Source organism: Blochmannia endosymbiont of Camponotus sp. C-003 (assembly GCF_023585685.1).
Taxonomy (GTDB): Bacteria; Pseudomonadota; Gammaproteobacteria; order Enterobacterales; family Enterobacteriaceae; genus Blochmanniella.
The window spans coordinates 1-115343 of the sequence record NZ_CP097764.1; the positions used below are offsets into that span (position 1 = coordinate 1).

The window sequence follows — 115343 nt, forward strand, 5'->3', positions numbered from 1 at the left end:
TAATATCCATTTGGCAATGCGTATTTTTTTCTTTTTTATTTTCATAAAACAATAAAAAATTTATATATAATAATCTTTAGTATTAAAGCCTCTTGTTAGAGTACTACAAGTATTCTATGAAATATATGTTTTTATTCAATACTAGTATTATTTTTACTAAATATGTAATTGTTACAAAACACATTTCTCTGTAAGAAATGTATAATGTATTAAAATATTATTTTAAAATTAATAAAAAATTATTTATCCATTTTGGATAGGTTAATTGTTATAGTTTTTAAATTAATGTTAATTAACGATTTTTGTTTGTTCTTTATCGTATTCATTGGATATGAATATATTTATATGAACGTAAATATATATAAGAAGTCATGATTTATTTTTAGTAACTCTATGAAACGATAATAAAAAAATATTTTTTGATATAGATATCGTATAAGAATGCAATTCACATTTTTATATATTTTGTTTAAATCTAAATATATCATTATCATAATAAATACACTGCATCATAACACATATTTCTTCTAAACATAAGATACAGGAATACTATTTTGGTAATAGTTTGTACTTATAAATGATATTTAATTAAATAAAGTTATTAACATGTATAGATTATATTATATAATTTTGTTATTTAAATTTAATTTGCATTGTGTATGGGAGAGTAAATGATTTAGAATATTATATATGTGAATTTTTATTTTATCAATAAAATTCTTCAAATATCAATTTAAATAATATCCCATATTTGTGTGTTTAAAATATGGGATATTATTTAAATTGATATTGAAAGTATAATTCTTCAGATTGGAGTATTTACTTTCATGGAGAACAAAATTTATATGAAAATAGTTGAAGTTAAACATCCATTGGTACGTCATAAATTAGGGCTAATGCGTATTTGTGACATTAGTACTAAACGTTTTAGAGAATTATCTTCAGAATTAGGAAGTTTATTAACTTATGTAGCTACTGATGATTTAGAAATGGAAATAATAACTATTAAAGGGTGGTGTGGATTAGTAAAGATTGCACGTATTAAGGGAAAAAAAATAACGGTAGTACCAATATTGAGAGCTGGATTAGGTATGATGAATGGTGTATTAGAGCATCTTCCAAGCGCACGTATTAGTATAATAGGAATTTATCGTAATGAAATCACTCTTCAACCAATTCCATATTTTCATAAATTAGTTTCCAATATTAATGAACGTATGGCTATGGTGTTAGACCCTATGTTAGCTACTGGTGGATCAATAATTGCTACTATTGATTTATTAAAGAAATTTGGATGCAGTAATATAAAGGTGTTATCGATAGTAGCAGCTCCAGAAGGAATTAAAGCTTTAGAAGAAAAACATCCAGATATTGAATTATATTTAGCTTCTATAGATCAAAAAATTAATAAATATGGTTATATTATACCAGGATTTGGAGACGCTGGCGATAAAACATTTGGAACTAAATGATATATAATTGATTGCAGTTCAATATATTTTTAATTGTTTAAAAATATATTGAACTGCATAAATATTATAGCTATAATTGTTGTAGAAAATTTAATATCGATAATATAAAAACATGCATCCATGTTTATTTTTTTGGTAGCATTTTATTTACGCGATTAATTGTTATCAATTAGATAACGTAATACGATCTGATCATGATCAACTGGTTTAAAATGTTGAAATACTTGTTCGATCATTCCGGTTTGGTTTATTATGAAACTCACACGATGTATACCATTATATGGTTTACCCATAAATTTTTTTTCACCCCATACTCCAAATTTCTTGGCAATTTGGTTGTTTTCATCAGTAAGTAAAGTAAAGTTTAACATTTCTTTTTCAGAGAATTTTGCAAGTTTTTCTGATGTGTCGTTACTAATTCCAATTATTTCTATGTTCAATTTTCTAAATGCATGCATGTTATCTCTCAATTTACATGCCTGTATAGTGCATCCTGGTGTCATAGCTTTAGGAAAGAAATAAACAAGAATTTTTTTTATTCCTATAAAAGAATTCAGACTGATCAAAACACCATTTTGATCAGGTAAATTAAATTGAGGTGCTGTATCCCCAATTTGTAGTGGTATCATAATATAACACTCCATTAATAATTTAAATAGTTATATTTCATATAAAATAGTTTATTGTTGTCAGATTTTAATATTATTTTAAACGTATGTATAGAATATAAATAAATTTATTTAATAAAAAGTTTACGTTATACACGAACATGAAAAATTTGGAGTTTCATATAAAAAAGAATAAAAAACTATTTTTAAAAAATTTTTTAAATTACTATATTTTAGATGTTCTTAACGAATAATAATTTACTTATTAAGTAAAAATTTAATGAAAATAATTTCTATTTAATATAAAATATTAAACTGTAGTAAAAGATAAGCATGTTTATTAATAATATTATATATATAATTAAAAAATTAATTATAATGTTTATTACTATATGTATAGGATAGCCTAGTATTTTATTTGATATTTATTGTTATTTTATTTAGATTTTATTTACTAAATAACGATATTTTGTAGATTTTGTTTATTGGAGATAATAGTTCATGTTTACGGGAAGTATAGTGGCGTTAATTACCCCAATGGATCTCAATGGTGCTGTAGATCGAATGAGTTTAAAAAAACTTGTTGATCATCATGTAGTTAGTGGTACGTCAGCTATTGTCTCCGTTGGTACAACTGGAGAAATGTCTGGACTAACACATGAAGAGCACGTTGATGTAGTTATGCGCACCTTAGAGTTTAGTGATGGTAGAATACCCATTATAGCGGGTACTGGTGCTAATTCGACTGCCGAGGCTGTTGCATTAACTAATAAATTTAATGATAGTGATATAGCAGCTTGTTTAAGTGTTACTCCTTATTATAATTGTCCTAATCAAGAAGGATTATTTCAGCATTTTAAAGCTATCTCAGAAAGTACAGAACTGCCTCAAATATTATATAATGTTCCAGTACGTACTGGTTGTGATATGCTACCGGTTACTGTTGCCCGTTTATCAAACATAAAAAATATAGTGGGTATTAAAGAGGCGACAGGAAACTTAAATCGAGTAAATCAATTGAAACAGTTGGTTCATGAAAATTTTATTTTATTGAGCGGAGATGATTTAAGCGCATTAGATTTTATGCAACTTGGGGGGGGTGGAGTGATTTCCGTTACAGCAAATATTGCTGCGAAAGAAATGGCTGAGTTATGTAAGTTAGCTAATGAAAACGATTTTTTAAATGCACAATATATTAATCAACGTTTGATACCTGTACACCAAGCTTTATTTATTGATTCTAATCCAATTCCAGTGAAATGGGCTTGCAAAGAGTTAGGATTAATATCGCACGATGCTGCACGGTTGCCCATGACTGCTTTATCTGCAGTACATCGTGATGTATTAAAGAAAGTTTTAATAGATTCAGGATTATTTTAATAAATCATCATACTTATTTATGAATGAGTATTTATAAGGGCTATAATGTTAATTTTTTTAGAGATTCTGTCTGTGATATTATTGTCGGCTTGTTCTTTTGGAACGTATAAGGAATCTCGTTGTAAACTTAATGGTGATTTATCATATTTAGATACTACATCTTTGGTGGAATTAAATATACCGAAAGATTTAGATGTTGCATTGCCTATATCATATGATGATTATGTTGTTCCTAATATCAATATCGGTGATCAAGAAGTAGGTAAACAATTAAACATATGTCCTCCGTTAATTTTATCTACAGATATGTTAAATGAATCTTGTTTAATTAATGTTGAGGATTAATTTTAGTATAAAATATTAAATATAATCGCAGTATTTTTGTTGAGTTTGTTTTTAAACATATGCAGAATATAGTAAAACTATATATTTATTAATTTAGTATTGAAATAGTTTATATATGAAGTTCAACAATCACGTTCTTAGTTTCAGAGTTGTTGTCATAATATGTTATAAAATGTAACAATAATTATTGTATTTATCATTAAATCTGCTATTATCTTTTGATATATAGCGCTAAGCAATTTTAAATCAATCAAGTCAATGTATTCGTTAACTTTGTGGATTGTATGATTGAGAGCACCTAATTCTATGATTTCTGCCCCCATTTTAGCTATAAACCGCCCATCAGAAGTACCTCCTGTGGTTTCTAATCGAGGTTTAAATTTTTGATGACATTTAATTGCATTCACTACAACATTATATAATTTTCTAGGATTACTAAAATAAGGTTCCGCAGAAAGTTTCCAATCGATATTACAAGTTACTGTGTAACGCGCGAATATTTTACTTGTGTGTCGTTTAATGTCGTCAATAGAACATTTATCATTAAAGCGTATATTAAAATTTAATATAACCGTATGGGGTGTAACATTGTTGTTGTTACTATTAGAACAAATATTAGTCATTTGTATAACAGTAGGAGGAAATAGTATACTTTTTTCTTGATCCCATGTAGTGTGTAGTAAATCTGACAGAGCTGGAACGATTAAATGTATTGGATTTTTTAAAAATTGAGGATACGCTACATGGCCTTGTGATCCATGTATTGTTAGTTGTCCAAGAAGTGAACCCCGTCTACCATTTTTTATAATATCTCCCAGTTGATGTTGACTGGATGGTTCTCCTACTATGCAATAGTCTATATGTTCGTTACGTTTGATTAGAGATTCTACGACTTTTGTAGTTCCGTTGATGCCGCTTCCTTCTTCATCAGAAGTAATGAGAAATGCGATCCGTCCTTGATGATTGGGATGTTGATTGATAAAATTAGTAGCAGCTACTAACATAGCTGCTAATGCACCTTTCATATCAATCGCACCTCGTCCATGCAATATGTTATTATGTACTAATCCTGAGAACGGGGGGTAATCCCAAAGTTGCAAATCGCCAGGTTCAACCACATCAGTATGCCCAATAAACAGTAATGTACGGTTTTGTTGTTTTTTGAGACCATGAAATGCCCAAAGATTAAGAGTGTTGTCAAAACGCATTAATTCTATATCAAAATTGAATTTTGATAAATAATCTACAATTATTTTATGGCAACCATGATGATCTGGGTGTACTGAAGGTTGTTGAATTAATTTTTGAGCTAATTTTATTAGTGTTGAATCATTCATTTTTTGTTTTTCCGCAATAATAGTTGTGACAAAGTTATTGTGAAGTTAATCACTCACACGTTTAAACCCCATAATTTTATTAGTATAAAATTCATATGTATAAATTTATACAAACATATTGAAATAGATATTTTTTATGGAAAATTAAATATTGTTGGTAACCTGTTGATTTATGATGTTTTGAGTAATTTATATGATTTATTGATCACATAGTCTACGGTAAAGTCAAAAAATTTAAATAATTGATTGGATGGCGCTGATTTTCCAAATGTATTCATGCCAATGATTTCACCATGTAATCCAACGTACTTATGCCAATAGTCAGCGCTGCTAGCTTCGATAGCTATTCTATTAATTACTGAATTTGGTAATACGTATTCACGATATGATTGATCCTGCTGATCAAATATATCAGTAGAAGGCAATGAAATAACTCGTATTTTGTAACCTTCATCGGTTAATCGGTAATATGACTCTACTGCTAATGTTATTTCTGATCCAGTAGCGATTATAATTAATTCAGGAATATTTTGACAATCTTTCAGAATATATCCTCCGCGAGCAATGTTGCTAATTTGTATTGATGTGCGTTCTTGTTGTGTGAGATTTTGTCTAGATAAAATCAATACGGTTGGTCCACGATTTTCAATTGCTAATTTCCAGGCAACTGCTGTTTCTACTTGATCACAGGGACGCCATACTGTCAAATTGGGCGTCATACGTAAACTTGATAATTGTTCTACGGGCTGATGAGTTGGCCCATCTTCTCCTAATCCAATAGAATCATGAGTATAAATCATAATATGATGACTATTCATTAATGCTGCCATTCGAACTGCGTTGCGTGCGTATTCAGAAAATGTTAAAAATGTAGCAGTATAAGGTAAAAAAGTTCCATAATTAGCGATTCCGTTAGCAATAGCAGTCATTCCAAATTCACGTACACCGTAATGAATATAATTTCCGGAAGGATTTTGCATAATAGAACAAGATTGAGAGCAATCGGTCAAATTGCTGGGAGTTAAGTCTGCAGATCCACCAAAAAGTTCTGGTAATTTTCTCGAAAAAGATTCAATGATAATTTGAGAAGCTTGACGTGTAGCGATATTTTTGGAGTGTACCTGTAAATTTTCAATAAATTGTTGTGTGTCTTTATACCAATCATCAGGTAATTTTCGTTGTATTCGTCTTATTAATTCTTTTGCTAAATTAGGATAAGTAACCTGGTATTTATAAAACAGTTGTTGCCAGTTATTTTCCTTTTTTTGCCCTAGTATCGTAGCATTCCATAATTTATATATTTCTTTTGGAATGACGAATGGGGGTTCATTCCAATTCAGTGCTTTTCGAGTAGCAACAACTTCTTTTACTCCTAATGGTGCGCCGTGAGCGCTATGTGTTCCGCTTTTATTTGGAGATCCAAATGCAATAATAGTATTACATATTAACAATGACGGTCTATCTAATGTGGATTGAGCCTGATTAATTGCAGTTTTAACAGAATCCCTATTATGGCCGTCGATATTGCGTATTACATGCCATCCATAAGCTTCAAAACGCACGGCAGTATTATCTGTGAACCATTCTTGTACATTTCCGTCTATAGAAATGCCGTTATTATCATAAAATATAATTAATTTGTTTAATTTCATAGTTCCGGCTAGCGAGCAAACTTCATGAGAAATGCCTTCCATCATACATCCATCTCCTACAAATACATAGGTATAATGATTAATGATATTAAACTGTGCACGATTAAATTGAGCTGCTAGCGTCCGTTCAGCAATTGCAAACCCTACAGCGTTAGCAAGACCTTGTCCTAGTGGACCTGTTGTAACCTCAATCCCATCGGTATTCTCATATTCTGGATGACCGGGTGTTTTAGAATTTAATTGTCTAAAATTTTTTAAATCTTCTATGGATATTTTATATCCGGTTAAATGTAGTATGCTGTATAACAGCATTGATCCATGTCCATTAGATAAAACAAATCGATCTCTGTTAATCCAATTAGGATTATTTGGGTTATGGTTTAAGTAGTCTCTCCATAAGACTTCAGCGATATCGGCCATACCCATGGGACACCCAGGATGTCCAGAATTAGCTTTTTGTATAGCATCTATACTTAATATACGTATGGCATTAGCTAGTATTTTTTCTGATAACATAAAACGTTTTCCTAATGTTGAATATTTTAATCAAAAGGGCCATTAAATATTGTCTCTTATAGAGAATTATTGAATATGTTTAGTTTAATTTTTCCATAATTATTTTATTATTTTTTAAAAAAGTTGATTGATATATAGAAATAGATTTATTACATACTTTTTTTAAAAAATCAAATATACAGCATTTGATAGGTTGCATATGATTGATTTGCTTGATTAATTGTGTAGTAGTATTTCGTTAAGTGATCACGTTCATTTATAGCTATAGCTATCATGATTAAGTTAGTTGTATTAAAATTGGTGTTTGTAGTAATATTGTTGACGTAATATTTATTGTGGTAACAATGATTTTTATTTATTTTTTTGCATGTTAAGAGAATTGTAAATCCTATATTTTTAATAGTAGTACATATTGATGTATAACAGTTAAAAATAAGATTCATAAATAGAGAGATTAAACATAAATTATATAGATGATGGCTATACCGAATAGTATCAATATTTTTAATATTTTCTGTAATTACGGAATTTTTTTAAACCATTTGATTGATACATTGCTGACTCCGTATTTCAATTTATAATTGAGTAATATTGAAATATTATAATTATTTTAAATATATAAAGTGAAATATATTTTTTCAGTTTAAAATATTATTTATCGCTGTTTCATCTCTAATTCAAATGTGTTTTCAGTAATAAATATATTCGTATCACATATAAGTTGTGTCACATGTCGCAATATGTACTGTATGATTATTATGTATCTAGAAATCATTTATTAATTCATGTATATACATTTGTATGTAATGCAGTATTATTAAAATATTGAAAATTGTTATTGTTATCATTTAATATTAATTGTAACTTTTATTACATAACTATAAATATTATTATGGTTGAAGTGACGCTCTCGACATGCAGTTATTGCAGTATTAATTTTTTAGATCGTATCAAAATTACATATCTGTTTTCTTTTTTAATATGTTATATATAACACATAATAGAAAAATGATTTAAAATATGGGTATTATGTAACATTTAATGGAATTTAAGATTGTACCAGTTATTTAGTATATTACTTATTTTTCCACAATAAAATTTATATGGATATGTAGCATATATCCAATGCATAGTTGAACATAATGTTTTTAATGTGTTTAAAATAATTATTTTTTTTGTATTTTATTTCGTAACAGTCTACTTTGTTTAGGTTATAATTATAGTATATAACAAATGTTATTGTAATATTAATTATAATAAGAATTGTCTTAAACTGTATAAAAAGTAATCAAAATTTTTATACATACAGATGATCATTTGTTATATAAATCATTTATTGCAACAGAATTATTTTAATTTTAAATGTTTTAATTATTGATATAATTATATTGATAATGATTTTTTGGATTTTAAATCATCTTAATGCAGATATCCACATATTGTATAGGAATCATTTGTGAATTGTCTTTTATTTTATAAAATATTTTTATATGTTTTTTAAAAAAAATAATATTACTATATTTTATTATAAATTATAATATTGAATATGGTATTATTTTTACGGAGAGAATTATATATAATCTTCATGTAATATGATTAATGGAAAATTTTATTCGATTAATAATTAGCCAATATATGAAAATTCATCTATACAATAACAGATATCATCATAATATTATTAATTGATTACAAAACTTGTGTAAACATAAATTTTATCAAAGTTGATATCGTAATTGTATGTATTATGTATTATAGAATAATATTCTATTAACTGAAGGAATATCTCTATTTGATCGGGTATATGTTTGTATTCGGATATAATAATGATTAGTATACATACTATTTTAAACATAATGAAGTTAATAGTATTGTTATGTTGTGTTTTTTATGTTCCGGTACATGGAACTGTTTTATTAAATAGTTCTTATGACGTGTCTAGAGAATTGTTTTTAAAGATTAATTCTGATTTTATTAAATATTGGAAAGATCTTCATCCTGAGGATACGTTAATTATTCGTCAATCTCATGCAGGATCTACTAGACAAGCTATGGCAATATTACAAGGATTACGAGCGGATGTGGTTACATATAATCAAGTGATAGATATTCAAATTTTGTGTGATCGCGGACACTTAATTCCTAAAAATTGGCAAGATCGATTTCCAAATCATAGTTCTCCATTTTTTTCTACTATGGCTTTCTTAGTGAGGCGAGGCAACCCAAAGGGAATTCATAATTGGCATGATTTAACTAACGAAGGTCTGCAAATAATATTTCCTAATCCTAAAACTTCTGGTAATGGACGTTATACTTATTTAGCTGCTTGGAATTTTTTTTTAAAAAATAGCGACGGAAATATAGAACAAACTCGCATTTGGATGCAAAAATTTTTAAAGAATGTAGTGGTCTTTGATACTGGAGGACGTGCTGCTACTTCTACTTTTGTTGATCGTAATCAAGGAGATGTACTAATTAGTTTTGAATCTGAAGCAAAATTAGTCCAAGATCAATATGGATTTGATAGTTATGAAATTGTTATACCCACACCCAATATTTTGGTAGAATTTCCAGTAACTTGGATAGATAAAAATGTCATTAGAAATAAAACCAAAGATGTAGCACAGGCTTATTTAGATTACCTATACGTTCCTGCAGCACAAAAGATTATTACCAAGCTTGGGTATCGTGTTAATCCAAACGACATTGATCAGGTATATCAGAATGGATCATCTGGGAGTCAATTATTTAGGATAGAAGATCAACTTGGTAATTGGAAGACTATCATGAATACACATTTTACGCGTGGTGGTGAATTAGATCAATTGTTATCAATAGGACATCGTTGATGTTATTTTTTTCAGCTAAACGTACGTTACCTGGATTTGGAATGGCACTGGGCGGAAGTTTATTATTTGTTTGTTTGATTCTATTATTACCTTTGAGCGCGTTGATTATGCAATTATCTCAGATGAGTTTTTCTCAATATTGGGATATAATTACAGATCCAGAATTATTAGTTTCTTATAAAATCACTTTATTATCTGCTGGGTCAGCGACATTATTTAATGCTATATTTGGAATGTTAGTATCATGGGTAATAACTAGATATCAATTTCCTGGTCAGAAATTATTAGATGCATTAATAGATTTACCTTTTGCTTTACCTACCGCGGTGGCAGGACTAACTTTGGCAACATTGTTTTCAACATCAGGTTGGTACGGAATGTGGTTATACCGAGTTGGCATCACAGTATCGTATACGTGGATAGGAATATCCATTGCTATGATTTTTACAAGTATTCCATTTGTAGTACGGACTGTACAACCCGTTTTAGAAGAATTTACTATAGATTATGAAGAAGCAGCAGAAACTCTTGGAGCTGATCATTGGCAAATTTTTTGTAATGTAATTTTTCCGGAATTGGCACCAGCTTGGTTGTATGGTGTAGCGTTGTCTTTCATCCGAAGTTTAGGTGAATTTGGTGCAGTTATCTTTATAGCTGGAAATGTTGCTTGGAAGAATGAAGTTATTTCTTTAATTATTTTTATTCGTTTACAGGAATTTGATTACCCGGCAGCCAGCGCTATTGCTTCTGTAATTTTAATTATTTCTTTATTGTTGTTGTGTTTTACTAGTATGTTTCAATTACGAATAAACCAGAGGTTTAAAGGATCTTGATGATAATAAGCACGTTGAGTCATTACGTCAATAGACATTACAACAGTAATTATAACTGTAATATTAGGTGGAATCAATGGATTCTAATTAGTTTTACTTTGTTTATATCAATGATGTTATTGTTAGTTCCTTTAATTGTAATTTTTGTATCTGCTTTTTCAGAAGGTCTAAAAACAGTAATCATAAATCTAACAAATCAAGATATGATACATGCTGTTTTTTTGACAGTTATTGTAGCGCTATTTACGGTACCGATTAATGTATTTTTTGGTATATTAATGGCTTGGTTGATAACTCGTTTTCAATTTTATGGAAGACAGTTGTTGTATATTTTTATAAATATACCCATTGCTGTTTCTCCAGTAATTGCTGGATTATTGTATTTATTGTTTTATTCAAATAATAATATAATAGCAAATTGGCTTGATTTGAATAATATACAAATAATATTTACATGGGTAGGATTAGTATTAGTTACTATTTTTGTTACTTGTCCTTTTGTTGTACACGAGCTTGTTCCTATGATGATAAATCAAGGAAAACAGGAAGACGAGGCAGCGATACTTCTTGGAGCATCTGGTTGGATGATGTTTCGTTATGTTACTTTTCCGAATATTCGTTGGGCATTATTATATGGTGCTATTCTTACTAATGCTCGTGCTATTGGGGAATTTGGAGCGGTATCTATAGTATCAGGATTAATACGAGGTGAAACATATACTGTGTCGTTATATGTAGAATTATTATATCAAGATTATAATACTGTAGGTGCATTTGTTGCGGCGTCATTATTAGCTTGTATATCAATTTTTATGTTATTTATTAAACATTATTTACAAAGTCGTTTAAAACGTATTGATTAATATTATGATCAAAGGATAAGAAATGAGTATTGAAATAGATGGAATTACCAAATTTTTTGGTCATGATAAAATATTGACTAATGTTTCTTTGCATATTGAATCTGGAGAAATAATAGCGTTATTAGGACCATCCGGTTCTGGAAAAACAACATTACTACGTATTATTGCTGGGTTAGAACATTATAATAGTGGTTGTGTGCGTTTTAGAGGTAAAGATGTCAGTCATCTTAGCGCTCGTGATCGTCATGTTGGTTTTGTTTTTCAAAATTATGCTTTATTTCGTCATATGACAGTATCAGATAATATTTCTTTTGGAATAAGAATGCTCCCACGTCATAAACGCCCAAGTGTTCATATAATTAATAAAAAAGTTACACAATTATTAAGAATGATTCAATTAGAATGTTTAGCAAATAGATATCCCACTCAACTTTCTGGAGGTCAAAAGCAACGTGTAGCTTTAGCTCGTTCTTTAGCAATTGAACCAGAAATTTTGTTATTAGATGAACCATTTGGTGCGTTAGATACACAAGTGAGAAAAGAATTGCGTCGTTGGCTTCGCAAGTTGCATAATGAATTTAAATTTACTAGTGTTTTTGTGACGCATGATCAAGAAGAAGCTATGGAAGTTGCTAATAGGATAGTAGTCATGAATCGAGGAGTTATTGAGCAGATAGGTACACCTACAGACATTTGGTGTGTTCCGGCTACTCGTTTTGTTTTAGAGTTTATAAGCGAAGTTAATTGTTTACAGGGGGTAGTGTGTGGATCAGAGTTATTTATTGGATCTTATCATTGGTCTTTACCGTATATTCCGGATTTACAAGGAAAAGTAGAGTTATTTTTTCGTCCATGGGAAATGGATATAAGTAAAGAAAATAATGTGCTTTATCCGTTACCAGCTAAGATTGTTAATGTTAGTTTGCATGGTTATTATTGGCAATTGAGTGTGGAGCCTTTAGGGTGGCATCAAGATTTATTGACTATAATTTTAGGGATTAAAGATATTTTTGGTGTTCCAGAGTGTGGTTCACATTGTTATTTAAGTGGTCGTAATGCACGATTATATTCAGGAGAGATAGTATTATAAATAATGTTTTTTGAGATTCTGTAATTGCACGTGGTAGCGGTAGTATTGTTTTAAAATGTATGGTGTATATTATATAGATTATAGTGTGTTTAGGTGGATAATGTAAAATAATTGATAGTTTTCATGTTTAGTTGTTTTGGTGTGCAAAGTTATCTTTTTATTTATTAATTTTATAGTTTTAAGATGGTTGATTAATTAGATTAAAAAAGATGTTATAAAAAAATATATAGAATAATTAATATACATATATTAATTATTCTATATATCACATAGATGATTATATCCATATACTATATTGGTTATTTTATTTGATACATACAATATATGTGTAAATATCAGGTTTAATTTTTTATAATAAACTATTATATGATGGTTTATTTATAAAATTAAAAGAAATTTTTTTGTTACAAATCATATGGTTATATAAATATGATAATGTTTTAATCAAAAATAGTTTTATAATTTTTGTGTATTATTTGATACACGTGTATGCATAAGTAAATGCATTAATGATTCTGTGGTTGAATAATTTAATGCTTTTTGTGCTATTTTTTTTGCATCATGATAATATGAATTTCGAATTATATTTTTTATCTGTGGAATAGATATGGAGCTCATGCTAAATTCATCTAACCCCATTCCTAGTAATAACAGAGTAGTACGTTCATCTCCTGCCATTTCTCCGCACATAGCTGTCCATTTCCCTACAGCATGTGAAGCTTCGATTACTTTTTTAATTAATATTAAAATAGACGGAGATATGGGGTTATATAGATGAGATATTAATTTGTTGCCGCGATCCACTGCAAGAGTATATTGAGTTAAATCGTTAGTGCCGATGCTGAAAAAATCTACTTCTTTAGCTAAGTGATGAGCGATAATCGCAGAAGCAGGAGTTTCTATCATGACTCCTACTTTAATATTTTCGTCAAATTTTTTCCCTTCTTTTCGAAGTTGTGTTTTTAAAAAATTTAATTCTGTATTTAAAGTTTTTACTTCTTCTACTGAAATAATCATGGGATACATGATTCGCAATTTACCAAAAAAAGAAGCTCTCAAGATAGCACGTAATTGAGTATGTAGTATATCTTTTCTGTCCAACATAATGCGAATAGCGCGCCATCCAAGAAATGGATTTTCTTCGATTGGAAGATGCATGTAAGGTAAATTTTTATCACCTCCAATATCCATAACACGTATGACTATAGCTTCGTTAATCATTGATTCAGCTGCATGTTTATAGGCTTTAAATTGTTCCTCTTCTGTGGGCAATGAATTGCGATTCATAAATAAAAATTCAGTTCTATATAATCCTATACCTTCAGCTCCATTTTCTTTAGCTCTAACTATATCGTGTATTGTACCGATATTAGCGCATATTCGTACTTGATGTCTGTCGAGAGTAATAGCTGGGAGATTTTTTAATTTGGTTAGTTCATGTTTTTCAGTAATATATTTTTTTTGTAATATATTTATATTTTTAATGATGTTTGGGGTTGGATTGATATAAATTTTGTTATTTAAGGCATCGAGTATTACAAAGTCCCCATTGGAAACTCTTTTTGTAATTATACCGGTTCCTACGATGGCTGGTAATTCTAAAGAACGTGCCATAATGGAGGTGTGTGAAGTTTTTCCACCAGCATCAGTAATAAATCCTAAAACTTTTTTTAAATTTAATTGAGCAGTTTCTGATGGGCTCAAATCTACCGCAATAATGATTACTTCTTCAGTAATAGCATTTAAGTCAATAATTGGAATTCCTAGAATATTTTTTAATAAACGATTTCCAATATCTCGTACATCAGTAGCACGTTCTTTTAAATATTCATCTTCTAATTGTTCTAAAGCTTTTGCTTGGGTTTCGATTACTGAATGTACGGCGGCATCAGCGCTGAATAATTCTTCTTTAATAAGAGTAATAATATCTTGTTCGAGCTCTTCATCTTCTAGTAAGATAATATGACCTTCAAATATAGCTTCTTTTTTAGAGTCTAATTGTTTTTTTACTTTGTTTTTAATTTCTTTTAATTGCCTGGAAGTTTCAGCACGTCCTGAAAGAAATCGATTGATTTCTTGTTCAATGGTTCCAATATTGATTTTTTCTAAATTAATGAGGATTTTTTTTTCTTGTAATAGCAACGCTTTTCCGAAGGCGATGCCAGGTGATACTGAGATTCCTGAAATCATAATTCTACCTTCATTAGAGTTATAAATAATGTATTATACGAATATTAATTTGATTATATTGTATTTATTTAAGCTCAGTAATAAACTTGATTAAATGTTGCACTGCTTTTTCTGCATCTGTACCATCGGCAGAAATGATAACTGTGGAGCCTTTGCTTAAACCGAGTGTTTGTAGTTTAAACAAACTTTTAGCACTTGCTTTTTTTCCGTTAGAGATTACTGTAATTTCAGAATTAAATTTTTTTGCTGCTTTTACAAATTGAGTAGCTGGACGGGTATGTAAACCATTAGAAGCAGTGATTATAGTTTCTTTTTGATACATTTTTATCTCCATTTGATTCAATGATACGATGAGAATAATATTTCTCTGTAAATTTAATACAAATTAAACATTATTATTCATGAACATAAATGAATAAAATTGTTTGTGCATATAAATAATGTACTAATTTTTGTTTATTTTTATCTATATCACATTTAAAATAGAATATGTACTCAAAGATATTTTTCATTTGGATTACCTATTTTAATGTCTTAAAAAGATAGTATTCTATTTACATAATGTAATGAATTCAATATTTTTATAAATTCTGCAATAAATAAAATACATAAATTGTTTTTATCTATATAGAAATAAATAATAGAAAACACCTTATATGAATGTTTTCTATTTTTTTGAGTATCAATATAAAAATTTATTTTTTTATAACTTTGAAAATAATACGGTACTTAAATATCGTTCACCAGATGATGGAAGTATAACTACTATATTTTTAGTAGCATAGGACTTATTTTTTTGTAATTGTATCGCTGCTGCTAATGCGGCTCCTGAAGAAATTCCAGCTAAAATTCCTTCTTTTTCCATTAAATGCTTAGCGTAGCTAATAGCTGCATCTATGTTTACTGTTTCTACATGATCAATTAAAGTTAAGTCGAGATTTTTTGGGATAAAACCAGCACCAATACCTTGAATTTTGTGTGGCGCTGGTTTTATATTTTGACCAGATAATGTTTGGGTAATGATTGGAGAGTCTTCTGGTTCTACTGCTACAATAATAATTTTTTTATTTTTTTGTGTACGTTTTAAAAATCGTCCAACTCCGGTGATAGTACCTCCTGTACCAACTCCGGCTACAAATACATCTATTTGTCCATCCGAGTCATTCCAAATTTCAGGTCCTGTGGTTTTTTCATGAATTTCTGGATTTGCAGGATTGCTAAATTGTTGTAATAATACATAATGTTTAGGATCAGAAGAAACGATCTCTTTTGCTTTAGCAATAGCTCCTTTCATTCCATCATGTCCTCTTGTCAATATAATTTCAGCTCCTAAAGCTTTTATTAATTTAATACGTTCAATGCTCATGGTATCCGGCATGGTCAAAGTTAATTTATAATTTCGTGCAGCTGCTACGTAGGCTAGAGCAATTCCAGTGTTACCACTTGTTGCTTCTATAAGTCTCGTATCCAATTTTAATAAATTTCTTTTTTCTGCATCCCAAATCATATTAGCGCCAATACGACATTTAACACTAAAGCTAGGATTTCTAGATTCAATTTTAACCGCAATATAACCATTTCCAATATTATTAAGACGAACTAATGGAGTATGACCAATAGTATAAGAGTTATCTTGGTAGATTTTATACATACCTAATATTCCTTAAATGTTATTTAATATTACATAGAGTGTTTATATAGAAAATTTTTTCAAATATAGTTTGGATTAAAAATAAAAATATAGTTTTTTATTCTCATATAAATATTAGATTAAAATTAATTATTATGCATCAATTATAAACGGATAATTGATTATCATTTTTTTCGATATAAATAATTCATAAAAATTAATTTGATATTTAATTGATAATTAAATAGAAATTACATTAATCAATTGTATATTTGCAAGTATTTGTGTCGTAAAATATCAAATCATGTGTAAATGCAAGATAATCATTTTTAAGTATTAAATTAGTTATTGGAACCCAATATAATTAGGATGTTTATCTTATGAAATTTGTTAAAAAAAAAATACAAAACTTAAGAAAAAAATTACGTCATTGGGAATATGTATATTATACAAAAAATGAATCTGTAGTATCTGATGCAACGTATGATGCGATGTTATCAAAATTAAATCAGTTAGAACAAATGTATCCGAATTTAATGACAGAAAATTCTCCGACCCAACGTGTAGGAGGTATATCTCAATATAATTTTAAAAAAATACATCATAAGGTACCAATGTTATCTTTAAATAGTATCGTTGAATCACTTCAATTGTTATCATTCGATAAACGAATAAAGATAAAACTTCATGATAATCATATGATGTTATATTGTTGTGAATTAAAAATAGATGGGGTGGCAGTTAGTTTATTGTATAAAAATGGGAAATTAGTTTACGCAGCAACTCGAGGTGATGGTAAAATTGGAGAGGATGTTACCAAGAACATATGTACTATTCGTTCAGTACCTATTCATTTACAAATTGATGTTAATAACAAATATGGTACGTTACCATATTTGTTAGAAATTAGAGGAGAAGTATTTATATCTAAATTATGTTTTTTAAAATTGAATAAAATAACGATACAGCAAGGTGATAAACCTTTTTCTAACGCGAGAAATGCTGCTTCTGGTTCGTTACGTCAGCTAGATCCTGGTGTTACAGCTACACGTCCGTTGAGTTTTTATTGTCATGGTATTAGTAATTATGCTGGAGAAGAGGCATTACCAGATAGTCATTGGGAACGATTAAAATTATGTAAAAATTGGGGTTTACCAATTAGTAATTGTGTTCGTTTAATCAGAGGAGCTAATAAAGTATTAGAATATTATTCTTATATAAAAACAATACGATCCAATTTGGAATTTAATATTGATGGAATAGTTATTAAAGTGAATAGTTGTGCATATCAAAGTAAATTAGGTTGTGGATCAAAAGCACCTAATTGGGCTATTGCTTATAAATTTCCTTCGGAAATAAGTTCTACTAAAGTAGAGAATGTAATTTTCCAAGTTGGACGAACGGGTATTATTACTCCAATAGCTTGTTTAGAACCTATTGTAATTTCTGATGTTGTAATCAAAAAAGTAAACATGCATAACATGAATGAAGTTAAGCGACTTGGATTAATGATTGGTGATACAGTGCGTGTACAAAGATCTGGTGACGTGATTCCTAAAATTGTAGGAGTAGTTTTTTCAGAACGCACTGATCATGTAAAAACTATAGAGTTACCGCGATTTTGTCCGGTATGCGGGTCTCGTATTAAAACATGGCGCAATCAATCAGTTTTGCGCTGTACGGCTGGATTAGCGTGTCTTGCTCAAAGAAAGGCAGCACTTGAACATTTTGTTTCTAGAAAAGCAATGAACATTTACGGAATGGGAAATAAAATTATTGATCAATTAGTGAACCAGGGTTTAATATTTACTTCATCTGATCTTTTTCGTTTAAATAAAAATAAGTTACTTTGTCTAGATGGATTTAGTTTGGAAAACATTGAACGTTTATTAAGGTCTATCGAGGATTCTAAAAAAATTACTTTGGCTCGTTTTATATATGCATTGGGTATTTATGGTGTAGGTGAAACAGTAGCTAATAATTTAGCTGTTGTGTATCAAACCATAGGAAATTTAGTTGCGGCTGATTTACAATCATTATCACATTTAAAATATATAGGGCCAATTGTAGCGAATAACATATATCATTTTTTTAGAAATCCAGATAACTTAAAAAATGTTCAAGATTTAATTGATCCTTCTATTGGTATTCAGTTAAATACTATCGTATGATAATGAAAATTTAAAAGATTAACAGAATCATAGGTATGATGTAAAATTAGAATTTTGTGTCTTATACAATATTTATAGATATATAGAAAGGAACTTACATGCAAATTGGGGTGGTGAATAACGTAACCGGTTTAATAAATAGAGTTTTATTCGTTTGAATTCAATTGTAAAATGAATGGATATATTTTTTAATTCGGTGTGTTGGTTTAATTAAGTTTGATGGGCATTGATATGATTATTTGAAACAATCACAAATTGTCATCAGGGGTGAAAATAGATACATAAATACAATTTGGGTCGTGCAGGAGTCGAACCTGCGACCAATTGATTAAAAGTCAACTGCTCTACCTTCTGAGCTAACGACCCTAAAATAAAAATTATAATGACTATAAAATAGGTGATGGCGGGTTCGAACCGCCGACCCTCTCCTTGTAAGGGAGATGCTCTACCAAACCTGAGCTAATCACCTCGTCTGTTGAATTGAATTATATGGATTCATTGGTACGAGTCAATGGGTTTTTATAAAAATAGAGATTTTTGATTGTATTTTATTGACTTAACATCAAATTATATTTTGTTTTGACTTAAATGAGTAAATTATATGATTACCTATATTCATCAGGTACTTAATTTGTATGCATATTAAAACTCGATTCGCACCTAGTCCTACAGGTGATATACATATTGGGAGTATTCGTACTGCTTTGTATTCTTGGTTATTTACTCGAAAGCAAGGTGGTAAATTTTTATTACGTATAGAAGATTCTGATGCACAACGCTCTATAGATGACTCAGTTGAGCTTATTCTTACAGGAATGAATTGGCTTAATTTAAATTGGGATGAAGGTCCATATTTTCAAACTGATAGGTTAAGCCGTTATAATAGTATAATAACTTATATGATTCAACATGGTATGGCTTATAAATGTTATTGTTCATCAGAAAGGTTAGAATTATTGCGATCAAATCAAATAAAAAATGGAGAAAAACCTAAATATGATGGTTATTGTCGTTTTACATCATCTACAGCTGCATATAATGCTTGCGTTAATTCTTATGTGGTACGTTTTTGTAATCCTCAGGAAGGGATAGTAACATTCCATGATCAAATTAGAGGTACAATTACATTTGACAATAAAGAGTTAGATGATCTAATTATTCGTCGATCTGATGGATCTCCAACATATAATTTTTGTGTTGTAATAGATGATATGGATATGCAAATTACCCATATCATACGAGGTGAAGAACATATTAACAATACTCCGCGTCAGATTAATATTTTACAAGCATTGAAAGCTCCAATACCAACGTATGCTCATGTGTCAATGATATTAGATAATAATTTAAAAAAACTATCAAAACGCTGTGGAGCGTGGGGTATTATGCAATATCGTAATGATGGGTTTCTCCCTGAAGCAATACTGAATTATTTAGTAAGGTTAGGATGGTCTCATGGAGATCAAGAAGTTTTTACTCTGGAACAGATGAAAAAATATTTTGATTTGAGCAAGATTAGTAAATCTCCTAGTATTTTAAATACTGAAAAATTACTTTGGTTGAATCATCATTATATTAATCATTTACCAATAGACTATGTAGCTTCACATTTATTATGGCATATGCGTCAACAAAAAATCGATATACAAAATGGCCCTAAATTGACTGATATAATAAAATTATTTGCAAAACGTTCACGTACATTAAAAGAAATTGCAAATAATTGTCGTTATTTGTATACAGATTTTGATATATTTGATAATAAGGTAGCAAAGATCTATTTAACACCTATTATGATAATGCCACTAAAATTTTTAAGAAAAAAATTCAGTATTACAGTTGATTGGACGCCAGAGATTGTTAAATCTATAATTATAGAAACCGTCAATGAATTTAATACTAGCATAGATAAAATAGGTATGCCTCTTCGTGTAGCATTAACTGGAACAGTTTGTTCTCCAACACTTAGCATCATTATACATACTATTGGGCGGTTTCGTGTATTGAAGCGTATTGATCAGGCTGTACGCTATATTTCAACATTGTATTGTTATAGGTAAAAATAATAGAAATTTTTATTTATTTGATATTCATATACTTTGAATTTCTTATATAAAGTTTGATTTGTATGTATAACATGGTGTTGTAATAGTTATTATTGTTCAATAAAATAAAAATATACAAACATTGATATTGTTTTTTAGGAAACAGAGAAATAAAGGGAGAGATCTGTGCGCAACTATTTGTATATTTTATAACGGGGCTGTAGCTCAACTGGGAGAGCGCTTGCATGGCATGCAAGAGGCTGGCGGTTCAATTCCGCTTAGCTCCATTTATTTTTTATATTATATATAGAATGTGAACTATTAATCTTTATGTATGTGTATTTTTATTTTATTTGTTATGTTTGTAAGATTGTGTTTTGATTACATCAAAATAAAATTGTTTACTACATATAATTTAGATTGTTGATAGCTTTGGTTTTCAATGTATATGCAATGTTTTTATTTATTTTTAATTGTTAGTAATAATCATATAACTAAACCAACTATTGTGGCGGATAGCATATTGATGAGCGTAGAGCTATATATTAGTTTTAATCCGTAATGTGTAATTATATTACCCTGTTTTTCATTCAATGCTTTAATAGCACCTGTAACAATACCAATAGATGAGAAATTAGAAAATGAAACCAAGAACACTGATACTATTCCTACAGTTTGGGGTGATAAATCACCAGCAATTGTTTGTAAATTGATAATCGCAATAAATTCATTAGAAATTAATTTAATTGCCATAATACTGCTGACTGGTAGTATTTCATCAATAGGTATACCTATAACCCAAGCAAAAGGAAAAAAAAAGTATCCTAAAATTTCTTGTAAAGATATATTAAACAATATTTTAAATGTTGAATTAAGAGCAGAAATAAGCGCAATAAATCCTATCAACATTGCGGCAACAGTAACAGCTATTTTGAGTCCAATTAAAATATATTCTCCTATAATTTCGAAAATATTTTGATTATTAATGTAGAAATTGGTGATATCTAGGTCATTTTCTTTGTCTACTATGTAAGGATTAAGTAATGATAGTATGATAAAAGCGCTAAACATATTTAATGTTAATGCCGCTACAACATATTTTGGATCTAACATGGTCATATAAGCTCCAATTATGGAGAGAGACACAGTGGACATGGCAGTTGCCGCCATGGTATACATTCGTGGTGCAGATATTTTTTCTATAATATTTTTGTATACTATAAAATTTTCAGATTGCCCTAAGATCAATGAACTAACAGCATTGAAGGATTCTAGCCTTCCCATTCCATTGATTTTAGACAGAATAGTTCCGATTATTCGAATAGAAAATGTTAAAATATGAGTATATTGTAAAATACCAATTAAAGCGGAAATAAAAATTATTGGACATAATATATTTAAGAAAAAAGTAGCTAATCCTTGCGCGCACATACCTCCAAACACAAAATTTGTTCCTTCTGATGCAAACATCGATAGTGTATTAAATAAAGTACATAATTTTCTTACAGAAGAAGATCCTAATTGGGAATGTAAAATAACATACCCAAAAAAAATTTCTATTATTAATAGTTGGACAATGAAGCGTATGCGAATACTTTTTGGATTAGTGCTTACCAGTAATGACAGAGTTACTATTGCGGAAAATCCTAAGATAAAATGCAAAATGCGAACCACAATATTTACTCCATTAATATAATACAGAAGTTGTTTGATTTTTCTATATAAAATGGCAATTAAATAAAATTAGTTGTACACCTTATGATTCAATGAAAACTCTATTTGTACGTTACAGTATTATAGGTTATCAAAAGATAATTAATGGATTTAAAAAAGTATAATTTAAAAAGTTAGCCTATGCTATACTTATTTTTATTTGAAACTATACCCATCTATAGGAAATGACATCTTAAAATTTCGATCGTTAATCATATATTGCCTATTATAGTGTAATTACTTTATTTAAGTATAAAAAAATAAGATCGAATAAGATGATTCTATGAAGATTGTTAAGTATGCTAAATGAGCAAGATTCAGTAGTGGAACATCGATCTACAAGAAAAATTAAGTTTGCGTTGCTTGGTCCTGCTTTTATAGCTGCTATTGGATATATCGATCCTGGAAATTTTGCAACTAATATACAAGCTGGAGCTACTTTTGGTTATCAGTTGCTGTGGGTTGTAGTATGGGCAAATATAATGGCTATGTTAATTCAATTACTTTCTGCAAAATTAGGAATTGCCACTGGTAAGAATTTGGCAGAACATATTCGAGATCAATTTCCAAGATCAGTGGTATGGATGTACTGGATCCAAGCTGAAGTTATTGCTATGGCTACGGACTTAGCGGAATTTATTGGAGCTGCGATTGGATTTCAAATATTACTCGGTATATCTTTATTACAAGGTGCATTCTTGACAGGTTTGATTACTTTTTTAATTTTAACTTTGCAAAGGTATGGAAAAAAACCATTAGAATTTGTTGTGGGAGGTTTGTTATTTTTTGTTGCAATTACTTATGTTATTGAGCTTTTTTATTCAAAACCTAAATTTATTATGTTAGGTATGAGCATGTTACTTCCAATACTTCCAAATAGAGAAGCAGTATTTTTGTCAGCAGGAGTGTTAGGCGCTACGATTATGCCGCATGTTATTTATTTGCATTCTTCTCTTACTCAAGATGACAGCATACCTGCAAGTAGATCTGAGCGATATTCTTCTACAAAATTGGATGTTGCAATTGCAATGACTATTGCTGGTTTTGTAAATTTATCTATGATGGCTACTGCAGCAGCGGTGTTTCATTATGGTGGATATACTGGTATTTCCAATTTAGATGAAGCTTATTTAACATTGTCTCCTTTGTTAAATCATACTGCTGCTATAGTTTTTGGTTTAAGTTTAACAGCGGCTGGATTATCTTCAACAGTAGTAGGTACTTTAGCGGGTCAAGTAGTCATGCAAGGATTTGTTCGCTTTCACATTCCTTTGTTATTGCGCCGTGTTATTACTATGTTGCCTTCATTTATAGTTATTTCTTTTGGAATTGATTCCACACGTATTTTAATAATGAGTCAAGTTTTACTTAGTTTTGGTATTGCTCTTGCATTAATACCGTTGTTAGTATTCACTGGAGATGTTAAATTAATGAGTGAATTAGTAAATTCTTTATGGATTAAATTAGTTGGTTGGTTAATAACAATAATAGTAATAATTTTGAACATATATTTATTAATTGGTATTATTGTTTGATTGTATTAATGAATTGATTACTTTATTTTAAAAAATTCTCTGTTTTACTGCGTAGTGGTTCGTTTATATATGTTTTCGCTGTTATTAAAATTTATTTTTATTTAATTAAGTAAACGTTTTATAGATTTATATATAAAGGTAAAGATTAGTAGCGCATTATTATATTTATTATATAAATATAATAATGCGCTATTTTCATATTAAATGACAATGTTGAATGGTATTTGTTTGAAATTGTTTAATTTAATAGTAACTAGATTATATTTGATGTTGTATTAATAAATACACACTTTAAGTGTATTTATATCAGATAATATGCTGTATGATTGTAAACAGCTAACTATATATTATGTCTTCGAAAGGAATCGAACCTGTAATTAGCCTTTAGGAGAGGCTTGTTATATCCTTTTAACTACGAAGACTTTTTTAATTAATTATATATTAATATAAAATTATTATGTTTTATGAACATACAGAATCCATGTATGTTGTTTATATGTTGTTTTAGGATACTTCAAAATGGTAGATGTTTTATCATATATAAAGCAGATGCGTATGTGTATAGAAGCATTTAAAATATAATATTTTTAAAAATAATTGTATTGGTCCAACACATATAATATGATATTTTTTTATGTTTTGATTTTAAATGAATAGTTACACAAGTATTATGTATGGTTTTAGTAAACATCTATATATATTTTTTTAATTTAATTTTACATTTTTAGTTTGAATCTTATTATATTTTGTCGCATTGTGCGCGTTGTCTAAGTAGATGATCCATTATAACAATAGCCACCATAGCTTCTGCGATGGGTACTACTCTAATTCCTATGCAAGGATCGTGTCGTCCTTTAGTAATTACTCTGGTTTCTTTGTTTTCGCATGTAATGGTTTTTCCTGGAACTGTTATACTGGAGGTCGGTTTAATAGCTATGTGCATGATTACTGGTTGCCCATTACTAATACCACCTAATATTCCTCCAGCATTATTGCTGTTAAATCCATTTAATGTCATTTCGTCTCGATGCTCGCTACCATATTTAGTAATAACTGAAAATCCATCCCCAATTTCTACACCTTTTACTGCGTTAATGCTCATCAATGCATGGGCTAAATCAGCATCCAGTCGATCGAATACAGGTTCACCTAAACCAACTGGTATATTTTCCGCTATTATTGTTATTTTTGCTCCAATAGAGTCCCCAGATTTTTGTAAATTATTTATTAATGTGTCTAATGCAGTTAATTGGTCAACATCTGGGCAAAAGAATGGATTATTATTAACTTGCTCCCAATCTTTTAAATTGCAATGAATGTTACCCATTTGCGCTAAAAATCCACGAATTTTTATATTTTTTTTATTAAAAAGATATTTTTTAGCAACTGCTCCTGCTGCTACTCGTATTGCCGTTTCACGTGCTGAAGAACGTCCTCCGCCACGGTGATCTCTTAAACCGTATTTTTTTTCATAAGTATAATCAGCGTGTCCAGGACGGTATAGGTTTTTTATTTTTTCATAATCTTGAGATCGATGATCAGTATTTTTAATGATTAATCCTATGCTAGTGCCCGTTGTTTTTCCATTAAAAACACCAGATAAGATTTCTATCGTATCTAATTCTGATCGTTGACTAGTGTAACGAGAAGAACCCGGCCGTCTACGATTTAGATCGTATTGAAGATCTTTTTCTGTTAAAGGAAGATTTGGAGGCACTCCATCTATAATACCACCTAGTGCAGATCCGTGTGATTCTCCAAATGTTGTAACCCTAAAAAATTGTCCGATACTATTACCAGCCATTGTTAAAATTTCCTAATTTGTTGACTATTTGGTTTCGTTAAAAGTTAATAACTGTTGATAAGTTAGCATAAATACACCTTCTCCCCCGTTATAAAGTCGCAACCAGAAGAATGGTATGTTTGGATAACGTTTTATTAATTCTGTTTTAGTCTCACCTACTTCACATATTAAAATGCCATTTTTATTTAAATGATGTGTAACGTTCATTAATATTCTTTGAATTATCTTTAATCCATTATTATCTGCAGATAATGATATCACAGGTTCATAATGAAATTCTTTTGGTAATTTATATATATCCGAATTATTTACATAAGGAGGGTTAGTTATGATTAAATCGTATTTTGATTGTGGTATATTACTAAACAAGTCAGAATGAATAGGGAACACACGATGTTCTAAATTATATAGTTTAATGTTGTGTTCAGCTACTTTTAACGCATCCATAGAAATGTCTACCGCATCTACTTCAGATTTTGGATAAACTATAGCGATTGCAATAGCGATACATCCGCTACCAGTGCCCATATCAAGAATACGGTATGGGTAATGTGGTAATAGATCATGAAAATATGATGTAATTAACTCTCCAATTGGAGAGCGGGGAATAAATACTCGTTTATCTACATAAAACTCTAAACCACAAAACCATGCTTGATAAGTTAAATAAGGTACTGGTATGCGTTTATTGATGCGGTAGTTAACTAATTTGATTATCTTAGTGCGTTCTTTAGAGGTTAAGCGAGCCTGATATATTTGAGTTGGAATATTTATAGGTAAATATAAACTAGGGAGTATTAAATGTAATGTTTCGTCCCAAAAATTATTGGTACCGTGTCCATAAAAAATTGAGTTAGCATTAAATTGACTGCTACTCCAACGTAATATATCTAATATAGTATGAATTTCTGTCAGTGTTTCTTTGGTTATGTTTTTCATAGATTGTAATTCCTTTGATTATGTTGATATGTAGATCTTGTACAGTTATTGTATTTGGAATGTAATTTGTTTTATACAACGATTAAAGTATTGTACTTTTTAATTTATGATCAGATATGAATAGATAATGATATTAGTGGTATCGTTAGTTGAATAAAATGTACAGTATGCGAATAGTGCTTATGTAATTATATAGTCATGGTTATCAACTTATGCTGATAATTATCATTATAGTATTTTATGTATGATTTTTCTGTGTTTTGGTTATATATTGATTACAATTTATCAAATTATTGATTCGCATATATACAATAAATATGTAATCATTGTATATCTGTAATTAATACAAGTATTTTGATGTAGAATCAGCACTCGTTATAAATATACATTTAATGTTCGTTTGTAGTGAACAACGATTGTTGTTTTATATTTTTTCATAAGTGCGTTACGATTTTTTATGAGATGTGATGCTATTTATTTTTTGAAACAGTATACTTTATGATGAAGGTATCATTCTAGATCATATCACAATTTATTTTGAATATTAATTATATCAGTATGTGTTTGGATACTGTCATGTATTATCATGATATAAATCATTATTCATTGTAAAGTAATGAAGTCTTATGTTAGATAATGACTGAAGGAGATATGAGATATAGAGGTATATCTTGAAGATAAGTAAAAATATCCTTTTAAAATATTTATGTAAGCAACAATTAGTTTTACAATTATTGAGTTGTTTCTTATGTTAATAATTTTCCGCACGATTTAATATATTAACTGGATATATTTAAAGTGCAGTATGATTTCGAATGACAAAACATTACTATCATGAGGTATATTAAAAAATGAAACGTGCTGTTGTCACTGGTTTAGGGATTATATCAAGTATTGGAAATAATCAAAATGAAGTTTTGGTTTCTTTAAAAAGTGGTCGATCCGGAGTTACTTTTTCTAAAGAATTAGAAGAATCTGGTATGCGTAGTCATGTTTGGGGTAATATTAAGCTTAATACGTCAGGGTTAATTGATCGTAAGATTGCTCGTTTTATGAGTGATGCATCTATTTATACTTATTTATCTATGGAGCAGGCCATAATAGATTCTGGATTACCTGTGGGTATGGTTTCTAATGACCAAACGGGATTAATTGTTGGATCGGGAGGGGGGTCTCCACGTAATCAAGTTTCTGGATCCAATGGAATGCGAGCACGTGGTTTGAGAGGAGTGGGTCCTTATATGGTAACTAAATCTATGGCGTCAGGTGTATCGGCATGTTTAGCTACTTCTTTTAAAATTCGTGGGGTCAGTTATTCTATCAGTTCTGCTTGTTCTACGTCTACACATTGTATCGGAAATGCGGTTGAATTAATTCAATCAGGAAAACAATCTATTATTTTTGCTGGGGGTGGAGAAGAGTTATGTTGGGAAATGGCTTGTGAATTTGATGCTATGGGTGCATTGTCTACGAAGTATAATACAACGCCAGAAAGAGCATCTCGTCCTTACGACATTAATCGAGATGGATTCGTAATTGCGGGAGGAGGAGGAATAATCGTAATAGAAGAATTAACACATGCTTTAAGTCGTGGAGCCTATATTTATGCGGAAATTGTTGGATATGGAGCTACGTCTGATGGATGTGACATGGTTGCTCCCTCTGGGGAAGGGGCAATTCGATGCATGAGAATGGCATTGAGAAATTTTGGTGGTGTAATAGATTATCTTAATGTGCATGGCACATCCACTCAAATAGGTGATATTAAAGAAATATGGGCTATTCGTGAAATTTTTGGTGATCAACATCCTTTTTTTTCTTCTACTAAGTCTATGACTGGTCATGCATTAGGTGCTGCTGGGGTTCATGAAACTATTTTTACTTTATTAATGTTAAAACATAATTTTATTGCTCCAAGTATTAATATTGATCATTTGGATCCATATGTGAAAAATATGAAAATTGTTATTAATAATCCTGTTGATCATAAATTAAAAACAGCTATGACTAATAGTTTTGGGTTCGGAGGAACAAATGCTACATTAATTATGAGTAAATATTCCTAAATATTTTTTCGATGTTTTTGGTTATATAGTTTTGGCGCCGTAGCTTGTATTTTACATATATGTAAAATTACATGTTTAATTTTTAAATCTGTATATTTAGGGGTATTATTGAGGTTGTAAATTTAAATTCTACTTATTATGTATGTTGTTGCTATGACCAAATTAAATTGATGGTGAGTAGTTATTATGATTATTTTATTATAAAAATGTACTTATTAATGATTTATATTTACCTGATAATAATAGGATTATCAAGTTCATATTATTTTTTAAAAATATAGATTGTAGACCATTCTTATAATACTACTTTATCTCTAAATAAAGAGATGCGTAGTATTATTTATTTGTATTTTTTAATTTATAACTATAAAAAATTAAACATATGAAGTCATGTAATGATGAAAATTTATATTTTCATATAACTATTGTCAGTATAATTAAAATTATAAAATTTTGAAACTGTTTGTTTTAGCATTTACATATCAATTTTGTTAGAGGATTAATTTGAGAATTTTGGCTGATAAAAATATACCACATATTTGTAAATTATTTGGGTTGCATAACGAAGTAACAATTAGTGAAGGACGTGTTATTTCTGAAAAAGATGTAAGAGATATAGATATTTTGATAGTACGTTCAGTTACAAAAGTTAATCAACTATTACTAGATAATAGTTCTATAAAATTTGTGGGTACTGCAACTGCTGGAGTTGATCATATTGATCAAAATTATTTAAAAAAATATGGAATTGATTTTTTTTATGCTCCAGGACACAATGCTACAGCAGTAGTAGAATATGTTTTTTCGGCATTACTTTGTTTAGCGCAGCGTGGTAATTTTTTTTTGCGCGACAAAATTGTTGGAATTATTGGAGTAGGACATATTGGTAGTTTATTAAATAAAAGATTACGTAACTTCGGTATACATACTTTGTTGTGCGATCCTCCATTGGAAAAAATAAATTCCAGTAAATCCTGGAAGTCTTTTGAAACATTAGTTGCTGAAGCAAATATTTTAACTCTTCACACCCCATTAATTTATAAAGGAGATTATCCTACATGGCATATGGTTGATATTGATGTGCTAGAGGCATTACCTTCTGATCGTGTTTTAATCAATACTTGTCGAGGCGCTGTGGTAGATAACGATGCTTTACTAAAAGTTTTGAAACATGGTAAAAAATTAAATGTGGTTTTGGATGTATGGGAAACAGAACCAGAATTATCTTTACCCCTATTATCTTATGTAGACATAGCTACTCCTCATATTGCTGGATATTCTATTGAAAGTAAAACACGAAGTATTGTGCAAATATATAACGCATACTGTAATCTTTTTAATATTTTTGATATAGTTAATTTATCAGAGCTAGATTTTTCTGTGATTCATTATGTGAAAGTTCATAAAAAAATAGATGAAATATTGTTATATAAATTGAGTAAATTTGTATACGACATACAAAATGATGACATCATATTGAGACGATTTGCTACTATATCAGGAGGATTTGATAAGATACGTAGATATTATTTAGCTCGTAGAGAGTGGTCTTCATTATATGTAGACACACAGATAGATTCTAATAACGAAATATTGACTGAGTTGGGTTTTAACATATCTTGTGTGTAGTAATATTATATTTTTATATATGTATTGCGTGGTATATTGATAATTTGAATATTACAATGGATGTTGGGTTATGAGTGTATTTTGAGGGCTAAGGATTTACATATATGAATTTTTATAAAGAATTATGTGTCTGTATATTTTGAAAAATATTTCGTCTATAATGTATATAGAATGAGGTATATTCTATTTTATATAAAAGTAGATAAGTACTGTTTTGTTGATAAGAATCATATTATTGGTATTATGGATTTTATTTAAATAAATAATGATGATACTTATTTTAAAATAATATGGATTATTATTTCATTATATTTTGTGGTTGTATTGTCGTTTAATTGAATTAGAGTATGTTGTGTGTGTAGATATTATTTTTTAAACATATTGAGTATATGCTATCATGTTTAATTAAAAATGCATACAACAGCATTGGTCTTGTATGGATTCATCATCATTTTTGTATATATATTTTAAATGACAGTTGGTAATAATGTAATTATAATGTAATGTGTAATGCAAAAATTGGCTTTAGGCATTGAATACGATGGCACTTTGTGCTGTGGTTGGCAAAGACAAATCGATGTACCTAGTATCCAGGGTTATATAGAAAATGCTGTAAAAAAAATAACAGATGAGTCAATAACGGTATTTTGTGCAGGACGTACCGATGCTGGAGTACACGCTTTGGGGCAGGTTGTTCATTTTGAAACTCGTTCTCAACGCTCAAAATCTGAATGGACATTAGGTATGAATCGTTATTTGCCAGAAAGTATTTGTGTACGCTGGGCTCAATTAGTAAATGAAGACTTTCATGCTCGATTTAGTGCAATTTCTCGTCGCTATTGTTATGTAATCAATAATAGTTGTATAAGATCTGCTTTGTTGTTTAAAAAAACTTGGCATTATAAAAAATATTTAGACATTAATAAAATGTGCGATGCTGCTCAGTGTTTATTAGGAGAAAATGATTTTTCTTCGTTTCGTGCTGCAGGCTGTCAGTCATATTCAGCACGAAGAAAATTATATCATGTACGCATCATACGAAAAGGTCAATGTATTATTGTGATAGATATTAAAGCTAACTCTTTTGTGTATCGTATGGTACGGAATATTGTAGGTAGCTTAGTGAAAGTCGGTTGCGGAGAACGACCAGAAATATGGATTGAAGAATTGTTAAAAAATTGCAATAGATCACTAGCCGGTGTAACAGCTCCATCTAGCGGTTTATATTTAGTGGAAGTTAAGTATCCTTCGTATTTTTCTATTCCTTCTTCTTTCATCAAAGAATTGTGGTGCGCATGAAATTTTATATTGACATCATATTGAATATATTTTTATAAATCTACTTTTTAATAAAAATGAAATAAATACATTGTTATAACTATTTTATTAAGGCAATCTTAATACGATTGGATTAATGTATTAGATTTTACAAAATATATCTACAAGAATGATTATATAAATCATATGTTTGATATGGTATATTACGATCAATGAGTCGTTAATTTTATTACGTTATTATATTTTAATAATTAATTTATTTTGTATAAATAATTTGTGAATATATAATTGTTAAATATTTACAGTATATGAATATATACAAAGTATGTTTGATTATATTAAAAATTTAAAGGTCAAAAAAATGAGTTGGATTGAACGAATTCTTAATAAAAGAACCATTATACCAAATCGAAAAATAAATATTCCAGAGGGAATGTGGACTAAATGCGATCATTGTGGCCAGTTGTTATATAAAAAAGAGTTAGAACGTAATTTAGAAGTATGTCCTAAATGCGATCATCATATGAGGATCGCAGCGAGAGTGCGTTTGTTTTCTTTTTTGGATAAAGGGAGTACGTTTGAATTAGGAAGTGAATTAGAACCTAAAGATGTGTTAAAGTTTAGAGATTCTAAAAAATATAAAGATCGTTTGATTTCAGCTCAAAAAATAACAAAAGAAAAAGATGCATTAATAGTTATGCAAGGTACTTTATGCGGCATGAAGATTGTTGCTGCTTCTTTTGAATTTGCTTTTATTGGTGGATCTATGTCTTCTGTAGTTGGAGCACGTTTTGTGAATGCAGTAAACCAATCCTTAAAAATTAAGTGTCCGTTAGTTTGCTTTACTGCAAGTGGTGGAGCTCGTATGCAGGAAGCACTGATGTCTTTGATGCAGATGGCGAGGACTAGCGCTGCGTTAGCTAATTTACATGAACAATGTTTACCATATATTTCTGTTTTAACGAATCCTACTATGGGGGGGGTATCCGCTAGTTTAGCTATGTTGGGTGATCTAAATATTGCTGAGCCAAAAGCGCTTATAGGGTTTGCTGGGCCTAGGATTATTGAGCAGACAGTGCGAGAAAAATTACCGTTAGGATTTCAACGTAGTGAGTTTTTATTGGAAAAAGGATCAATTGATCTAATTGTGCGTAGACCAGATTTACGATTTAAAGTAGCAGGGTTGTTGGCTAAGCTAACTCAAAAACCAATACCCAATAGTTGATTATAGAAATTATATTAAATAGATATTTATATTTTTTATTAGTTTATGTCCATTAAAAATATTGAGTCATTGAAATTGTTGTAAAATATGAATAATATTTTTCATGTCCCTACTATTCGATCATCTCTGGAGAAATGGCTGTATTATATTGAATCTTTAAGTCACGTATCAATTGATTTAACTCTTGATAGAATGCGAAAAATAGCGATTGATCTTGATTTAATACATCCTGCAGAGTACGTTATCTTGGTAGGAGGTACAAATGGTAAGGGTACTACGTGTTGTTTATTAGAAACTGTTTTATTAAATAATAAAAATACAGTTGGTTTATATACTTCTCCTCATCTACTTTCTTATCATGAACGAATTCGAGTGTGCGGGAAAGAGCTTCCAGATAGTACGCATATTGAAGCCATGTCTGTTATAGAGTCTGCACGTCATCATATTGCACTGACTTATTTTGAATTTATTACTTTATCTGCTTTGTATATATTTAAGCGGGCTAAGTTGGATGTAGTTATCCTGGAAGTTGGATTGGGTGGTAGATTAGATGCGACAAATATTGTTAATCCTGATATTTCTGTAATTACTAATATCGGAATAGATCATACTGATTTTTTAGGTATCAACCGCGATGTGATTGCACAAGAAAAATCAGGTATTTTTCGATTTAGTAAACCAGCAGTAATTGGTGAACGTTGCTTGCCACCGATCGTGTTCAAAATGGCACAATATTCTGGAGCGATATTGTTTGCGCGTGGGAGAGATTGGAATTTTCGTGTTTATGGGAATAAGTGGATTTGGTGGGAATGTTTTCATTATCATAGATTATTATATGATTTACCATTACCTATAATCCCGTTAGAAAATGCTGCTACTGCATTAAGTGTATTGTATTGGTTACCTTTTTTGGTTGATAAAATAGCTATATCTTATGGGTTACAAGCAGCTACGTTGCCAGGACGTTTTCAAATAGTTATGCGTAGACCACTTGTGATATTAGATGTAGGCCATAATCCTAATGCTGCTCATTATTTAGCAAAACGATTAGCTGTTATTCTTTTAAAAAGAACAGGTAATATGAGAATAGTCATAGGAATGTTAAGAAATAAAGATATTCAGGGCACTATATCTTGTTTAACTCATTTAGTTAATACTTGCTGGTATTGTTCTGATTTAAATGTCCCATTTTCTGCGAGTGCTGTAGAACTGTCTGATTGTTTAAGGAATTATCATGTTCAGAGATTTAGTAATATATTAGATGCCTGGAATCAAGCTGTGCTAGATGCATCATTTGATGATTGTGTTTTAGTATTTGGATCTTTTCATGCTGTAAGTCCAATTATGAGAAATATAATAAAAAAGTTACGATGAAAAGTTTTATATTTTTGGTGTATAGGGATAATTATTTGAAACGATGGTTTTGATGCTGATTATTCAATAATTTAAATTCATCATTTAATAATAATATATGTAGAAAATAGAAAATTAAAAAACTAATAATTTTAGGTCTATAAGATATTTTAGTTGTATTCCAAATTATGTGTGTCATCAGATTTGAAATAAATTAATTAAATAAGTTCATGAAAATTATTTTCCTATATTATGTGGCTGTTTATTACAAATGCATTTTTTGAAAGAATAATAGTAATAGTAGTATATCGAGTTTTTAAATTTTAATTAATTTAAGTAGATTATTTAATTGTGATGCTCTATATATGTACACATAATTAAAATATTTATTATCTATATTTTGCTCATAAGATAGAATGAACACTGATTACTATATGTAATGTAGGATACAATTACAATGGTACTGTATAATATGTATATATCTTTTATGTGATTTGTTAGTTGAAATTTATATTAAATCCAAATGCATATAGTAAATAGTGTTATAGATTAGATAAATTAAGTAAATTATGAAATAAATCGCCATATATGGATCTTGATTAATAAATATTCAAGTAAAAATTTGAATATTTATTTTTTTATCAGTTAAACTTATAATTTGGTATCAATTTAGTATTCGATAACAAAAAAGAAGGTATATAAATTTGTGTGATACTTGTCATTGGGGTTTAATAGGATATGTAGTTGGTATCTTATTTTTATGTATTTTTATGTTGTCCTGTGGATATCTTATGGGAGGACGTTCAAGTTCACGTTTTAAAAACGTGCCGTTTGAATCGGGAATTAAATCCATAGGGAATGCTAGAATACCATTCTCTATTAAATTTTATTTAGTTGCGATGTTGTTTGTGATTTTTGATGTAGAAGGAATATATGTATATGCTTGGGCTATATCTATACGAGATGTGGGTTGGATAGGATTTATTGAGATGTTTGTTTTTATTTTTATTTTATTAGTGAGTTTGCTATATTTAACAAGAATTGGTATGTTTGATTGGGTAGAAGAATCTTCACGATATGTTCATAATGTAGATTATTTTAATGTTGATACCTCAAGATGTTTAAAAAAAGTAATAAAAGGCAGCAGATATGAAATATACTTTAACGACAGCTCGAACAAATAATAGTGAAGTTGAGCAATATCCTCTTCAAGATAAGAAGGTCACGGAAGATCCTTTAGAAAAGAATATTCAACGAAATGTTATTTTTGGAAAATTAAGTGCTTTTTTACATAAAATTGTTAATTGGGGACGAAGTAATTCTTTATGGCCTTATAATTTTGGATTATCTTGTTGTTATGTTGAAATGACTACTGCGTTCACTGCAATACATGATGTTGCACGGTTTGGTTCAGAAGTGCTGCGCGCATCTCCTCGTCAAGCGGATTTTATGGTTATAGCGGGTACTCCGTTTATTAAAATGGTGCCAGTAATACAACGATTATATGATCAAATGTTGGAGCCTAAGTGGGTAATTTCTATGGGGGCTTGTGCGAATTCCGGAGGTATGTATGATATTTATTCTGTAGTGCAAGGAGTAGATAAATTTCTTCCCGTGGACATTTATATCCCTGGATGTCCTCCTAGACCTGAAGCGTATATTCAAGCGTTGTTATTGTTAAAAAAATCTATCAATGAAGAACGACGTCCACTTTCTTGGGTGTTAGGAGACGGGGGAATATATAGGAGAAACATGCAATCAGAACGTCAACGTAAACATAATACTCGTGTTGCAGAAACTATTTTTTCTTCTCCAGATGATGAACTTGATGTATATTCAAAACAAAACAATGAGACTTAATCAAGATTAAGAGTTTGGTAATAATTATAAATTGGTAGATATTATGCATAATGATTTGACAGATGCGTCTTCAATTAGAAATATTTACCCAATATTAGATGATTTATTCTCTGTATTTAGTTCTATAGATTTTGCGCTACAACCTACTCATACTGGAATTTTAATAATTTGGATAAAACGTGAAATGGTGATTCCGATATTGACGTTTTTAAAAACAATATCAAAACCGTATATTATGTTATATGACTTACATGGAATAGATGAAAGGTTGCGTATACATCGCGAAGGATTGCCAGAATCAGATTTTACAGTATTTTATCATTTAATTTCTATATCACGTAATGATGATATAATAATAAAAGTTCCTTTGATGGAGGAGTCGTTGCACGTACACACAATAGTGTCTTTATTTACAAATGCGAATTGGTATGAACGGGAAACGTGGGAAATGTTCGGAATTCATTTTGATCAGCATCCTAATTTAACGCGTATAATTATGCCAAAAAACTGGGATGGATATCCGTTACGAAAAGAATATCCAGCTCGTGCTACAGAGTTTAATCCTTTTACTCTTACAAAACAAAAAGAGGATTTAGCAATGGAAGGATTATTATTTAATCCCGAAGAATGGGGCATGCATAAACATAGTAAGCGTGAAAATTTTATGTTTCTTAATTTAGGACCTAATCATCCTTCAGTGCATGGAGTATTTCGTATTATTTTGCAATTAAATGGGGAAGAAATTATAGATTGTGTTCCAGATATTGGTTACCATCATCGCGGTGCCGAAAAAATGGGGGAACGACAAACTTGGCACAGTTACATTCCTTATACTGATCGCATTGAGTATTTAGGGGGTTGCGTCAACGAAATGCCTTATATATTAGCTGTCGAAAAACTTGCTGGAATCACAGTGCCGGATAGGGTAAAAGTGATCCGTGTTATGCTGTCTGAATTATTTAGAATTAATAGCCATTTGTTATATATCAGTACTTATTTACAAGATGTAGGTGCTATGTCTCCAGTTTTTTTAGCGTTTACTGATAGACAAAAGATTTATGATGTTATTGAAGCAATTACCGGATCACGTATGCATCCGGCATGGTTTCGTATTGGAGGGGTCGCTCACGATTTACCTAGAGGTTGGGAGTGTTTATTAAGAAAATGTCTGGATTGGATTCCAAGTCGTGTTTCTTTTTATGTTAAGTCAGCGTTAGAAAACGGTATATTAAAAAAACGAGCGTGCGGTATTGGCGCATATAATGCTAAGGACGCATTAGATTGGGGGGTAACTGGAGCCGGATTACGTGCTACTGGTGTTGAGTTTGACATACGTAAGTCACGTCCTTATTCTGGATATGAGAATTTTGATTTCGATGTGCCAATAGGAAATGGTATTAGTGACTCTTACAGTCGAGTAATGTTGAAAGTAGAAGAAATATATCAAAGTATACGTATTTTGGAACAATGTTTGAAAAACATGCCAGTGGGTCCATTTAAATCAGATCACCCTTTATCTACTCCTCCTATGAAAGAATATGCTCTACAACATATAGAGACTCTTATTACGCATTTTCTTCAAGTATCATGGGGTCCTGTTATCCCAGCTAATGAATCCTTTCAGATGATTGAAGCCACAAAAGGTATTAATAGTTATTATTTAATTAGTGATGGGAATACTATGAGTTATCGTACTCGTATTCGTACTCCTAGTTTTCCTCATTTACAACAGATTCCACATGTTATTCGCGGTAGTTTAATATCCGATTTGATTGTTTATTTGGGTAGTATTGACTTTGTTATGTCTGATGTAGATCGTTAAGAAACGGAGAAATATGAGCAATATTGAAATTAATAATATGTCGTTTACTGATTTGGACAATCATGATGTGTTTCAATTAAGTCAAGAAGAATGTGATGCTATTCAAGAAGAATGTACACATTATGAAGATACACGTGCCGCTTCTGTTGAAGCTTTAAAAATTATTCAAAAAAATCATGGATGGGTACCAGATGAAGCAATTATATTGATTGCTAAAATATTACGTATTTCTGCTGCCGATTTAGAAGGTGTCGCTACATTTTATAGTCAAATTTTTCGTCAGCCGGTGGGTCGTCATATCATTAGGTATTGTGATAGTGTAGTATGTTATTTGATTGGGTGTGAAAAAATTAGAAATACTTTAATATATTTATTAAATGTTACAGTGGGTAGTACAACTGTAGATAATCGCTTTACCTTATTACCTACTTGTTGTTTAGGTGTTTGTGATAGAGCTCCAGTCATCATGATAAACAAAGATATTTATTCTTGTATAGCTCCAGAAACAATTAAAAAGTTGTTAGGAAAGTATCGATGAAAAAGATTTACGATACTAGATCAGAAAATAATCCACTTACTTGGAGAATACGTGACGATAAACAACCAGTATGGGTGCATGAATATAAATCTAAAAATGGGTATCAAGCTGCGTATAAAGCTATTACTTGCATGTCTCCAGAAGAGATTATTGAGTTAGTGAAGAATTCAGGATTAAGAGGTCGTGGTGGAGGGGGGTTTGTTACCGGAATAAAATGGTCCATGATGTCTCAAAATAAGTCAAGTTGTTCTCGTTATTTAGTTTGTAATGCGGATGAAATGGAACCAGGAACTTATAAAGATCGATTTTTGATGGAACGTTTGCCTCATTTATTATTAGAAGGTATATTAATTGCAAGTTATGCTGTAAGAGCATCGCGAGCGTATATTTTTTTGAGATATGAATATACAATCGTAGCTGAATATTTAACTCGTGCTATTGCTGAGATGAAATCGATTGGATTGATTGGTAAAAATGTTTTGAACAGTGAGTTTAATTTTGAGTTATTCTTACATACAGGAGCTGGAAGGTATATTTGTGGAGAAGAAACGGCGTTGATTAATGCTTTAGAAGGTCGTCGAGCAGTACCACGTGCTAAACCACCTTTTCCAAGTCATGTAGGATTGTGGGGGAAACCTACATGTGTTAATAATGTTGAAACATTATGTAATGTTCCAGGTATTATTGAAAATGGGATCGCGTGGTATAGAAACATTTCTTCTAAAAAAAGCAATGATTCAGGTACAAAACTAATGGGATTTTCTGGTAGAGTAAAAAATCCAGGGGTTTGGGAGCTGCCTTTTGGTACGACTGCTAGAGAAATTTTAGAAGATTATTCCCAGGGGATGTGTCCTGGTTTTTCTTTAAAAGCATGGCAACCTGGGGGTGTAAGTACAGATTTTTTAACTCAAGATCATTTAGACATACCTATGGATTTTGAGAATATAGCTATTGCTGGTAGTAGATTTGGAACCGGTATGGCAATAGCAATAGATAGTACTATAAATATGGTGTCTTTAGTGCGTAATTTAGAAGAGTTTTTTTCTCGAGAATCTTGTGGTTGGTGTACTCCTTGTAGAGAGGGTTTACCGTGGATAGTGAAATTATTGATTTCTTTAGAAAATAAAGATGCCAAGCCTGGAGACATAGAACTATTAGAGAAATTGTGCTGTATACTCGGGCCAGGGAGAACTTTTTGTGCTCATGCTCCAGGAGCTATGGAACCTTTGAAAAGTGCTTTAAAATATTTTAGAAATGAATTTGAATTAGGTATTTATAAATTTTATCAACAGGAAAGGAATCGTATTAATTGTGTGCAAATTGATTAAATTTGTATAAATAGTTGTAATTGTTGATATATCAACATGTACATGTTATGTACATTGATAATTTTTATATTTTATGCAGGCATATAATAAAATTGGTATATAAAAATGATGATTTCTATTTATATAGAAGGAAAACAGTATACAGTGGAAGACTCAAAAAATATACTAGAAACGTGTCTGTCTCTTGGGTTCGACATTCCTTATTTTTGTTGGCATCCTGCTTTAGGTAGTGTCGGAGCTTGTAGGCAATGTGCAGTGAAACAACATTTTGAAGGACAAATAAAAGATACGAAAGGTCATTTAGTGATGTCTTGCATGACACCGGTATCAGATGGTAGTTTTATTACTATTTTTGATCATGAGGTAGAAGAATTTAGAAAAGATATATTAGAATTGTTAATGATAAATCATCCTCATGATTGTCCGATATGTGAAGAAGGAGGTAGTTGTCATCTTCAAGATATGACAGCAATGGTTGGACACAATTATCGTCGTTATAGGTTCAATAAGCGTACACATTATAATCAATATTTAGGCCCGTTTATTGGACATGAAATGAATAGATGTATTACTTGTTATCGTTGCGTGCGATATTATAATGATTATGCTGGTGGCGATGATTTAGGGGTATTCGGAGTACATGATAACATTTATTTTGGACGAGTGCAAGATGGTATGTTACAAAGTGAGTTTTCTGGAAATTTAATAGAGATATGTCCTACTGGAGTGTTTACTGATAAGACACAATCAAAGAATTATACCCGTAAATGGGATATGATTTTTGCGCCGAGTATTTGTCAACAATGTAGTATTGGATGTAATATTATTGTAGGTGAGCGTTACGGGAAGTTGTGTCGCGTTGAAAATCGTTATAATGGTAATATTAATAGTTATTTTTTGTGTGATCGTGGTCGATTTGGATGTGATTATGTCAATATTAATGGTAGACCTAAAATCCCCTCGAATAAGCAAGGAGATGGAGATGGTTGGGTGATGTTGAATGAAAGACAAGCGATACAAGAGGCTGCTGATAGATTAAGATATAATTGTAATCGGATAATTGGAATTGGATCTTCTCGCGCCAGTATGGAAAGTAATTTTGCTTTACTAAAATTAGTAGGGCCAGATAATTTTTATAATGGGATAAATAATTTTGAACAAGAGCGATTGTTATTAATAATTGAAATACTATGTAATAGTGGCATTTATGTTCCGTCATTACGTGAAGTAGAAAGTTATGATACAATATTGATATTAGGAGAGGATCTAACGCAAACTGGAGCACGAGTGGCGTTGTCGATACGGCAGGCTGCTAAAGGGAAATTCCGTGAAAATGCAGAAGCTCAAGGAATTTTTGATTGGCAATCTGCGGCTGTTATAAATAGTTCTCAAGGTATTACAAATAATATATTAATAACTGGGATCGATAAAACTAAATTAGACGATGTTGCTACATTAACATATTATGATTCAGTACAAAATCAAGCACGTTTTGGTTTTGCTATTGCGCATGCATTGGATCATACAGCTCCTGAGGTGAAAGATTTTGATTCTAAACTAAATGATAAATTAGATATAGTTGTAAAAAAATTAATGGAAGCGCATAAGCCGCTAATTATTTCAGGCAGTAATGCAGGTAGTAAGGAATTGATTGCTTCAGCAGCAAATATTGCTCGTGCTTTAAAAAATCGTGGGAGTGAAGTTGGAATTACTTTTATTGTAGGTGAAGTAAATAGTATAGGTTTAGTAATGTTAGGAAAAAAAAGTTTAGAGGCTGCTATTGCGGATATTTGTAATACTCCTAAGACTTCATCCGTTGGTTTGATCGTATTAGAAAGCGATTTGTATCGTCATGCACAGGCAAATCAAGTTGATGTTGCTTTAAATAAGGTTAATTATTTAATTGTGTTAGATCATCAATATAATTTGGTTCAAGAGAAAGCAAATTTAGTTTTACCCGCTGCTAATTTTGTTGAAAGCGATGGTACTGTGATTAATTATGAAGGGCGCGCACAGAGATTTTTTCGTTTATATAAGCCGCAAAATTATGAAAAAAATACAGTTATTTTAGAAAGTTGGAGATGGTTATATTTAATACATGATTATTATATAAATTATTTTAGAAAAAACACTTTGAACATTGATCATGTTATAGATGCTATTATTTATTATTTTCCAAAGTTAGTTAGAATTAAACAGGCATCTCCGGATGCATCATTTCGTATATATGGTCAAAAATTAGCTCGTGCACCGCATCGTTATAGTGGACGTACAGCGATATATGCGAACGTTGACGTACATGAACCTTATATATCGCAAGATGCTGATACGATGTTTTCTTTTTCTATGGAAGGTAATCATAACGTTCAATCTTCTCATAAACAAGTAGCGTTTGCATGGGCTCCGGGATGGAATTCTCCGCAAGCATGGAATAAATTTCAAGATAAAGTAGGGGGGCATTTACATTCTGGTAATCCTGGGACACGTGTATTGAGCACTGAACAGGATGCTACATGGAATTGGTTTGATATGATTCCTCAGTATTTTAAAATTATGAAAAATGTTGATCGGTGGTTGATAGCGCCTTATTGGCATCTGTTGGGTAGCGAAGAAACTTCTCAGCGATCTAAGCATATTCAAGCTTGCATGCCACATCCTTATGTAATGCTCAATCAATCAGATGCGTTAGAATTAAAAATAAAGAAGAATATGTTGCTTAAATTTACCTGTGCTGATCGAATTTTATGTTTACCGATTAAATTTAGTATTCATTTACCTATAGGCCATATTGGATTACCTTTGGGTTTTCCAAATATTCCTTTATTTTTATCTGGTATGTATGCGCAAGATGTTCAAGGAGTATTATTGTGATGTTTAGTTCGTCAGAAGTTGTTATAAAACATTGTTTTTCTTCTATTTTTCATGCGGTAATTATTTTGTTAATCGTAGTTGCTTGTGGTGCATACATGAGCTTTTTAGAACGTAGATTATTAGCGTTATTTCAAAGTCGTTATGGTCCTAATAGAGTAGGTTGGAATGGTTTATTACAATTATGGGCTGATTTAATTAAAGTCATGTTTAAAGAGGACTGGATCCCTCCATTTTCTGATCGTATCGTATTTGTTTTAGCTCCAGTGATAGCTTTTGTTTCATCATTAATGAGTGTATTGATTATTCCTTTTACTCCCACATGGGTAATATGGGATTGTAATATTGGTGTATTATTTTTTCTTATGATAGCAGGGTTAATGGTTTATTCGGTGTTGCTTGCAGGGTGGGCAAGCAACAACAAATATGCTTTGATTGGAGCTGTTCGTGCTGCAGCTCAAACTCTTAGTTATGAAGTGTTTTTGGGATTATCTACAATGGGTGTCGTTGCTAAATCTGGATCGTTTAATCTAAAAAATATAGTAGAAGATCAACTATATTTATGGAATGTAATTCCTCAATTTGTGGGATTTATTACCTTTTTTTTAGCGGGAATGGCTTTGTGTCATAGACATCCATTTGATCAACCAGAATCAGAACAAGAATTGGCAGATGGTTATCATATTGAATATTCTGGTATTAAATTTAGTTTATTTTTTATTTCTGAATATATTAGCATGATCGTCGTTTCTTCGTTTATCGTAACATTGTTTTTTGGTGGATGGCAAGGGCCTTGGTTGCCTCCTATTATTTGGTTTATTACTAAAACTTTTTTATTGTTGATTTTATTTATATTGATACGAGCAGCGTTACCTCGTCCACGTTACGATCAAGTTATGTTGATAGGTTGGAAGATTTTTTTACCGTTGACGTTGTTTAATTTATTAAGTACTGCTGTTGTTATTTTATTATAATTTTTAAGATAGGTTAATTAAATATATTATGATGAATTTAAAAAAGATTTTTATAGACATTGGTTCGATATTACGCAGTATTTGGATGATAGGAATACGAGCATTTAGTAAACGAGAAACTCAAATGTATCCTGATGTTCCGTATATCCCTTCACCTAGGTATCGTGGCCGAATTGTATTAACTCGGGATTCTTCAGGTCAAGAACGTTGTGTAGCTTGTAATTTATGTGCTGTAGCTTGTCCAGTAGGGTGTATTTCTTTAAAAAAAAGTGAATCTGAAAGTGGTCGGTGGTATCCAGAATTTTTTAGAATAAATTTTTCAAGATGTATTTTTTGTGGTATGTGTGAAGAGGCATGTCCCACAGCAGCCATTCAATTGACGCCAGATTTTGAAATGAGTGATTTTAAAAGACATGATTTGGTGTATGAAAAGTCTGATTTGTTAATATCGGGTCCTGGTAAATATTTAGAGTATGATTTTTATCAATTTTCTGGTAAAGAAATATTAGATAAAAAAAAGGGGGATGCCGTAAAAGAATCAAAGCCCATAAATGTTAAAAACATATTACCTTGATTTTAAAGTGACAGTCGATGGAGGTGTGGTATGACGACTTTATTTTATATGTCCGGAATTACGGCGATATTATCTACGGTATGTGTAATATTACATTACCATCCAATGCATGCTTTATTATATTTAATAGTTTCGTTTTTATCTATATCGTGCAATTTTTTTTCTTTAGGAGCATCGTTTGCTGCTTTCGTGGAAGTTATTGTTTATGCCGGAGCTATTATGATTTTATTCGTATTTGCGATAATGATGTTAAATATGAAAACTACTATATTTGGTATGCAGAAAAAAAGTAGATTTTTCAACCCCATATTATGTTGTGGTTCTGTTTTGTTGATAGGTATTTTGTTTTTAATTTTATTGTATATATCCTTTGGTCTACAAGATGATTTGATAAATATAAACAAATCAGTAGTAGACTCAAAACAGGTCGGTGTCGCATTATTTGGTCCATATATATTAATGGTGGAATTAGCATCATTTTTATTATTAAGTTCGTTGATTTCTGTGTTTCATTTATCTCAAAAACATCAATTATCTGATGATTGCATTGATTCTATTTAATCACAAGAATATACAATATGATTCCTTTATCGAATGCTTTTGGTTTATCTGTAATTTTATTTATATTAGGCTTAATAGGTATAATAATAAGACGTGATTTATTGTTTATATTATTAGGGCTAGAAATTATGATTAATGCTGCTGCTTCGGCGTTTGTAATGGTAGGATCTTGTTTGGGGCAATCAGATGGTCAAGTTATGTATATTTTAGTCATTACTTTATCTGCTTCTGAATCTGCAGTTTCTTTAGCATTATTACTTCAGTTATATCGTCGTTATCATACATTGCATATTGATAATATTAGTGAGATGCGTGGATGAATTTGCTTTTTTTAACTATACTCTTTCCATTATTAGGATTTATTACTTTAGCTATTTCTCAAGGAAAATGGTCAGAACATACTTCTTCTTTAATAGGAGTAGGCACGGTAGGTATATCAGTGCTTGTTGCTATATGTATCATATTTGATTTTTATTGTAATTTTGATCATGATGTCACTTTCGTTTTTGTGCAGGAACTTTGGAATTGGTTTACTATTAATGCTTTATCTATTACTGTAGCACTGAGATTGGATGGGTTGTCTCTGATTATGTTATCAGTAGTTATTGGAGTTGGATTTATCATCCATTTATATGCCGCTTGGTATATGAGTGGATGTGAAGGATATTCTCGTTTTTTTGCTTATACTAATTTATTTATGGCAAATATGGTGTTGTTGGTCCTTTCAGATAATTTATTATTGATGTATGTTGGATGGGAAGGCGTAGGTTTGTGTAGTTATTTATTAATTGGATTTTATTATTCTGATGCTAGAAATGGAATAGCAGCATTAAAATCATTGATTATGACTCGTTTTGGAGACATATGTTTAATATGTGCATTATTCATGATTTATGATCAATATCATACTTTGAGTTTTAATAAATTACTAACATTAGAACTAAAATATTCATCGTCTTATTTTTTTAATAATAATAATGTTACATTGATATCTTTTATGTTACTTATTGGAGCAATAGGTAAATCAGCTCAGTTACCTTTACAAAATTGGTTAATTAGCGCTATGGTTGGTCCATCTCCAGTTTCAGCTCTGATTCATGCGGCTACCATGGTTACTTCTGGTGTGTATTTAATAATTCGTATGAATAAATTTTTTTTGATGACTCCAAATATTTTGTACTTGACTGGTGTTATCGGTTCATTAACTGTAGTTTTATTTAGTTGTTCAGCATTATTTCAAAGTAATATTAAAAAAATTTTAGCGTATTCTACTATAAGCCAAATAGGATATATGTTTTTAGCGCTTGGAGGGCGACATTGGGATGCAGCTATATTTCATTTAGTAACACATTCTTTTTTTAAAGCATTATTGTTTTTATCTGCGGGATCATTAACTTATGCTTGCAGAAATGAACAAAATATTTTTAAAATGGGAGGATTATATAAATTTGTACCTTTGATTTACGTTTGTTTTTTAATAGGCGGGGCATCCTTATCTGGAGTACCTATAGTTACTGCTGGAGTCTATTCAAAAGAAATGATTATGTTAAAAACATTGGCTAATCATGATTATTTTTTTCTATTCTCTGGACTAATAGGAGTGTTTTTAACGCCTATTTATACGTTCAGAATGATTTTTATTGTGTTTCATGGTGAAAAAAAAATAGATCCGAGTGTATGTAATAATATCATTCAAAATTTATCCTTAATTTTATTATTATTGTTATCAACGTTTATTGGTGGGTGGATAAAATTACCGTTGTTAACAAATACTATAGTTGTTAACGTTGGCGAGGTGTGCAATCATAGTAAAATATACTTTGAAATAATATTAGGATTTTTGGTGATTTTTGGTATTTGGATGGCATTATTTTTTTGGATGGATTCTGTGTGTAGGGCCACAAAACAGATTATTAAACCTCGTTTAACAGAAGTAATAGAACGATATATAGTATTACTATGTTACTATGGTTGGGGATTTGACTGGTTTTATAAATTGATATTTGTAAAACCATATTTATTTATAACAAAAAAATTATCTCATTCTGATCCAGTTGATGTAATCGTGAATGTTATCGTATCATTATTCTGTTGGCTTAGGAATGGTTTGATATGTAGTGAAAATGGTAAACTTAATTGGTACATAGTATCGATCAATATAGGGGCAGCTATAATATTAATTATGATACTAACTAATGATCGTATATAAATCAATGTGACATTATTGATTTATAACATGAGAAAATATAAATATTTAATGTATATATGTTAAGTGGGAAAAATAAAAAGTAGTATGTTATTAGTTATTTTAATACTTATTCCTCTTATTTTTGGGTTGTTATGTTGGCAGTCAGAGCGTATTGGAGATTGGGTGCCGCGTTGGGTTGCTTTATCTGGAATGAGCATAACACTTATTACTATTGTTTTTTTGTGGAAGTATAAGTGCCATGATTTATTAAATGTGTATCCACCAACAGAACATATGCTTGCTCGATGGCAATTAGAATATATATATCCTTGGGTTCCAAGATTTGGAATTAGCGTCCACTTAGCATTGGATGGATTTTCTTTGTTAATGGTGACATTAACTGGATTGTTAGGGTGTATGGCGGTGTTATGTTCTTGGTGTGAGATTCAGCGTTATCAAGGTCTTTTTTATCTTAATTTATTGTGGATTTTAGGTGGGGTTATTGGTGTTTTTTTGTCGATTGATATGTTTTTATTCTTTTTTTTCTGGGAAATAATGCTGATTCCAATGTATTTTTTGATATCTTTATGGGGGCATCAAGAGGTTAACAAAAGTGATCGTATTAATACTGCTATTAAATTTGTTGTTTATACTCAATTTAGCGGATTATTTATGTTACTTTCTATTATTACTCTTGTTTCCATAAACCATGATATACATGGCGTGTGGTCATTTAATTATCAAGATCTATTGAATATATTGATTCCAGTACATATGGAATATTTGATTATGTTAGGGTTTTTTTTTGCTTTTGCAGTAAAAATGCCAATTGTTCCGTTTCATGTTTGGTTGCCTGATGTTCATGGTCAAGCTCCTACTGCTGGTTCAGTCGATTTAGCAGGAATTTTAATAAAAACAGCAGCTTATGGATTTTTCCGATTTGTTTTACCGTTATTTCCTTGTGCTTCAAAATCTTTTGCTCCAATTGCTATGTGTTTGGGGTTACTGAATATTTTTTATGGAGCTTTTATGGCGTTTGCACAAACTGACTGTAAACGTTTAATTGCATATACCAGTATATCTCATATGGGATTTGTATTGATTGCAATTTATAGTGGTGCTCAATTATCATATCAGGGCGCTGTTATACAAATGATTTCTCATAGTCTATCTGTTTCTGGAATGTTTATACTTTGTGGTCAATTATATGAACGAACACATACCCGAGATATGCGTTTGATGGGAGGGTTATGGAGTCGCATGCATTTAATGCCTGCTTTTTCTTTATGTTTAGCAGCAGCAACACTTGGTTTACCTGGTACTGGAAATTTTATAGGAGAAATTACCATTTTGTTTGGTAATTTTAGAGCAGCACCTATAACTACAATAATAGCTTCTTTTGGAATAATATTGTCGTCAATTTATTCTCTTATTTTAATGCAGCGTATATATTATGGTCCAATATCGATTAGTAGTGTTGTCAATAAGGGGGGATTGTTACAAAATATGACACTACGGGAAAAGAACATTATTATAATAATATTATTATGTATATTTTTAATTGGTTTTTTCCCGCAATATATTTTGAATACTTCATATATGACAATGCATAATCTTTATGTTTGGTTACAAGAACACAATTGTTCAATGTGATTACACACTATAACAATAATAGGGACTTAATTTATTATGTTAATAAATTGGACACAAATAATTTTATTGCTACCTGTTTTGATTATTGGAACGACAACAGTTATTATTATGCTTTCTATTGCATATCGTCGCAATTTATTTTTACATACTGTGTTGACAATTTTAGGATTTAGTATATCGATGATATCGATTGGATTAGTATGGGATCAAAGAGTGCGAAATGTTTTACAATTGATATGTGTTGATAATTATTCTATACTATATACAATATTGGTATTAGTTTCTAGTTTGTCCAGTGCCGTATTGGCGTATAAATGGTTATTAAATTATCCAAGTAATCATCGTGATGAGTTTTATTTATTATTACTTATTTCTAGTATTGGCGGTATTCTACTCACAATTACGAATCATTTGATAATATTATTTTTAGGAATAGAACTGATCTCATTGCCGTTATTTGGTTTAATAGGTTATTCTTTTTTTAAAAAATTTTCTTTAGAAGCAAGTATTAAATATATTATATTATCTGGGGTATCTTCATCATTTATATTATTTGGTATAGCATTGATATATGCTGCAACTGGTTTTTTATCTTTTACTAGTATTAGTCAATTGTTGCGTTTGCATATTATTACATCGAATCAACCTGTACTTATATCAAGTATAGGATTAGGTATGATGATGGTTGGATTTGGGTTTAAATTATCATTAGTGCCTTTTCATTTGTGGACTCCTGATGTATATCAAGGAGCGCCGTCTTCAATATCATTGTATCTAACTACTAGCAGTAAAATAGCTATGATAGCTGTATTGACACGATTGATTATGGTATTTCCTGATCAATATAATCAGATATTTTGTATATTTTTATCAAGTATTGCATGTTGCTCAACATTGTTTGGTAATTTAATGGCTATTAAACAAGATAATATTAAGCGGGTTTTAGCCTATTCTTCAATTGCGCATACAGGTTATATTTTCATTGGTGTAATTGCAGTATCACAGGCGAATCCCATTGCTTTAGAAATGATCGGTATTTATCTCATCAGTTATGTATTGACTAGTATTGGTGCATTTGGTGTTATCAGTATAATGTCGTTTTTTTATTCTAAAGAGAACGCAAATATAGATTCTTTATTTGTATATCGTGGTCTTTTTTGGAAAAATCCAGTGTTATCGGTATTATTTACGATTATTATATTATCTTTAGCGGGTATACCTATGACATTAGGTTTCATTGGGAAATTTTATTTGTTTGTTTTAGGAATAAATAGTAAATTATGGTGGTTTACTATTTGTATAGCAATGAGTAATGTTATTAGTATATTTTATTATTTAAGAATTATAATAAATTTATATCGTAATCCTATAAATCGTTTGAATATTAACTCTTGTTCTTTATTTAGTTGGAGTGTTACTCCTGATGGGATAATAGTGATTATAGTATCTTTTTTTATATTATTTTTAGGATTATATCCAAATCCTGTGATTTATTTGATGGATTTCATGCGCCTAAACGGCAATATTCTTGAATTATATTGATAATGAAAATGCGTAGTAACTAGAAAGATTTTATGTTGTACAGTATCTAATAACAAATCCAGTTTGTGTGTTCATTAATTTGAATGTTTTATAATTTTCAGTGTGTTACAGTAATTTTAATATAATATGTTCTGTAGGTACACAGCAGCAAATTAGAATTTCATCGGGACGAATATAACCTAAAGGTTCTGTATGATATTGTACTTTTCCTTTTATTAATAAGGCACGGCAGCTGCCACAGTAACCTGATCGACATTGGTAATTTAGTGATGGTATATGATGTATTTCCAATGCTTCTAATAAAGAACGATATACTTTGCTGTTATGAGAAAATTGTACATTAAAATGTTCTTTTTGAAAAAGAAATATTTTACAATTGAAAGTCATTAAATTCATTTTCGTCAATATTTGGATCTATTTGACCTACCAAATAAGAACTAGATTCTACTTCTTGTGGTGCCACTTGGACATTATCTGATGATAACCAAGAATTGATCCAAGGTATCACGTTAGATCTAGAGTTGAAGGGTGTTCCTAACCCGATTGCTTGCATACGTATGTTGGTAATATATTCAATGTATTGGCAAAGTATATCTTTGTTTAAACCTATCATAGAACCATCTTTAAATAAATAGTTAGCCCAATTTTTTTCTTGTTCTGCCGCCATTAAAAACAATGCATAACTTTCTTTTTGGCATGCTGTACTGATATCAGCCATTTCTGGATCATCTGATCCCGAGCGCATCAAGTTAAGCATATGTTGAGTAGCGTTTAAGTGTAAAGCTTCGTCACGTGCTATAAGTCGAATAATTTTTGCATTACCTTCCATTATTTTTCGTTCAGCAAATGCAAAAGAACAGGCAAAGCTTACATAGAAACGAATAGCTTCTAGTACGTTAACACTAATTAAACATAAATATAATTTCTTTTTCAGTTCATGTAAGTTTACTGTGACAGTGTTATTATTGATTTTATGAATACCGGGGCCTAAGATATGATAATAACTAGTTAATTCAATCAAATTATCATAGTACATTGAAATATCTTTAGCACGTTTTACAATTTCTTTGTTGCTAATAATATCATCAAATATTACAGATGGATGACTGACAATATTACGAATAATATGGGTATAGGAACGGGAATGGATGGTTTCAAAAAATGACCAAGTCTCTACCCAAGTTTCCAGTTCTGGTATAGAAATTAATGGTAGTAATGCTATATTGGGACTGCGTCCCTGAATAGAATCTAACAAGGTTTGGTATTTTAAATTGCTAATAAAAATGTGTTTTTCATGGTCTGGTAATGATTGAAAATCTATACGGTCTTTAGAAATATCTATTTCTTCTGGGCGCCAAAAAAATGAAAGTTGTTTTTCAATTAATTTTTCAAAAATGGAATGTTTTTGCTGATCAAATCGAGCGATATTTACTGGTTGTCCTAAAAACATTGGTTCAAGCAGTTGATTGTTTTTGTTTTGAGAAAAGGTTGTGTAAATCATTTTTATCCCTTTATTAAAAGTAAACATGAATATATGGATGTTGTGTTATAAATGTAATAGTAGTTAGTTATATTGTTAAATCGTACAAGCATCACTTGTACAGATGTTTGATTGATTATTTGGTAGTATTTTTTGTACATCTTGAGCTCCATCACGGGTATTATGATAGTATAACGTTTTAATACCAAGTCTATAAGCATACAATAAATCTGAAAGTAGCTGTTTCATAGGTACTTTGCATTCTGGAAATCGGGAGGGATCATAATTAGTGTTAGTTGAAATGGATTGATCAACGAATTTTTGCATAATTCCTACTAATTGAAGATATCCTCGATTATCTGGTATTTTCCATAATAACTCATAAGAAGATTTTAGTTTAATAAGTTCAGGTACTACTTGACGCAAAATTCCGTCTTTTGAAGCTTTGATGCTAATATAACCTCTGGGAGGTTCTATGCCATTAGTGGCATTAGAAATTTGTGATGAAGTTTCTGATGGCATTAATGCGGATAATGTAGAATTTCGTAATCCATATTTTTTAATATTAGAGCGTAAATCTTCCCAGTTATAATGTAATGGTTCATTAATAAGTGAATTAAGATTTGTTTTATACGTATCAATAGGTAAGATGCCTTTTGAATATGAAGTATCAGTGAACCATTCGCAAGATCCTTTTTCTTTAGCTAAATTGTTAGAAGCTCTTAATAAATAATATTGAATAGCTTCGAAAGTACGATGTGTTAATTTATTAGCACTACCATCTGAATAGCGGACTCCATTTTTAGCAAGATAATAGGCATAATTAATGACTCCAATTCCTAAAGAACGTCTTTTTACAGCACTGCGTTGTGCAGCAGGAATGGGATAATGTTGATAGTCTAATAGAGCGTCAAGAGCACGTACTATTAAATTAGAAAGTTCAGATAAGTCGTCAAGATTTTCAATATTACCAAGATTGAAAGCAGATAGTGTACATAAAGCAATTTCACCGTTATGGTCATTAATATTATTTAAAGGTTTTGTTGGTAACGTTATCTCCAAGCATAAATTGGATTGACGAACTGGAGCAACAATACTATCAAAAGCACTATGAGTATTACAGTGATCGGTATGTTGAATATAGATTCTTCCAGTAGAAGCTCGTTCTTGCATCATTAAAGAAAATAAATCTATTGCTTTAACTTTTCGATGTCTAATATTCTGCATATTTTCATATGCGTAATATAACTGTTCGAATTTATTTTGATTATCAAAAAAAGATTCATACAACCCTGGAACATCAGATGGGCTAAATAATGTAATACATTTTCCTTCAATAAGACGTTGATACATTAGTTTATTGATTTGTACACCATAGTCTAAATGACGTATTCGGTTGGAATCTATGCCGCGATTATTTTTTAAAACAAGTAAGTTTTCTATTTCTAAATGCCAAATAGGATAAAATAATGTAGCAGCTCCTCCACGCACACCGCCCTGAGAGCATGATTTGACTGCTGTTTGGAAATGTTTATAAAATGGGATACACCCGGTGTGGAATGCTTCTCCGTTACGTATTGGACTGCCTAATGCTCTAATGCGTCCACCGTTAATACCTATTCCAGCACGTTGTGCAACATATTTGACAATAGCACTAGATGTTGCATTGATAGAATCAAGACTATCATCACATTCTATTAACACACAGGAACTAAATTGACGTGTTGGTGTACGAACTCCAGACATAATAGGTGTCGCTAAGGAAATTTTAAAAGTCGATATTGCATTGTAAAATTGTTGAATGTAATGCATTCGAGTTTTTTTTGGATATTTAGAAAATAAACAGGCTGCAGTTAATATATATAAAAACTGAGCGCTTTCATAAATTTCTCCGGTTATTCTGTTTTGTACTAAGTATTTACCTTCTAATTGTTTTACAGCAGCATACGAAAAATTCATATCTCTCCAATGATCAATAAATGTATCCATTTGGTTAAACTCTGCCTCATTGTAATCATCTAGCAAATGTTGATCGTATTTACCAATTTTTATTAATCGTAACACATGATTATATAGTTTTGGCGGTTCAAATTGACCGTAAGCTTTTTTACGCAAATGAAATACTGCTAAACGTGCCGCTAAATATTGATAGTCTGGTTCTTCTTCAGAGATCAAGTCTGCTGCTGATTTTATGATTGTCTCTTGAATATCAGAAGTTTTTATGCCGTTATAAAATTGTATGTGAGAACGTAATTCTACTTGTGAAACAGAGACGTGCCTTAAGCCTGTGGCGGCCCAATTAATAACTCGGTGAATTTTTTCAAGATTAATAGGTTCGTGATGACCGTTTCGTTTAGTAACTAGTAGAGTTTGGTTCATATAAGTGTATACCTGTTATGAAATACTAATAATATTAGGCCACAGCAATTCATGGTGAACAAATTATGGCTTAGATTTGTGATAAATAGATGAATTAATAAATGACGTCATAATTTTCATGTTTTAAAAATAATAATTAATTAAATAGTAGTATAGGTGGAGAATATTCCATTGCTCCTATTTAGTATAAATATTTTGAAGATTAATTATAACTGATTGTGTTTAGAAATACATATGATCATGTTGTACTGATTATTTTTATTTTAATTACGTAAAATAATGATATGTATTATTACTGTAATATAATTGAACAATTTGATTATTTTTTAGTATTATATTGATCACATTAAAAATTATCCTACAACAGTACAATATTTATTGTTTATTAATTTTTAAAAATCGCTTTTCCATTATATAGAGCGATTACTTTTTAGTTTAGCATGTAAGATATAGTTTGTATTAACGTTGCGTATTAATACGCACTTATTCGTGAAGGGATTATAGCATAATCCAGTGATGTTTTGTTCTTCTAAAATAGTAGAGTCAATCCATTCTAGTAGTTCAGATGGGGTAATAAATTTATTAAAATTATGCGTACCTTTTGGAATAATGCGAAAAATATATTCGCCTCCTATTACAACGAACAGCCATGATTTAAATGTGCGATTTAATGTGGAAAAAAATACTGATCCATTTATCTTAATCATAGTAGAGCAAGCATGAACGATTGATGAAGGACACGGTACATGTTCTAAAACTTCCATACAGGTTACTATATCGTAATGATTAGCATGGTTTACAGCGTGGTTTTCTATTGTTTCGTGTATGTAATGAATATTTAAACCTTGATGTAAGGCATGTGATTTTGCAATTTCTAAAACAGAAGCATTGATATCTAATCCAACGACTTCTGCGCCTGATTGAGCCATACTTTCTGACAAAATACCTCCACCGCATCCAACATCTAATATTTTTTTACCGAATAATCCATTACTTTGATCGATAATATAATTAAAACGTGTTAAATTAATATGATGCAACGGTTTAAATGAATTAAAAGGGCCCCACCATTGCGATCTAGATGTTTTAAATTTATCCATTTCTTTTTTATTCATGTTCTTTTGATTATCTGTAAGTTCATCAAGAATTATGTCTTTCATATGTTAAGATCTCTTTAAAATAAGGGAATGAGAGTGTTATTAATTTGAATATTAGTATATAAAGTTATTTATAACTATTAATTTATTAGAATATGGTTATAAACATGATTTATCTATAGTATGATAGATTTATGTGTCTATCTTTATAGAATCATTTAAATACCACTAAAACAGTTTATATTACAGTTTCATAAATTATTTAAATAATTGTTAATATACATACGCATTAAAAAAAATAAATAGAGGACATAAGTGCATGAATGATTTTGCTAAAGAAATCACACAAATTAACATAGAAGAAGAATTAACGCATTCTTATTTAGATTATGCTATGTCAGTAATTGTTGGGCGTGCATTGCCAGATGTTCGAGATGGATTAAAACCTGTGCATCGTCGTATATTATTTGCCATGCAAGTGCTTGGTAATTGTTGGAACAGAAGTTATAAAAAATCAGCTAGGGTAGTAGGTGACGTCATTGGAAAATATCATCCTCATGGGGATACTGCAGTATATGAAACTATAGTGCGAATGGCACAACCTTTTTTAATGCGCTATGCTTTAGTAGATGGACAAGGTAATTTTGGTTCAGTCGATGGTGATTCAGCGGCGGCTATGCGTTATACTGAGGTACGTATGTCTAAAATAGCAAATGAATTATTGTTAGATTTAGATAAGGAAACTGTTGATTATGAACTTAATTATGATGGCACTGAAAATATTCCAGGAATATTGCCTGCTAGAATTCCAAATCTTTTGGTTAATGGTTCTTCTGGTATTGCCGTAGGAATGGCTACTAATATTCCTCCACATAATCTTTCTGAAGTAATTAATGGATGTTTGGCGTTTATAGATAATGAGGATATTACTATTGCAGGATTAATGAAATATATTCCGGGTCCAGATTTTCCTACTGCTGCCATCATTAATGATAGCAGTGGTCTACAAGAAGCATATAGTACCGGCCGAGGTAAAATTTATATTCGTGCTCGTGCGGAAATTGAAACTGATATTAAAAGTGGCCGTGAATCTATCGTAATATATGAAATTCCTTATCAAGTTAATAAGGCTCGACTGTTAGAAAAGATCACGGAATTAGTCAAGTTAAAACGCATCGAAGGAATATATAATCTGCGTGATGAATCCGATAAAGATGGTATGCGAATAGTTATTGAAATTAAGCGTGATGCTATTAGCGAAATAATTTTAAATAATTTATATTCTTTAACTTCATTGCAAACTTCATTCGGTATTAATATGGTAGCTTTGCATCAAGGGCAGCCTAAAATTATGTCGTTAAAAGACATTTTATCTGCTTTTGTGTCTCATCGTCGCGCAATAGTTGTACGTCGTGTTAATTTTGAATTAAAGAAAGCTCGGGGTCGTATTCATATTTTGGAGGGGTTAGCAATTGCATTGTTTAATATTGATGCAATTATTGAACTTATTCGTCACTCTAATAGTTCCGTAGAAGCTAGTTCTTGTTTAACATCTTCCTCATGGAAGATAGGAAATATGATTGACATGACACGAACAGATTCTGTTAACTTGATACAATCTGAAGGGTCGAAAGTAAAGAATGTTATTCACGATAACCAATATTATCTTACCAAGAATCAAGTTCAAGCTATTTTAGACTTAAAATTACATAAACTTACTACTTTAGAGCATGAAAAATTATTAAAAGAATATAGCAGTTTGTTAGAAAAAATAGAAAATTTAATCTCTGTTTTGAAAGATCCTAAATGCTTGATGCAGGTAATCCGTCAAGAATTATTGGAGATACAAAAGGAGTATAATGATCCCCGTCGTACTGAAATTAGTAATAATGTTGAAAATATTAATGTAGAAAATTTAATTAATCAAAAAGATGTAGTAGTAACTTTATCATATCAAGGTTATGTTAAATATCAACCATTAACAGATTATGAAGCTCAAAAACGGGGAGGAAAAGGAAAGTTAGCAACGCGAATTAAGGAAGAAGATTTTATTACACGATTGTTGATTGCTAATACTCACGATACGGTGTTGTTGTTTTCTAATTATGGGCGTATATATTGGATGAAAGTCTATCGATTACCTGAAGCTAGTCGTGGATCACGAGGTAAACCAATTATTAATCTATTGCCATTGGATGTGAATGAACGAATTACTGCTATTTTGCCAATTCAAAATTATACAACGGGACATCAAGTATTTATGGCGACTAGTAGTGGAGTTGTAAAAAAAACACCACTTGTTGAATTTAGTCGCCCCCGTAATGTTGGTATTATTGCATTGAATCTTAATGATGGGGATGAGTTGATTGGAGCTGATATAACTGATGGTAGCAATGAGGTAATGTTGTTTACTGCTTATGGAAAAGTTGTACGATTTAAAGAAACACAGGTGCGAAGTGTAGGTCGCTCGGCGATTGGAGTAAAAGGTATTCATTTATTACAAGGTGATCGTGTAGTATCTTTAATTATACCAAAAGATAAGAGTTCTATTCTTACTGTTACTCGCAATGGTTTTGGAAAACGTACTAATCAATCAGAATATCCAATTAAATCTCGTGCGACTCAGGGTGTGATTTCTATTAAGGTTACCGAACGAAACGGCAATGTCGTTGGGGCCGTTCAAGTAAATCAATCTGATCAAATAGTAATGATTACTGACTTAGGTCGATTAGTTCGAACTCGTGTTTCTGAAGTTAATATTATTAGGCGTAATACTCAAGGAGTTATGTTAATTCGTACCGCATGTGATGAATATGTAGTTGGGTTGCAGTGTGTTGTGGAATCAGTAGAGAATTAAAATTGTTTTATTTAATTTAGTATTGAAGAGAATTTTGTGTTATTAAAAATTGGTGTTGATAATTAAAATATTATTAAAGATATGATGTTTTAAGTTCGTTAAATTAATATTGCATTATGTGTTATTTAGTTGTGTATTTTTTTATATTTATTATGTTAGTATATATGGTGTATAGTAATTATTTCTAATATAATGGTGAAAATGATTATTATGATTTATGCAATAGTTAATTGAGGAATCAATGATTTCGGTAAAAACAATCTGACAAATATGCGTTATATTATAACGTTAGCATTTTGTTATTCATGTTGAATATTATGATCGTAAGTAATATGATATTTGTTTATAGAAATTGTTGGGTAAATTTTGATTATATCAAATAAGAGGTTGTTATTAATTAAGTAGTAAATAGTTATAGATAGAGAGAAAAAATGGAGCTTTTTTATTTTGTGTGTAGAATATGCTCTTTGTGTATCACTCTTGATATGAGTTAAATAATTAGAGAATTTTGTTTTATGTAACATGTTGATAATAGTTGATATAATATTGCGAAGTAGGTGATGTATATCATTTAATATTAGGTTTTATGAGTTGGTTAATAGTGTTTTTACTTACTATATGGTGAGGTACTGATATGAAATTACGGTGTTTTACTAGCCTGGTTGCGACTATGGTTATGGCGAGCACTGCCGGGGCTTCTGAAATTTACAATAAAGACGGAAATATATTAAGTATGTTTGGTAGCCTTGTTGGGGGGCATTATTTCTCAAGAGATAATACTAAAAATGGAGATAATTCGTTTGTAAGATATGGTTTTTCTGGTACAACCTATATTAATGACCAAATTATTGGTTTTGGTATGTGGGAACATGAAATTTCTTTAAAGAATGTTGAAGGAATCAGAGTAAATAATAATGATAAGGTGTTGCTTGGCTACGCAGGAATAAAATTTGGAGATTTTGGAAGTATCGATTATGGAAGAAATTATGGAATATTATATGATGTGGGAGCTTGGACAGATGTAATACCAGGATTTGGAGGAGATATATCGCTTGTAGATAATTTTTTATCTAGTCGTAGTTCAAACGTGCTCACATATCGTAATAAAAATCTTTTTGGTTTTGTGAATGGATTGGATTTTGCTGTACAATATCAAGGAAAAAACGATGCGAATAAAGCGACAGGTCGTACTTTTCAAACAGCTAATGGAGAAGGATACGGAGTATCTGCGTCTTATTCCTTGGATAATGGATTTTCTGCGTCTGTGGCTTATGCCAATAACAAACGTATCGCTGAACAAACTGGTTTAGATACTAATCTTTGTTGTAATGACAATGTCGAAGCATATTCCTTGGGAATAAAATATGATGGGAAAGGTATATATGTAGCAGCTACTTATGGGGAGACTTATAATATGACTCCATTTGGTAGTTTTTGTGATAATGTTAATTCAAATTATATTTATGGATTTGCTAATAAAGCCAAGAATGTTGAATTAGTAGCCCAATATCAATTTGATTTTGGATTACGTCCTTCTATATCTTATTTGCATTCAAAAGCTAGTGATGTGGAAAATGATGGTTATAGCAATTTCTTAAAAAAATGCGTCACGGTTGGAACAAGTTATGTTTTTAATAAAAATATTTGTACTACTATGGATTATAGAATCAATTTGTTAAATAAGGATGGGTTTTCCAGTGCATCTCAGATTTGTACCGATAATATCATTGCATTGGGCGTAGCTTATGCATTTTAAAAACAGGTCAGTATAAATAAGAAGTTAGTATTTAATACCAAAAAAGGCGAATTAAAATAATTTTAATTCGCCTTTTTTGGTATTAAATACATCACATAAAAGGATGTAATATGTCTAAATTATGTATTGGTATTATTTGTGGAGGCTGTTCTTTAGAACACGATATTTCATTGAAATCAGCTATGTGTATTGCTCAATTTATTGACAAATTTCGTTTTGAAGTGATGATTTTATGGATAGATAAAAAAGGATATTGGCATTTAAAAGACGTTAATTTTAATAATTTGTCATATCATAAAAATGATAGAATTTCTATTCTATTACAAAACTGCCCTCATCAATTTGAATTGCGTACTAAAAATATAAATTTTTTATTGAAATTTGATGTTATTTTTCCTGTGATTCATGGATCACTAGGAGAAGATGGTGCTTTGCAAGGTTTATTATGTATGATGAACTTGCCATTTGTTGGGTCTAACGTTTTGAGTTCATCTATAGGGATGGATAAAGAGGTATCTAAATGTTTATTGCGTGATGCGGGTTTATCCGTAGTACCATTTAAAACTGTTTTGGATCAGGATCAGCATAATATAGATTTTGATGATTTAGTCTCTATCTTTGGTTTACCTTTGTTTGTGAAACCATCAAATCAAGGATCATCGATAGGAGTATCAAAAGTTACTCAACGCAAAGATTTTAATTTAGCCCTAATGAAGGCTTTTTCTTTTAGTTCTAAAATATTAATAGAACCAGCTATTATTGGGAGAGAATTGGAGTGTGCGGTATTGGGTAATGAGAATCCAGAAATTAGTGTATGTGGTGAAGTTATATTGTCAGGTGATGATTTTTATACTTATGATAATAAATATATGAAACATACAGTACAAACCATGATACCTGCTTTAATTAAGGATACCATAAGTGATGACATTCGTCATGTTGCTTTACGTGCATTTCAAGTATTAAATTGCTCCGGAATGGCGCGGGTGGATGTTTTTTTAAATTTGAATAACAAAGTTTTTATCAATGAAGTTAATACATTACCTGGATTTACTTGCGATAGTATGTATCCTAAATTGTGGGAAGCAAGTGGATTAAATTTTCAAGCGTTAATTACGAAATTGTTAGAATTAGCATTAGATCTACATGATAAGAATCATTATTCTTATCATGTAGATGATGGTACTTCGGCATGAGAGGATTTGAACCTCTGACCCCCGACACCCCATGACGGTGCGCTACCAAGCTACGCTACATGCCGTGTTTGATTTATGATGCAAAAGTTAGTTATTATAGTAGAAGAAATATTAATTTTTATAAATATAAAACTTTAGAAGCATGCCATGAATGTGCAAATATGATTGTTATTTTTTGTTTACAATCCTACAAATTTTATATATGTATATATTTACATATATAAAATTACATGTGTTAGTATTTTATTGATTTTTACAATTAGTATATATTACTACTAATTGAAAAGTCATTTAGTTATTAACTTCAGTTTTATTGAAGACTCAATGTATATATGCTTATATATAACATGTTTCATATAAACTGCATGTCTTTCTCATGACATAGAGAAAGATAGATTGTGATTATACGTTAAAAGATTAAAATTTATCTTTATAATCAAAATTCAGTGTGATCTATAAAATAAATTATCTCATTAAACATAAGTAAAATCAATATGTATTAACTTAGGCTTGAAAGGATGATATTGTAGTTCTTGTATTTTAACTGCAATAGGTTGTTGATCGTCAATAAGTAATAGAATAACATTATTTTTGTGTAATTGTGTTGCAGCTGTAGGATGTAACATATCCTTTTGATCCAATGTAATGGATACACTTGGTATATTATTCTTATTATAGATAATAGCTGGGCATTTGTTTTGTTTACGTAGTCGTCTTGTTGCGCTTTTTTTGTGATAAATACGTACACTAGCTTTGATTGTTAACATTATTATTACACCTAATTAAATATTTGTATTGATAATAAAATTTATAATTATTTATAGATTGCAAGGGTCATTTCTATTACCACATGATACAAGATAAATAATTGTTTATATAGTTAAATGTTTATATTGATATTGAATGAATATTATTTGGTATTTATTGTTGCAATAAAATTTTCGAGTGGACTATTTCAACAAGTTAATCTGTGCAATAATATAAGTAATTTAAAATTTAATATCCGTATCTTATTAGGTTTATTTACTGTGTATCGGTCTGTCATATTTTATTTTATTTTAAGTATATTGATATGCGAAAATCATAAAAATTTTTTTATGGTTTTTGATCCCTATACTCGTGATAGATATGATTCAATATGTTATTTCTCAAAATGTTTATGATTTTTAAATGAAACATAGAAGCAGTATACAAAATATGTTTAAATAAAAAATAATAAGTATAGTTTTATTTTTCATATTTTAATATGTTGTTTTGTATATTATTGAATAAATTATTGTATTTGTGTAATACAATACATAAAGTATTGGTGAATATTCAAGTATTTTATTAAAAATGATTGTATAAGTATACGCTTATAGTAATGTAAGAATTAATATACTTGGTTGTAGATGTATGATAATAAAATACATATCTTTAATATTAATCAATGTCTACTTGATTTAGTTAAATTATTTAAAAGTTTATACCTAATTAGAATATGTAACATAAAAAGGTTGGTGTGAATGTATTTTTTAGAGAAAGTTATATGTCTATGTTATCACAAGAAGCTCTATTAGTACGTGACGCTTTATCAGTTCGAGGATTAGAAAATCCATTAATTGAATTGAATATTAATCATCAAATACGTAAACGTCGCATTGAAAATCATATGAGAGCTGTTGTGCATCTTCTTAATCTTGATTTAGAACACGATAGTTTGTCAAATACTCCTAAACGTATAGCTAAGATGTATATAGAAGAAATTTTCTCTGGGTTAGATTATTCAAATTTTCCTAAAATTGCAATTATTCCGAATACAATGCAAATAAATGAAATGATTACAGTACGAGGCATTAATATTACTAGTACTTGTGAACATCATTTTATTGTTTTTAATGGTACAGTGACTATTTCTTATATTCCAGAAAATAATATGATTGGTTTATCCAAAATAAACAGAATAGTTCAATTTTTCTCTAAAAGACCGCAGTTACAGGAACGATTGACAAAACAAATTTTTTTAGCATTACAAACGTTACTTAATACAAATAATGTGGCAATATTTATTGATGCAGTACATTATTGTGTAAAAGCTAGGGGTATTAATGATGTTAGCAGTACTACAACTACCACTGTGCTTGGGGGTGTATTTGAATCTGATACAAATATTAGAAAAGAATTTCTGCACGCAATTATGTATTGTAAGCGTTGATTTGATATGTTTTATTTAAAAATTAATTAGGTTATTATTGTATTTTATAAATATGCATGCTAAGGAAATAGCATGTCGATCGTGATATGTATTTAAATATTTAATAACCAAATGGATAATTGTCGTAATATTATTGGATATATTTCGGTATAAGATATGCATGATGATGTGAATAAATATCAGAGTATTTTTAAAATTTATCTTTTATTAATAATAAAATCTGTAACTGTATATTAAAATATAAATATAATTAGAAAATTAATTTTTATATCTGTTTATTGAGTAATAAATCTATGAATTTATTTTTTTATGGATTAAATGTGTTAAAAGAGATCATTAAAATATGAAATTTTTCAGTGTAATTGTATTTGTTTTGTATTAATCAATATGAATTTGATTATGATATATTATAACTGGATTGGTGAAACTGTTATGATGTAACTAATTGTTGTCTTGGAAAATTCTATTTTTATAGAAAAGTGAATAAATTTTATGAAAAATTGAAGTTTTTAAAATTATATAGGAAAATCGATTTAAATGTTTTAAATTAATAAAAATAAATTTAAATTGGGTAATGGTTGTTTGAATAAAAGAAATAATTGTAACTAAATTTTATTATACTTTAACTGTATTTATTATCATTGATTTGATTACAATTGTTTTGTTTTGAATGGCATCTATTAATATAGTGTTTTTTTAAACTGTTTCAACAAGATTAATAGCATTGTTTACTGCTATATCTTAATGATATTAAGAATATACATTTGTTTTATTTATATAAATTAAAATGTTGAGTAGTATTACGTTATATTTATATACATATGCGTATATCTAATTTTAGGGAGCAGCTGTTTGTTTGGAACAAGAGATTACCTTTTGGATAGATATTTGAAATTTTGATTATAATGAATTTATGTAGTAATTTTTACATTTTGTAAGACATATGTCATTATTTGGGAGGGAGTTTTAATATTATTGTGTGATATCATAATTTATTTTTGTGTATCTTTATAGGATATCCTATAATAAGGATTAGGATATGTTTTCATTTAGTTGAGATTTATTTGTTATAGATTTAATTTGATCAGGATGAATTCGAGAAAAAATTATTTTAAATTTATTAATTCGATGGTTTGATAAAGGCATAGAAAGGCTCTCCCATGTGAGACGAGTGTTGAGAAAATATTCACTGTAATCAGCTAATTTAGGTAATACGGGTTTTAAATATACCATAAGAATACGAAACAATTGAATACCCATAGAATAAATAGATAATGCTTCATGTCTACGGCCTATTTTTTTTGCGACATGCCATGGAGCATGTCTGTCTATGTAACGATTAGCTTCATCTGCTAATTTCATAATTTCACGCATTGCGCAATTAAACTCTCTTTTTTGAAAAAATTCTCCTATAGAGTGTCTGGATTCAATAAACATATTATATATAAATGGATGGGTCAATGTATTTGATAAATGACCATTATAATATTGATGTATAAATCCGGAATTTCTAGATGCTAAATTCAATATTTTATTAATAATATCTGAATTTACTCTAGTAATAAAATCTGATAGATTTAAATCTATGTCGCTAGTATGCGATGAGAGTTTTGTAGCGTAATAATATCTCAAATAATCTGGGTTTAGACATGATAAGTAAGTACGTACGTTGATACAAGTACCTTTAGATTTCGATATTTTAGATCCGTTTATAGTAACATGGCCGTGAACAAATATATTAGTTGGTTTACGAAATTGACTGCCTGATAAAATAGCTGGCCAGAAAAGACAATGAAAGTAGATAATATCTTTACCTATGAAATGATATAAGTCTGTTTTGGAATTTAAGTTCCAAAAATCATTAAAAGATATGTTTTTGTTTTTTTTACATAAGTTTTTAAAGGTGCCCATATATCCTATAGGGGCATCCATCCATACATAAAAATATTTTTCTGAAGCATTAGGAATCTTAAATCCAAAATAAGGAGCGTCTCTAGAAATATCCCACTGTTTTAAACCTGATTTGAACCATTCTTCTATTTTATTGGTTACTTCTTTTTGTATGTTTCCTGATTGGATCCATGTACGTAATATATCAGTAAAAACTGGTAAATCAAAAAAGAGATGTTTCGATTTTCGTATTATCGGAGATGTTCCAGAAATAACTGATTTGGGATTTATAAGTTCTAAAGAGGTATAAATAGTACCGCATTTTTCACAATTATCTCCATATTGATCATCTTTTTTGCATTTTGGGCATGTACCCTTAACAAATCGATCTGGTAAAAACATATTTTTTTTAGGATCATATAATTGAGAAATAAATTTAGACTTAATGAGTCCACGTTTCTTTAATCGAAAGTAAATATCATGTAGTAATTCACGAGTTTCTTTACTGTGCGTAGAATAATAATTATCATAATTAATCCCAAATTCGTAGCAATCTCGTTGATGTTCTTGTTGCATTCGGGTAATCATTTGTTCTGGTGTTATATTAAGTTGTTGTGATTTTAACATAATAGCGGTGCCATGTGCATCATCTGCGCAAATAAAATATACGCAATTGCCTTGCATGCGTTGATAACGAACCCAGATATCTGCTTGTATATGCTCTAACATGTGTCCGATATGAAGAGAACCATTAGCGTAAGGAAGCGCGCAAGTAACTAACATTTTTTTTGCAGTCATATAGTTTTTTGATTTAAAAATTTATATATGTTGCATAACAACACATATTGTAGATTATTAAAATATATTTTGTTTTTTGTAATTTACATTATGAACGTATAGTATATATGCTGTTTATACATTACAATAATTAAAATTATATTTGGTTATTTTAATGGTTTTGTTAATATTTTAGTATCATTATAATAATGGTTTTATATTCAATAAAAAATTATTTATTATTATTATAATTGATTACTTATTTTAAATTTAATTTCGTACGAGTATATCATAATTTTATTATGATACATAAAATATGTATGCACATGTAGTGATATGTTGTAGGATATTTTTTGAAAATTAATATTTTATCATGATTGGCCTTTAAGATCACGAGTTAATAACATTTGAAACTTATATTTGTCGTGATGTTTTATGTTTATGTATATTAATATTGTTTAAAATGTTTTATTTTATATTGAAATATTTATGTAATAATATGTTTATATTGTAAACTAAATATAAATTAGTCGTTATTTAACTATTATTAAAATATACAACATACTTATACCATAGAGGAGCAGATATGTTCAAACAAGAAAAAATTGGTATTATCGGTATGGGTGTTATGGGTCGAAATTTAGCTTTGAACATCGAAAGTAAAGGTTATTGTGTCGTTGTTTACAATCGTTCTAAAAATAAAACTGATGCAATTGTTGCTAATAATTCCAAAAAAAATATTATTCCATGTTATTCAATAGAAGAGTTTGTACTATCTTTAAATAAACCTCGTTTTATATTTTTAATGATTACGTCAGGAACATATATCGATAGTATTATAAAAATATTATCCCCCTATATGAATCCAGGAGATGTTTTAATTGATGGAGGTAATTCATTTTATAAAGATACTATGCGTCGTAATCTTGAGTTATCAAAAAAAGGGATACATTTTATTGGTACTGGTATTTCCGGGGGAGAAGAAGGAGCTTTGAAAGGACCATCCATCATGCCTGGAGGACATATAAATGCATATAAAATGGTGGAGTCGGTTTTTAAAAAAATTGCCGCTCGTGTTGATGATGAAACTTGCGTTGCATATATAGGGCCGAATGGATCTGGGCATTATCTCAAGATGATACATAACGGTATAGAGTACGGAGATATGCAAATAATTGCTGAAATATATTTTTTTTTACAAAAAATATTTCATTTAACTTATGAAGAATTGGGAGAAATTTTTAATCAATGGAATCAAGGAGAATTAAATAGTTATCTTATTGAAATAACAAGCTATATTTGTGTTAAAAAAAATGCCAATAATGATCATATTCTTAATTCTATATTAGATGTGGCTGGAAATAAAAGCACTGGAGCATGGACTAGTCAAGATGCGATAGATTTAGGAATACCGTTAGGTATGATTACTGAATCAGTGTTTGCTCGTTATATGTCTGTTCTTAAAAAACAACGTCTTAAAGCTTCAAAAATATTATCAGGGCCTAATATAAAAAATTGTTGTGAGAGTAGGTGTTTATACTTAGAAAAAGCTCGAAAAGCATTGTATCTTGGTAAGATTATTTTATATGCTCAAGGTTTTTATCAATTAAGAATTGCGTCTGATAAGTATCATTGGGATTTAAATTACAAACAAATTGCTCAAATTTTTCGTGCAGGATGCATAATTAGATCAAAATTTTTAAAAAAAATTATTGATATTTATTCCCAAACTCCAGATATCACTAATTTATTATTGTCTCCGTATTGCAGTACTATCGCGAATGATTATCAACAAATGTTGAGAGATATAGTAATGTGTGCTATTAAATACGGTATTCCAATGCCTGCATTATCCACTGCTATAGCGTACTATGATAGTTATCGCAGTAATATATTACCTGCAAATCTTATTCAAGCACAACGAGATTATTTTGGAGCGCATACTTACATGTGTTTTGATAAACAAGGTACGTTTCACACTGATTGGTTAAGATAAATGTGAGGAAAACATTGTTAACATTGATTAAGTAATTTAAAGTAACAACCAATATCCCGTATACATAATGGGGATATTGGAGAGATTAAATTTGTTATTCCTATTCGTTTAAAGACTGTTTGTTGTTATTTTTATAATAAATTACGTTGGTGTTTCTACAAATCTATTAATGTTGATTACATATCAATAATACTAAAATGAGTAATTGTTTAGTTTTTATTATATTATTTTATGTGTATTATGTATTATTGTTTATCGATTGAGTTTGTTCTTATTATTTCTAATTTTCAATTCTTGGATGATTTCATTAAAGTTTAATGATTTATGTTGTAATAGGACTAATAAATGATAAATTAAATCTGATGCTTCATTAATGAGTTCTTTTGTATTATAGCAGGAAATTGCTGCAAGAGCTGTTTCTAGACCTTCTTCTCCCACTTTTTGAGCAATGCGTTTGATGCCACTAGCATATAAACGAGATGTATAAGATGTATTAATGAGATGGGATGGTATATTTTTTTTTGAAGATATAACGTTTTCTAATTGATGAAGAAAACTTAATTCTGCTATCCCAGGATGGAAGCAGCTGCTAGTGTTATTATGGCAAGCAGGTCCATCTGGTAAAACAAAGATTAATAACGCATCTTGATCGCAATCTGAATACCAATTGATTAAGTTTAATATATTTCCGGATTTTTCTCCTTTAGTCCATAATCTATTTTTTTTGCGTGAGAAAAAAGTAACATGCTTAGTTTTTTCTGTTTTTATCATTGATTCTTTATTCATATACCCTAACATTAATACTTCTCCTGACTTCGCATGTTGTATAATAGCGGGTATTAGACCGTGATTTTTAGTCCAATCTAATTGATCATGATGATTTTTAATTAGCATAATCTAATATTTATTCCTTCTTTGTATAAAAATTGCTTCAATTTATGAATATCAATAATTTTTTTATGAAACACTGAAGCCGCTAAAGCACCGTCCACATCAGCATCGCGAAATGCTTCTAAGAAATGTTGATAGGTACCAGCTCCTCCCGAAGCTATAAGTGGTACTTTACAATGTTTTCTGATATTTCGTAATTGATCTAAATCGTAACCATTTTTCATTCCATCTTGATTCATCATATTTAATACTATCTCTCCAGCTCCATATTCTTGTACTTTTTTAACCCAATCCAATGTTTGCCATGTTGTGATGTGCATACGAGTGCTGTCTCCAGTATAGCATTTTACTTGATAAATTTTTTTTTTAGGATTATGCCAAGTATCGATGCTCACTACAATACATTGTGTACCTAAATGGTTAGCTAGTTCTTGGATTAGTATTGGGTTAATTAGAGCGGGAGAGTTAATTGAAATTTTGTCTGCTCCAGATGCAAGAATTTGTTTAGCTTGTTTTAATGTACTTATGCCTCCAGCAACACAAAATGGGATATTTATTATCTCGGCAACCTGAGAAATCCATTTTTTATTTACTACTTGATCATTCGGTGATGCTGTAATATCATAGAATACTAATTCATCGGCTCCTGATTTTGCATATCTTTTTGCTAAATCTAAGATATCGCCTACAATTTTATGATCTTTGAATTGTATCCCTTTAATGACTTTATTATTAGCTACATCGAGACAAGGAATTATTCGTTTTGCCAACATGATGTAGCCTCATCGATAGTAAATATATTGTCTAAAAAAGCACGACCAATAATAATTCCTGCTACTCCAGCAGAACGTAATTTAGATATCTCTATTAATTTATTGACACCTCCAGATGCTTGAAATGATATTTGTGGCCAACAATGACATATTGATTGATACAAAGATATATTACTACCTAACAACGTTCCATCTTTAGATATATCCGTGCAAATAATATGTTTTAAACCTACAGTACAATATTCTTCTATTATTTGGTCTAATTGTAAATTACTTTCTTTTTGCCAACCATAAATAGCTACTTTTCGATTTTTTTTAGAATAAACATGGATATCTATCGCTAAAACTAAGGCATTTGGATCAAAATATTCAAACCATTTTTTTACTGTCTTTGGTTGTGTAACTGCTACAGAACCTAATACTATACGTGTTGCTCCTGATTCTAACAGAATTTCTACATCTGTAGCGTTACGTATACCTCCTCCTATTTGTATTTTTGATAGAGGAGTAGTTTCTTTTATTAATTGACTAATTAATAAACTTTGTCTGTTTAATGGATTTTTTGCTCCATCTAGATCAACCAGATGTATCATTTTTGATCCTTGCTGTATGTATTTTTTCAATAATGAAATAGGTTCACCGTAATTAGTTTGCATGCGATAAGATCCTTGATACAACCTAACTATATTTCCGTTAATAATATCTAGAGCGGGAATAATCACAAATTATATCTCCAAAAAATTTTTTATTAATTGTTGTCCAGGTATCCCAGATTTTTCTGGATGAAATTGTACGCCAAAGAAATTTTTATATTTTATAACTGAACTAAATAATTGTCCGTAATTTGTTTTAGAAATTGTTGCAGAACATATTTCTATGCAATAATTATGTGCAAAATAAAAATAATCACTCTTCTTTATACCATGAAAGAAAAAATGTTTTTTAGGGATAGTAATGGTATTCCATCCCATATGCGGAAGAGGAAATCCTCGGTATTGCATACGTGTAACAGGTGTATGAATAATATTCAACGTGTTTACGCCATCATTTTCAGAACTTATAGATCCAAACAACTGCATTCCTAAACAAATACCTAATATTGGTTTAGTATAATTTTGTATCAACGTAACTAGATTTTTTTTTTTAACTGCTGCATTACAGACGCAGCTGCACCTACTCCTGGTAAAAACAGTTTGTCCGCCTGAGATATAATCTCAGCTCTGTCACTTATTATTGGGTTATGTCCTAACCTATGTAGCATGGTTTTGACAGATAATAAATTAGAACAGTTGGTGTTTATAATCACTATATTCATAGCAATGTTCCCTTAGAACTTGGTATATTATTATTATTTATATAAATAGCTTGACGTAATGATCGCCCGAAAGATTTAAATAAACTTTCTGCTTTATGGTGATCATTTTTTCCAGTTGCGTGTAAATGTAAAGCGCAACCCATTTTTGAAGATAATGAACGAAAAAAATGTTCTATCATTTCAGTACTGAGATCTCCAATTTTTTGGAAAGTATATTTAGCTTCATAGTAAAAATATGTTCTTCCAGAAAGATCTAATACACATCGCGCAATACTCTCATCCATAGGTAGGATAAAACCGAACCTTCCAATACCACATTTGTTGCCTAATGCAGTGTTTAAAGCTTCTCCTAATACTAAGGCTGTATCTTCTACAGTATGATGATCATCTACATGTACATCTCCTTTTGCCGTAATATTCATACATAATCCAGCATGAACAGCTATTTGCTGTAACATATGATTAAAAAAATTGATTCCGGTATTAATGTAACTTTTATTATTTTGATCTACCCATATCGCTATATCTATGTTAGTTTCTTCAGTGACTCGATGAATATATGCTGCCCTGTGATTTTGTGTTAAATAATTTTTAATTTTTTTCCAACCAAAATTAATACGATCATATTGTATTCCTTGAAGACCCATGTTAGTTGCTAACATCATATCAGTATCTCGATCTCCGATAACATAACTATTAAATTTATTTAATTTTTTATCGATTAGCCAAGAATTTACTAATGCAGTTTTTGGTTTACGACAACTACATTGTTCCTCAGGGAGATGAGGGCAGATTAATATTTGATTAAATTTAATACCTTGAGATTGAAAGATTTGTATCATTAGATGATGTGGTTTATTGAATTTTTCTATAGGAAATGAAGCGCTTCCTAATCCATTTTGATTAGTGACTATAACAAACTCAAAACCTATATTTTTTAACTCTATAAGAGCGGGAATAACATATGGTTCTAATGAGAATTTATCTAAAGAATCAATTTGAAAATTGACTTTTGGTTCGTTAATTAAGGTTCCATCACGATCTATAAATAAAATTTTATGATTCATGAGCGCTCCTATTTGCTGATATGGATAATGATGTAACATGTAATTTTTTTAAAACAGAAACTACATGTTTGCATTCATTATATGTGCCAACAGTGATACGCAAGCAATTCACTAACCCTGGTTGATTGCTTTGATCCCTTAATACTATACCTTGATGCAACAATGTCTTGAAAACCTGATATTTTGGATAGAATCTAACCAATACATAATTAGCGTTACTATTGAATACTTTTTGGACACAAGAACATTGCTTTAATCCTGTAATTAATATAGTTCGGTTTATATTGACTGTAGCTATTCTATTCTGAGTACGTTGTATATTTGTAGGGGTTAGAGCTTGTTCTGCAATATCAATGACTGGAGTAGATAATGGGTATGGTGCGATCACTTTTTCTAGTAATGTAATAATTTCTGGATTAGCTAAAGTGAAGCCGCAGCGTAATCCTGCTAATGCGAAAGCTTTAGATAAAGTTCTTAAAATAACCAGATGAGGATACGCTGATAGCCACCGGGCTAAGCTTGCGTCCGGGCAAAAATCAATATATGCTTCATCGGCTACTAATAACGCTCTATTTTGAATAATATCTAATAATTTTTTTAAACTATTTAAATGAATGATATTACCAGTGGGGTTATTTGGGTTGCAAATATAAACTAACTTAACGTTGTTAAGTTGTGATTGAATGGATAGTAAATCAAGTTGCCAGTTTTTATTTTTAGGTATAACTCGATAATTAATGCCTAAAATTTCTGCAGTAGTTTTATACATACCGTATGTCGGTGGACAAAATATAATAACGTCTTTTCCAGGATTACAAAAAACTTTCATTAATAATTCAATACTTTCATCAGCTCCTCTCGATACTAAAATTTGATCTGATCGAATTCCGGCGTAATCAGCGTAATTATTGATCACTTCTTGTGGTTGACAAGTAGGGTATCTATGAATGTTTTTATAACGAAACTGATAGTCGGGATTGATTGGAAATTCATTAGCGTTCAGCCATATCTTTCCTGAGTACGTGAATTTTCTAGCAGATTGATAAGGTTTGAGAGTTAATATATTATTTCTAGCCAAGTAACGAACGTTCATTTTGTTCCTTGATATAATTTATACGATGTGTTACAGCATATTCATGAGCTTTTAATTGCTCGATTTTTGTTAATGTTGTGATGGTTGATGATAATTGTAATAATCCATGTTGAGTTAATTGTTGCACCGACATTCTTTTTTGAAAATCTATAACTCCTAGTCCAGATGTGGTGATTGCATGCCCATATGTAGGTAAGACATGATTGGGTCCACTAGCATAATCTCCAGCCGTTCCCGGAGACCAATGTCCAAGGAATATTGACCCAGCGTTGGTAATATGATGTAAATAATCTGATGCATTTTCAATTTGAATGCTCAAATGTTCTGGAGCATAGCTATTACTTATAGAAAAACATTCCATTAAATTAGAAGTAATAATCATGCGGCTATTTAATAATACATTATTAATGATATTACTACGTGGTAGTATTTTCAATTGCTTGTGTAGCTCATGTTTTGTTTGTTCTACAATGTATGCGTGGGGTGTGATAAGTATTACGTGTGAATCAGGTCCGTGTTCTGCTTGTGATAAAAGATCTGCAGCAATAAAAATAGGATTAGCTGTATGATCTGCAATAATTAATATTTCGGAAGGTCCAGCTAACATATCAATCGCTGTTCCATTTGGTGAAAGGTTAATTTGTCGTTTTGCTTCTGTAACCCAAATATTACCGGGTCCAAATATTTTATTTACTTTTGGAATAGATTCAGTACCAAATCCCATAGCGGCTATAGCTTGACTACCTCCTACTTGATAAATTTCGTCGATACCGCAAAGTTGTGCGGTGTATATTATTATATCTGGAATTGGTGGTGGTGAACATAATATCACACGTCTACATTTTGCGATATGAGCTGGAATACCTAACATCATTACTGTTGACAACAAGGGAGCAGTGCCTCCTGGTATATACAATCCAACAATATTTAATGGACGAATAATTTGTTGGCAATGTACACCTGGAAAAGTTTCCAGGTGTACATCTGAATAACAGTGTGCTTGATGAAACTGTGTTATATTGGCCATGGCAGTATGTATTGCTTGTTTTATTCCATTAGATAAGTTACGTCCTGAATGCATGATAATTTCGTATGGGATTTGCAATTGTTTAGTTTGTACGTTATCGAAATCAAAATTAAATTTAAATAAAGCATGATCGCCTTCGTTATAAACTTGTGTGAGTATATTTTTAACATTTGTATAAATATCATTTAATTTATTATTTATTGGACGGATAAGAAGTGTTTTTTGTTCAGATGTGGAACAATCATTCCAATAAATAGATCTAGGGTGTTCATGAGAATTCATAATATTATTCCATCATTTTTTCTATTGGTAATACTAAAATAGAACTAGCTCCAAGGTTTTTTAAATTTTCCATTGTTTCCCAGAATAATGTTTCATTGCTTACCATGTATATTGCCACACGATGTTGATTGCCTGCTAGTGGTAATACTGTCGGACTTTCTGCTCCAGGTAGTAAATTAATAATTTCCTCTAGTTGTGCAGCAGGAGCATGCAGCATGATGTACTTAGATCCTCTAGCTTGGATGATTCCTTGAATGCGAATTATTAATTTGTTTATTAATGACTGTTTTATGGTGGACAATTTTCCAGATCGTTGAATAAGACACGCTCTAGATCGATAGATTACTTCCACCTCATGTAATCCATTAGCTTCTAATGTAGCGCCAGTAGACACTAAATCACAAATTGCATCTGCCAATCCAGCGCGTGGAGCTACTTCTACTGATCCATTTAGTAAACAAGATTTAAAATTAATACCTAACTCATCTAAATATTTTTTTAGAAGATGCGGGTATGACGTGGCAATCCGTTTTCCTTGCAAGGATTTTGGGCCATTCCATGGTTCGTCTATGGGTAGGGCCATAGATAACCGACAATCTCCAAAATCTAATCGGAGTAATGTAATGTAACAAGGATTATCTCCTTGCGATCGTCTTGTTAACAACGCTTCTTCTAATACATTTTCACCGATAATGCCTAAATCCACTATACCATCCATAATTAAACCAGGAATATCATCATCTCGTACTCTCATTATATCGATGGCCATGTTTTCCGCAAACGCTAGTAGACGTTGTTGTTGTAAATTAATTTTAATTCCACATTGTTCGAGAAGTTGTTGGGATTCTTTGCTCAATCTTCCTGATTTTTGTATTGCTATTCGTAATCGTGATCTATCCAGCATGATATTTTACCTTATGTCAACAATTTTCCATAATTAAACATTTTTTAAAATTCTTTCAAAAAGAAATATCTTTGATTTTTTTAATAAACAAAAGATTAAAAATGATTTCTATTGTTAAATTTTATTTGAAGGATTTAATCAGGGTCATGATGATAAATTAACATATGCAGTACAGCTTTCCCATTGAAAATTTTCATTACCTTAGTATTTTAACGAATATAATTAAATTTGTATAGGGTTAAATTTTATAAAGTTACTTTATTTTATACGTATATAATTAATATTATAACTAAATTAAAAAATGCTTTAAAATATTAGTGCGTATTATTACAAATAGTTATGTGTAATTTAAATTGTAATCACATATTATATATGTACATATGAGATATACATGTATAAGTACTTATTTTGGTAAAATTATGTGATTTTTTAAATTTTTTTCATATATTCTAGTTTAAATTAGAATATGCATGTATTACATGTATGTGAAAAAATGAAAACTGATTTTTTTTTAATAAAAATGAAAACACGTTTTATACAGATGTTGATAATATTTTTGCAATAAACGTATAAGTGTAATGTTTTGTTCGTTATATTTGTAAATTGAAAGAAGTGTATTCAGTTGATCATTATAAGATGGTGATTGATCTTTATTAAACAATTTGTTTTTTTTATAGTTTAACCATTTTTGTTGTTCTTGGTAATTTAAAGTATTAGGAAAATTTCTGGCTCTATAGTAGAACAAGAGTGGTTTTAAACGAGTATCAACGTGGTTAGTGCATAAATTTTTTAAGTCTTTTGAATGGGTTTTACGAATATTTTCAATTATTTTTCGATCAGAATTACTAAAAAATTTGTGATATAGTTGACTGTCTACATGAAGATTGTTATACAAATTTTGTTGATTTACGTAAGAATCTATCATGGTATACAGTGTGTTTATTTTATTGCGTAAATGCACTCCATTTTCATTCATTCTAAGAAAATTTAAATGTTTAAAACAGTGTCGATAATTTTCAGAGAACTGCATGATATAATTGCTCTGAATCTTGTTGTTTTCAACAAATTTTATTGGTATTAATATAGGGCACGCATTCAATCGAATTAATCGTAGTGGTATTTTTTTGAAAATATCATGTATTGTTATGTGATCAGAATATAATTTTTGATGTATTGTATTCACATTGAAATTCATTAAGGCATCTATGTTTCCATTTAAATCACATGCTATTAAAATATTGGGGTTTGTGGGATGTTGAGCAATTGGAGCTACGTAAGTAATAAAATTTTTGTATTTGTTATTCATTTTATTTGTTATAAATATCAAAGGATTCATGCTATTTAGATCGATTATTTTTTTTAACTGATATTTAGTCCGATGATTAAATAAAAATTGAAATAATTGTGGTTGAGCTTCTTTTATCAGTTTTGCTAACTCTAAAGTAGCGTATACATCTGACATGGCATTATGTGCGTTGATATGTTTTATAGAATTTGCTTGCGTTAAATCTTTTAGACGAAAACTAGGTTTATTTTGAGTATTCAATGGCCATGTAATCCCATTGGGACATAATGAATAACAAGCACGTAGTATATGTAATAAGTCCCATCGGGAATTACCTCGTTGATAGGCCCATGAGTAAGGGTCATAAAAATTTCTATAAAAAATGTTTCTACTAAATTCATCGTCAAAATGAATATTATTATATCCAAGGATGCAAGTATTAGGAATACAGAATAATTGATGAATACGACTAGCAAATTCCGATTCAATTAATCCATGATATGAAGTATCTTGAGGAGTAATTCCTGTGATAAGGACAGATTGTGGATTGGGAAGATAATCATTTGATAAACGACAGAAAAAAACTTTTTCTTTTTCTATAGGTTGTAATGTGCTATTAGTACGAATTCCGGCAAATTGGGCTGGTCTATCTAACGCTGGGTTTATACCAAAAGTTTCATAATCATAAATAAAAAAACTAGGTTGTGTAATATTAATCTGTATTATCATAATTATATGAGTTGTTTTTATTAAATAAAAATCAAATTATTTATTAATATTATAACGATTTCATTAGATTTGATTATATATGTATTGTATATAGGGTGTTTTAATTTATTATTGTTATTCATGCTCTATCCATTAAATATTTATGATATGTAATAATCTTACATGATATTAATAATATTTAATTATATTAATTTTTTTATTTTGTTTTAATTAAACATATGGAGTTTGTAATGTAGGGATTTTTCAAATAAATATAAATAGGATGTAATTATGAATGATAATGTTGATCAATCATTTTATGATGTATTAGAATTTGTGCGTATATTTCGCCGTAAAAACAAACTGCAACGAGAAATTATTGATAATGAAAAAAAAATTCGTGATAATCAAAAAAGAGTGTTATTGCTGGGTGATTTAAGGGATTATATTAAGTCTGAAACTTCTATAGAAGGGGTACAAGTTATTATTGCAAATATGCGTAATGATTATGAAGATCGAGTAGATGAATATATTATAAAAAATGCAGAGTTATCAAAAGAACGTCGCGAGTTATCAAAAAAATTAAAAAATTTTAAAGAATCTTCAAGTGATTAAATTGGATAATTATTGGGTTTTAAAATGTTAATTTTAATAATTAAATTGAAAATATTTTGTAATATCTAAATATATAGATAAGAAAGATAATTCATTTTATACAGAAGTGTTAGATATAATAGAATTATATGAAATAAAACATTATTATCTATTATTTATGATCATGATGTGAAAGATATCGTTTGTGTAATATGATTAGTTTTAAAAATTTATGAAAAATTAAACGATTGTTATTCAGGATATTTTTACATTTGTTGTTATGTATTAAATATGAATTTATATTGTTGTGATTAGCATACAAATATCGTTTGGTAATAAATTAAATCAATTTTAAATTGCATTTTTGTGATATATTGGATGTTGATTAAAATATTTATAAATTTTCATTATTTTGATATAGAATGTTATTCTATAGTTTTTGGGTGGGTTTGTGTTCAAAAAGGTAAAGTATAATAATTTTATAATGTTTGTAATTGCTGTTATGACCTCCACAGATATACATATTCCAGTGTTGTGAAAAGAATGTAACTTATATTGAAGATGAGTTATTTGTAGTGTTATAGTTTTTATATTTATCATTTTGATAATTATGGTAATCATTAATGACGCGTTGCTCTTGGGATATGCTAAAGAAACTTTAGAGATCGAAATTAACGAAGCTCAAAGAATGTTAGATAGGTTGGATGAGAGCATTGTGTTAGCTTGTCGTATATTATTGAATTGTACAGGAAAAGTTGCAGTTTCTGGTATAGGTAAATCAGGCCATATTGGGAAAAAAATTGCCGCTTCTTTAGCTAGTACAGGTACTCCAGCTTTTTTTGTGCATCCTGCGGAAGCTTTACATGGTGATTTAGGTATGATTGGAACACAAGACGTAGTAATGTTTATTTCTTATTCAGGTCGTTCTTGTGAAATAATCACTTTAATGCCATTGTTAGCAGATAGCGGTATCCCTGTGATTGCATTTACTGGAGATGTAAGTTCTCCTTTAGCGAAAGGAGCTACATGTGTTCTTAATATAAAAATACAAAGGGAAGCTTGCCCTATGGAGCTTTCTCCTACTTCAAGTGCAGTGAATACTTTAATGATGGGTGATGCGTTAACAATGGCCCTTATGAGGCACAGAGGTTTTAGTTTAGAACAATTTGCTCGATCTCATCCAGGAGGTAGATTAGGGGCTCAATTATTAAATTGTGTGCATCATTTGATGCGTACTGGAGAGCAAATTTCGAAAGTTTTTTTGAAAGTTACGGTAATGGATGCTATGTTTGAATTGAGTCGTACTGGACTCGGATTAACTGCTGTATGTGACAATCATAATTGCGTTACAGGAGTATTTACCGATGGAGATTTAAGACGTTGGATGGTACAAGGCAAATCTCTCGACGCCCCTGTTGATATTGCCATGACTAAACCTGGATATCGTATTCCAAGAGAATGGAGGGCAAGTGTAGCATTAAAAGCTTTGCATCATCGAAAAATTACCGCAGCACCAGTAGTAGATAAATTAGGAAGATTAGTAGGATCAATTAATATGCATGATTTACATCAAGCTGGAATAGAGTAAATAATTGTAAGTGTATCGGTAGCATAAGATACGATCAACTGAGCACTACATGAATTTTAATTAAAAGTGATTCCTCTAATTAATACTATCATTTGGCTCCCCTGACTGGGATCGAACCAGTGACATACGGATTAACAGTCCGCTGTTCTACCAACTGAACTACAGAGGAACCAATAATATATAATTATGTCATTTTATAGGGATATGCGAAATAATACAAGTATTTAATGATAATCAATTTCGTTTGATAAAGTATTTATAATATACGAAAGATAATGTTTTTATGCACATTACATATGGTTATATTAATAACTTAGGATTATATATGGGGATTGATTCTTTTTGAGAAGGGGTAAATAATGAACTTGTATGATTATGATCTTACATGTAAGAGGTATGTCGACAAATATTATCTTATGTTAAAGAATATGTGATATTTTAGTGAGAAAATTTATTGAATAAGGGAGAGATGCCGGAGTGGTTGAACGGAGCGGTTTCGAAAACCGTTTTAAAGAAATGATATCTTTCAAGGGTTCGAATCCCTTTCTCTCCGTTATTTGGAATATATAATACTGTATTGTATGACATTTTTAATGTACTGATTATATAGCAACAATATAATAAAATTGTATTTGTTGAAGGTTTCGTATCTCTCGTATGATTATTTATATATAATTGAAAATTATTAAATAATTAATAATAATGTTTCGTAATCATTAAAATGATTACTGGTGTTCTAATGTATATATGTAATTATTGCGCTATATTTCAGTAAATGCAAAGTTACTCATATTATATGTTTTTTTGAGATAATATGAAAAGATCATGTCCAGTGATAGTATAATGATCAACTGTTATTGATAACACAGTTTAATAGTTAATTTTTAATTTTTGAAATATATGATTATAGTAATGCCATTTGCAAAAATACTGAATTTTACAAAAACTGGTGTACATGATTGTGGCGGTGAGGAAGGGATTCGAACCCTTGATACATAAGGTTTTGTATGTATACATGCTTTCCAGGCATGCTCCTTAAGCCACTCGGACACCTCACCATATTGTTGCGCAATAATAACAAAGAACACTAAAAATAAATAATTATAAAACAATGTATTTGATTGAGTTCAAGTATGATTAATCAAATTGCTTCATGGTTGATGAGTAATGTTAATCATTATGTATATGTTTTTTGTTTAGATATAATTAAAATTGTTTATATCTATTGTAAGTTTTAGTAGTCTATAGAATAGGTAGTGTAGTGGAAATATTTATATTGTTGTTTTTATTCATCACAGTTTATGTTTTTTATCATGATTATTATTAAGTAAAGATTGAAAAGAATAATATTTGAATTGACAATATAGCCCTAACAAAGTAATCAAACCTATTATGCTTAAAACGATCCAAGGTAATTGCATAAAGTTTTGTTCTTTTCCAATATCATACAACCATCCGCTGCCACTATATCCTACAGTACCTCCTAAAGCTAGACTTAATTTGCTAAAACCTATATAACTGCTACGTGCCTTATAGTCTGTTAGTAACGCCCCTAAAGTTTCTCTTGCAGGTTCAGCGATAATAGATCCTATGTAAAATAAACTAATTAGAACCAATAAAGTATTTAAATTTTTGACTGATCCAATAGGAAATAAACTGATTATCATAGTTATTAGTCCTACCATCAAGCGTGTTTCTAGTTTAAAATATTTTTCGCTCCACCAAGTTATAGGCATGATTAACAATAAAGATAAAATTGCTTCTATGATATACATCCATTTGATGTATGATAATTGACCGGATACTTCATGAATGCGAATAGGTAACATTAACATAACTTGAGCTGATAGAATATAGTAACCAGTTAGAGTAAAAACATAAATTACAAATCGTTGATTATTGAGTACTTTTTTTATTCCTTCTAATAATGAAGCATGAGAACTAGAAATTTTATATGCAGGTAATCTCCAAGCGTTAAAAATTCCGGCAATAAAAAATAATATTGCTCCAGTAAAGCATACTAATTGAAAATTATATTGTAATAACCATGTACCCAGTACTATTCCAATAATAGCGCACATGCTGTCTTCTAGCATTAATACAGAATAAAATCTCCCTAATTCCCATGGACGAACTAATTTAATTACTAATGCAGTGCGTGGCGGATCAAATAATGTTCCGCCTAATGCTGATAACACACATGATAAGCATAATAGCATAGGGGTGTTTGCAATACTCATTATAATAAATCCCAAAGTACGGATGAATAACCCAGATACAATCATAGGTTTGGCTCCTAATTTGTCGGCAAAAGCACCACTAAGAATGCCTAGTCCTTGTTGAATAAATTGTCTTAATCCTAAAGCAAATCCTACTAAAAAAGCACCCCATCCCAATTGTTCTACGAAATATATTGAAATTAGCGGAAAAACAACATAAAACCCTACAACTACAAACATGTTATCTATAATTAAAAAATATTTACCCAGTCTTCTAGCTTGAGATATTGTATACATGGTTCACCGTTTATGTATTTTGTGTACACTAGTATTTTATTGTGTGCACGAAAAAATACTTCAAAATAATTATAATTCTTAATTTTTAAATATAGTGTAAATTAATATGTGTCTTGTATTTTATATGAGATACTTTAATATAATGATATTTGGCATTGTTATAGTTTATTTTGTATATGTTATTTAGGCATAATATTTTTTAAATAGGAGTAACTATATTTATTGAAGATTTAAAAAATTATGCGTATATACTACATTATTTATGTATAGCGAAATTTTTTGTCAACATTAAAGAAGTATTTCAAGTGATCATCTGTAAAATATGTGCAATAAGAAATATGATTTCTTGTTATCGGTTATTATATTGTGAGTGTTGTTTTTTTGTATTTGTTAAGATGCATATATTATACCATATGTATGTAATAATTGTAATTATATGTGAACTGTATTAGTGTTTTAAATGTATGATTTTAAAAAAATTTTTTAAATGTTTTCATTTGTAGAAACAATCTTAAAATTGCAATAAAACTGGATTAATTATTTAAATTATAAAAATAGTTTTGTTTGTTATTATGTTTATATTTTTGATAAATATTTTGAAATATAATGAATTTGTTAAAATCTTTGACCGCGATGAGTTTTATAACTATTTTATCTCGTATTTTAGGTTTTATTAGAGATACTATCATAGCTCGCATGTTTGGAGTCAGTATTATGACAGATGCGTTTTTTATTGCTTTTAAATTGCCTAATTTATTAAGACGTATTTTTGCTGAAGGAGCATTTTATCAAGTTTTTCTTCCTATATTATCAGAATATCAATGTCGTGAAAGTCAAAAAGAAATACGAGTGTTTATTTCTAGAGTATCTGCTTTATTAATAGTTACCGTAACTTTCATAGTGCTTATTGGTTTATTGACAGCGCCTTGGATTATTATGGTAATTGCTCCAGGTTTTAATAGTTCTTCAGAAAAATTTGTTATAACTATTGAGATGTTTCGAGTGATGCTTCCTTATATTTTATTAGTGTCGTTGACATCATTAATGGGAGCAATTTTGAATGCTTGTAATTTTTTTTTAGTTCCAGCATTTACTCCTATTTTTTTAAATATTAGCATGATAAGTTTTATGTTATTTTCAGAATATTTATATTTTCATACTCCTATTATGGGATTGGCTTGGTCAGTTATTATAGGGGGAGTGTTGCAGTGTTTTTATTGTTTGCTATTTTTAAAAAAAATTAATATGTTAGTTATTCCAAAAATGCAATTTTATGATAATAGAATATATAGAGTATGCCGATCTATGGTGCCTGCTTTGATTGCAGTCTCAAGTAGTCAGGTATCATTAATTATCAATACTATCCTTGCTTCTTTTTTGAGAGATGGTTCTGTTTCCTGGATGTATTATGCTGATAGGTTAATGGAATTGCCCATTGGTGTGTTTGGTGTAACATTAACTACTATTTTAGTCCCATATTTATCCCGTTTTATTTCTAAGAAAAATTATGGAGATTATTTTTATTTGATGAATTGGGGAATGAGATTATGTTTGATATTGAGTTTACCTAGTGCTGTTGTTTTAGGAGTTTTGTCTGAACCGTTAGTAATAACGTTATTTAAATATGGTAAATTTTTAGAATTTGATGTATTAATGACACAGTATTCTGTAATTGCGTATGCAATAGGTTTGCCTGGATTGATTTTTACTAAAGTATTAACGTCTGGTTTTTATGCTCTTCGTGATATTAGAACTCCAGTGTATGTAGTTGTTATTGTGCTTCTTTTTAGTCAATGTATAAATTTAGTATGCTTTAATACATTAAAGCATGTTGTTTTTTCTTTTTCTGTTAGTTTAGGTGCTTGGTTAAATGCAGGGTTGTTATATTGGAAATTTAAAAAAAAATATTTATTCCAATTGCAAAGTGGATGGTCATGTTTTTTTTGTCAATTGATTGTTGCTCTTTCTGTAATGTGCATAGTATGTATAGGATTATTAATATATGTACCTAGTTGGGATCAAGGAAATATTTGGTGTAGATTCATGAGAATGGTAGGGACTTTAATATTAGTGGGTAGTAGTTATGGTATCACATTATGGTGTGTAGGTATTCGTTTAAAAGATTTTATTTTTTTGAGTAAACGTTTATATTGATATAATAGAAAATATCGTTATTTATCACATATATCTTATCGTTTTGATTCCTAATAAATTTAATCCTGTTTTTAAAATACGGGCAGTAATTAATGCTAATTTTAATCTACTATATTTAGTGGATGTATTATGTGCTGTGATAATGGGACAATTTTCATAAAAGGAGGAAAATAGTACAGACAATTTATACAAATAAGAACATAGCATATGAGGAGCTCCTTGTTTTGATACCGCAACAATTGTTTCTTCAAATTGAAGCAAACAAATTGCTAGCAATATTTCTTCCTCAGTTTCTAATTGAATATTATTGTTTTTTAATTGAAAATTGGGGTTTGTAAATCGTTTAAAAACAGAAAAAATCCTGGTATATGCATATTGTATATAAGGTGCTGTATTTCCTTCGAAGTTCAACATACTATTCCAATCAAATATGTAATCTGTAGTACGATTTTTTGATAATTCAGAATATTTAATAGCACCGATACTCATAACATGCGCTAGCTTATTGATTTCAGTATATCTTAAATTGGGATTTTTACTTAATATTAAACAACGAGCTCGTTCCCAAGCTTCATCTAATAATTTTTTTAATTTTAATGCATTGCCCGATCGTGTTTGAAATGGTCTGTTGTCTTTGCCGAGTAGCATGCCACACATATGGTGTTCTAATAACACTGATTTTTCTATATAGCCTGCTTTATCAGCAATTTCCCATGCTTGTATTAGATGTTGTTTTTGTCGAGAATCAGTATAATATATAATTCTGTCGGCATGTAGTACTTGACATCGATATTTTATGCAAGCAATATCGGTGGTGCTATATAAATAAGCTCCGTCTTTTTTTTGAACAATCACTCCAAAAGGGGTACCGTGTTTGTTGCGATACTTTTCGAGCAGTACCACGGTAGCTCCATTACTTATGATTGCTAAGCCTTTATTTTTCAAATCTAATACGATATTAGGAAGCATATCATTGTAAAAACTTTCTCCCATAATGTTGCTTTCTTTTAAGGCAATATTCAATCGCGTATATATGCTTTGATTATTTGATATAGAAATATCTACTAGACGTTTCCATATTTGAAGATAATGTTTATCGCCTTTTTGTAATTTCAGAACATAGTTTCGGGATAATTCAGCAAAATTAGGATCAATATCATATTTTTTTTTAGCTTTTCGGTAAAAATGTTCTAAAGTGGATAATTGTACATTTTCATTTAATAAAAATCCATGTTGTGTGTTGTTCTCTATGTAGGCGATAAGCATTCCAAATTGAGTGCCCCAATCTCCTATGTGATTTATTCGTACAACATTATGCCCTAAAAAAGATAAAATACGTGCAATACTATCTCCGATAACAGTTGAACGTAAATGACCAACATGCATTTCTTTTGCAACATTTGGTCCAGAATAATCAATAATAATAGTTTTTGGTGTAGCAGGAGTAACACCTAGATGAGATAGATAAAAAATATTATCAATTTGATTGGATATCCATGTTGGATTTAAAAATATGTTAATAAATCCTGGTTTTTCAATTTTTATTGTATGAGCGATATCATTTAAATTAATAAATTTTATGAGTTTTTTGGAGAATTCTTCTACAGGTAGATTTAATTTTTTAGAAATAGTTATTAAACCATTAATTTGATAGTTTCCAAATTTTCTTTTTGTTGATTGTTGTACTTGTATCAGATCCAAAAAGGATTCATTTGTAATGGAAAGTAAAGCTCGATGAATTTTTTTTAGTAAAAATTTTTGAAGATTCATATAAATATTAAAAATATATTATTTTTACATTTAAATATATAATGATTTTTTGATATAAACCAAAACTGTATTTTGTAATTATATACATATTTTAAAAGTTATTTTGTATTTGTTCGACATATTTACGTTATATCTAGAACGTTTTAGATTATTGAATTATTAATTGATAATTATGTGATGTTCTTATGTGATTTTTTTATAAAGTAAATTGAAGATTTAATTCTATTTATAATAATAAAATATCATAAATAAAATATCATAAATAAAAACCATATACAAGGACATACATATATCCTTGTATATGGTTTTTATTTATGTATTATTTATTTTAAATTATTAAATTTTATAATATTATTTGGGTGAATATAAGGTAAATTTAAGTTATAGTTAATTTAAATAAATTTTAGTGTAATGCGGGAAAACGTTCTATAATGTTTTTTCGCTAATTTATATAGTATTGGAAATAGTTTTATTTATATGAATTTTCGAAAAAAAGTGTATATGTTTAATTAATTGATATGTAATTTTTTTAAAATAGATATTGTGCAATTAGATGTTCATGATTAGAGGTATGTGTATGCGCACTGCATATTGTGGTCAATTGAATTTGGCTCATGTGGGTTTAGAAGTTACATTATGTGGTTGGATCAATAAATATCGTAATTTTGGTGGATTAATTTTTATTGATTTACGTGATAGAGAAGGATGTATACAGGTTTGTTTCGATGTGAATCAAAACAAAAAAATATGTATATCTGCTACTAAATTAAAACAAGAATTTTGTATACAGTTAATAGGTACGATTCGTGCGCGTCCTAAGAATCAAATTAATAGTAATATGCCTACTGGCGCTATCGAGGTAGTAGCTAAAAATTTTTCTATTCTTAATATTTCTGATCCATTACCATTAGATATCAGTAAAAATAATATTGAAGAAAATAGGTTAAAGTATCGTTATCTTGACTTAAGACGTCCTATTATGTCGTATCGAATAAAAACTCGATCGCGTATTATGTCAATTGTTCATAGGTTTATGGAATTAGAGGGGTTTTTGAATATTGAAACTCCGATGTTAACAAAAGCTACCCCAGAAGGTTCTCGTGATTATATTGTTCCTAGTAGGCTACATATAGGCAAAAATTATGCTTTACCCCAATCACCTCAAATATTTAAACAATTGTTGATGGTGTCTGGTTTTGACAGGTATTATCAAATTACTAAGTGTTTTCGAGATGAAGATTTACGCGCAGATCGTCAGCCTGAGTTTACTCAGATAGATATTGAAACTTCTTTCATGACAACACAAAAAATACGAGAACTTATGGAAATTTTTATTCGTATCATTTGGCGTGAAATTTTAAACGTAGAGTTGGGAACATTTCCTCGGTTTACATATTCTGAAGTAATGCAACGTTTTGGATCTGATGCTCCAGATTTGAGAAATCCAATAGAAATGATTGATGTATCATGTTTATTCCAATCCATACAGAATAGGTTCTCATTTGTTAGAACAAGTGATATTGATATGCAGGTAATAGCTATGAAAGTGCCTAATGGTAGGCAGCTGACACAAAAACAGATCGATGAGTATATTTATTATACTAAAAAATGTGGCTTAAAAGAATTAATGTGGGCTAAGGTTCAATTTAATGATAATGATGTTACTAAAAAAGAGATGCAAGGATCAGTTACTAATTTTGTAGATAATTTAACTTTAGATATTATTTTAAATAAAGCTAATGTTAAAAGTAATGATATTTTGTTTTTTGGGTTTAATGACAACAAAAATCAATCTGTTACAAAAATTTTAGGTTCTTTAAGATTAAAATTGGGTAATGATTTGTGTTTGATTAAAAAAGATTCTTGGGCTCCATTATGGATAATAGATTTTCCGATGTTTAAAAAAAACAACCATGGAGAATTGATAGCTATGCATCACATGTTTACTTCTCCAAAAAATTGTGATGTTCAAATATTGAAGAAAGATCCGTTATCAGTAATTTCAGAAGCTTATGATATGGTAATTAATGGTTGTGAAATCGGCAGTGGATCAGCGCGTATTCATTCGTTTGGTATACAACAAGTGGTATTTGACATTTTAGGTATTACTAAAAATGATCAAAAAAATAAATTTGGTTATTTACTGGATGCATTAAAATATGGAGCGCCTCCACATGCTGGTTTAGCATTTGGGTTGGATCGGATAACTATGTTATTAACTGGATCTAAGAATATTAGAGAAGTGATTGCGTTTCCTAAAACTACAGCATCAGTGGATATAATGGCTAATGCGCCTGATTAATTTATGATATTAACTAGAGGTGTTGAGGCATTGTGGTATCTATGTAATCAGGTTATTTTCGTATTATAAAAAATATTTCAAAGGTTACTGTGGGTATCTACAACATAAAAGTAATCAATACATTCTCTATTATATATAATTATATATCACAAGACACATAAGTAATATGATTGTTTGCTGAAAGATATCATGAACGATTAAAGTCATTTATATTCTTTTCTATAATATTTTCTTTTAATTTTGCTCAGAATGATTCTCTTTTTTTAGAGATCGTAATATAGGCTATTAATTAGTGCGTAGTATTATCGTTTGTTCTATTAAGTTATTATATCGTTATATATGTAAGCATTATTTTGTAATGTTATTCATGTTACTATTAATAATCACGATTGTGACAGTTTGTGAGGTTTTTATTTCATGTACGTTAAATAAAAAAAATTATAACAAAATGCTTCTTATTAAGAAGCAAGAGTCTCATCAATTTGAAATTATGAAAAATGGAAATTTTTTTAATAGTGTAGTGATTCGTTCTAATATTTTAAAGAAACACTGGTATTGTAACAAATCATCGAGAGACATCAACATGTATAACTATACAGTATCTCAGGATGATGTATTGAGTAGAATTTTAATAGAATATAGTAGAAATGGTATTGATGCTTCTGAAATTACTCTTTTACTACAACAGTATCCAATATTAAGACAGATAAAAATAGGACAAATACTTTCTTGGATAATAATTACAAAAAAAAAATTACAATGTTTAATTTGGGATATTTTTCCTCAGGAAATTCGTGTCTACAATCGTATGGATGCTAGTTTTACAGAAGGAATTATTAAAGTTTCAAATCAATTACATGATGGGTTATCTTCTTCAGTTCTATTTATAGGAGAATTAAGTAAAACATTTATTGATAGTGCTCGTTCTTTAGGTATAGATGAGAACTGCATCATAGATATAACTACTGCATTGCAGTATCAATTGGATTTTCAAAGATTACATCAAGGAGATAGATTTTCTGTGTTAACGTCAATCATGATGAATGATGATCATAGTGTTAGAAGTAAATTACTTGGAGCAAGATTGTATACTTCTGGTAAAAATTATTATGTATTTCGTGCAAATAACGGTAAATTATATGATCGTGAGGCTGTAAGATTAGGAGGTAATTTTATGCGATTTCCCACATTAAAGCCATTTCGTGTGTCTTCTAATTTTAATTTAAATAGATTAAATCCTGTGACTGGTCAAGTATCCCCTCATTCTGGTGTTGATTTTGCCGTTCCAATAGGTACTCCTGTTATATCTGTAGGGGATGGAGAAGTTATCGTCAGCACATATAGTAAAATTGCTGGCAATTATGTGACAATTAGACACAATTGTCATTGTATAACTCGATATATGCATTTAAAAAAGTTATTAGTTAAACCTGGTCAAAAAGTTAAATTAGGCGATAGTATAGCGCTATCTGGAAATACAGGTCGATCGACAGGTCCTCATTTACATTTTGAAATATGGATCAATCATCGTCCCGTTAACCCATTGACTACCACACTGTTAGATATTGAAAAATTATTAGGAAATGAGCGTACGATATATTTAAATCAAGTAAAAGAAATTCTTCCTCAATTACGTTTTGATTAGATGTATGTAATGTATTATTATTTCAATAAATACAGTTTTATTTGATTTCTTGTTTTTAATAAAGCCTGTAAAAATGTAGTATGAGTTTGTTTTTGAGAAATATTTCAATTGTATCTATCAGTTATTATATTATGAGTTTACATTTCATTGTAATAGCATTTCAGTCAATGAATGATTATTCTACTTGTAAAATATAGCTAATATTAATTACATCGCATTTATTGTATATATCATTTTGTATCACAACCACTAATTCTCCAGATAGTAGCAGTCCTTTTTCGCGTAATAAATTGCTAGCATATTTGGCATCTATTACATTGTTCCCTGTTCTATTAAAATAAATAGGAATAACTCCTTTGTAAAGAGTAACTATATTTAAAGTATGTTTGTGTTGGGATAGAGCAAAAATAGGTAACTTTGAATTGATACGAGACATCAACAACGTAGTACTTTCAAGTTCAGTTAAAGCAATAATAGCACTGACTCCTATTAGGTGATTAGCAGTATACATGGCCGATATAGCGATAGCTTCTTCGATATTGTTAAATTTTTTTTTTTGACTGATATCTGCTAAAAAATTGATGTTTGAAATTTTTTCAGCACCTAAACATACATTAGCCATAGCTGCTACGGTTTCAGATGGATATTGACCTGTAGCAGTTTCAGCGGATAACATAACTGCGTCAGTACCATCTAACACTGCATTGGCTACGTCCATTACTTCTGCGCGAGTAGGTATAGAATTATGAACCATAGATTCCATCATTTGGGTTGCGGTGATGACTGCTCGATTAAGGGTACGTGCTCTTTGTATTATTTTTTTTTGCACACCCACTAGCTCTGGTTCTCCAATTTCTACTCCTAAATCCCCTCGAGCTACCATGACTGCGTCCGATGCGTAAATGATATCATCTATTGTTTCGTCGGATGCAACTACTTCTGCTCTTTCTATTTTAGAAATAATTTTTGCATGACCTCCAGCATCAACAATTAATTTTCGTGCGTAATTTAAATCTATACTGCTACGCGGAAATGATATTGCTAGATAATCAACTCCAATTTGAGCTGCAGTGATGATATCAATTTTATCTTTTTTTGTTAATACTTTTGCTGCAAGCCCTCCTCCTAATTTGTTTAGGCCTTTATTGTTGTATAACATACCCCCGATAATTACTTTGGTATATATTTTAGTATCATGGATTTTTATAACTTTCAACTGGATTCTTCCATCGTCTAATAGAAGCAGATCTTCTGGATATACGTCTCGAGCAAGTTCTTCGTAATCAACACCTACGCATTTTTGACTATCTTTATTATTGTTGGTCATCATGGAATCAATTAAAAAGTTATCTCCAGATTTTAAGTATATTTTATCACTTTGAAAAGTTGATATACGAATTTTAGGGCCCTGTAAATCTCCGAGAATAGCAACATATGTGTTTAATTTGGAGGCGATTTCGCGTACTTTTTTTGCTCGGATAAAATGTTCTGTTCTTTTTCCATGAGAAAAATTTAGTCGTACGATATTTGCCCCTGAGACAATTATTTTTTCAAGATTATTGCTTTTATCTGTAGCAGGACCTAAAGTAGCGATAATTTTGGTTCTTCTCAATTGTTCTAGCATAATCATTCCTTATGTAACTTAAATGTAAATAATTAAAATTAAAGAGTGATGATTATTAATTATGTTATATATATAATATAATTTTATGTTTATTTTATATTAAATCTTAATATACTATATAATATAATTATATATGAAATATTTATTCTTTATAATCTATAAAATAATTAATTATTTTATAGAAATATTATTAATATTAATGTAGTAACAATCTGAAATTGTAAATATCAGTAGTCTACTGATTGGGATAAACACATAGATAACTACAGTTTGTGGTAGATATTATTTTGAATGAAAAATAAACTGTTCAATTATAAATAAACTTATGGGAATGTTTAATTCGTTATTATAAAATATCTATTATTATATATTTTTATTATTTTAGACATGCTTAATTTTTGGGTATGTAATTTGGTTATGTATCTGTAAATATAAAAATGTATTACAATATCGTGAAAATATAAAAATGATTACTATTAATAGTATACATGATACCTGATTATTTTAGAGTGTTTATTTTTATAAAATTAAATTTGCTTAAGTAAGCTACTTATTATATTTTTGATTAAATATAATAAGTTTATATTTGCTATATAACCTACCTATATATGATGGATATTAAGTACTTGTATTCATCTAACATATCAGAGAATAAATATGAGATCAACATTTACCACTCAAGCATGTAATTTAATTATTTTTGGAGCTAAAGGTGATTTGGCGCGTAGAAAATTGTTTCCGTCATTATATCAATTAGAAAAAATAGGTTCTATTCATCCTGATACACGTATTATAGGAGTAGGTCGTGCAGAATGGAGTCTTGTTATGTATATTGAAGTCGTGTATGTTGCTTTAAAAACATTTATGAAAGAGCCTATTGATGAATCGTTATGGTATGTGTTTAGAGCACGGCTTGATTTTTGTAATTTAGATGTATATCAAACTGAACGATTTGTTTTGTTGTTAGATAAGATAAAAAAGAGTGCAGCAGACATGGTGACAGTAAATTATCTTGCTATGCCTCCTGATACGTTTGGTGTTATATGTAAAGGATTAAGTACTATTGGATTAAACAAAAAATCAAATCGTGTAGTTATAGAAAAACCATTGGGTACCAATTTAGATTCTGCTCGTATTATTAACGCGCAGATATCAGAATATTTTGAGGAAAATCAAATTTATCGTATTGATCATTATTTAGGAAAAGAAACAGTTTTGAATTTATTGGCATTGCGTTTTGCAAATTATTTATTCTCCTCAAATTGGGATAATAATACCATTGATCATGTGCAAATTACTGTAGCAGAGGAAGTGGGTATTGAAGGTCGTTGGGGATATTTTGATTCGGTAGGGCAGATGCGTGATATGATACAGAGTCATTTATTGCAGATTTTGACTATTGTAGCTATGTCTCCTCCAACTAATTTAAGCGCTGATTGTATTCGAGACGAAAAAGTTAAAGTGCTCCATTCATTGAGGAAAATTGATTGTAATAACATACATGATGTTACTGTGCGTGGGCAATATACCTCTGGATTTATTCAAGGAAAACCAGTACCTGGTTATTTAGAGGAAGAGGGAGCTAATACAAGTAGTAATACTGAAACATTTGTATCTATTTGTGTCAATATAGATGATTGGCGTTGGATCGGAGTGCCGTTTTATTTGCGTACCGGGAAAAGGTTACCTATTAAATATTCTGAAATTGTGATTTTTTTTAAAAAACCAATGATTAATTTATTTCCTGATTCGTATAAAGATTTGCCCAACAATAAGTTGACTATTCGGTTGCAACCAGATGAGGGAATAGATGTTCAAATTTTGAATAAAGTACCTGGATTAGGTCATAAGCATCGGTTGCATACTACTAAATTGAATTTAAGTTTTTATGAAGATTTTTATTCAGAACATGTAGTCGATGCGTATGAGCGTTTATTATTGGAGACAATGCGTGGTATTCAAGCATTATTTGTTCGCTGTGATGAAATAGAAGGTGCTTGGCAATGGGTGGATTCTATTATACAAGCTTGGGCACTGGAAGATTATGCTCCAAAGCTTTATAAGGCTGGCACTTGGGGACCTACAGATTCTATGACTATGATTGCTAAAGATGGTCGTTTTTGGAATGACTATCAATTTTATACATAATGATTTTATAAATTATAGTAATTGTTGATTTTTTTATATTATTAATTAATAGAAATGTTATGCTTTTATCTTTTTTTAAAAGACATTTGTTAGAATTAAATATTTCTAATTGTTAAAAATTGATATAAAAGTGTTGCTGTTTTATATAAAATATTTTTTTTTTAAAACATTAAAATTATTTATAGTATTAAACATTGTTTAAATATTTAGGTATTTCTAGTAAAGAGGAAGATGGTTTTTTATGATGCGTATTATATTATTTTTAGTTACTAATTTATCAGTAATGGTATTATTTGGTAGTATATTGAGTTTATTGGGATGTTGGTCTTCTACTACATTTGAATTAATGAGAATAGCTGGAATATTTGGTTTTGGAGGTGCGTTTATTTCGTTATTGTTATCTAAATCTATCGCTTTATCTGCAGTTAATGGTGTGATTATTAGTAAAGCATCTAATGATGTGGAACGTTTATTATTGAAAACAATAAATGTTCAAGCTAAAAAATTAGATATTGCTGCGCCGCAGTTGGCTATTTATGATTCTGTAGATATGAATGCTTTTGCTACGGGAGTTAGAAGAAATTCAGCATTAATAGCTATTAGCACTGGTCTTTTGAAAAATATGAATCAAGAATCAATTGAAGCTGTTGTTGCTCATGAAATGAATCATATTTCTTCAGGCGATATGATTACTATGACCCTGATTCAAGGTGTAATTAATACTTTTGTAATTTTTGTGTCGCGTAGTCTTGCTGTACTGGTCTCTTATTGGACTTCGTTTGTGCATGATCAAAATGATGAGCAACTTGATACTCATGATGATAATTATTGTGATATGAATAATTCTGTAATATATATGATTGTATCAATGTTTTTAGAGATTGTGTTTGGTATACTGGCTAGTATTATTGTTTTTTGGTTTTCGCGACATCGTGAGTTTTATGCGGATGCTGGTGCTGCTAAATTAGTAGGATGCAGAAATGTTATTCTTGCTTTACAAGAATTAAAAAATAGTCATGAACTCAAAATGTCTAATAGTATTACTACTTTATATATTAATAGTGTAAAAAAAAATATATTGAGCGATTTATTCGCATCTCATCCTTCGTTAGATAAACGGATAGAAGCATTACAACATGGTACTTATTTAAATAAGTCGTCTTATTTTTTTAAATAAGTAATTTTTTATTAAAGATAAAATGATTATTTTATAAGTTTATGTAAAGAGTTATACATCGTATGATTTACAAAACAAAAAATAAATATTATTTTTTCTGTGGAATTTTAGTGTAAGTGTGACAGTTGTATAAAAAACATTTATTTTAATTTAATTATGCCCTAAAATAACGAAAAAATTTGTTTTGTTTTTAGGTGTTATATGGTAGAAGTAGTAGTGTAGAATATTTATTTATATATAATAGTTTTTAAATATTATTAATTGATTAAATGGTGTATATAAAAAATGTGTTGAATTGTGATCATTACTTCAGTATTATTATTATTGAATTATTTTTTGTTATTGATGATAGTGTAAAATATAAATGAAAGATTTTATGTATTATTAGCTAGACTTAATTGCATGCAATTAAGTGATCTAGCAGTGTCAGGTAAACCGAGATATGCTTCCGTATATAAGTAGTATTTTTGATAACTTCAGTAAAGAAGTGTTATGTATGAATAATATAATTTCCTCTTATTTGAATGTTTCACGAGAATAATAACTCTGGTTTTTTTTTAATCGCTGTTACGGCAAATGTAAACACTCTAAAGGAAGTATGTAAGATGGCAAAAATTAAAGGTCAAGTAAAGTGGTTTAATGAATCTAAAGGTTTTGGTTTTATTACACCGTCAGATGGGAGTAAAGATGTGTTTGTACATTTTTCTGCCATTCAAGGAAATGGATTTAAAACTTTGTCTGAGGGTCAAAATGTAGAATTTGAAATTCAAGATGGGCATAAAGGTCCATCTGCTGTGAACGTGACAGCTTTATGATGATTAATGGACGTGGATGGCGGTTGTAGTTATCTTTATATAAAAGGATATTTTTTGAAAGAATATAAACAGCGAATGTCATAGTACAAATTTACTGTTGATGCGAAATACATAGTACTTTTTTAAAGTTTACAGATATATATAATATACAGGTATATGAGGTAAGATGTAGTACTAATGTGTTAATTTTAGTAATTTTAGTAAAGATTTTAAAATAATGGATAATGGTGAATGCTAATGCTGGAATATAAAGTTAGACCTGAAAAAAATAAGAGGAACTAATACTTTCATGAATGTATTAGTTCCTCTTATTTTTTTCAGGTCTAACTTTCTATTCTTAAAGACCTAATAATCCTGTCCAGTATCCAACAATTCCAATTCCAAAAAATCCTATAATAATCCATAATGCATTTATTTTTTTGTTTAATAACCACATGCAAGTAAATGTTAATAATAAAGGAATAAATCCAGGCATAAGCTGATCTAAAATGTTCTGTACAGTTGTGATTATTGTCTTTCCATTATTATCAGTAATTTTAGACAACACACATGGTATATTTACGTGCGTCCATTTGTTAACTAATGCTCCCATAACAAATAGACCTAAAATTGAAGAACCTTCTGTTAATTTTTGTAAAACTCCTCCTTCCATATCATGAACAATGCGGATTCCTTTTTGATATCCGTACGTAATACCATAATAACGAGTGGTTAGTCTGACTGTGTTGAATAAAATAAAAAATAAACACGGACCTAATAAGTTGCCCTCTATGGCAACTCCTGCCCCTAATGCAGCAAATACTGGCCTAGCAGTTCCCCAGAATATTGGATCCCCAACTCCAGCTAAAGGTCCCATTAGTCCTACTTTTAAACCATTAATAGAAGCATTATCTATAGTAGTAGCACCATTAGCCTTTTGTTCTTCCATAGCCATAGTAACGCCTAATATAGGAGCAGCGACATAGGGGTGTGTATTAAAAAATTCTAAATGGCGTTTTATTGCTTCTTTTTGATCTTTACTGTTTTTTGGGTATAAACGTCGGATTACTGGAATCATAGAAAAACAGAATCCCAATGCTTGCATACGTTCAAAATTCCAAGATCCTTGAAAAATATTAGAACGAATAAAAACTGCACGTATATCATTTTTCTTTAATTTTATTGATTTTGTTTTAGTGTAGATTTTTTGAGGATTATTAATCATTATTATTACCTATTAATCTGGTCTTATTAATCTAGTTCATCATCAAGTTTACTTGTAGATTGAACAGTTGAGTTAGAAATATTTTTTTGCTTAACTTGATTATAATAACGTGGAGACAATTGGATGTATAGGATAGCCATAACTACACCAATAATACCTAATGCGACTAAATTAAAACTGGTAAAAGCTGTAATAACGAATCCTAGAAAAAAAAATGGCATTAAATATCCGGTGCGCATCATATTTATAACCATAGCATAACCAACTACTACGATCATACCTCCAGCAATGTTTAAACCATTAGTTATCACTTCTGGAATTGAATGAAGCATACAGTGCACTGTTTCGGTTCCAACGGAAATTCCAACAATAGTAGCTGGAATTGCAACTCGCATAGCTTGTAACATGAGTGCTGTAATATGAATCCAATTTAAAATTGTTATATTACAGTGTTCAGCTGCTTTATCAGCGGCATGTTGAAAGGCTACAGTAATAGTGCGCACAATAATGGTTAATACTTGACCGGCGGCGGCTAATGGAATGGCTAAAGCAATTCCTGATCCGATAGACTGTTGCCCCATAATGACTAAAATGGTTGAAATGATTGAAGCTAAAGCGGTATCAGGTGCTACAGCAGCGCCTATATTCATCCACCCTAGTGCTATCATTTCTAATGTTCCTCCAATAATAATCCCGGTTTTTATATCTCCTAAAATTAATCCAATTAATGTACATGCTATTAATGGTCTATGACATTGAAATTCATCAAGTATTGAACCCATTCCGATAATACAAGATGTAATAAATAATAAAATAATCTGAAGTGTGTTGATTTCCATTTCATTTCCTGAATATATAAAAATAAAAATACAATGTTTATATAAATGTATTAAATAAAATTGTATATTTTAATTAATTAAACAACTATTTATTTTTTTTTATTAATTGCATCATTTTTAGTGATGGATCTGATGGAACTTTACGTATTTCTAACTCAATGCCATATTGATCAAGTTTTTTAAAAGCTTCAATATCTGTGTTATTTACTGATATAGCATTAGTTATTTGTTTTTTATCTTTATAAAAAGCCATTCCTCCAATATTTACTGAATTGATAGGAATGCCACCTTCAATAAGACGTAAAACATCTGTAGGATTAGTGAATAACATGATAACTTTATCTCCGGCATATTTAGGGTTATTGTACACACGTATGGTTTTGTTGATATCTAAAACATGAGCAGTTATTCCAGGAGGGGTTACTTGGGTAAGTAAAGTTTTTCGGATCATATCTTTAGATACTTCGTCGTTTACTACTATGATACGTTGCACATTATATTCTTTAGTCCAACGAGTTACTACCTGTCCATGAATTAATCTGTCATCAATACGTGCCAAGCAAATGGTCATATGGTTTTTTTTGTTTTTATTTGATAATTCAGGTGCGGGAGTATGTTTAATGATATTGTTTTCATAGTGAAAATGGTGATTAGTTAAAGAATATTTTACTGATTTTATGCTTTCATTACCAGAGTTTAATGCGATTTGTATTAGTTCTTGTAAAGAATGGGTATCATCGCGCGCCATGAAAACTTCAATTAACATAGGGATGTTCATTCCTGTAATAATATCGTATTTTTCTTTGTTTAACACAATACTATGAGCGGCATTAAAAGGGCTACCTCCCCAGGTATCCACCATAAATAACACCCCTGTGCTTGTATCAAGATTTGATAGATGTGCATTATACTTTTCAATTAGTATTTTAGTGTTTTCTTCGGGTAGTAAATCAACCCATGCAACATTTTTTTGTTTGCCTATGATCATTTCAGTGGTGTCGAGTAATTTTTTGGATACAGAACCGTGTGCTCCCAATATAATAGCAATAGTCACTATTGTTTCCTCTTTGATGTATTTTAACAATTCCTTATTATTTTGATCTTAAAGAAATAATAAGAAATTGTTTTTAATGTCGTCGTGTATGACAAACATTGTTTGATATTTAAAAAATTATATCGATATGATTGTACAGATTGTTTTATGATTTTTTTCTTTCAGACAGTACAGAATTAAATTAAATTTAATATACTTCAAACAAACAATTGTATTATACTGTCTTTTTTTCATAATGAAACATTATCTTTAATGTTAATATGTTTATTTTTAATAATATGAAAGAGATATTGTATACTATATCGTAACAATGGTTTTGTTGTTTAAGTAATCTCCACATAATTTTGTGGTTATATATTTCATTTTATCAACACCCCCTCTACAAAAATTTGTATTTTGATCGTGTTTAATTTATTGCTGATAACTTCATTATATAATCAAATATTTTAATATGTTTAATATAAATATGCCATGAGATGATTTGTTATTTAATGTTCAATGGAGATTATCATGGAATTTTTAACAGACATATCAATGTGGATAGGATTATTAACTTTAGTCATTTTAGAAATTGTGCTTGGTGTTGATAATTTGGTTTTTATTAGTATTTTAGCAGATAAACTTCCAAAAAAACAACGTGAACGTGCATGTATTATCGGGTTAACATTAGCGTTGATAATGCGTATAGCCTTATTATCTTTAATTTCATGGTTCGTAACTCTCACAAAACCATTGTGCAAGATTGCTACTTTTTTATTTTCTGGGAGAGATTTAATTTTATTGTTTGGAGGTATTTTTCTCTTATTTAAAGCAACTACTGAATTACATCAACAACTAGAGCATAAAACACATAACCACACTAATCGTGGATATGCTAGTTTTTGGGTAGTTGTGATACAAATTGTAGTTTTTGATGCTATTTTTTCTCTTGATGCAGTAATAACGGCTGTTGGTACAGTAGAGAATTTAACAATAATGATAATAGCAGTTGTTATAGCGGTGGTAATAATGTCGCTATCATCTCGTTTATTAACTAATTTCATTAATAGTCATCAGACTGTAGTAGTTTTATGTTTGAGTTTTTTATTAATTATTGGGTTGAGTCTAATTGCAGAGGGAATTGGATTTTATATACCAAAAGGTTATTTATATGTTGCTATTGGATTTTCAGTATTCATTGAATTATTTAATCAAGTCGCTCACTGTAATTCCATGAAGGGCCAATCAACTAAATCAATGCGTGAACGTACAGCAGAAGCGATTATGAGGTTAATGGGTAATACGGTACAATGGAGTGTGGATACAGAGAAAAATTCTTCAGTTCTTTTATCAAAAACACATTTTGCTGAAGAGGAACGCCATATGATCACCGGAGTATTATCATTAGCCTCACGTACCCTACGAAGTATAATGACCCCTCGAAATGAAATTTCATGGTTAGATTCTCAAAAACCAGTGCAAGAATTATATGCTACGTTAATGAATACTCCTCATAATATGTTTCCAGTATGTAACGGTGAATTAGATCAATTAATAGGAATTGTTCGTGCTAAAGATTTAATGGCAGCTATTTCTAATGGAGAACGGTTAGAAACACATGCTTCAGAAAATTTGCCCATTGTAGTTCCAGAAACTTTAGATGTCTTAAATTTATTAAAGGAATTGCGGCGTGCAAAAGGCAGTATGGTTGTTGTATCTAATGAATTTGGTATTATTCAAGGATTAATAACTCCTTTAGATGTATTAGAAGCTATAGCTGGTGAATTTCCTGACGAAGATGAAACACCAGAGATTGAAATAATCAATAATGGGACAGGTTGGCTAGTAAAAGGTAGTACGGATTTGCATGCATTACAACAGGCATTACAGGCCCATGATTTGGTGCATGTTTGTGATCATGTAGCTTCTTTAGCTGGTTTGCTATTATCTCGTTGCGACCGTATACCAAAAGAAGGAGACGTGTTGACGATTAATAGATGGCGTTTTATAATTCGAAAAATGATAGAGTATCGTATTGAGTTAGTAGAAATAGAATGTCTGTTGTTTTCTAATGATACACATCATTAAATAAAATTTGGCGACATATACATGTATACGATATATATTATAAATAATTGATTTGAAGTAGTTATTTAAAATAAAATTTTTTTAGTAACGGCAGCAATATAGTAGAGACTTTGTCTTGCATTTCTTGATATTCTGATTCTTCATCGCTATCGAAAATAATACCACTTCCTACTGAGCAAAACAGGTATTGTCTTTCAGCTAATAATGTTCTGATAGCAATGTTGGTATCCATATTACCGCAACAACTTAAGTATCCAATATTACCAGACCAAATGTTTCGACGTTGTGGTTCAAGTTGTTCAATTAATTTCATGACTTGAACTTTTGGGGCTCCAATTATAGATCCTCCTGGAAAGCATGCACGTAGTAAATCACAAGCTGAAAAATTGTTAGACAGCTCTCCTGTAATAGTACTAATCATATGGTGCACTCCTGGAAATGATTGAACATCAAATAATTTAGATACATGAATACTACCTGGAACAGCTACTTTTCCAATATCATTTCTTAATAAATCAACGATCATTAAATTTTCTGATTGATCTTTTGTAGATTCAGATAATTTAATAATTTGTTGATAATCATCTTGTACGTTTTTTAATCTAGATAATGTACCTTTGATAGGTTGAGTTTTAATTTTTGTATCATGTAACTGCAAAAAACGTTCGGGAGATAAACTGAGTATACTCAATTTGTTTGGTAGCCTCATAAAAGCTGAAAAAGGTGCGTGATTATAATGTAATAGATAACGAAATGCTGTCCATTCATCTCCTATATATGAAGCAGAGAAACGTTGCGAAAGGCACACTTGATAACAATTTCCTGCAATTATATTTTTTTTGATAATATGGAATTTTTGAGCATATTCTGAGCGACTCATGTTGCTTTTCCATGATTGCGTAAGACGAAATGATGTTTTAGAAATATGATTGTTATATATATGTTGTTGTTTATATACCCAATTTAATATTTTTTTGGGATTATCATGAGTAACAAGGTAATTTTTACAAAGTTTATGATCCGAAATAATTGCCCATCGATATAAACCTATTGCCATATCTGGAAATGAAAGATCTTGTTTTGCTAATTTCGGAAGTGATTCAATATATCTTGCGAGATCATATCCAAACACACCTACAAATCCACCTTGAAATGGTAATTGAAAATTATTTTCTGATTGCATATTCATGATATGAATATATTTGTTTAATAGAAGAAATGGGTCTGCATTATTAACTTGATGTTGTTTATTACAAGAAACTGTAGTGGTATTGTTGTGCGTTATTAATGTTAGTGTTGGATCAGTAACTAATATATCGAAACGGCTATCTGGGTGTTTATTGTTATGACCAGAATACAACAACATAGACCATGATGTATTGGATAAAGTCTCAAAAAGATTCAGTGTAGCGTAAGGATGATAGGGTAGCTCTATAAGATGTATGCTCATTAAAACAAATATTCCCTTATGATTTTGAAATATGTACTGATTGTATGTATAGTATTGGGTTGTTGTTATTTTTATGAAATGAAAATATTTAAAATTTATGTTGTTATACGTATTGGATTTAATTATTTTTACTATGTTGCATTATAGAATACTTGAAAAATCATATATATAATGTGTGTGTTGTTGTGATAAAATTATCAATTATTATTAATCTTTAATATAATTCTAATATTCATGTAATTTTATTTTGTAGAGATTTTATTTAGTTGAATAAAAACTTTATATTTTATTATAGGTACAAAAATACATATTATTTAAATACAGTTAATAATTTTATTATTAATTAATTTTATTTTTTATTTGTTTGATATGTCTACTCAAATTTTGGCTTTTGATACTACTACTGAATTGTGTTCTGTTGCGATCATGATTGATCATAGCATATATGATCATAAAATTATAGCTCCAAAGAGTCATTCAGAAAAAATATTACCTATGATTAATCAATTATTGATTGAAGTAGGTGTTACTTTGGAATCATTTGATTGTATTGTATTTAATAGAGGACCGGGTAGTTTTGCAGGGGTACGTATTGGGATCAGTGTCGCACAGGGTTTGGCGTTAGGGGCGGATTTACCTTTAGTGGGGGTGTCTTCTTTAGAAGTATTAGCGCAAGGGGCTTGGCGTATTTTTTCTGTTAAACAAGTTATCTCTACTATTGATGCCCGTATGGGTGAGTTATATTGGGCTTGTTATCATCGGATGAGCGACGATAGTTGTTGGATATGTAGCGATAATGAGTCTATTATAAATCCGGAAATAATCGAAAAAAGATTAATATGTTCTTCTTATTTTCAGAAGATGAAGGGTAATTGGGCGCTTGTAGGAACAGGTTGGAATAACTATCCAATATTAGCATGTGCTGAAAAGATGCCTCGCGTAATTGCTTTAAAGAATAGGAGCGTTATGTTGCCTGAAGCACAGGATATGTTGCCTTTAGGACTGTATAATTGGATAAATAAGATATTTGTTAATCCAAATCAGGTGCAACCTGTGTATTTACGTAATGCAGTAGTTAGTTGTAAAAACAGATGATATCTAGTTTTGCAATGTTATTGGTTGTCTAGTAATGTTAGAAGTCCATATTTCAATATTTTATGTGATGCGTGTATGTTGTATTATGTTTCTTCATTAAAAAAAATTATCTTGCATTTTAAGATGGATGTTTTGTTGTCTTTTTTTTCTAATTGGATTGAAAGTATGTGTGGATCATGTGTATATTTACTTATTGTTTGGATTAAATCTTTTTTTAATTGAGGTAAATAATATGGGGAAGAATTATTTCTAGTGTTATGTTCAGAAATAATTTCTTGTAGTCTTTTTTTGGCGATGTTGGCTGGTGTTTTTTTTCTAAAAAAAAAGAAATTTACTAATACCATAATAAGTATTATCTCTTGAAAAATCGTTTGAAAAAGTTGATTTTTTTCTCTTTAATAAATCTCAAAGGACATGAATTTCCTAATAAACGATCTACTGTATCTGAATAAGCTTGTCCTGCTTGAGATTTTGAATCTAAAATAATTGGTTCGCCTTGATTGGATGCTTTTAATACTGCTTTGTCTTCTGGTATAACACCTAATAAAGGAATTCTTAATATTTCTATGACGTCGTCTAAACTAAGCATATCTCCTCGTCGAACACGGCTAGGATTATATCGAGTTAGTAATAGATGTTCTTTGATTGTTGTTGCACCATTTTCAGAACGTTTAGATTTAGATGCTAAAATACCCAACATGCGATCTGAGTCATGTACTGATGACACTTCTGGATTGGTAGTGACAATTGCTTCGTCTGCAAAATATAGAGCTGTTAAGGCTCCACTATCAATACCTGCAGGAGAATCACATATTATAAATTCAAAGTTCATTTTATTAAGATTATTTAATATTTCTTCTACTCCTCCTAGGGTTAAATAATTTTTATCGCGTGTTTGTGACGCAGGTAGAATATATAAATAATCAGTGTGTTTGTCTTTAATTAGCGCTTGGTGTAAGGTGGCTTCACCTTGAATGACATTAATGAAATCATATACTACTCTGCGTTCGCATCCCATAACTAAATCAAGATTACGCAAACCAATATCAAAATCAATAACAGCGGTTTTTTTACCTTTACGTGCTAGCCCAGTAGCAACAGATGCACTTGATGTTGTCTTACCTACTCCTCCTTTTCCTGAAGTAACAACTATTATTCGCGTCATAAAAAAATCCTTATTGCAGGATACATTATAAATTTTTAATGATAAGCATATCGTTTTTTAAACTTAGTCTTACCGCTTTACCTAAAAATTCTTTTGGAATTTGATCGCTTAACCAATAACGTCCTCCGATCGATACTAGTTCAGGAGATAAATGAGTACAAAAAATTTGGGATTCTTTATTACCGGATGCTCCGGCTAATACCCGACCTCGCATTATACCATAAATATGGATATTGCCGTCGGCAATGATTTCAGCTCCAGTGCTAACATTTTCAATAATGATTAAATCTCGATTACGAGCGTATATTTTTTGTCCAGAACGTACTGGAGTATTGATTAATTGTGTTTTAGCAATTATTGGAATGTTGCTGTATAAATATTCTGAAGAATATTTATTTTTTATAGCATTTCCTTCTGCGAGAATAGGTACTCCACTACGAATAATTGTTTCTTTTAATTTTTTATTATGACAACAACATACCCCAATTATAAACAATCCAGCATCGGATATTGTTCGATACAGAGCGCTCCAGTTGTTACAATAATCAAGATTACCAATGTTTATAACAATTGGTGTGTTTTTTAATAAAAAAAAGGGAGCTTTTTCTATTTTTTCTTCCAATGATCGACGAATCAGTTCTATGCATGTACTATAGATATGCATCACTAATAATGTAAAATTACTCCCTTTTATACTAATGGACACATTAATTTTTTCATAATTTAAATACAGGTATCGTATGTTTATGTTTGATATTATTATTTGTGTGAATGTATGTTTATTTATTATTATTCATACTATGATTTATATATAATTTATTTTTAAGTGTAAAGATATTATTACTGCCTACAGTAAAGCAGGAAAAATGATAATGAATCAATAAAAAAAATTAATTAATAATCATAAATAGTCCAATAATCGCTGTAGTATAATATATTTTAGAGTTGTAGTAAATATGGTATATTTAAAGTTGTGCGATATTAGTGATTGTATATTTGTATAAATTATTAAAATAAATTAATTCAATTCTATTGACAGGATACTCAATCAGTATGTTATAGGTTGGTGTATTGATCATGTAATTTTCGATTTTAAGAATTTTAGATGTTAATACAGTATATCCATTAACGAAATTTTTTAAAAAATAAGAATAAATGATAACTAATATTAGTTCATAAGGTGTTATTTTAAGTACAGCATATATTTGATTTGTGTTTATTAAACAATATTATGTAAGATAAATATTATATGTGTGAATTTGATTAGCACGATTATATATCGATTTTTCAGTGTATATGTGCAATAAAATTAATGAGTGATTACACAATGAAGATTAATGATAATATTTTATGTTTTATGTGTAAAAGTAAAATATGTGCTGATATTTGAAGATTGGTATCATGTTATTTGTATTCTATTTGTTGTTGTATTTTTGGATATCAATAATTTGTGATAAAGACACGAGTATCGCTACTATCAAGTAGCTAGCAAAAATTATAAGCATCCATTGAGATATTTCTAATGACAAAAAGTACCATTTATACTCAGTACAATCTCCATTAGCATCAAACATAGAAGGCCACCATTGATTCAAAGGTAACCAATTAGGAAATTGTACAAATAAATCACACATGGAGAATGGAGATGGATGCAACTGAATGTTAATATATTCTTTAGCTAACACTAATCCTTTCCAAGCGCTGTATATCCAAATTGGGATAGCAAAAAATCTTAAAAGAGTAAATGGAGCAATTGTCGCAACCAAACCAGCAATTCCTATGCCCCATAGAGCGCATCTTTGATATATACATAACACGCAAGGTTTTATTAAAACAATGTGTTGTAAATATAAGGCTACTAACTCTAAAATAACAACGGTAAATATTAATAAAATCCAACATTTTCTAGTTTTAGAACAAATATTAAAAAAACGTAACATAAATAATTACCTAAAATTAACACAATTCAACCTGATGTATTTAAACATTTTTAAAACAAAGTAAAATTTGATATCATATAGTCTACTATGGTTAAAATTATGTAAACGATATATGTGGTAATGATATACATCATTTACATGTCACTAATATTATTCAATTATCAACAATGATAGAAGTATAACAATTTAATTTAAATTTTATTTGTGGCAATAGTGTTTGAAACGTTCATGTCCATAGTGTTATTAATGAAGGACAATTGGTTGGTTTATTTTCATAGATGTATAATAATAAAAAAATTTTTTATAGCTCTTATATTGTATCAATTTTATTGATATTTATTATACTTATATTATAAGAGATGTCGCTTGAGAATTCAGAAAAAAATAACACCCCTTATTAGGCAGTCATTAAATTGTTTTTATTTGATTTTTACCATTAGGTTATTATGCAACCGGTCGCAATATTTATTAGATAATATTATTTATATTTTGTAATATACACACTTAAATCAATTACTTTGTCAGAGTATCCTGTTTCATTATCGTACCAAGATATTAATTTAGCAAAATGATTATTTAATACAATACTTGCTTGCGCGTCGAAAATGGAGATTAATTTTTCTCCATTAAAATCGCTGGATACCACTTTTTCATCAGTATATCCTATAATTCCTTTCAAATTTCCATAAGCAGCGTGTTTAATAACATCACAAATATTTTTATAAGAGGCGGATTTTTCTAAACGAACAGTAAAGTCAACGACAGAAACATTTGGAATGGGAACTCGGAATGATATTCCAGTTAATTTACCATCTAATTCTTTAATAACTTTACCTAATGCTCGTGTTGCTCCGGTAGAAGATGGAATAATATTTTGGTAAGCACCACGCCCACTTCTCCAATCATTGTGCATTGGAGAATCAACAGTTTTTTGAGTAGCGGTGGTAGCATGAACAGTAGTCATTATACCTTCAATGATTCCAAAATTGTCATTGATAACTTTAGCTAGTGGAGCTAAACAATTAGTGGTACAGGATGCATTAGATATTATTTTTTCTCCGTTATAGAGATGATTATTAACTCCCATAACAAACATTGGGGTATCATCTTTTGATGGGGCTGTTAGTACTACTTTACGGGCTCCAGCAACTATATGTCCATTAGCTTTTTCTTCAGTTAAAAACATTCCTGTAGATTCAGCAACAACATCAACATTAAAATTTCTCCAATATAAGTTTTTTGGATCTTTTTTTGAGGTATAATGCACAATTTTATTATTAATAATTAAATGATCACCATGAACATTAATTGTTCCTTTAAATCGTCCATGAGTTGAATCATACTTCAGCATATATGCGATATGTTCAATATCGAGTAAATCATTAATGGCGACAACATCTGCATCTTTTCTTTCTTGTACAGATCTAAAAATAACGCGACCAATTCTACCGAATCCATTAATACCTATTTTAATAGCCATATATTACATGCTCCTGTTTTAATCGTAATTATGTGTTATATTGTAAATTGTAAACGCAGGTATGGAAACTTTGTTTGTATATATCAAAGTATTTATAATAACTATTTTAAATAACTTAAAAGTAATTTGTGTTTTTGATGTGTTTGATATTCCACACAATATTAGTAATATAGATAATACTATCACATCATTGATACGTAATATATTTAATTTTCGATAATTACGTGTATTTCATAATTTATCATGATCTAACAATATAAATATGTTTTTTATGTTCATTTTTTTATAGGTATTGAAATCAAATAAATTTATTAATGTGACGTTTTGCAACCGAATCATCATTGTACAGTTATGTTAGTATGTAAATAAAAATTTACATTATATATGATATTACAATTGTGCTAAATAATTTAAATCAAGAGCATAGCAATTTTTTGGATCATTCCATGCAAATTGAAGGATATTAGAGTTATTTATGTTTACATTATCGTTGTTAAAATTATCTAATGAAATATAATGATTTAATAATTTGATAATGATACTATGAATAACTTTATTAGTTTGTTGCATTAAAACATCTATCCAATTTACTTTATCTTCGTACCAATTAAGTTGATATTCTTGTAAGTGAGCTAGTTCCACCGCTTTATTTATTGCGTCATCTATATCTCCTATATAGTCAATTAATCCATTTTTTATTGCATCATAACCCAGCCATACGTGGCCTTGAGCAATTTTATGAATATCTTCTGTGGTCTTCCGGCGAGATTCAGCTACAGTGCTAATAAAATAGTGATAGCTGGTATTTACATAAAGTTGCATCATGTTTATATATTCAGTAGGGAGTGGGGTAGTGATTGAAATATTTGCTATAGGAGATGTATTTGCTCCATCACTATGAATGCCGATGGCGTCGAGAGATTTTTCAAATGTATTAATAATACCAAATATACCTATAGAACCTGTAATAGTACTGTTACTTGCAATAATAACATTGGCCGGAGTCGATATCCAATACCCTCCAGATGCTGCTACGCCACCCATAGAAACTATTACTGGTTTACCAGAATCCCTAGTAGTTGTCAGTTCTAATCTAATTAATTCAGAAGCGTTTACACTGCCTCCCGGGCTATTGACACGCAATACTATTGCTTTTATTTTAGGATCAAACCGAGCGCTGCGAATTTTATGGGCTATAGTATCGCCACCAATTGAACCTGGTATGTTAGGTCCATCCACAATCGGACCGTTAACACATATTATTGCTATTTGGTTGTCTTGTTTTGTAGGAGCTATAAGATTGTAATCATACATGCTGATTGCATTAAACGAAGTGCCTTGTTTATTAGATCCAAATATTTTTTTCATTGTATTTTCTATAACAAAATGAGATGCGATTTCATCGATCCATTTATTTTTGAGCGCATAAGCCGCAGTATCCCCTTGCATTTGATGTAATTCATTTAGTATATTGTCAATTCCTGGAAAAATTGACTGTGTTGTTACGTTACGATTAGTAGATATTGTTTTTAAATATTGATCCCATAAACGATTTACCAATGTTGTTTCTTCATGTCGTACATGATTTGACATTTGATCTTGAATAAATGGTTTAACGGCAGATTTATATGTACCTACTCTAAAAATATGAGTGTTAATTTTTAAATTATCTAATAGAGATTTATAATATAACTTGCTGGTAGAAATTCCTCGTAAATCTACAAATCCATGTGGTGTAAGATAAATTTTATTGGCATAACTAGCGAGAAAATACTGTGATTGATTATAATAATCAGAAATTGCATAAATTAGTTTACCGGATTCTTTGAATTCATGTAATGCTTTACCAATATATTCTAATGATGCTTGATTGCTTCCGGAAAAGTTTTTTAATGACAATATTAATCAAGTTACATATGGATCATTTTTGGCTTGACGTAATATGCCGATAATATCAAATAGTGAGTTTTCTTTAGAATTTGATTTATTTGTATTGAATAAATGTTGACTGAATTTTTGAAATTTATTGTATGTTACTGGCTTATCTACGATAGTACCAGAAATATCTAGAATTAACGCAGAGTACTGTGATAATGATCCAGTAGAAAGATCACGTAAATTTAAATACATTCCCACGCTAATTATAATGAAAATTATAAAAAATAGATTTATTAGTATTGTTCGTATTAGATATAGTGTATTCATGCCATATCTAATTATTTTATAAGTAGTTTTCCATATATTCTGAATGAACGATTTTATTATTAAAAACATTATATAATAATCCACATGAATTTTATAGCTTCACAATTCAATCAAGTTAAGTATCACATAATATGTATAAATGAAATGAAAATTAATAATTTTTATGATTTTATTAATTTTTACATAATATAAAATTAAAAATTTTCAGTGACATTATGTCGTATCAGTAGTTAAAGGTTTATATAAAATGATTTCCGTGTGACGTAAAGTATATATTAAATATCCAAATCTACCCATACTGGAGCATGATCGGATGGTCGTTGCATTCCACGGATACTATAGCTTATATCACTATTTCTACAACGGACCGCTAGAGGACGTGTTGCTAATATCAAATCAATGCGTAAACCGTTATTTTTGAAAAATCCACGGGATCTATAGCTGAACCAAGAATAACGTTCATCATTTTGAGGATGCATGTTTCGATATATATCTATTAAACCCCAATCCATTAAGCGATTGATCCATGTTCTTTCTTCTGGTAAGAAAGAACATCGACCTGTCGTAAGCCAACGTTTTTTATTTTTTTCGCCAATGCCAACATCAAAATCTGTAGGACTAATATTCATATCACCCATAATCAGTAACAATGAATGATCTTGATAGGTACGTTCTATATAATTTTGAAAACTTTTATAAAAATTTTTTTTGTACGCAAATTTTTCTGGATGATTTTTATTTTCTCCTTGAGGAAAGTAACCGTTAATGATAGTTAATATACCTATTGATGTTTTAATATTAGCCATGATTATTCGTTTTTGGGATAAGTCATTATCATTAGTAAGCCCATGAATAACAGTTAAAGGAAGTTGACGTAGAAATAATGCAACACCGTAATGTTTTTTTTGACCATAATAATATACATGATAATCATATTTTAGTATTTCTTTTATAGGAAAAAAGTCATCATGTACTTTAGTTTCTTGTAATCCAATGACATCAGGTTGTAATTTCAGGATAATTGTATTTAATTGATGCATACGAGCACGTAATCCATTTATATTAAAAGAAACAAATTTCATATGATGAAGACCCGTATTTATTTCCAATTATAAAATATAGGTGTTGTTGGTTTAGTGTAAGAAAAGTTTCAAAAATAATTGATCATTATACTTCATAAGTATTGCATAGTATATGAAAATAAATGTTATTTGTTATAATTAATGATTAGTTCAGTGTATTTATCTGTCAAGGTAATAGTTGGTACTTCAAAATTTGAGGTTGTTGTGTATGATATTTTTATACACGGCATGAGGTAATAAGTTACAATACTTCTTGTTTTTTTTGAATAGCTGCTTTAAGTTTAGATATGGTTGGAAAGTATAAGAAGATTGTTGATTTATGAACATCAATGATTGTAGTTTTAGTTTTTTTATATTTGTATTATTGGGTATTTAATTGATTGAATTAATCATTGAAGACCACAATGATGATTGGTTTAGTTTATAAAAAGTATGTATCAATAATTTGAGGTGTTATTCTGATTTTATATGAAAAAATATTTATATACAATGAGCAATCATTGAAATGAAAATATCATGATGATTTAGAATTAATTTGTATCAATTTTTTATAAATTTGTTTAGAAATGGTTAAAAAATAATTTATATATGTATTTGAAATAGTATTGTAAACAAATGGGATTTATAGTGTTTTATATAATTTTGATATATTAAATGATATTATGTGTGATACGAATGATTTGTGTATATATAAATATATTTCTGAAGTCATATAGAATTATTTTGAAGGACCAAAAAAATTTATAGATTGCATAAATATATACAGGGTTATGGTTATAAATAGTTTCTAAATATGTTTTATGTCGATGCTATTAATGGTTTTAATGAGTGTTTTTGTATTCTTTTGTATAGTGGTAGGATATTTCGTAAAATTTATAATCATAAAAAATTTTAAGAATGTACTGAGTGGTATCATCGAAATTTTAGTGGCTATAATGATTTCAGTGTAAATTTTTATTAGTATACGTTATAATTATAATGATTGTTCCAAAGTACATAATCCTTTTAAAGGGGATATTTTAATACTTATAATATCAATTAATTTTTATTAAAAATTTACAGTATATATTATTTAGTACAATAAACTACAATATTATAAATAAATCGTAATTACATAATGATGCCCTGTCAGAGTTGTTGTTTTAATTATTTTAACAACTTTTAAGAAACAGTACAATGATGAGTATATGTGTTTATTGGTAAGTGTTTGTGGGTATTGCGTCGTTTTGATTAAAAATAAAATTTTAAATAAATTATGTATTATGTTTGTATCCAATTATTTTTACATTGAGTGCATGTGGAAATGATAATTAACATTCATATAAGCAATGGTGTTTAGTGATCATGATATTGTGCTAACTAAAATTTTTAAATTTTATAATTGATGTTAATAATAATTATTTTTTAAGATTTATATTTTAAAGGAATATAAGTATAAACCAGTAGTATAGATTGTCAGTTATAATCTGATGTTATGGATATATGTATAAAATATACAGAAATATATTAAATATAATTTATTTATATACATGAGGAATATGTAATAATTTAATACACTAATAATTTAGTTAGGCAATATTATATTTAAATCAGAGATGAATATTATTAAATTAATGGAAATTAATTTGATTATATTAAATGATGTAGTTAATGGGTATCTGGTATTTAAATAATAAAATAATATAAATATATGTACATGTATTTATTAGTTTGATATAAATATATGTATATTTTATAAAAGTAAAATATAATGATATTGCGGATATTATAATATTAATTTGAATAATAGCTAACAGCGATAATATATAATAAATTATATATGACGATTGCAAACAAAGAGTTTTGGTGATGTTTTCAAACTCTTTGTTTGATATGAAGTAGATAGGTGTTAATCATTTATTATTAATTACAGTAAAAAATCTTCTAATTTTTTCTTTTTTTCATCAATGGCTTTTTTGATAATTGAGGGAGTACGTCCTTGTCCGGTCCAAGTTTTAATTTCGCCATGTTTGTTAGTGTATTGATACTTTGCCGGGCGAGCTGCACGTTTATTTTTATGAAACGATTTAGTATTAGAACTCATTTGTTGTAATAGTTCATTAGGGTCTATTCCGTCAGCTATGAGCATATCACGATATTGTTGTAATTTTCGAGAATGTTCTTCTATTTCAGCTTGAACTTGACTATTTTCTTCTCGGCGTTCATTAACAACTACTTCTAATTTTTCTAATATTTCCTCCAAGGTATCAAGGGTGCATGCTCTAGCTTGCGCTCGTAAAGTGCGTATATTATTAAGAATTTTTAGTGCGTCGTTCATCGCATTGATCTCAAAATGTAATAAATAACAAGTCTATTATAAGGATAGAGTGCTAATTTATTTTCTGCAAGGCCTCGGGTATTTAATTTATAAATAAACTTATTATATTTTGTGTTAATCGATAATTATATATATAGTGTCAATAAATATTGAGTAAGTGTAATTTATTGTTTTATTAAAGATATTGAATTAATTTTAGTTTAATTATTTATGTATTATTTAATGTTTAAGTATTATCGGTTTAAAATTGAAATTGTTTATTTATTTATATTTTTAATATAAATAATATCCTTTTTATTAATTTTAAATTATATGCATAGATACATAGACTGTGTTAAGTATAGATTGTTGTATTTAACTGAAGTATCATTTTGAGCATAAAATTTAAATAATATTAAAAATATATATAGTATTGTAAAATTGTTGATCTTATATAAAATAAAAAGATTTATTTTATCAAAATTAATTTAGAATATAAAAATAAATATTTTGTCAATTTATAGATTCAGTAATTTTTAAGTTTAAAATGATAATGAAATATAAATTATATTTATGTTATTGGTATTCAAATATTGTGATTTGAATAGGGTATTAATTGTATGGCACAATTGTATTTTTATTATTCCGCAATGAATGCCGGGAAAACTACCGCATTATTACAGTCTTCTTATAATTATCAAGAACGAGGAATGCACACTGTATTATATACTGCTGAAATGAGTTCTCGAGAGAATGGACATAAACAAATCAAATCTCGTATTGGATTGCATGCTTCCGCTAGAGCGTTTAATATTAAAACTAATTTTTTTGATCAAATAGTAACTACACATCAAAGGGATATAATACATTGTGTGTTAGTGGATGAGTGTCATTTTCTCAATCGTAATCAAGTGATTGATTTAAGTAAAATAGTTGATGTGTTGAATATTCCAGTGTTATGTTATGGATTACGTACTGATTTTAGAGCCGATTTATTTTCAGGAAGTTTATGGTTATTGGCATGGGCAGATAAATTAATTGAATTAAAAACTATTTGTTATTGTGGACGAAAAGCTAATAGAGTTCTCAGGATTGATAATAATGGTTTAGTAATGCGAGATGGAAATCAAATACTGATTGGGGGTAATAACCATTATGTTTCAGTATGCCGTAAACATTTTGTAGAACAACTAGATTCACCGTTATCTGTAACAAAATGTGTACCAAAATAAATAACAGCTTTTTGATATTATACACGATTTTATTTGTTTTTGAATAACATATATTTTATGTATATAGCATGCTTGGTATTAAAGTTATAAATGATATAAATATTATTGCACTTTGGATAATTAATATTAATAGTACGGATTAATTTATATTTCAAATAATCACACTTGATGAAGTCACTGTAATCACGATAAAGTATTTTGAAATTTAATCATGAACTGTTAAATCAGAAGTTAAATTGATTAAATATAGAATATATTTTTGTTTTTAAACGTATATAAGGATTTTATTTTTTATGTAAATCAAATTGATATTTGAGTATATATTTGATTGTGATAAAGGGATTTATGGATATTTTAATTGAAATTAGAGTATTCTATGTAATGAGAATGGTATGGTTTTCTTGTATTTATTTGGGGTGATTTGTTGAAACTAAAAATGAAAAAATTCTTTATAATAAGGAAGAAATAAAATAAACGCTCAACAATGCGTTCCCAGTAAGGACGTT

General features: G+C 29.6%; 82 protein-coding genes, 8 tRNA genes and 3 pseudogenes (1 of these 93 running past the window's edge). 46 read left to right on the forward strand and 47 right to left on the reverse strand.

The window, feature by feature from the left end:
- The first annotated feature begins 845 nt into the window (after positions 1-845).
- Positions 846-1472 carry a uracil phosphoribosyltransferase gene (gene upp, locus M9397_RS00005; RefSeq protein WP_250226944.1) on the forward strand — a complete coding sequence of 209 codons (627 nt, stop codon included), beginning with the start codon at positions 846-848 and terminating at the stop codon, positions 1470-1472.
- A gap of 155 nt (positions 1473-1627) precedes the next feature.
- Here the strand turns inward: upp and bcp are convergent, their stop codons facing one another.
- Positions 1628-2101 (reverse strand): thioredoxin-dependent thiol peroxidase, encoded by a 474-nt coding sequence (bcp, locus tag M9397_RS00010; protein ID WP_250226945.1) that lies wholly within the window; start codon positions 2099-2101, stop codon positions 1628-1630.
- Between the two features lie 480 nt (positions 2102-2581).
- On the opposite strand from bcp, the gene dapA reads away from it, so the two are divergent.
- On the forward strand, positions 2582-3460 hold the full coding sequence (dapA, locus tag M9397_RS00015; protein ID WP_250226946.1) for a 4-hydroxy-tetrahydrodipicolinate synthase: 879 nt from the start codon (positions 2582-2584) through the stop codon (positions 3458-3460).
- Between the two features lie 45 nt (positions 3461-3505).
- Positions 3506-3805: an outer membrane protein assembly factor BamC gene (locus M9397_RS00020; RefSeq protein ID WP_250259727.1), complete on the forward strand. Its 300-nt coding sequence runs from the start codon at positions 3506-3508 to the stop codon at positions 3803-3805.
- 155 nt (positions 3806-3960) lie between these two features.
- Here the strand turns inward: M9397_RS00020 and dapE are convergent, their stop codons facing one another.
- Both dapE and tkt read right to left on the reverse strand, forming a co-directional pair.
- Positions 3961-5142, reverse strand: coding sequence for a succinyl-diaminopimelate desuccinylase (gene dapE, locus M9397_RS00025; RefSeq protein ID WP_250226948.1), 1182 nt, complete (start codon positions 5140-5142; stop codon positions 3961-3963).
- Positions 5143-5312: 170 nt separating this feature from the next.
- Positions 5313-7310, reverse strand: coding sequence for a transketolase (tkt, locus tag M9397_RS00030; RefSeq protein ID WP_250259729.1), 1998 nt, complete (start codon positions 7308-7310; stop codon positions 5313-5315).
- Positions 7311-9163: 1853 nt separating this feature from the next.
- Between tkt and cysP the strand changes: the two genes are divergently transcribed.
- The 4 genes from cysP to cysA are packed head-to-tail and all read left to right on the forward strand — an operon-like array spanning position 9164 to position 12942.
- Positions 9164-10156, forward strand: a complete 993-nt coding sequence (gene cysP, locus M9397_RS00035; protein ID WP_250226950.1) for a thiosulfate ABC transporter substrate-binding protein CysP — start codon at positions 9164-9166, stop codon at positions 10154-10156.
- A complete protein-coding gene (cysT, locus tag M9397_RS00040) occupies positions 10156-10989 on the forward strand; it encodes a sulfate/thiosulfate ABC transporter permease CysT (RefSeq protein WP_250226951.1) in 834 nt (277 codons plus the stop codon). Before cysP ends, cysT begins: the two co-directional genes overlap by 1 nt.
- Complete coding sequence (locus M9397_RS00045) at positions 10989-11852, forward strand: sulfate ABC transporter permease (protein WP_420022203.1); 864 nt, start codon at positions 10989-10991, stop codon at positions 11850-11852. Before cysT ends, M9397_RS00045 begins: the two co-directional genes overlap by 1 nt.
- Before the next feature lie 22 nt (positions 11853-11874).
- Positions 11875-12942: a sulfate/thiosulfate ABC transporter ATP-binding protein CysA gene (gene cysA, locus M9397_RS00050; RefSeq protein ID WP_250226952.1), complete on the forward strand. Its 1068-nt coding sequence runs from the start codon at positions 11875-11877 to the stop codon at positions 12940-12942.
- A gap of 456 nt (positions 12943-13398) precedes the next feature.
- Here cysA and ptsI read toward each other — a convergent pair whose 3' ends face one another.
- From ptsI to cysK, 3 genes are all read right to left on the reverse strand, one after another.
- Positions 13399-15132: a phosphoenolpyruvate-protein phosphotransferase PtsI gene (gene ptsI / locus M9397_RS00055; protein WP_250226953.1), complete on the reverse strand. Its 1734-nt coding sequence runs from the start codon at positions 15130-15132 to the stop codon at positions 13399-13401.
- Between the two features lie 64 nt (positions 15133-15196).
- Positions 15197-15454 carry an HPr family phosphocarrier protein gene (locus M9397_RS00060; protein ID WP_250227218.1) on the reverse strand — a complete coding sequence of 86 codons (258 nt, stop codon included), beginning with the start codon at positions 15452-15454 and terminating at the stop codon, positions 15197-15199.
- A 381-nt stretch (positions 15455-15835) separates the two neighbouring features.
- Positions 15836-16783: a cysteine synthase A gene (gene cysK / locus M9397_RS00065; RefSeq protein ID WP_250226954.1), complete on the reverse strand. Its 948-nt coding sequence runs from the start codon at positions 16781-16783 to the stop codon at positions 15836-15838.
- Positions 16784-17142: 359 nt separating this feature from the next.
- Here cysK and ligA point away from each other — a divergent pair, with 359 nt between their 5' ends.
- On the forward strand, positions 17143-18933 hold the full coding sequence (ligA, locus tag M9397_RS00070) for an NAD-dependent DNA ligase LigA (protein WP_250259732.1): 1791 nt from the start codon (positions 17143-17145) through the stop codon (positions 18931-18933).
- Between the two features lie 293 nt (positions 18934-19226).
- Here the strand turns inward: ligA and M9397_RS00075 are convergent.
- Together M9397_RS00075 and M9397_RS00080 are read right to left on the reverse strand one after the other, a co-directional pair.
- Positions 19227-19299, reverse strand: a tRNA-Lys gene (locus tag M9397_RS00075).
- 28 nt (positions 19300-19327) lie between these two features.
- Positions 19328-19402, reverse strand: a tRNA-Val gene (locus M9397_RS00080).
- Between the two features lie 166 nt (positions 19403-19568).
- On the opposite strand from M9397_RS00080, the gene gltX reads away from it, so the two are divergent.
- Together gltX and M9397_RS00090 are read left to right on the forward strand one after the other, a co-directional pair.
- Complete coding sequence (gene gltX, locus M9397_RS00085; RefSeq protein WP_250226956.1) at positions 19569-20993, forward strand: glutamate--tRNA ligase; 1425 nt, start codon at positions 19569-19571, stop codon at positions 20991-20993.
- 199 nt (positions 20994-21192) lie between these two features.
- A tRNA-Ala gene (locus tag M9397_RS00090) sits at positions 21193-21265 on the forward strand.
- Positions 21266-21464: 199 nt separating this feature from the next.
- Here M9397_RS00090 and M9397_RS00095 read toward each other — a convergent pair.
- Entirely contained in the window at positions 21465-22652 is a 1188-nt protein-coding gene (locus M9397_RS00095) for a NupC/NupG family nucleoside CNT transporter (protein WP_250226957.1), read from the reverse strand.
- A gap of 338 nt (positions 22653-22990) precedes the next feature.
- Between M9397_RS00095 and M9397_RS00100 the strand changes: the two genes are divergently transcribed.
- Positions 22991-24226, forward strand: coding sequence for an Nramp family divalent metal transporter (locus M9397_RS00100; RefSeq protein WP_250259734.1), 1236 nt, complete (start codon positions 22991-22993; stop codon positions 24224-24226).
- A 350-nt stretch (positions 24227-24576) separates the two neighbouring features.
- Here M9397_RS00100 and M9397_RS00105 read toward each other — a convergent pair.
- The 3 genes from M9397_RS00105 to prmB all read right to left on the reverse strand — a co-directional run bounded on the left by M9397_RS00105 (position 24577) and on the right by prmB (position 26969).
- Positions 24577-24648: transfer RNA gene (locus M9397_RS00105), tRNA-Arg, on the reverse strand.
- Between the two features lie 317 nt (positions 24649-24965).
- Positions 24966-26030 (reverse strand): chorismate synthase, encoded by a 1065-nt coding sequence (aroC, locus tag M9397_RS00110; protein ID WP_250226959.1) that lies wholly within the window; start codon positions 26028-26030, stop codon positions 24966-24968.
- Between the two features lie 24 nt (positions 26031-26054).
- Positions 26055-26969: a 50S ribosomal protein L3 N(5)-glutamine methyltransferase gene (gene prmB / locus M9397_RS00115; RefSeq protein ID WP_250226960.1), complete on the reverse strand. Its 915-nt coding sequence runs from the start codon at positions 26967-26969 to the stop codon at positions 26055-26057.
- A gap of 851 nt (positions 26970-27820) precedes the next feature.
- Here prmB and fabB point away from each other — a divergent pair.
- From fabB to nuoN, 18 genes are all read left to right on the forward strand, one after another.
- Positions 27821-29035, forward strand: coding sequence for a beta-ketoacyl-ACP synthase I (fabB, locus tag M9397_RS00120; protein WP_250226961.1), 1215 nt, complete (start codon positions 27821-27823; stop codon positions 29033-29035).
- 504 nt (positions 29036-29539) lie between these two features.
- On the forward strand, positions 29540-30664 hold the full coding sequence (locus M9397_RS00125; protein WP_250226962.1) for a 4-phosphoerythronate dehydrogenase: 1125 nt from the start codon (positions 29540-29542) through the stop codon (positions 30662-30664).
- A 510-nt stretch (positions 30665-31174) separates the two neighbouring features.
- Entirely contained in the window at positions 31175-31963 is a 789-nt protein-coding gene (truA, locus tag M9397_RS00130) for a tRNA pseudouridine(38-40) synthase TruA (RefSeq protein ID WP_250226963.1), read from the forward strand.
- A gap of 340 nt (positions 31964-32303) precedes the next feature.
- A complete protein-coding gene (gene accD / locus M9397_RS00135; RefSeq protein WP_250226964.1) occupies positions 32304-33167 on the forward strand; it encodes an acetyl-CoA carboxylase, carboxyltransferase subunit beta in 864 nt (287 codons plus the stop codon).
- An 87-nt stretch (positions 33168-33254) separates the two neighbouring features.
- On the forward strand, positions 33255-34541 hold the full coding sequence (gene folC, locus M9397_RS00140; RefSeq protein ID WP_250226965.1) for a bifunctional tetrahydrofolate synthase/dihydrofolate synthase: 1287 nt from the start codon (positions 33255-33257) through the stop codon (positions 34539-34541).
- Between the two features lie 749 nt (positions 34542-35290).
- On the forward strand, positions 35291-35704 hold the full coding sequence (ndhC, locus tag M9397_RS00145; protein ID WP_420022208.1) for an NADH-quinone oxidoreductase subunit A: 414 nt from the start codon (positions 35291-35293) through the stop codon (positions 35702-35704).
- Positions 35670-36380, forward strand: a complete 711-nt coding sequence (locus M9397_RS00150; RefSeq protein WP_250259736.1) for a NuoB/complex I 20 kDa subunit family protein — start codon at positions 35670-35672, stop codon at positions 36378-36380. Before ndhC ends, M9397_RS00150 begins: the two co-directional genes overlap by 35 nt.
- 43 nt (positions 36381-36423) lie before the next feature.
- Entirely contained in the window at positions 36424-38202 is a 1779-nt protein-coding gene (gene nuoC / locus M9397_RS00155) for an NADH-quinone oxidoreductase subunit C/D (RefSeq protein WP_250226968.1), read from the forward strand.
- A 13-nt stretch (positions 38203-38215) separates the two neighbouring features.
- Positions 38216-38740, forward strand: coding sequence for an NADH-quinone oxidoreductase subunit NuoE (gene nuoE, locus M9397_RS00160; RefSeq protein ID WP_250226969.1), 525 nt, complete (start codon positions 38216-38218; stop codon positions 38738-38740).
- Complete coding sequence (gene nuoF, locus M9397_RS00165) at positions 38737-40068, forward strand: NADH-quinone oxidoreductase subunit NuoF (RefSeq protein WP_250226970.1); 1332 nt, start codon at positions 38737-38739, stop codon at positions 40066-40068. Before nuoE ends, nuoF begins: the two co-directional genes overlap by 4 nt.
- Before the next feature lie 108 nt (positions 40069-40176).
- Entirely contained in the window at positions 40177-42939 is a 2763-nt protein-coding gene (gene nuoG / locus M9397_RS00170) for an NADH-quinone oxidoreductase subunit NuoG (RefSeq protein WP_250227219.1), read from the forward strand.
- Positions 42939-43910 carry an NADH-quinone oxidoreductase subunit NuoH gene (gene nuoH, locus M9397_RS00175; protein WP_250226971.1) on the forward strand — a complete coding sequence of 324 codons (972 nt, stop codon included), beginning with the start codon at positions 42939-42941 and terminating at the stop codon, positions 43908-43910. The genes nuoG and nuoH overlap by 1 nt, the downstream gene beginning before the upstream one ends.
- Positions 43911-43941: 31 nt before the next feature.
- On the forward strand, positions 43942-44484 hold the full coding sequence (gene nuoI, locus M9397_RS00180; protein WP_250227220.1) for an NADH-quinone oxidoreductase subunit NuoI: 543 nt from the start codon (positions 43942-43944) through the stop codon (positions 44482-44484).
- Between the two features lie 30 nt (positions 44485-44514).
- A complete protein-coding gene (nuoJ, locus tag M9397_RS00185; protein ID WP_250226972.1) occupies positions 44515-45045 on the forward strand; it encodes an NADH-quinone oxidoreductase subunit J in 531 nt (176 codons plus the stop codon).
- 17 nt (positions 45046-45062) lie between these two features.
- Positions 45063-45365: an NADH-quinone oxidoreductase subunit NuoK gene (nuoK, locus tag M9397_RS00190; protein ID WP_250226973.1), complete on the forward strand. Its 303-nt coding sequence runs from the start codon at positions 45063-45065 to the stop codon at positions 45363-45365.
- Positions 45362-47254: an NADH-quinone oxidoreductase subunit L gene (gene nuoL / locus M9397_RS00195; RefSeq protein ID WP_250226974.1), complete on the forward strand. Its 1893-nt coding sequence runs from the start codon at positions 45362-45364 to the stop codon at positions 47252-47254. The genes nuoK and nuoL overlap by 4 nt, the downstream gene beginning before the upstream one ends.
- Positions 47255-47338: 84 nt before the next feature.
- Positions 47339-48886, forward strand: a complete 1548-nt coding sequence (gene nuoM / locus M9397_RS00200) for an NADH-quinone oxidoreductase subunit M (RefSeq protein WP_250226975.1) — start codon at positions 47339-47341, stop codon at positions 48884-48886.
- Positions 48887-48922: 36 nt separating this feature from the next.
- Positions 48923-50428, forward strand: a complete 1506-nt coding sequence (nuoN, locus tag M9397_RS00205; RefSeq protein WP_250226976.1) for an NADH-quinone oxidoreductase subunit NuoN — start codon at positions 48923-48925, stop codon at positions 50426-50428.
- Between the two features lie 105 nt (positions 50429-50533).
- On the opposite strand, the gene yfaE is transcribed toward nuoN, so the two are convergent.
- From yfaE to ubiG, 4 genes are all read right to left on the reverse strand, one after another.
- Positions 50534-50824 carry a class I ribonucleotide reductase maintenance protein YfaE gene (yfaE, locus tag M9397_RS00210; RefSeq protein WP_250226977.1) on the reverse strand — a complete coding sequence of 97 codons (291 nt, stop codon included), beginning with the start codon at positions 50822-50824 and terminating at the stop codon, positions 50534-50536.
- Positions 50799-51929, reverse strand: a complete 1131-nt coding sequence (gene nrdB / locus M9397_RS00215; protein WP_250226978.1) for a class Ia ribonucleoside-diphosphate reductase subunit beta — start codon at positions 51927-51929, stop codon at positions 50799-50801. Before nrdB ends, yfaE begins: the two co-directional genes overlap by 26 nt.
- A 75-nt stretch (positions 51930-52004) precedes the next feature.
- Positions 52005-54287, reverse strand: a complete 2283-nt coding sequence (gene nrdA / locus M9397_RS00220) for a class 1a ribonucleoside-diphosphate reductase subunit alpha (protein WP_250226979.1) — start codon at positions 54285-54287, stop codon at positions 52005-52007.
- 410 nt (positions 54288-54697) lie between these two features.
- Positions 54698-55447 (reverse strand): bifunctional 2-polyprenyl-6-hydroxyphenol methylase/3-demethylubiquinol 3-O-methyltransferase UbiG, encoded by a 750-nt coding sequence (ubiG, locus tag M9397_RS00225; RefSeq protein WP_250259738.1) that lies wholly within the window; start codon positions 55445-55447, stop codon positions 54698-54700.
- Between the two features lie 256 nt (positions 55448-55703).
- On the opposite strand from ubiG, the gene gyrA reads away from it, so the two are divergent.
- From gyrA to M9397_RS00240, 3 genes are all read left to right on the forward strand, one after another.
- On the forward strand, positions 55704-58241 hold the full coding sequence (gyrA, locus tag M9397_RS00230) for a DNA gyrase subunit A (protein ID WP_250226981.1): 2538 nt from the start codon (positions 55704-55706) through the stop codon (positions 58239-58241).
- 634 nt (positions 58242-58875) lie between these two features.
- Positions 58876-59997, forward strand: coding sequence for a porin (locus M9397_RS00235; RefSeq protein ID WP_250226982.1), 1122 nt, complete (start codon positions 58876-58878; stop codon positions 59995-59997).
- Between the two features lie 110 nt (positions 59998-60107).
- The gene (locus tag M9397_RS00240) at positions 60108-61193 is read left to right on the forward strand and encodes a D-alanine--D-alanine ligase family protein (RefSeq protein WP_250226983.1); all 1086 of its coding nucleotides are present in this window, start codon (positions 60108-60110) and stop codon (positions 61191-61193) included.
- Here M9397_RS00240 and M9397_RS00245 read toward each other — a convergent pair.
- Both M9397_RS00245 and rplY read right to left on the reverse strand, forming a co-directional pair.
- Positions 61185-61258, reverse strand: a tRNA-Pro gene (locus tag M9397_RS00245). The genes M9397_RS00240 and M9397_RS00245 overlap by 9 nt on opposite strands.
- A 408-nt stretch (positions 61259-61666) precedes the next feature.
- Positions 61667-61960, reverse strand: a complete 294-nt coding sequence (rplY, locus tag M9397_RS00250; protein ID WP_250226984.1) for a 50S ribosomal protein L25 — start codon at positions 61958-61960, stop codon at positions 61667-61669.
- Positions 61961-62721: 761 nt separating this feature from the next.
- Between rplY and folE the strand changes: the two genes are divergently transcribed.
- On the forward strand, positions 62722-63387 hold the full coding sequence (gene folE, locus M9397_RS00255; RefSeq protein WP_250226985.1) for a GTP cyclohydrolase I FolE: 666 nt from the start codon (positions 62722-62724) through the stop codon (positions 63385-63387).
- Between the two features lie 1053 nt (positions 63388-64440).
- Here folE and metG read toward each other — a convergent pair.
- Positions 64441-66075: pseudogene (gene metG, locus M9397_RS00260) on the reverse strand (methionine--tRNA ligase); the annotation flags it as partial.
- A 565-nt stretch (positions 66076-66640) separates the two neighbouring features.
- On the opposite strand from metG, the gene gnd reads away from it, so the two are divergent.
- Positions 66641-68050: a decarboxylating NADP(+)-dependent phosphogluconate dehydrogenase gene (gene gnd / locus M9397_RS00265; protein WP_250259740.1), complete on the forward strand. Its 1410-nt coding sequence runs from the start codon at positions 66641-66643 to the stop codon at positions 68048-68050.
- Between the two features lie 252 nt (positions 68051-68302).
- Here the strand turns inward: gnd and hisIE are convergent, their stop codons facing one another.
- The 9 genes and pseudogenes from hisIE to sbcB all read right to left on the reverse strand — a co-directional run bounded on the left by hisIE (position 68303) and on the right by sbcB (position 77416).
- Positions 68303-68944 (reverse strand): bifunctional phosphoribosyl-AMP cyclohydrolase/phosphoribosyl-ATP diphosphatase HisIE, encoded by a 642-nt coding sequence (gene hisIE, locus M9397_RS00270; RefSeq protein WP_250259742.1) that lies wholly within the window; start codon positions 68942-68944, stop codon positions 68303-68305.
- A complete protein-coding gene (hisF, locus tag M9397_RS00275) occupies positions 68938-69714 on the reverse strand; it encodes an imidazole glycerol phosphate synthase subunit HisF (protein ID WP_250226989.1) in 777 nt (258 codons plus the stop codon). Before hisF ends, hisIE begins: the two co-directional genes overlap by 7 nt.
- Positions 69696-70436, reverse strand: coding sequence for a 1-(5-phosphoribosyl)-5-[(5-phosphoribosylamino)methylideneamino] imidazole-4-carboxamide isomerase (locus M9397_RS00280; RefSeq protein ID WP_250259744.1), 741 nt, complete (start codon positions 70434-70436; stop codon positions 69696-69698). Before M9397_RS00280 ends, hisF begins: the two co-directional genes overlap by 19 nt.
- A gap of 3 nt (positions 70437-70439) precedes the next feature.
- Positions 70440-71029, reverse strand: a pseudogene (gene hisH, locus M9397_RS00285) (imidazole glycerol phosphate synthase subunit HisH).
- Positions 71026-72096 (reverse strand): bifunctional histidinol-phosphatase/imidazoleglycerol-phosphate dehydratase HisB, encoded by a 1071-nt coding sequence (gene hisB, locus M9397_RS00290; RefSeq protein ID WP_250226991.1) that lies wholly within the window; start codon positions 72094-72096, stop codon positions 71026-71028. Before hisB ends, hisH begins: the two are co-directional and overlap by 4 nt.
- The gene (gene hisC, locus M9397_RS00295; protein ID WP_250226992.1) at positions 72086-73189 is read right to left on the reverse strand and encodes a histidinol-phosphate transaminase; all 1104 of its coding nucleotides are present in this window, start codon (positions 73187-73189) and stop codon (positions 72086-72088) included. The genes hisB and hisC overlap by 11 nt, the downstream gene beginning before the upstream one ends.
- The gene (gene hisD / locus M9397_RS00300) at positions 73167-74498 is read right to left on the reverse strand and encodes a histidinol dehydrogenase (protein WP_250259746.1); all 1332 of its coding nucleotides are present in this window, start codon (positions 74496-74498) and stop codon (positions 73167-73169) included. Before hisD ends, hisC begins: the two co-directional genes overlap by 23 nt.
- A gap of 4 nt (positions 74499-74502) precedes the next feature.
- Positions 74503-75402: an ATP phosphoribosyltransferase gene (hisG, locus tag M9397_RS00305; RefSeq protein ID WP_250226994.1), complete on the reverse strand. Its 900-nt coding sequence runs from the start codon at positions 75400-75402 to the stop codon at positions 74503-74505.
- A 511-nt stretch (positions 75403-75913) separates the two neighbouring features.
- Complete coding sequence (gene sbcB / locus M9397_RS00310) at positions 75914-77416, reverse strand: exodeoxyribonuclease I (RefSeq protein WP_250226995.1); 1503 nt, start codon at positions 77414-77416, stop codon at positions 75914-75916.
- A gap of 270 nt (positions 77417-77686) precedes the next feature.
- Between sbcB and tmaR the strand changes: the two genes are divergently transcribed.
- Together tmaR and gutQ are read left to right on the forward strand one after the other, a co-directional pair.
- Positions 77687-78010 carry a PTS system regulator TmaR gene (tmaR, locus tag M9397_RS00315; protein ID WP_250226996.1) on the forward strand — a complete coding sequence of 108 codons (324 nt, stop codon included), beginning with the start codon at positions 77687-77689 and terminating at the stop codon, positions 78008-78010.
- A gap of 589 nt (positions 78011-78599) precedes the next feature.
- Positions 78600-79577 carry an arabinose-5-phosphate isomerase GutQ gene (gutQ, locus tag M9397_RS00320; RefSeq protein ID WP_250226997.1) on the forward strand — a complete coding sequence of 326 codons (978 nt, stop codon included), beginning with the start codon at positions 78600-78602 and terminating at the stop codon, positions 79575-79577.
- Positions 79578-79670: 93 nt separating this feature from the next.
- On the opposite strand, the gene M9397_RS00325 is transcribed toward gutQ, so the two are convergent.
- Positions 79671-79746: transfer RNA gene (locus M9397_RS00325), tRNA-Asn, on the reverse strand.
- Positions 79747-80040: 294 nt separating this feature from the next.
- On the opposite strand from M9397_RS00325, the gene M9397_RS00330 reads away from it, so the two are divergent.
- A tRNA-Ser gene (locus M9397_RS00330) sits at positions 80041-80130 on the forward strand.
- A gap of 409 nt (positions 80131-80539) precedes the next feature.
- Here the strand turns inward: M9397_RS00330 and M9397_RS00335 are convergent.
- Positions 80540-80635, reverse strand: a tRNA-Ser gene (locus M9397_RS00335).
- Between the two features lie 234 nt (positions 80636-80869).
- On the reverse strand, positions 80870-82093 hold the full coding sequence (gene mdtH / locus M9397_RS00340) for a multidrug efflux MFS transporter MdtH (RefSeq protein ID WP_250226998.1): 1224 nt from the start codon (positions 82091-82093) through the stop codon (positions 80870-80872).
- A 606-nt stretch (positions 82094-82699) separates the two neighbouring features.
- On the opposite strand from mdtH, the gene murJ reads away from it, so the two are divergent.
- Positions 82700-84247, forward strand: coding sequence for a murein biosynthesis integral membrane protein MurJ (gene murJ / locus M9397_RS00345; RefSeq protein WP_250259748.1), 1548 nt, complete (start codon positions 82700-82702; stop codon positions 84245-84247).
- Between the two features lie 24 nt (positions 84248-84271).
- Here the strand turns inward: murJ and argS are convergent, their stop codons facing one another.
- The gene (argS, locus tag M9397_RS00350; protein ID WP_250227001.1) at positions 84272-86017 is read right to left on the reverse strand and encodes an arginine--tRNA ligase; all 1746 of its coding nucleotides are present in this window, start codon (positions 86015-86017) and stop codon (positions 84272-84274) included.
- Between the two features lie 553 nt (positions 86018-86570).
- Here argS and aspS point away from each other — a divergent pair.
- Together aspS and mepM are read left to right on the forward strand one after the other, a co-directional pair.
- The gene (aspS, locus tag M9397_RS00355) at positions 86571-88319 is read left to right on the forward strand and encodes an aspartate--tRNA ligase (RefSeq protein ID WP_474198194.1); all 1749 of its coding nucleotides are present in this window, start codon (positions 86571-86573) and stop codon (positions 88317-88319) included.
- 292 nt (positions 88320-88611) lie between these two features.
- Positions 88612-89964, forward strand: coding sequence for a murein DD-endopeptidase MepM (gene mepM, locus M9397_RS00360; protein WP_250227002.1), 1353 nt, complete (start codon positions 88612-88614; stop codon positions 89962-89964).
- Between the two features lie 175 nt (positions 89965-90139).
- On the opposite strand, the gene pyk is transcribed toward mepM, so the two are convergent.
- Positions 90140-91588, reverse strand: a complete 1449-nt coding sequence (pyk, locus tag M9397_RS00365; protein WP_250227222.1) for a pyruvate kinase — start codon at positions 91586-91588, stop codon at positions 90140-90142.
- Positions 91589-92245: 657 nt separating this feature from the next.
- On the opposite strand from pyk, the gene zwf reads away from it, so the two are divergent.
- The 3 genes from zwf to cspE all read left to right on the forward strand — a co-directional run bounded on the left by zwf (position 92246) and on the right by cspE (position 95728).
- Positions 92246-93736 (forward strand): glucose-6-phosphate dehydrogenase, encoded by a 1491-nt coding sequence (gene zwf, locus M9397_RS00370; RefSeq protein ID WP_250227003.1) that lies wholly within the window; start codon positions 92246-92248, stop codon positions 93734-93736.
- 241 nt (positions 93737-93977) lie between these two features.
- Entirely contained in the window at positions 93978-94913 is a 936-nt protein-coding gene (gene htpX / locus M9397_RS00375) for a protease HtpX (protein WP_250227004.1), read from the forward strand.
- A gap of 605 nt (positions 94914-95518) precedes the next feature.
- Positions 95519-95728 carry a transcription antiterminator/RNA stability regulator CspE gene (cspE, locus tag M9397_RS00380; RefSeq protein ID WP_250227005.1) on the forward strand — a complete coding sequence of 70 codons (210 nt, stop codon included), beginning with the start codon at positions 95519-95521 and terminating at the stop codon, positions 95726-95728.
- Between the two features lie 337 nt (positions 95729-96065).
- Here cspE and M9397_RS00385 read toward each other — a convergent pair whose 3' ends face one another.
- From M9397_RS00385 to manX, 3 genes are all read right to left on the reverse strand, one after another.
- Positions 96066-96932 (reverse strand): PTS mannose transporter subunit IID, encoded by an 867-nt coding sequence (locus M9397_RS00385; RefSeq protein ID WP_250227006.1) that lies wholly within the window; start codon positions 96930-96932, stop codon positions 96066-96068.
- 26 nt (positions 96933-96958) lie between these two features.
- Entirely contained in the window at positions 96959-97771 is an 813-nt protein-coding gene (locus M9397_RS00390; protein ID WP_250227007.1) for a PTS mannose/fructose/sorbose transporter subunit IIC, read from the reverse strand.
- Positions 97772-97856: 85 nt separating this feature from the next.
- A complete protein-coding gene (manX, locus tag M9397_RS00395; protein WP_250227008.1) occupies positions 97857-98825 on the reverse strand; it encodes a PTS mannose transporter subunit IIAB in 969 nt (322 codons plus the stop codon).
- Between the two features lie 510 nt (positions 98826-99335).
- Here manX and M9397_RS00400 point away from each other — a divergent pair.
- Positions 99336-100892 (forward strand): TerC family protein, encoded by a 1557-nt coding sequence (locus tag M9397_RS00400; RefSeq protein ID WP_250227009.1) that lies wholly within the window; start codon positions 99336-99338, stop codon positions 100890-100892.
- 61 nt (positions 100893-100953) lie between these two features.
- On the opposite strand, the gene pabB is transcribed toward M9397_RS00400, so the two are convergent.
- Entirely contained in the window at positions 100954-102342 is a 1389-nt protein-coding gene (gene pabB, locus M9397_RS00405; protein WP_250227010.1) for an aminodeoxychorismate synthase component I, read from the reverse strand.
- Positions 102343-102711: 369 nt separating this feature from the next.
- On the opposite strand from pabB, the gene tsaB reads away from it, so the two are divergent.
- Positions 102712-103437, forward strand: a complete 726-nt coding sequence (tsaB, locus tag M9397_RS00410; RefSeq protein ID WP_250227011.1) for a tRNA (adenosine(37)-N6)-threonylcarbamoyltransferase complex dimerization subunit type 1 TsaB — start codon at positions 102712-102714, stop codon at positions 103435-103437.
- 83 nt (positions 103438-103520) lie between these two features.
- Here the strand turns inward: tsaB and minE are convergent, their stop codons facing one another.
- The 9 genes from minE to hns form a co-directional block, all read right to left on the reverse strand.
- Positions 103521-103781: a cell division topological specificity factor MinE gene (minE, locus tag M9397_RS00415; RefSeq protein ID WP_250227012.1), complete on the reverse strand. Its 261-nt coding sequence runs from the start codon at positions 103779-103781 to the stop codon at positions 103521-103523.
- 8 nt (positions 103782-103789) lie between these two features.
- Positions 103790-104602: a septum site-determining protein MinD gene (gene minD, locus M9397_RS00420; RefSeq protein ID WP_250227013.1), complete on the reverse strand. Its 813-nt coding sequence runs from the start codon at positions 104600-104602 to the stop codon at positions 103790-103792.
- A gap of 25 nt (positions 104603-104627) precedes the next feature.
- The gene (minC, locus tag M9397_RS00425; protein ID WP_284150756.1) at positions 104628-105308 is read right to left on the reverse strand and encodes a septum site-determining protein MinC; all 681 of its coding nucleotides are present in this window, start codon (positions 105306-105308) and stop codon (positions 104628-104630) included.
- 709 nt (positions 105309-106017) lie between these two features.
- A complete protein-coding gene (gene dsbB / locus M9397_RS00430; RefSeq protein WP_250259750.1) occupies positions 106018-106542 on the reverse strand; it encodes a disulfide bond formation protein DsbB in 525 nt (174 codons plus the stop codon).
- Positions 106543-107020: 478 nt separating this feature from the next.
- Complete coding sequence (gap, locus tag M9397_RS00435) at positions 107021-108022, reverse strand: type I glyceraldehyde-3-phosphate dehydrogenase (RefSeq protein WP_250227015.1); 1002 nt, start codon at positions 108020-108022, stop codon at positions 107021-107023.
- 390 nt (positions 108023-108412) lie between these two features.
- On the reverse strand, positions 108413-109921 hold the full coding sequence (gene sppA, locus M9397_RS00440) for a signal peptide peptidase SppA (protein ID WP_250259753.1): 1509 nt from the start codon (positions 109919-109921) through the stop codon (positions 108413-108415).
- A 6-nt stretch (positions 109922-109927) separates the two neighbouring features.
- Positions 109928-110152 (reverse strand): hypothetical protein, encoded by a 225-nt coding sequence (locus M9397_RS00445; RefSeq protein ID WP_250259755.1) that lies wholly within the window; start codon positions 110150-110152, stop codon positions 109928-109930.
- 350 nt (positions 110153-110502) lie between these two features.
- Positions 110503-111309, reverse strand: a complete 807-nt coding sequence (gene xthA, locus M9397_RS00450; RefSeq protein WP_250227017.1) for an exodeoxyribonuclease III — start codon at positions 111307-111309, stop codon at positions 110503-110505.
- Positions 111310-113215: 1906 nt separating this feature from the next.
- A complete protein-coding gene (gene hns / locus M9397_RS00455; RefSeq protein WP_250227018.1) occupies positions 113216-113626 on the reverse strand; it encodes a histone-like nucleoid-structuring protein H-NS in 411 nt (136 codons plus the stop codon).
- Between the two features lie 599 nt (positions 113627-114225).
- Between hns and M9397_RS00460 the strand changes: the two genes are divergently transcribed.
- Positions 114226-114837, forward strand: a complete 612-nt coding sequence (locus M9397_RS00460; protein ID WP_250227019.1) for a thymidine kinase — start codon at positions 114226-114228, stop codon at positions 114835-114837.
- 459 nt (positions 114838-115296) lie between these two features.
- Here M9397_RS00460 and cls read toward each other — a convergent pair.
- Positions 115297-115343 (reverse strand): annotated as a pseudogene (cls, locus tag M9397_RS00465) (cardiolipin synthase); its annotated part runs 1408 nt beyond the window's last position; the annotation flags it as partial.

Excerpts from the sequence above, each read along its gene's own strand:
- upp (WP_250226944.1), top strand. The coding sequence starts at position 846 with ATGAAAATAGTTGAAGTTAAACATCCATTGGTACGTCATAAATTAGGG.
- bcp (WP_250226945.1), bottom strand. The coding sequence starts at position 2,101 with ATGATACCACTACAAATTGGGGATACAGCACCTCAATTTAATTTACCT.
- dapA (WP_250226946.1), top strand. The coding sequence starts at position 2,582 with ATGTTTACGGGAAGTATAGTGGCGTTAATTACCCCAATGGATCTCAAT.
- M9397_RS00020 (WP_250259727.1), top strand. The coding sequence starts at position 3,506 with ATGTTAATTTTTTTAGAGATTCTGTCTGTGATATTATTGTCGGCTTGT.
- dapE (WP_250226948.1), bottom strand. The coding sequence starts at position 5,142 with ATGAATGATTCAACACTAATAAAATTAGCTCAAAAATTAATTCAACAA.
- tkt (WP_250259729.1), bottom strand. The coding sequence starts at position 7,310 with ATGTTATCAGAAAAAATACTAGCTAATGCCATACGTATATTAAGTATA.
- cysP (WP_250226950.1), top strand. The coding sequence starts at position 9,164 with ATGAAGTTAATAGTATTGTTATGTTGTGTTTTTTATGTTCCGGTACAT.
- cysT (WP_250226951.1), top strand. The coding sequence starts at position 10,156 with ATGTTATTTTTTTCAGCTAAACGTACGTTACCTGGATTTGGAATGGCA.
- M9397_RS00045 (WP_420022203.1), top strand. The coding sequence starts at position 10,989 with ATGATAATAAGCACGTTGAGTCATTACGTCAATAGACATTACAACAGT.
- cysA (WP_250226952.1), top strand. The coding sequence starts at position 11,875 with ATGAGTATTGAAATAGATGGAATTACCAAATTTTTTGGTCATGATAAA.
- ptsI (WP_250226953.1), bottom strand. The coding sequence starts at position 15,132 with ATGATTTCAGGAATCTCAGTATCACCTGGCATCGCCTTCGGAAAAGCG.
- M9397_RS00060 (WP_250227218.1), bottom strand. The coding sequence starts at position 15,454 with ATGTATCAAAAAGAAACTATAATCACTGCTTCTAATGGTTTACATACC.
- cysK (WP_250226954.1), bottom strand. The coding sequence starts at position 16,783 with ATGTATAAAATCTACCAAGATAACTCTTATACTATTGGTCATACTCCA.
- ligA (WP_250259732.1), top strand. The coding sequence starts at position 17,143 with ATGAAATTTGTTAAAAAAAAAATACAAAACTTAAGAAAAAAATTACGT.
- gltX (WP_250226956.1), top strand. The coding sequence starts at position 19,569 with ATGCATATTAAAACTCGATTCGCACCTAGTCCTACAGGTGATATACAT.
- M9397_RS00100 (WP_250259734.1), top strand. The coding sequence starts at position 22,991 with ATGCTAAATGAGCAAGATTCAGTAGTGGAACATCGATCTACAAGAAAA.
- aroC (WP_250226959.1), bottom strand. The coding sequence starts at position 26,030 with ATGGCTGGTAATAGTATCGGACAATTTTTTAGGGTTACAACATTTGGA.
- prmB (WP_250226960.1), bottom strand. The coding sequence starts at position 26,969 with ATGAAAAACATAACCAAAGAAACACTGACAGAAATTCATACTATATTA.
- fabB (WP_250226961.1), top strand. The coding sequence starts at position 27,821 with ATGAAACGTGCTGTTGTCACTGGTTTAGGGATTATATCAAGTATTGGA.
- truA (WP_250226963.1), top strand. The coding sequence starts at position 31,175 with ATGCAAAAATTGGCTTTAGGCATTGAATACGATGGCACTTTGTGCTGT.
- accD (WP_250226964.1), top strand. The coding sequence starts at position 32,304 with ATGAGTTGGATTGAACGAATTCTTAATAAAAGAACCATTATACCAAAT.
- folC (WP_250226965.1), top strand. The coding sequence starts at position 33,255 with ATGAATAATATTTTTCATGTCCCTACTATTCGATCATCTCTGGAGAAA.
- ndhC (WP_420022208.1), top strand. The coding sequence starts at position 35,291 with ATGTTGTCCTGTGGATATCTTATGGGAGGACGTTCAAGTTCACGTTTT.
- M9397_RS00150 (WP_250259736.1), top strand. The coding sequence starts at position 35,670 with ATGAAATATACTTTAACGACAGCTCGAACAAATAATAGTGAAGTTGAG.
- nuoC (WP_250226968.1), top strand. The coding sequence starts at position 36,424 with ATGCATAATGATTTGACAGATGCGTCTTCAATTAGAAATATTTACCCA.
- nuoE (WP_250226969.1), top strand. The coding sequence starts at position 38,216 with ATGAGCAATATTGAAATTAATAATATGTCGTTTACTGATTTGGACAAT.
- nuoF (WP_250226970.1), top strand. The coding sequence starts at position 38,737 with ATGAAAAAGATTTACGATACTAGATCAGAAAATAATCCACTTACTTGG.
- nuoG (WP_250227219.1), top strand. The coding sequence starts at position 40,177 with ATGATTTCTATTTATATAGAAGGAAAACAGTATACAGTGGAAGACTCA.
- nuoH (WP_250226971.1), top strand. The coding sequence starts at position 42,939 with ATGTTTAGTTCGTCAGAAGTTGTTATAAAACATTGTTTTTCTTCTATT.
- nuoI (WP_250227220.1), top strand. The coding sequence starts at position 43,942 with ATGAATTTAAAAAAGATTTTTATAGACATTGGTTCGATATTACGCAGT.
- nuoJ (WP_250226972.1), top strand. The coding sequence starts at position 44,515 with ATGACGACTTTATTTTATATGTCCGGAATTACGGCGATATTATCTACG.
- nuoK (WP_250226973.1), top strand. The coding sequence starts at position 45,063 with ATGATTCCTTTATCGAATGCTTTTGGTTTATCTGTAATTTTATTTATA.
- nuoL (WP_250226974.1), top strand. The coding sequence starts at position 45,362 with ATGAATTTGCTTTTTTTAACTATACTCTTTCCATTATTAGGATTTATT.
- nuoM (WP_250226975.1), top strand. The coding sequence starts at position 47,339 with ATGTTATTAGTTATTTTAATACTTATTCCTCTTATTTTTGGGTTGTTA.
- nuoN (WP_250226976.1), top strand. The coding sequence starts at position 48,923 with ATGTTAATAAATTGGACACAAATAATTTTATTGCTACCTGTTTTGATT.
- yfaE (WP_250226977.1), bottom strand. The coding sequence starts at position 50,824 with ATGAATTTAATGACTTTCAATTGTAAAATATTTCTTTTTCAAAAAGAA.
- nrdB (WP_250226978.1), bottom strand. The coding sequence starts at position 51,929 with ATGATTTACACAACCTTTTCTCAAAACAAAAACAATCAACTGCTTGAA.
- nrdA (WP_250226979.1), bottom strand. The coding sequence starts at position 54,287 with ATGAACCAAACTCTACTAGTTACTAAACGAAACGGTCATCACGAACCT.
- ubiG (WP_250259738.1), bottom strand. The coding sequence starts at position 55,447 with ATGAAAGACATAATTCTTGATGAACTTACAGATAATCAAAAGAACATG.
- gyrA (WP_250226981.1), top strand. The coding sequence starts at position 55,704 with ATGAATGATTTTGCTAAAGAAATCACACAAATTAACATAGAAGAAGAA.
- M9397_RS00235 (WP_250226982.1), top strand. The coding sequence starts at position 58,876 with ATGAAATTACGGTGTTTTACTAGCCTGGTTGCGACTATGGTTATGGCG.
- M9397_RS00240 (WP_250226983.1), top strand. The coding sequence starts at position 60,108 with ATGTCTAAATTATGTATTGGTATTATTTGTGGAGGCTGTTCTTTAGAA.
- rplY (WP_250226984.1), bottom strand. The coding sequence starts at position 61,960 with ATGTTAACAATCAAAGCTAGTGTACGTATTTATCACAAAAAAAGCGCA.
- folE (WP_250226985.1), top strand. The coding sequence starts at position 62,722 with ATGTCTATGTTATCACAAGAAGCTCTATTAGTACGTGACGCTTTATCA.
- gnd (WP_250259740.1), top strand. The coding sequence starts at position 66,641 with ATGTTCAAACAAGAAAAAATTGGTATTATCGGTATGGGTGTTATGGGT.
- hisIE (WP_250259742.1), bottom strand. The coding sequence starts at position 68,944 with ATGCTAATTAAAAATCATCATGATCAATTAGATTGGACTAAAAATCAC.
- hisF (WP_250226989.1), bottom strand. The coding sequence starts at position 69,714 with ATGTTGGCAAAACGAATAATTCCTTGTCTCGATGTAGCTAATAATAAA.
- hisB (WP_250226991.1), bottom strand. The coding sequence starts at position 72,096 with ATGAATCATAAAATTTTATTTATAGATCGTGATGGAACCTTAATTAAC.
- hisC (WP_250226992.1), bottom strand. The coding sequence starts at position 73,189 with ATGAACGTTCGTTACTTGGCTAGAAATAATATATTAACTCTCAAACCT.
- hisD (WP_250259746.1), bottom strand. The coding sequence starts at position 74,498 with ATGAATTCTCATGAACACCCTAGATCTATTTATTGGAATGATTGTTCC.
- hisG (WP_250226994.1), bottom strand. The coding sequence starts at position 75,402 with ATGCTGGATAGATCACGATTACGAATAGCAATACAAAAATCAGGAAGA.
- sbcB (WP_250226995.1), bottom strand. The coding sequence starts at position 77,416 with ATGATAATACAGATTAATATTACACAACCTAGTTTTTTTATTTATGAT.
- tmaR (WP_250226996.1), top strand. The coding sequence starts at position 77,687 with ATGAATGATAATGTTGATCAATCATTTTATGATGTATTAGAATTTGTG.
- gutQ (WP_250226997.1), top strand. The coding sequence starts at position 78,600 with ATGGTAATCATTAATGACGCGTTGCTCTTGGGATATGCTAAAGAAACT.
- mdtH (WP_250226998.1), bottom strand. The coding sequence starts at position 82,093 with ATGTATACAATATCTCAAGCTAGAAGACTGGGTAAATATTTTTTAATT.
- murJ (WP_250259748.1), top strand. The coding sequence starts at position 82,700 with ATGAATTTGTTAAAATCTTTGACCGCGATGAGTTTTATAACTATTTTA.
- argS (WP_250227001.1), bottom strand. The coding sequence starts at position 86,017 with ATGAATCTTCAAAAATTTTTACTAAAAAAAATTCATCGAGCTTTACTT.
- aspS (WP_474198194.1), top strand. The coding sequence starts at position 86,571 with ATGTTCATGATTAGAGGTATGTGTATGCGCACTGCATATTGTGGTCAA.
- pyk (WP_250227222.1), bottom strand. The coding sequence starts at position 91,588 with ATGCTAGAACAATTGAGAAGAACCAAAATTATCGCTACTTTAGGTCCT.
- zwf (WP_250227003.1), top strand. The coding sequence starts at position 92,246 with ATGAGATCAACATTTACCACTCAAGCATGTAATTTAATTATTTTTGGA.
- htpX (WP_250227004.1), top strand. The coding sequence starts at position 93,978 with ATGATGCGTATTATATTATTTTTAGTTACTAATTTATCAGTAATGGTA.
- cspE (WP_250227005.1), top strand. The coding sequence starts at position 95,519 with ATGGCAAAAATTAAAGGTCAAGTAAAGTGGTTTAATGAATCTAAAGGT.
- M9397_RS00385 (WP_250227006.1), bottom strand. The coding sequence starts at position 96,932 with ATGATTAATAATCCTCAAAAAATCTACACTAAAACAAAATCAATAAAA.
- M9397_RS00390 (WP_250227007.1), bottom strand. The coding sequence starts at position 97,771 with ATGGAAATCAACACACTTCAGATTATTTTATTATTTATTACATCTTGT.
- M9397_RS00400 (WP_250227009.1), top strand. The coding sequence starts at position 99,336 with ATGGAATTTTTAACAGACATATCAATGTGGATAGGATTATTAACTTTA.
- pabB (WP_250227010.1), bottom strand. The coding sequence starts at position 102,342 with ATGAGCATACATCTTATAGAGCTACCCTATCATCCTTACGCTACACTG.
- tsaB (WP_250227011.1), top strand. The coding sequence starts at position 102,712 with ATGTCTACTCAAATTTTGGCTTTTGATACTACTACTGAATTGTGTTCT.
- minE (WP_250227012.1), bottom strand. The coding sequence starts at position 103,781 with ATGGTATTAGTAAATTTCTTTTTTTTTAGAAAAAAAACACCAGCCAAC.
- minD (WP_250227013.1), bottom strand. The coding sequence starts at position 104,602 with ATGACGCGAATAATAGTTGTTACTTCAGGAAAAGGAGGAGTAGGTAAG.
- dsbB (WP_250259750.1), bottom strand. The coding sequence starts at position 106,542 with ATGTTACGTTTTTTTAATATTTGTTCTAAAACTAGAAAATGTTGGATT.
- gap (WP_250227015.1), bottom strand. The coding sequence starts at position 108,022 with ATGGCTATTAAAATAGGTATTAATGGATTCGGTAGAATTGGTCGCGTT.
- M9397_RS00445 (WP_250259755.1), bottom strand. The coding sequence starts at position 110,152 with ATGTATTTAAATTTACGTGATCTTTCTACTGGATCATTATCACAGTAC.
- xthA (WP_250227017.1), bottom strand. The coding sequence starts at position 111,309 with ATGAAATTTGTTTCTTTTAATATAAATGGATTACGTGCTCGTATGCAT.
- hns (WP_250227018.1), bottom strand. The coding sequence starts at position 113,626 with ATGAACGACGCACTAAAAATTCTTAATAATATACGCACTTTACGAGCG.
- M9397_RS00460 (WP_250227019.1), top strand. The coding sequence starts at position 114,226 with ATGGCACAATTGTATTTTTATTATTCCGCAATGAATGCCGGGAAAACT.